112 protein-coding genes and 2 tRNA genes (1 of these 114 only partly in view) are annotated in these 109,740 nt (G+C 71.1%); 37 read left to right on the forward strand and 77 right to left on the reverse strand.

Annotated elements, in window-relative coordinates; translation table 11 throughout:
* Positions 1 to 426: 426 nt before the first annotated feature.
* Complete coding sequence (locus ACIBG7_RS19620; RefSeq protein ID WP_397337135.1) at positions 427 to 1,905, forward strand: glycosyltransferase family 39 protein; 1,479 nt, start codon at positions 427 to 429, stop codon at positions 1,903 to 1,905.
* 1 nt (position 1,906) lies between these two features.
* On the opposite strand, the gene ACIBG7_RS19625 is transcribed toward ACIBG7_RS19620, so the two are convergent.
* Positions 1,907 to 2,392 (reverse strand): pyridoxamine 5'-phosphate oxidase family protein, encoded by a 486-nt coding sequence (locus tag ACIBG7_RS19625; RefSeq protein ID WP_397337136.1) that lies wholly within the window; start codon positions 2,390 to 2,392, stop codon positions 1,907 to 1,909.
* A 41-nt stretch (positions 2,393 to 2,433) separates the two neighbouring features.
* Positions 2,434 to 3,708 carry a tyrosine--tRNA ligase gene (gene tyrS, locus ACIBG7_RS19630; protein WP_357934750.1) on the reverse strand — a complete coding sequence of 425 codons (1,275 nt, stop codon included), beginning with the start codon at positions 3,706 to 3,708 and terminating at the stop codon, positions 2,434 to 2,436.
* A gap of 88 nt (positions 3,709 to 3,796) precedes the next feature.
* Between tyrS and ACIBG7_RS19635 the strand changes: the two genes are divergently transcribed.
* Positions 3,797 to 4,201 (forward strand): PH domain-containing protein, encoded by a 405-nt coding sequence (locus ACIBG7_RS19635; RefSeq protein ID WP_357934752.1) that lies wholly within the window; start codon positions 3,797 to 3,799, stop codon positions 4,199 to 4,201.
* Here the strand turns inward: ACIBG7_RS19635 and ACIBG7_RS19640 are convergent.
* The 8 genes from ACIBG7_RS19640 to argC all read right to left on the reverse strand — a co-directional run bounded on the left by ACIBG7_RS19640 (position 4,198) and on the right by argC (position 11,944).
* On the reverse strand, positions 4,198 to 4,836 hold the full coding sequence (locus ACIBG7_RS19640; protein ID WP_397337488.1) for a DNA-3-methyladenine glycosylase: 639 nt from the start codon (positions 4,834 to 4,836) through the stop codon (positions 4,198 to 4,200). The genes ACIBG7_RS19635 and ACIBG7_RS19640 overlap by 4 nt on opposite strands.
* Complete coding sequence (gene argH / locus ACIBG7_RS19645; RefSeq protein WP_357934755.1) at positions 4,818 to 6,236, reverse strand: argininosuccinate lyase; 1,419 nt, start codon at positions 6,234 to 6,236, stop codon at positions 4,818 to 4,820. Before argH ends, ACIBG7_RS19640 begins: the two co-directional genes overlap by 19 nt.
* A gap of 89 nt (positions 6,237 to 6,325) precedes the next feature.
* Positions 6,326 to 6,829 (reverse strand): arginine repressor, encoded by a 504-nt coding sequence (locus ACIBG7_RS19650; RefSeq protein ID WP_357934758.1) that lies wholly within the window; start codon positions 6,827 to 6,829, stop codon positions 6,326 to 6,328.
* On the reverse strand, positions 6,826 to 7,746 hold the full coding sequence (gene argF / locus ACIBG7_RS19655) for an ornithine carbamoyltransferase (protein ID WP_357934761.1): 921 nt from the start codon (positions 7,744 to 7,746) through the stop codon (positions 6,826 to 6,828). The genes ACIBG7_RS19650 and argF overlap by 4 nt, the downstream gene beginning before the upstream one ends.
* Positions 7,739 to 8,899 (reverse strand): acetylornithine transaminase, encoded by a 1,161-nt coding sequence (locus ACIBG7_RS19660; RefSeq protein ID WP_397337137.1) that lies wholly within the window; start codon positions 8,897 to 8,899, stop codon positions 7,739 to 7,741. Before ACIBG7_RS19660 ends, argF begins: the two co-directional genes overlap by 8 nt.
* Complete coding sequence (gene argB, locus ACIBG7_RS19665) at positions 8,896 to 9,753, reverse strand: acetylglutamate kinase (protein ID WP_357934766.1); 858 nt, start codon at positions 9,751 to 9,753, stop codon at positions 8,896 to 8,898. Before argB ends, ACIBG7_RS19660 begins: the two co-directional genes overlap by 4 nt.
* 8 nt (positions 9,754 to 9,761) lie before the next feature.
* The gene (gene argJ / locus ACIBG7_RS19670) at positions 9,762 to 10,916 is read right to left on the reverse strand and encodes a bifunctional glutamate N-acetyltransferase/amino-acid acetyltransferase ArgJ (RefSeq protein WP_397337138.1); all 1,155 of its coding nucleotides are present in this window, start codon (positions 10,914 to 10,916) and stop codon (positions 9,762 to 9,764) included.
* Positions 10,913 to 11,944, reverse strand: coding sequence for an N-acetyl-gamma-glutamyl-phosphate reductase (gene argC, locus ACIBG7_RS19675; protein ID WP_397337139.1), 1,032 nt, complete (start codon positions 11,942 to 11,944; stop codon positions 10,913 to 10,915). Before argC ends, argJ begins: the two co-directional genes overlap by 4 nt.
* Positions 11,945 to 12,089: 145 nt before the next feature.
* Here argC and ACIBG7_RS19680 point away from each other — a divergent pair, with 145 nt between their 5' ends.
* A complete protein-coding gene (locus tag ACIBG7_RS19680; protein WP_357934776.1) occupies positions 12,090 to 13,733 on the forward strand; it encodes an AMP-binding protein in 1,644 nt (547 codons plus the stop codon).
* Here the strand turns inward: ACIBG7_RS19680 and ACIBG7_RS19685 are convergent, their stop codons facing one another.
* Positions 13,734 to 14,852 (reverse strand): hypothetical protein, encoded by a 1,119-nt coding sequence (locus ACIBG7_RS19685; RefSeq protein ID WP_397337140.1) that lies wholly within the window; start codon positions 14,850 to 14,852, stop codon positions 13,734 to 13,736.
* 100 nt (positions 14,853 to 14,952) lie between these two features.
* Between ACIBG7_RS19685 and ACIBG7_RS19690 the strand changes: the two genes are divergently transcribed.
* Entirely contained in the window at positions 14,953 to 16,263 is a 1,311-nt protein-coding gene (locus ACIBG7_RS19690) for an MFS transporter (RefSeq protein ID WP_397337141.1), read from the forward strand.
* Positions 16,264 to 16,327: 64 nt separating this feature from the next.
* On the opposite strand, the gene ACIBG7_RS19695 is transcribed toward ACIBG7_RS19690, so the two are convergent.
* The 19 genes from ACIBG7_RS19695 to ACIBG7_RS19785 form a co-directional block, all read right to left on the reverse strand.
* The gene (locus ACIBG7_RS19695) at positions 16,328 to 16,936 is read right to left on the reverse strand and encodes an MBL fold metallo-hydrolase (protein WP_397337142.1); all 609 of its coding nucleotides are present in this window, start codon (positions 16,934 to 16,936) and stop codon (positions 16,328 to 16,330) included.
* A 44-nt stretch (positions 16,937 to 16,980) separates the two neighbouring features.
* On the reverse strand, positions 16,981 to 17,226 hold the full coding sequence (locus ACIBG7_RS19700; protein WP_397337143.1) for a hypothetical protein: 246 nt from the start codon (positions 17,224 to 17,226) through the stop codon (positions 16,981 to 16,983).
* 99 nt (positions 17,227 to 17,325) lie between these two features.
* On the reverse strand, positions 17,326 to 19,905 hold the full coding sequence (locus ACIBG7_RS19705; protein WP_397337144.1) for a phenylalanine--tRNA ligase subunit beta: 2,580 nt from the start codon (positions 19,903 to 19,905) through the stop codon (positions 17,326 to 17,328).
* Entirely contained in the window at positions 19,905 to 20,945 is a 1,041-nt protein-coding gene (gene pheS, locus ACIBG7_RS19710) for a phenylalanine--tRNA ligase subunit alpha (RefSeq protein ID WP_357934951.1), read from the reverse strand. Before pheS ends, ACIBG7_RS19705 begins: the two co-directional genes overlap by 1 nt.
* Before the next feature lie 177 nt (positions 20,946 to 21,122).
* Positions 21,123 to 22,160, reverse strand: coding sequence for an ATP-binding protein (locus tag ACIBG7_RS19715; protein WP_357934954.1), 1,038 nt, complete (start codon positions 22,158 to 22,160; stop codon positions 21,123 to 21,125).
* Between the two features lie 119 nt (positions 22,161 to 22,279).
* A complete protein-coding gene (locus ACIBG7_RS19720; RefSeq protein WP_357934793.1) occupies positions 22,280 to 23,086 on the reverse strand; it encodes an RNA methyltransferase in 807 nt (268 codons plus the stop codon).
* Between the two features lie 109 nt (positions 23,087 to 23,195).
* Positions 23,196 to 23,579 carry a 50S ribosomal protein L20 gene (gene rplT / locus ACIBG7_RS19725; protein WP_357934796.1) on the reverse strand — a complete coding sequence of 128 codons (384 nt, stop codon included), beginning with the start codon at positions 23,577 to 23,579 and terminating at the stop codon, positions 23,196 to 23,198.
* 27 nt (positions 23,580 to 23,606) lie between these two features.
* A complete protein-coding gene (gene rpmI / locus ACIBG7_RS19730) occupies positions 23,607 to 23,801 on the reverse strand; it encodes a 50S ribosomal protein L35 (protein ID WP_357934799.1) in 195 nt (64 codons plus the stop codon).
* A gap of 269 nt (positions 23,802 to 24,070) precedes the next feature.
* Positions 24,071 to 24,670, reverse strand: a complete 600-nt coding sequence (infC, locus tag ACIBG7_RS19735; protein ID WP_357934957.1) for a translation initiation factor IF-3 — start codon at positions 24,668 to 24,670, stop codon at positions 24,071 to 24,073.
* 330 nt (positions 24,671 to 25,000) lie between these two features.
* Positions 25,001 to 25,825, reverse strand: a complete 825-nt coding sequence (locus ACIBG7_RS19740) for a shikimate dehydrogenase (RefSeq protein WP_397337145.1) — start codon at positions 25,823 to 25,825, stop codon at positions 25,001 to 25,003.
* A 29-nt stretch (positions 25,826 to 25,854) separates the two neighbouring features.
* Complete coding sequence (mltG, locus tag ACIBG7_RS19745; RefSeq protein ID WP_357934804.1) at positions 25,855 to 26,970, reverse strand: endolytic transglycosylase MltG; 1,116 nt, start codon at positions 26,968 to 26,970, stop codon at positions 25,855 to 25,857.
* Positions 26,971 to 27,147: 177 nt separating this feature from the next.
* Positions 27,148 to 28,506 (reverse strand): endolytic transglycosylase MltG, encoded by a 1,359-nt coding sequence (mltG, locus tag ACIBG7_RS19750; RefSeq protein ID WP_397337146.1) that lies wholly within the window; start codon positions 28,504 to 28,506, stop codon positions 27,148 to 27,150.
* Positions 28,499 to 28,984, reverse strand: coding sequence for a Holliday junction resolvase RuvX (gene ruvX / locus ACIBG7_RS19755; protein WP_357934810.1), 486 nt, complete (start codon positions 28,982 to 28,984; stop codon positions 28,499 to 28,501). The genes mltG (ACIBG7_RS19750) and ruvX overlap by 8 nt, the downstream gene beginning before the upstream one ends.
* Before the next feature lies 1 nt (position 28,985).
* Entirely contained in the window at positions 28,986 to 31,655 is a 2,670-nt protein-coding gene (gene alaS, locus ACIBG7_RS19760) for an alanine--tRNA ligase (protein ID WP_397337147.1), read from the reverse strand.
* Positions 31,656 to 31,674: 19 nt separating this feature from the next.
* Positions 31,675 to 31,908 carry a hypothetical protein gene (locus tag ACIBG7_RS19765; protein WP_357934816.1) on the reverse strand — a complete coding sequence of 78 codons (234 nt, stop codon included), beginning with the start codon at positions 31,906 to 31,908 and terminating at the stop codon, positions 31,675 to 31,677.
* Positions 31,905 to 32,276, reverse strand: a complete 372-nt coding sequence (locus ACIBG7_RS19770; protein ID WP_357934819.1) for a DUF948 domain-containing protein — start codon at positions 32,274 to 32,276, stop codon at positions 31,905 to 31,907. Before ACIBG7_RS19770 ends, ACIBG7_RS19765 begins: the two co-directional genes overlap by 4 nt.
* 10 nt (positions 32,277 to 32,286) lie before the next feature.
* Positions 32,287 to 32,661 (reverse strand): VOC family protein, encoded by a 375-nt coding sequence (locus ACIBG7_RS19775; protein WP_397337148.1) that lies wholly within the window; start codon positions 32,659 to 32,661, stop codon positions 32,287 to 32,289.
* Positions 32,662 to 33,903, reverse strand: a complete 1,242-nt coding sequence (locus tag ACIBG7_RS19780; RefSeq protein ID WP_397337489.1) for a replication-associated recombination protein A — start codon at positions 33,901 to 33,903, stop codon at positions 32,662 to 32,664.
* 69 nt (positions 33,904 to 33,972) lie between these two features.
* Entirely contained in the window at positions 33,973 to 34,419 is a 447-nt protein-coding gene (locus ACIBG7_RS19785) for a DUF2231 domain-containing protein (RefSeq protein WP_397337149.1), read from the reverse strand.
* 154 nt (positions 34,420 to 34,573) lie between these two features.
* On the opposite strand from ACIBG7_RS19785, the gene ACIBG7_RS19790 reads away from it, so the two are divergent.
* Entirely contained in the window at positions 34,574 to 35,497 is a 924-nt protein-coding gene (locus ACIBG7_RS19790; RefSeq protein WP_357934830.1) for a peptidylprolyl isomerase, read from the forward strand.
* Positions 35,498 to 35,572: 75 nt separating this feature from the next.
* Here the strand turns inward: ACIBG7_RS19790 and aspS are convergent, their stop codons facing one another.
* From aspS to ACIBG7_RS19805, 3 genes are read right to left on the reverse strand one after another with little or no spacing between them, the layout of a single operon-like run.
* Positions 35,573 to 37,306, reverse strand: coding sequence for an aspartate--tRNA ligase (gene aspS / locus ACIBG7_RS19795; protein ID WP_357934833.1), 1,734 nt, complete (start codon positions 37,304 to 37,306; stop codon positions 35,573 to 35,575).
* Positions 37,303 to 38,565, reverse strand: coding sequence for a histidine--tRNA ligase (gene hisS, locus ACIBG7_RS19800; protein ID WP_357934836.1), 1,263 nt, complete (start codon positions 38,563 to 38,565; stop codon positions 37,303 to 37,305). The genes aspS and hisS overlap by 4 nt, the downstream gene beginning before the upstream one ends.
* The gene (locus ACIBG7_RS19805) at positions 38,566 to 39,237 is read right to left on the reverse strand and encodes an MBL fold metallo-hydrolase (protein WP_357934839.1); all 672 of its coding nucleotides are present in this window, start codon (positions 39,235 to 39,237) and stop codon (positions 38,566 to 38,568) included.
* A 131-nt stretch (positions 39,238 to 39,368) separates the two neighbouring features.
* Between ACIBG7_RS19805 and ACIBG7_RS19810 the strand changes: the two genes are divergently transcribed.
* From ACIBG7_RS19810 to ACIBG7_RS19825, 4 genes are all read left to right on the forward strand, one after another.
* On the forward strand, positions 39,369 to 40,262 hold the full coding sequence (locus ACIBG7_RS19810) for a peptidylprolyl isomerase (RefSeq protein WP_397337150.1): 894 nt from the start codon (positions 39,369 to 39,371) through the stop codon (positions 40,260 to 40,262).
* A gap of 12 nt (positions 40,263 to 40,274) precedes the next feature.
* Positions 40,275 to 41,525 carry a DUF349 domain-containing protein gene (locus ACIBG7_RS19815; RefSeq protein WP_357934844.1) on the forward strand — a complete coding sequence of 417 codons (1,251 nt, stop codon included), beginning with the start codon at positions 40,275 to 40,277 and terminating at the stop codon, positions 41,523 to 41,525.
* Positions 41,526 to 41,668: 143 nt separating this feature from the next.
* A complete protein-coding gene (locus tag ACIBG7_RS19820) occupies positions 41,669 to 42,427 on the forward strand; it encodes an SAM-dependent methyltransferase (RefSeq protein ID WP_357934847.1) in 759 nt (252 codons plus the stop codon).
* 42 nt (positions 42,428 to 42,469) lie between these two features.
* Positions 42,470 to 44,407, forward strand: a complete 1,938-nt coding sequence (locus tag ACIBG7_RS19825; RefSeq protein WP_397337151.1) for a family 10 glycosylhydrolase — start codon at positions 42,470 to 42,472, stop codon at positions 44,405 to 44,407.
* Between the two features lie 67 nt (positions 44,408 to 44,474).
* Here ACIBG7_RS19825 and ACIBG7_RS19830 read toward each other — a convergent pair whose 3' ends face one another.
* The 6 genes from ACIBG7_RS19830 to priA all read right to left on the reverse strand — a co-directional run bounded on the left by ACIBG7_RS19830 (position 44,475) and on the right by priA (position 51,628).
* A complete protein-coding gene (locus tag ACIBG7_RS19830; RefSeq protein ID WP_357934853.1) occupies positions 44,475 to 46,661 on the reverse strand; it encodes a bifunctional (p)ppGpp synthetase/guanosine-3',5'-bis(diphosphate) 3'-pyrophosphohydrolase in 2,187 nt (728 codons plus the stop codon).
* A 162-nt stretch (positions 46,662 to 46,823) separates the two neighbouring features.
* The gene (locus ACIBG7_RS19835) at positions 46,824 to 47,330 is read right to left on the reverse strand and encodes an adenine phosphoribosyltransferase (protein WP_357934856.1); all 507 of its coding nucleotides are present in this window, start codon (positions 47,328 to 47,330) and stop codon (positions 46,824 to 46,826) included.
* A gap of 118 nt (positions 47,331 to 47,448) precedes the next feature.
* Complete coding sequence (gene secF, locus ACIBG7_RS19840; RefSeq protein ID WP_397337152.1) at positions 47,449 to 48,441, reverse strand: protein translocase subunit SecF; 993 nt, start codon at positions 48,439 to 48,441, stop codon at positions 47,449 to 47,451.
* 1 nt (position 48,442) lies between these two features.
* Complete coding sequence (secD, locus tag ACIBG7_RS19845) at positions 48,443 to 50,104, reverse strand: protein translocase subunit SecD (protein WP_397337153.1); 1,662 nt, start codon at positions 50,102 to 50,104, stop codon at positions 48,443 to 48,445.
* 126 nt (positions 50,105 to 50,230) lie between these two features.
* Positions 50,231 to 50,608 (reverse strand): preprotein translocase subunit YajC, encoded by a 378-nt coding sequence (gene yajC, locus ACIBG7_RS19850; RefSeq protein ID WP_357934865.1) that lies wholly within the window; start codon positions 50,606 to 50,608, stop codon positions 50,231 to 50,233.
* Positions 50,609 to 50,908: 300 nt separating this feature from the next.
* Entirely contained in the window at positions 50,909 to 51,628 is a 720-nt protein-coding gene (gene priA / locus ACIBG7_RS19855) for a bifunctional 1-(5-phosphoribosyl)-5-((5-phosphoribosylamino)methylideneamino)imidazole-4-carboxamide isomerase/phosphoribosylanthranilate isomerase PriA (protein WP_397337154.1), read from the reverse strand.
* A 78-nt stretch (positions 51,629 to 51,706) separates the two neighbouring features.
* Here priA and ACIBG7_RS19860 point away from each other — a divergent pair, with 78 nt between their 5' ends.
* Positions 51,707 to 52,528, forward strand: coding sequence for a maleylpyruvate isomerase family mycothiol-dependent enzyme (locus ACIBG7_RS19860; protein ID WP_397337155.1), 822 nt, complete (start codon positions 51,707 to 51,709; stop codon positions 52,526 to 52,528).
* Between the two features lie 11 nt (positions 52,529 to 52,539).
* On the opposite strand, the gene ruvB is transcribed toward ACIBG7_RS19860, so the two are convergent.
* The 3 genes from ruvB to ruvC are packed head-to-tail and all read right to left on the reverse strand — an operon-like array spanning position 52,540 to position 54,712.
* Positions 52,540 to 53,571: a Holliday junction branch migration DNA helicase RuvB gene (gene ruvB, locus ACIBG7_RS19865; RefSeq protein ID WP_397337156.1), complete on the reverse strand. Its 1,032-nt coding sequence runs from the start codon at positions 53,569 to 53,571 to the stop codon at positions 52,540 to 52,542.
* Positions 53,568 to 54,188, reverse strand: coding sequence for a Holliday junction branch migration protein RuvA (gene ruvA / locus ACIBG7_RS19870; RefSeq protein WP_357934877.1), 621 nt, complete (start codon positions 54,186 to 54,188; stop codon positions 53,568 to 53,570). Before ruvA ends, ruvB begins: the two co-directional genes overlap by 4 nt.
* The gene (ruvC, locus tag ACIBG7_RS19875; protein WP_357934880.1) at positions 54,185 to 54,712 is read right to left on the reverse strand and encodes a crossover junction endodeoxyribonuclease RuvC; all 528 of its coding nucleotides are present in this window, start codon (positions 54,710 to 54,712) and stop codon (positions 54,185 to 54,187) included. Before ruvC ends, ruvA begins: the two co-directional genes overlap by 4 nt.
* Before the next feature lie 159 nt (positions 54,713 to 54,871).
* On the opposite strand from ruvC, the gene ACIBG7_RS19880 reads away from it, so the two are divergent.
* Together ACIBG7_RS19880 and ACIBG7_RS19885 are read left to right on the forward strand one after the other, a co-directional pair.
* Positions 54,872 to 56,482, forward strand: coding sequence for a PucR family transcriptional regulator (locus ACIBG7_RS19880; RefSeq protein ID WP_397337157.1), 1,611 nt, complete (start codon positions 54,872 to 54,874; stop codon positions 56,480 to 56,482).
* Positions 56,483 to 56,572: 90 nt separating this feature from the next.
* Complete coding sequence (locus ACIBG7_RS19885; RefSeq protein WP_397337158.1) at positions 56,573 to 57,868, forward strand: diaminopimelate decarboxylase; 1,296 nt, start codon at positions 56,573 to 56,575, stop codon at positions 57,866 to 57,868.
* Here the strand turns inward: ACIBG7_RS19885 and eis are convergent.
* The gene (gene eis, locus ACIBG7_RS19890; protein ID WP_397337159.1) at positions 57,865 to 59,013 is read right to left on the reverse strand and encodes an enhanced intracellular survival protein Eis; all 1,149 of its coding nucleotides are present in this window, start codon (positions 59,011 to 59,013) and stop codon (positions 57,865 to 57,867) included. The two genes, ACIBG7_RS19885 and eis, sit on opposite strands and share 4 nt — an antisense overlap.
* Before the next feature lie 30 nt (positions 59,014 to 59,043).
* Positions 59,044 to 59,589, reverse strand: a complete 546-nt coding sequence (locus ACIBG7_RS19895; RefSeq protein ID WP_397337160.1) for a hypothetical protein — start codon at positions 59,587 to 59,589, stop codon at positions 59,044 to 59,046.
* Positions 59,590 to 59,646: 57 nt separating this feature from the next.
* Between ACIBG7_RS19895 and ACIBG7_RS19900 the strand changes: the two genes are divergently transcribed.
* Positions 59,647 to 59,919: a hypothetical protein gene (locus tag ACIBG7_RS19900; RefSeq protein WP_397337161.1), complete on the forward strand. Its 273-nt coding sequence runs from the start codon at positions 59,647 to 59,649 to the stop codon at positions 59,917 to 59,919.
* A gap of 188 nt (positions 59,920 to 60,107) precedes the next feature.
* Here ACIBG7_RS19900 and ACIBG7_RS19905 read toward each other — a convergent pair whose 3' ends face one another.
* The 13 genes from ACIBG7_RS19905 to pgsA all read right to left on the reverse strand — a co-directional run bounded on the left by ACIBG7_RS19905 (position 60,108) and on the right by pgsA (position 71,842).
* A complete protein-coding gene (locus ACIBG7_RS19905; protein WP_397337162.1) occupies positions 60,108 to 60,893 on the reverse strand; it encodes a YebC/PmpR family DNA-binding transcriptional regulator in 786 nt (261 codons plus the stop codon).
* A 3-nt stretch (positions 60,894 to 60,896) separates the two neighbouring features.
* A complete protein-coding gene (gene pdxT / locus ACIBG7_RS19910; protein ID WP_357934902.1) occupies positions 60,897 to 61,469 on the reverse strand; it encodes a pyridoxal 5'-phosphate synthase glutaminase subunit PdxT in 573 nt (190 codons plus the stop codon).
* Positions 61,470 to 61,517: 48 nt separating this feature from the next.
* A complete protein-coding gene (locus ACIBG7_RS19915) occupies positions 61,518 to 62,345 on the reverse strand; it encodes an endonuclease/exonuclease/phosphatase family protein (protein WP_397337163.1) in 828 nt (275 codons plus the stop codon).
* Positions 62,346 to 62,365: 20 nt separating this feature from the next.
* Complete coding sequence (locus ACIBG7_RS19920) at positions 62,366 to 62,956, reverse strand: excalibur calcium-binding domain-containing protein (RefSeq protein ID WP_397337164.1); 591 nt, start codon at positions 62,954 to 62,956, stop codon at positions 62,366 to 62,368.
* A gap of 60 nt (positions 62,957 to 63,016) precedes the next feature.
* On the reverse strand, positions 63,017 to 64,213 hold the full coding sequence (locus ACIBG7_RS19925; RefSeq protein ID WP_397337165.1) for an MFS transporter: 1,197 nt from the start codon (positions 64,211 to 64,213) through the stop codon (positions 63,017 to 63,019).
* 64 nt (positions 64,214 to 64,277) lie between these two features.
* Positions 64,278 to 64,697, reverse strand: a complete 420-nt coding sequence (locus ACIBG7_RS19930) for a MarR family winged helix-turn-helix transcriptional regulator (protein ID WP_397337166.1) — start codon at positions 64,695 to 64,697, stop codon at positions 64,278 to 64,280.
* An 83-nt stretch (positions 64,698 to 64,780) separates the two neighbouring features.
* Entirely contained in the window at positions 64,781 to 66,454 is a 1,674-nt protein-coding gene (locus ACIBG7_RS19935; RefSeq protein ID WP_397337167.1) for an alkaline phosphatase D family protein, read from the reverse strand.
* Between the two features lie 135 nt (positions 66,455 to 66,589).
* The gene (pdxS, locus tag ACIBG7_RS19940; RefSeq protein ID WP_397337168.1) at positions 66,590 to 67,516 is read right to left on the reverse strand and encodes a pyridoxal 5'-phosphate synthase lyase subunit PdxS; all 927 of its coding nucleotides are present in this window, start codon (positions 67,514 to 67,516) and stop codon (positions 66,590 to 66,592) included.
* Positions 67,517 to 67,602: 86 nt separating this feature from the next.
* Positions 67,603 to 68,610, reverse strand: coding sequence for a DUF3048 domain-containing protein (locus ACIBG7_RS19945; protein WP_397337169.1), 1,008 nt, complete (start codon positions 68,608 to 68,610; stop codon positions 67,603 to 67,605).
* 62 nt (positions 68,611 to 68,672) lie between these two features.
* A complete protein-coding gene (locus tag ACIBG7_RS19950) occupies positions 68,673 to 69,218 on the reverse strand; it encodes a hypothetical protein (RefSeq protein WP_357934923.1) in 546 nt (181 codons plus the stop codon).
* 37 nt (positions 69,219 to 69,255) lie between these two features.
* Complete coding sequence (locus ACIBG7_RS19955) at positions 69,256 to 70,359, reverse strand: glycosyltransferase family 4 protein (protein ID WP_357934926.1); 1,104 nt, start codon at positions 70,357 to 70,359, stop codon at positions 69,256 to 69,258.
* Entirely contained in the window at positions 70,356 to 71,243 is an 888-nt protein-coding gene (locus ACIBG7_RS19960; protein ID WP_397337170.1) for a phosphatidylinositol mannoside acyltransferase, read from the reverse strand. The genes ACIBG7_RS19955 and ACIBG7_RS19960 overlap by 4 nt, the downstream gene beginning before the upstream one ends.
* Complete coding sequence (gene pgsA / locus ACIBG7_RS19965) at positions 71,240 to 71,842, reverse strand: phosphatidylinositol phosphate synthase (protein ID WP_357934932.1); 603 nt, start codon at positions 71,840 to 71,842, stop codon at positions 71,240 to 71,242. Before pgsA ends, ACIBG7_RS19960 begins: the two co-directional genes overlap by 4 nt.
* 149 nt (positions 71,843 to 71,991) lie before the next feature.
* On the opposite strand from pgsA, the gene ACIBG7_RS19970 reads away from it, so the two are divergent.
* Together ACIBG7_RS19970 and ACIBG7_RS19975 are read left to right on the forward strand one after the other, a co-directional pair.
* Positions 71,992 to 74,124 carry an elongation factor G-like protein EF-G2 gene (locus ACIBG7_RS19970; protein WP_397337171.1) on the forward strand — a complete coding sequence of 711 codons (2,133 nt, stop codon included), beginning with the start codon at positions 71,992 to 71,994 and terminating at the stop codon, positions 74,122 to 74,124.
* Between the two features lie 126 nt (positions 74,125 to 74,250).
* On the forward strand, positions 74,251 to 75,816 hold the full coding sequence (locus tag ACIBG7_RS19975) for a glycoside hydrolase family 10 protein (RefSeq protein WP_397337172.1): 1,566 nt from the start codon (positions 74,251 to 74,253) through the stop codon (positions 75,814 to 75,816).
* On the opposite strand, the gene ACIBG7_RS19980 is transcribed toward ACIBG7_RS19975, so the two are convergent.
* The 3 genes from ACIBG7_RS19980 to ACIBG7_RS19990 all read right to left on the reverse strand — a co-directional run bounded on the left by ACIBG7_RS19980 (position 75,800) and on the right by ACIBG7_RS19990 (position 79,190).
* The gene (locus tag ACIBG7_RS19980; protein WP_397337173.1) at positions 75,800 to 77,071 is read right to left on the reverse strand and encodes a serine hydrolase domain-containing protein; all 1,272 of its coding nucleotides are present in this window, start codon (positions 77,069 to 77,071) and stop codon (positions 75,800 to 75,802) included. The two genes, ACIBG7_RS19975 and ACIBG7_RS19980, sit on opposite strands and share 17 nt — an antisense overlap.
* A gap of 65 nt (positions 77,072 to 77,136) precedes the next feature.
* Entirely contained in the window at positions 77,137 to 78,591 is a 1,455-nt protein-coding gene (locus tag ACIBG7_RS19985) for a bifunctional phosphatase PAP2/diacylglycerol kinase family protein (RefSeq protein WP_397337174.1), read from the reverse strand.
* An 86-nt stretch (positions 78,592 to 78,677) separates the two neighbouring features.
* The gene (locus tag ACIBG7_RS19990; RefSeq protein WP_357936509.1) at positions 78,678 to 79,190 is read right to left on the reverse strand and encodes an HIT domain-containing protein; all 513 of its coding nucleotides are present in this window, start codon (positions 79,188 to 79,190) and stop codon (positions 78,678 to 78,680) included.
* 34 nt (positions 79,191 to 79,224) lie between these two features.
* Here ACIBG7_RS19990 and ACIBG7_RS19995 point away from each other — a divergent pair, with 34 nt between their 5' ends.
* Positions 79,225 to 79,953 (forward strand): PIG-L family deacetylase, encoded by a 729-nt coding sequence (locus ACIBG7_RS19995; RefSeq protein WP_357936511.1) that lies wholly within the window; start codon positions 79,225 to 79,227, stop codon positions 79,951 to 79,953.
* A 76-nt stretch (positions 79,954 to 80,029) separates the two neighbouring features.
* Here the strand turns inward: ACIBG7_RS19995 and thrS are convergent, their stop codons facing one another.
* The 3 genes from thrS to ACIBG7_RS20010 are packed head-to-tail and all read right to left on the reverse strand — an operon-like array spanning position 80,030 to position 83,558.
* The gene (thrS, locus tag ACIBG7_RS20000) at positions 80,030 to 81,994 is read right to left on the reverse strand and encodes a threonine--tRNA ligase (RefSeq protein ID WP_357936514.1); all 1,965 of its coding nucleotides are present in this window, start codon (positions 81,992 to 81,994) and stop codon (positions 80,030 to 80,032) included.
* Between the two features lie 42 nt (positions 81,995 to 82,036).
* Entirely contained in the window at positions 82,037 to 82,642 is a 606-nt protein-coding gene (locus ACIBG7_RS20005; protein WP_357936516.1) for a glycoside hydrolase family 25 protein, read from the reverse strand.
* 52 nt (positions 82,643 to 82,694) lie between these two features.
* Positions 82,695 to 83,558 carry a TIGR03564 family F420-dependent LLM class oxidoreductase gene (locus ACIBG7_RS20010; RefSeq protein WP_397337175.1) on the reverse strand — a complete coding sequence of 288 codons (864 nt, stop codon included), beginning with the start codon at positions 83,556 to 83,558 and terminating at the stop codon, positions 82,695 to 82,697.
* 45 nt (positions 83,559 to 83,603) lie between these two features.
* Between ACIBG7_RS20010 and pgm the strand changes: the two genes are divergently transcribed.
* Positions 83,604 to 85,211, forward strand: a complete 1,608-nt coding sequence (gene pgm, locus ACIBG7_RS20015; protein WP_397337176.1) for a phosphoglucomutase (alpha-D-glucose-1,6-bisphosphate-dependent) — start codon at positions 83,604 to 83,606, stop codon at positions 85,209 to 85,211.
* Here pgm and ACIBG7_RS20020 read toward each other — a convergent pair.
* Genes ACIBG7_RS20020 through ACIBG7_RS20030 form a run of 3 tightly spaced genes read right to left on the reverse strand, consistent with a single transcriptional unit; the run spans position 85,201 to position 87,350 of the window.
* Entirely contained in the window at positions 85,201 to 85,380 is a 180-nt protein-coding gene (locus ACIBG7_RS20020; RefSeq protein ID WP_357936522.1) for a DUF5708 family protein, read from the reverse strand. The two genes, pgm and ACIBG7_RS20020, sit on opposite strands and share 11 nt — an antisense overlap.
* A 21-nt stretch (positions 85,381 to 85,401) precedes the next feature.
* Positions 85,402 to 86,124: a DUF2786 domain-containing protein gene (locus tag ACIBG7_RS20025; protein ID WP_397337177.1), complete on the reverse strand. Its 723-nt coding sequence runs from the start codon at positions 86,122 to 86,124 to the stop codon at positions 85,402 to 85,404.
* Entirely contained in the window at positions 86,121 to 87,350 is a 1,230-nt protein-coding gene (locus ACIBG7_RS20030) for a hypothetical protein (RefSeq protein WP_397337178.1), read from the reverse strand. Before ACIBG7_RS20030 ends, ACIBG7_RS20025 begins: the two co-directional genes overlap by 4 nt.
* 239 nt (positions 87,351 to 87,589) lie before the next feature.
* Between ACIBG7_RS20030 and ACIBG7_RS20035 the strand changes: the two genes are divergently transcribed.
* From ACIBG7_RS20035 to ACIBG7_RS20050, 4 genes are all read left to right on the forward strand, one after another.
* A complete protein-coding gene (locus ACIBG7_RS20035) occupies positions 87,590 to 87,829 on the forward strand; it encodes a hypothetical protein (protein WP_397337179.1) in 240 nt (79 codons plus the stop codon).
* Positions 87,830 to 87,915: 86 nt separating this feature from the next.
* The gene (locus ACIBG7_RS20040; protein WP_397337180.1) at positions 87,916 to 89,112 is read left to right on the forward strand and encodes a cytochrome P450; all 1,197 of its coding nucleotides are present in this window, start codon (positions 87,916 to 87,918) and stop codon (positions 89,110 to 89,112) included.
* Between the two features lie 10 nt (positions 89,113 to 89,122).
* Positions 89,123 to 89,845, forward strand: coding sequence for an HAD-IA family hydrolase (locus ACIBG7_RS20045; protein ID WP_357936531.1), 723 nt, complete (start codon positions 89,123 to 89,125; stop codon positions 89,843 to 89,845).
* A 9-nt stretch (positions 89,846 to 89,854) separates the two neighbouring features.
* Positions 89,855 to 90,127: a DUF4031 domain-containing protein gene (locus ACIBG7_RS20050; RefSeq protein WP_357936533.1), complete on the forward strand. Its 273-nt coding sequence runs from the start codon at positions 89,855 to 89,857 to the stop codon at positions 90,125 to 90,127.
* Here ACIBG7_RS20050 and ACIBG7_RS20055 read toward each other — a convergent pair.
* The 7 genes from ACIBG7_RS20055 to ACIBG7_RS20085 all read right to left on the reverse strand — a co-directional run bounded on the left by ACIBG7_RS20055 (position 90,054) and on the right by ACIBG7_RS20085 (position 95,225).
* Positions 90,054 to 90,692: a metal-dependent phosphohydrolase gene (locus tag ACIBG7_RS20055; RefSeq protein ID WP_397337181.1), complete on the reverse strand. Its 639-nt coding sequence runs from the start codon at positions 90,690 to 90,692 to the stop codon at positions 90,054 to 90,056. The genes ACIBG7_RS20050 and ACIBG7_RS20055 overlap by 74 nt on opposite strands.
* 19 nt (positions 90,693 to 90,711) lie before the next feature.
* Positions 90,712 to 91,110 (reverse strand): hypothetical protein, encoded by a 399-nt coding sequence (locus tag ACIBG7_RS20060; protein ID WP_397337182.1) that lies wholly within the window; start codon positions 91,108 to 91,110, stop codon positions 90,712 to 90,714.
* Between the two features lie 105 nt (positions 91,111 to 91,215).
* Positions 91,216 to 91,292, reverse strand: a tRNA-Met gene (locus tag ACIBG7_RS20065).
* A 37-nt stretch (positions 91,293 to 91,329) separates the two neighbouring features.
* Complete coding sequence (locus ACIBG7_RS20070; RefSeq protein ID WP_397337183.1) at positions 91,330 to 91,593, reverse strand: hypothetical protein; 264 nt, start codon at positions 91,591 to 91,593, stop codon at positions 91,330 to 91,332.
* An 18-nt stretch (positions 91,594 to 91,611) separates the two neighbouring features.
* On the reverse strand, positions 91,612 to 93,063 hold the full coding sequence (locus ACIBG7_RS20075; RefSeq protein ID WP_397337184.1) for a serine/threonine-protein kinase: 1,452 nt from the start codon (positions 93,061 to 93,063) through the stop codon (positions 91,612 to 91,614).
* 78 nt (positions 93,064 to 93,141) lie between these two features.
* Positions 93,142 to 94,662: a peptidylprolyl isomerase gene (locus tag ACIBG7_RS20080; RefSeq protein ID WP_397337185.1), complete on the reverse strand. Its 1,521-nt coding sequence runs from the start codon at positions 94,660 to 94,662 to the stop codon at positions 93,142 to 93,144.
* Positions 94,663 to 94,751: 89 nt separating this feature from the next.
* On the reverse strand, positions 94,752 to 95,225 hold the full coding sequence (locus ACIBG7_RS20085; protein ID WP_397337186.1) for a hypothetical protein: 474 nt from the start codon (positions 95,223 to 95,225) through the stop codon (positions 94,752 to 94,754).
* 146 nt (positions 95,226 to 95,371) lie between these two features.
* On the opposite strand from ACIBG7_RS20085, the gene ACIBG7_RS20090 reads away from it, so the two are divergent.
* The 3 genes from ACIBG7_RS20090 to ACIBG7_RS20100 all read left to right on the forward strand — a co-directional run bounded on the left by ACIBG7_RS20090 (position 95,372) and on the right by ACIBG7_RS20100 (position 97,476).
* On the forward strand, positions 95,372 to 96,154 hold the full coding sequence (locus tag ACIBG7_RS20090; protein WP_397337187.1) for an excalibur calcium-binding domain-containing protein: 783 nt from the start codon (positions 95,372 to 95,374) through the stop codon (positions 96,152 to 96,154).
* 224 nt (positions 96,155 to 96,378) lie between these two features.
* Positions 96,379 to 96,762: a hypothetical protein gene (locus ACIBG7_RS20095; protein ID WP_397337188.1), complete on the forward strand. Its 384-nt coding sequence runs from the start codon at positions 96,379 to 96,381 to the stop codon at positions 96,760 to 96,762.
* A 255-nt stretch (positions 96,763 to 97,017) separates the two neighbouring features.
* On the forward strand, positions 97,018 to 97,476 hold the full coding sequence (locus ACIBG7_RS20100; protein ID WP_397337189.1) for a hypothetical protein: 459 nt from the start codon (positions 97,018 to 97,020) through the stop codon (positions 97,474 to 97,476).
* A 99-nt stretch (positions 97,477 to 97,575) separates the two neighbouring features.
* Here the strand turns inward: ACIBG7_RS20100 and ACIBG7_RS20105 are convergent, their stop codons facing one another.
* The 3 genes from ACIBG7_RS20105 to ACIBG7_RS20115 form a co-directional block, all read right to left on the reverse strand.
* On the reverse strand, positions 97,576 to 98,352 hold the full coding sequence (locus tag ACIBG7_RS20105) for an aspartyl protease family protein (protein ID WP_397337190.1): 777 nt from the start codon (positions 98,350 to 98,352) through the stop codon (positions 97,576 to 97,578).
* 471 nt (positions 98,353 to 98,823) lie between these two features.
* Positions 98,824 to 98,997, reverse strand: coding sequence for a hypothetical protein (locus tag ACIBG7_RS20110; RefSeq protein WP_397337191.1), 174 nt, complete (start codon positions 98,995 to 98,997; stop codon positions 98,824 to 98,826).
* Positions 98,998 to 99,851: 854 nt separating this feature from the next.
* A complete protein-coding gene (locus tag ACIBG7_RS20115; RefSeq protein WP_397337192.1) occupies positions 99,852 to 101,021 on the reverse strand; it encodes a helix-turn-helix domain-containing protein in 1,170 nt (389 codons plus the stop codon).
* Positions 101,022 to 101,187: 166 nt separating this feature from the next.
* Here ACIBG7_RS20115 and ACIBG7_RS20120 point away from each other — a divergent pair, with 166 nt between their 5' ends.
* The 12 genes from ACIBG7_RS20120 (at position 101,188) to xerC (ending at position 108,838) form a co-directional block, all read left to right on the forward strand.
* Positions 101,188 to 101,505, forward strand: a complete 318-nt coding sequence (locus ACIBG7_RS20120; protein WP_397337193.1) for a hypothetical protein — start codon at positions 101,188 to 101,190, stop codon at positions 101,503 to 101,505.
* Between the two features lie 166 nt (positions 101,506 to 101,671).
* The gene (locus ACIBG7_RS20125) at positions 101,672 to 101,890 is read left to right on the forward strand and encodes a hypothetical protein (protein WP_397337194.1); all 219 of its coding nucleotides are present in this window, start codon (positions 101,672 to 101,674) and stop codon (positions 101,888 to 101,890) included.
* 96 nt (positions 101,891 to 101,986) lie between these two features.
* Positions 101,987 to 102,907 carry a hypothetical protein gene (locus tag ACIBG7_RS20130; RefSeq protein WP_397337195.1) on the forward strand — a complete coding sequence of 307 codons (921 nt, stop codon included), beginning with the start codon at positions 101,987 to 101,989 and terminating at the stop codon, positions 102,905 to 102,907.
* A 72-nt stretch (positions 102,908 to 102,979) separates the two neighbouring features.
* On the forward strand, positions 102,980 to 103,840 hold the full coding sequence (locus ACIBG7_RS20135) for an FtsK/SpoIIIE domain-containing protein (RefSeq protein ID WP_397337196.1): 861 nt from the start codon (positions 102,980 to 102,982) through the stop codon (positions 103,838 to 103,840).
* 14 nt (positions 103,841 to 103,854) lie between these two features.
* Complete coding sequence (locus tag ACIBG7_RS20140; protein ID WP_397337197.1) at positions 103,855 to 104,046, forward strand: hypothetical protein; 192 nt, start codon at positions 103,855 to 103,857, stop codon at positions 104,044 to 104,046.
* Positions 104,043 to 104,408, forward strand: a complete 366-nt coding sequence (locus ACIBG7_RS20145) for a hypothetical protein (RefSeq protein ID WP_397337198.1) — start codon at positions 104,043 to 104,045, stop codon at positions 104,406 to 104,408. The genes ACIBG7_RS20140 and ACIBG7_RS20145 overlap by 4 nt, the downstream gene beginning before the upstream one ends.
* A 155-nt stretch (positions 104,409 to 104,563) precedes the next feature.
* Positions 104,564 to 104,821 (forward strand): hypothetical protein, encoded by a 258-nt coding sequence (locus ACIBG7_RS20150; RefSeq protein WP_397337199.1) that lies wholly within the window; start codon positions 104,564 to 104,566, stop codon positions 104,819 to 104,821.
* Positions 104,818 to 105,279 carry a hypothetical protein gene (locus ACIBG7_RS20155; protein ID WP_397337200.1) on the forward strand — a complete coding sequence of 154 codons (462 nt, stop codon included), beginning with the start codon at positions 104,818 to 104,820 and terminating at the stop codon, positions 105,277 to 105,279. Before ACIBG7_RS20150 ends, ACIBG7_RS20155 begins: the two co-directional genes overlap by 4 nt.
* On the forward strand, positions 105,272 to 105,814 hold the full coding sequence (locus ACIBG7_RS20160; protein WP_397337202.1) for a DUF2637 domain-containing protein: 543 nt from the start codon (positions 105,272 to 105,274) through the stop codon (positions 105,812 to 105,814). The genes ACIBG7_RS20155 and ACIBG7_RS20160 overlap by 8 nt, the downstream gene beginning before the upstream one ends.
* Positions 105,815 to 105,882: 68 nt before the next feature.
* Positions 105,883 to 107,403, forward strand: coding sequence for a replication initiator (locus ACIBG7_RS20165; protein ID WP_397337203.1), 1,521 nt, complete (start codon positions 105,883 to 105,885; stop codon positions 107,401 to 107,403).
* Between the two features lie 29 nt (positions 107,404 to 107,432).
* The gene (locus ACIBG7_RS20170) at positions 107,433 to 107,648 is read left to right on the forward strand and encodes a helix-turn-helix domain-containing protein (protein ID WP_397337204.1); all 216 of its coding nucleotides are present in this window, start codon (positions 107,433 to 107,435) and stop codon (positions 107,646 to 107,648) included.
* A complete protein-coding gene (gene xerC / locus ACIBG7_RS20175; protein ID WP_397337205.1) occupies positions 107,648 to 108,838 on the forward strand; it encodes a tyrosine recombinase XerC in 1,191 nt (396 codons plus the stop codon). Before ACIBG7_RS20170 ends, xerC begins: the two co-directional genes overlap by 1 nt.
* A 74-nt stretch (positions 108,839 to 108,912) precedes the next feature.
* Here xerC and ACIBG7_RS20180 read toward each other — a convergent pair.
* Positions 108,913 to 108,987, reverse strand: a tRNA-Val gene (locus ACIBG7_RS20180).
* 415 nt (positions 108,988 to 109,402) lie between these two features.
* Between ACIBG7_RS20180 and ACIBG7_RS20185 the strand changes: the two genes are divergently transcribed.
* Positions 109,403 to 109,740, forward strand: partial view of an SsgA family sporulation/cell division regulator gene (locus ACIBG7_RS20185; RefSeq protein WP_181613788.1) — the 5' portion only. The gene runs 79 nt beyond the window's last position; the window shows 338 of its 417 coding nt (coding positions 1–338); the start codon lies at positions 109,403 to 109,405; its stop codon lies off the right edge, out of view.

Genomic DNA, 109,740 nt, shown 5'->3' on the forward strand with positions numbered 1-109,740 from the left:
GTGTAAATCATGCACTGGCTTTTAACACACTGTTGAGTTCTCAAGAAACGGACGCGTTCACCGTCGTACCGCCCGGTGGCGCTTTTTCGTTTCGTCCGTTGTGTCTCTATTCTAGCGCCTCGCATTTTCGTGTCAAATTCGCTGATTTGACAGAATTCACGCAGGACGACAGAAATATCGACCACCCCGTCTCCGGGGCAACCCTCACAACTTACCGTGACATCTGCCCGCTGTCGAATCAAACGGTTTTCCGCCGATGCGAAGCCAAGCCGATGGAGGCTAGCCGAGAGAGTGGGTTCCGCCCCGGGCCCGTCCACCGCGTAGGTGTCCGGCTCGCTCCGTGGGCGAAGAGAAGACTAAGCCGGGATCGCGCCGCCGTCAAATCACGGCTCGGAACCGGCGCGCCGGCCCCGCTATCCTCGCCAGGTGACCAGCGCCCCCACGATCGCCAGACCGGAATCCGCCCGCCGGCGCCGCCCCGCCGTACCGCTGTGGCCCTTCCCCGCCGTGGCCGCCGGGGTCATCGCGCTGGCCGGCAGCACGACGCCCACGTTGAACGGCGACGAGCTGGCGACGCTGAGCGCGGCCAGGCGGTCGGTCTCCGGACTGTGGACGCTGGCCCAGCACATCGACGGGCACTTCCTGCCGTACTACCTGTTCATGCACCTGTGGCAGCTCGCCGGGGAGTCGGTGCTGTGGTTGCGGCTGCCGTCGATCCTGGCGGTGGCGGTCGCGGCGGGGTTGCTGACCGACCTCGGGCGGCGGGTCGGCGGCCCTCTGGCGGGGCTGGTCGCGGGTGGGTTGTTCGCGGTGCTGCCGTCGGTGTCCTACTACGGGGCCTTCGCCCGGCCGTACGCCTTCGCGGCGGCGGCCGTGGTGTGGTCGTTCTGGGCGTTGCACCGGGCTGTCGCCGGAGAGGGCGGAAGCCAGGAGGAGCACAAGGACGAGCGACACGAAGGGCGATCAGGAGCGCGGCGAACGGGACGGTGGGTGGTGTACGGCTGCTCGGTGCTGCTGGTCGGGTGCACGCACCTGTTCGCGGTGCTCGTGCTGCCCGCCCATCTGCTGCTGGCCCGCCGTGCCACCGTGGTGAGGCTGGTGACGGCGCTGGCCGCCGGGTCGGTGCCGGCGCTGGCGCTCGGGGTGCTGGGGTACGGGGAGCGGCACGCGATCTCGTGGATCCCGCAGCGCGGACCTGACGTACTGCTGAAATATCCGGACATGGTGGCGGGGGCGGCGCTCCCCGGTCTGCTCCTGTTCGCCGCAGCCCTGCTCCCCCTGGTCCTGCTGCGCAAGCGGAGCCCGTGGTGGGCCTACGGCTGGTTGCTCCTGCCGCCCCTGCTGCTGCTGGCCACCTCACACCTGCTCACCCCGGTGTACGTCGACCGCTACCTGTTCGTCGCCGCCCCCGCGTTGGCGCTGCTCGCCGCGCTGGGCGTGACGGCACTCCCCCGGCCCGTCAACGCCGTCACCTCCGGGCTCGTCGCCGTGGCGGCGGTCAGCCTCGCCGTACCCACGCACCTGGAGCTCCGCGAGCCGAACGGCCGGTTCGACAACCTGCCCTGGGCGATCTCCAGGATCGACGCCGAACCGGGTGACGCCCTGGTCTACGGGCACAGCCAGCTCCGCACCGGTTTCGAGTACTACGGCGGCCGGCTGCCGGACGACGTGCTCAAGCTGGGGCCGGACCCGCGGCCGGGCGGGTTCAGCTTCGACGAGCGGCCCGCGGCCCCCGAGGTGTTCGAGAAGCACGAGCGGGTGTGGCTGGTCTGGCGCGGGGATCGGAAGGCGGCGGCGAGGTTGCGCCGGGTGGCCGAGGTCGAGGCGGCCGGGTTCGAGCAAGCCCGGTCCTGGCACTCGGGCGACAGCCCCGGCCTGACCGTCGCCCTCTACACACGCTCCTGAATCACCCGGCGAGCTCGTCCACGCGCGCAGCCGACCAGATGCGGCTGCGCAGGTCGAGCCCCCTGATCACCTGCACCCGGTACGGCTCCAGCCGCAGCACGTGGAGCTTGGGGTCGGCCGGGCTCTTCCAGAAGCTCCCGAGCGGATACCCCGCCCCTCGCGGGCTGCCCTTGCCGTACAGGCTCCAGACGTGCCGCTTGACGTCGATCTCGTCCACCCAGGTCGCCACCGTGTCCACGGCGACCGCGTTCTGCTTGGGCGTCCAGTAGGAGAAGCCGGCGTGCGGGTTGCCCGCGAGGTGGGCGGCCTTGACCGGGGTCTTGTACGTGGCCAGCCAGCCGAGCGGCCGGCCGTCCACGATCTCCCACACGGGGATCAGCACCCGGGCCCGGGGCCGGCCCCTGCCGTCCACGGTGGTCATGGTCGCGTACACGATGTCGCCGATGTACGTCTCGAACTCGTCCCTGATATCCGCGAAGTCGGTCATGACACCAAGGTGCCGTGACCGACTTCGGGTTCTCTTCGGATCTACTGCGGAGCTACCTCGACGCCGCCGATGGACTTCTTGCCCCGGCGCAGCACCAGGTAGCGCCCGGCGAGCAGGTCGGACTCGACCGGCACGTAGGACTCGTCGGCCACCCGCTCGTTGTTCAGGTAGGCGCCGCCCTCCTTGACCGCCCGGCGGGCCTCCGACTTGGAGCCGACCAGCCCGCTGTCGGCCAGGAGGTCGACCAGCGTCGCGCCGAGCGCGGGCACCTTCACGAAGGGCACCTCGGCCAGCGCCGCGCCCAGCGTCGCGGCGTCGAGCTCGGCCAGCGAGCCCTGCCCGAACAGCGCCTTGGAGGCGGCGATCACCCGGTCGAGCTCCTCGCGCCCGTGCAGCAGCGCGGTGAGCTCCTCGGCCAGCGCGCGCTGGGCTTCGCGGGCGAAGGGCCGCTCGGCGACCGCCTTCTCCAGCTCCTCGATCTCCTCGCGGGTCTTGAAGGTGAAGACCTTGAGGTAGTGGATGACGTCACGGTCGTCGGTGTTGAGGAAGTACTGGTAGAAGGCGTACGGCGAGGTCATCTCCGGGTCGAGCCAGAGCGTGCCGGTGCCGGTCTTGCCGAATTTCTGGCCGTCCGCCTTGGTGATCAGCGGCACGGTCATCGCGTGCACGTGCGCGCCCTCGACGCGGCGGATCAGGTCGGTGCCCGCGGTCAGGTTGCCCCACTGGTCGCTGCCGCCGACCTGCAGGACGCAGCCGTGCCGCCGGTAGAGCTCCAGGAAGTCGTTGGACTGCAGGATCTGGTAGCTGAACTCGGTGTAGCTGAGGCCGTCGCCGGCCAGCCGCGCCGAGACCGACTCGCGGGCCAGCATCCGGTTGACCGGGAAGTGCTTGCCGATGTCGCGCAGGAAGTCGATGGCCGACATCTGCGCGGTCCAGTCGAGGTTGCTGACCATGACGGCCGGGTTCGGCAGCGCCTGGTCGAAGTCGAGGAAGCGCGAGACCTGCCCCTGCAGCCGCTTGACCCAGTTCTCGACCACGTCGGTGGCGTTCAGCGAGCGCTCGGAGTTGCGTCCGCTCGGGTCGCCGATGAGGCCGGTGGCGCCGCCGACCAGGCCGATCGGCCGGTGCCCGGCGAGCTGGAAGCGCCGGAGCGTCAGCAGGGGCACGAAGTGACCGACGTGCAGGGAGGCCGCTGTCGGGTCGAACCCGCAATACAGCGTGACCGAGCCCTCCGACAGCGCCTTGCGCAGGGCGTCGAGGTCGGTGGACTGCGCGATCAGGCCTCGCCAGGCGAGGTCATCGAGGATGTCGGTCACGTTTCTGACTTTCCTGAGGTGGATGGACTTGTGCGTACAGCCTGCCTGATCATCTCAGAACCTCGCCACTCGGATAACCTCGTTGTCCATGTGGAGGGTGCGCCGGGAACCGACGATCGCCAAGACGCTGGCCGCGCTGGCCTGCGCGGCGCTGGGCGTCTACTGGTATCTGCAGGGCGACGTCCGCGGGGTGATCCTGGCCGTGCCGGCGACGCTGCTGCTGGGGGCGATGGCGCTGCGCGACTTCGTGGCTCCGGTACGGCTGGCCGCCGACCACGACGGCCTCACCGTGGTCCACGGCTACGCCGGCCGGCTGCGCATCCCGTGGGAGCAGGTGCAGGACATCAAGGTCGACGTCACCCGCCGGTACGGCAGGCGGGGCGAGATGCTGGAGATCGACACCGGCGAGAACCTGCACATCTTCAGCCGCGCCGACCTGGGCACCTCGCCCACCGAGGTGGCCGCCGAACTGCGCCGGTTGCAACGCGCCTAGGTCCGTTTGCGCGGCACGTGCCGCCGGTAGGGCGACACGGTCGGGTCCCCGTCGATCCAGAAGCGCCACGGCGTCTCCGCCCCGGTCGCGACGCCGGTGCGCGGCCCGGCCTGGATCGTGCCGGGGGGCGTCCCGGTGAGCACGTCGCCGATCATGTCGCGGCCGTTCTCCGCGCGAGCGATCCCGAGCGCCACCGCCAGCCGGGCCGGTCCGCGGGCCAGTTCCCGGTCGGCCACCGCGCCGCCCCGCCTGGCGCGGGCGAGCTCCAGCCCGTCCACGATCTCGCCGCCGCGCAGCAGCACGCCGGAGCCGTGCCCCTCGGGCAGGCAGACGAGGTTGGCGCAGAAGTGCATGCCGTAGGTGAAGTAGACGTACAGGTGCCCGGGCGGCCCGAACATGACCGAGTTGCGGGGCGTCATCCCCCGGTAGGTGTGCGCCGCCGGGTCCTCGCCCGGCAGCCCGTAGGCCTCGACCTCGGTCAGCCGCAGCGCGACGCCGCCGTGCACGACCACGCGGCCGAGGAGTTCGGGGGCGACCAGCGAGGCGTGCCGGTCGAAGAAGGCACGCGGCAGAGCCGGGCCCCACGGGGAGACCCGGCTGTCGAAGACCGCCGTGCTCAGGAGCCCGCGGCCCAGGCCGCCTGGCCGTCGACCGTCTCGCGCAGCGCGCCGAGCTGGTCGCGGACCCGGTCGGGCGCGGTGCCGCCGAAGGCCTTGCGGGCGGCGAGCGCCCCGGCCACGTCGAGCACGTCGCGCACGTCGGGCGTCAGGTGCGGGGAGACCTTGACCATGTCCTCGTCGGACAGCTCGTGCAGGTCGACGTCGTTGACCTGGCAGTAGACCACCAGGTGGCCGACCGCCTCGTGCGCCTCGCGGAACGGCACGCCCCGCCGTACCAGCAGCTCGGCCAGGTCGGTGGCCAGCGCGAAGCCGTCGGAGGCGGTCTCGGCCAGCCGGGAGGTGTTGACCCGCATGGTGGCGACCAGGCCGGCCATCGCGGGCAGCACCAGGAGCAGGGTGTCGACGGTGTCGAAGACCGGCTCCTTGTCCTCCTGCAGGTCGCGGTTGTAGGTCAGCGGCAGGCCCTTGAGCACGGTCAGCAGCGACATGAGGTTGCCGATGAGCCGGCCGGACTTGCCGCGGGCCAGCTCGGCCACGTCGGGGTTCTTCTTCTGCGGCATGATCGACGAGCCGGTGGAGTAGGCGTCGTCCATCTCGATCCAGCGGAACTCCTGCGAGGCCCACAGGACGATCTCCTCGCCCAGCCGCGACAGGTGGATGCCGATCATCGCGGCGTCGAAGAGGAACTCGGCGGCGAAGTCGCGGTCGGCGACGGCGTCCATCGAGTTGGGCGCGGCGGCCGAGAAGCCCAGCTCCTCGGCGACGGCGACCGGATCGAGCGGCAGCGAGGAGCCGGCCAGCGCGCCGGAGCCGAGCGGGGAGACGCCCGCGCGCTTGTCCCAGTCGCGCAGCCGGTCGATGTCCCGCGCGAAGGCGTGCACGTGGGCGAGCAACTGGTGGCCGAAGGAGACCGGCTGGGCGTGCTGCAGGTGGGTCATGCCCGGAGCGGCGGTGTCGGCGTGCCGCTCGGCCTGCTCCATCAGCGCCGTCTCCAGCTCGACCAGGCGCGAGACGATGTTGCGCACGTGGTCGCGCAGGTACAGGCGCAGGTCGGTGGCGATCTGGTCGTTGCGCGAGCGGCCCGCGCGCAGCTTGCCGCCGAGCGAGCCGAGCCGCTCCAGCAGGCCGCGCTCCAGCGCGGTGTGCACGTCCTCGTCGGCGACGGTCGGCCGGAACTCGCCCGCCTTGCAGGCGCGCTCCAGGTCGTCGATCGCGCCCAGCATGCGCTCGAGCTCCTCCTGGCTCAGCAGGCCGGCCCGGTGCAGCACCCGCGCGTGCGCGCGGGAGGCCGCCAGGTCGTACGGCACCAGCCGCCAGTCGAAGTGCACGCTCACCGACAGCCGTGCCAGCGCGTCGGCCGGTCCGCTCTCGAACCGTCCGCCCCACAGCCGCATCGGCTTGCCACCTTCACTCATGGTCACGAATCCTAGCTTCGTTCGTTGTTCTCGGCCGACGGCTTGTCAGTGACGCCGGTAGTCGGACGCCGGTAGTCGGACGCCGGATGTCAGTGACGCCGGTCGGCCAGTCTCAGCAGGGTCTCGGCCAGCACCGGGCCGCCCTGCGGGTCACGGCTGATGACGAGGATGGTGTCGTCCCCGGCCACGCAGCCCAGGATCGACTCCCAGCCGGCGTGGTCGATGGCCGAGGCGAGGTACTGGGCGGCGCCCGGCGGGGTGCGCACGATCACCAGGTTGGCCGACGCCTCGGCCGAGACCAGCAGTTCCTCCGAGAGCCGGCGCAGCCGCGCCCCGGCGTCCTCCCCCGTGCCGACGCGGGCCAGCGGGATGCGCCGGCCGCCCTCGCCGGGCAACGCGTAGACCAAGGAGCCGTCCTCGGCGCGCAGCTTGAGCGCGCCGAGCTCGTCCAGATCGCGGCTGAGCGTGGCCTGGGTGACCTCCACGCCCTCCTCGGCCAGCAGCTTGGCCAGCTCGGGCTGCGAGCGGACCACCTGCCGTTCGAGCAGCTCGGTGATCTTGGCCTGCCTGGCGGCCTTGGTCATGGGAATCATCGTCGGGTCACCAGCCAGTGGAGCAGGGCCTTCTGGGCGTGCAGCCGGTTCTCCGCCTGGTCCCACACCACGCTCTGCGGGCCGTCGAGCACCTCGGCGGTGATCTCGTAGCCGCGGTAGGCGGGCAGGCAGTGCAGCACGACGGCATTGTCTCGCGCCCGGCGCATAAGGGTGGCATCGACCTGGTAGGAGGCCATCGCGGCGATCCGCTCCTCCTTGTCGTCCTGCCCCATGGAGACCCAGGTGTCGGTGGCCACCACGTCGGCCCCGGCAATGGCGTCCTCGGGGTCGGAGACGATGTGCAGGGTCGCGCCGGTCTGTTCGGCGACGGCCGCCGCGGCCTCGACGACCGCCGGGTCGGGCTGGTGGGTGGCCGGGGTGCCGATCCACACGTGCATGCCGGCCGCCGCGCCGCCGAGCAGGTAGGAGTGGGCCATGTTGTTGGAGCCGTCACCCAGGTAGGCCAGGACCAGGCCGCGGGTGTCGCCCTTGTGCTCGCGGATCGTCTGCAGGTCGGCGAGGATCTGGCAGGGGTGGAACAGGTCGCTGAGCGCGTTGACCACCGGCACCCGGGAGACCGAGGCCATGGCCTCCAGGTTGGCCTGGTCGTAGGTCCGCCAGACGATCGCGGCCACCTGGCGGTCCAGCACCCGGGCGGTGTCCTCGGCGGGCTCGCCGCGGCCCATCTGGGAGGAGCCGCCGTCGATGACCAGCGGCAGGCCGCCCAGCTCGCCGACGCCGACGGCGAAGGAGACGCGGGTGCGGGTGGAGGGCTTGTCGAACAGCACGGCGACGGTCTGGGGGCCCTCGAAGGGGCGGTAGCCGAAGCGGTCCTTCTTCATCGCCGCGGCCAGCTCGAGGACTTCGAGCTGCTCGGCCGGGGTGAGGTCGTCGTCGCGCAGGAAGTGTCTAGGCATGGTCGAATACCCCGGGGACGGCGTCGAGGAAGGACTGGATCTGCTCGCCGGTGATGGTCAGGGGCGGCGCGAGCCGTACCGCGTCGGGCTGGAGGGCGTTGACCAGGAAGCCGGCGTCCTGGAAGGCGGCCTGCACCTCGGCCGACCTGGGCTCGGTGAGCACGAGGGCCAGCCACAGGCCGCGGCCGCGCACGCCCTTGAGCAGCGGGTGGCGCACGGCCTCCAGGCCGGCGCGGAGCTGCTCGGCGACGACCTGGACGTGGGCGAGGTCCACGTGGGCCAGGACGGCGAGCGCGGCGGCGCAGGAGACCGGGTTGCCGCCGAAGGTCGAGCCGTGGTCGCCCTTGTCGAACAGGGTGGCCGCCTGGCCGAAGCCGACGCAGGCGCCGATCGGCAGCCCGCCGCCCAGGCCCTTGGCCAGCGTCAGGATGTCGGGCACGAAGCCCTCGGCCTGGTGGGCGAACCAGTGGCCGGTCCGGCCGATGGCCGACTGGATCTCGTCGGCGACCAGCAGCGCGCCCTGCGCGGCGGTGATCTCGCGGGCGGCCCGCAGGTAGCCGGGTGGCGGCGGCACGACGCCGGCCTCGCCCTGGGTGGGCTCCAGGAAGACGGCGACGCAGTCCTCGGTCACGGCCTGCTTGAGCGCGTCGGCGTCGCCGTAGGGGACGAAGCGCACCTCGACCGGGAACGGGCCGAACTGCTCGCGGATGGCGGGCTTGCCGGTGAGCGACAGGGCGCCGATGGTCCGGCCGTGGAAGCCGTTCTCGGTGGCGACGAAGAAGCTGCGGCCGGTCTGCTTGCCGTACTTCACGCAGAGCTTGTAGGCGGCCTCGTTGGCCTCGGTGCCGGAGTTGGCGAAGAAGACCCGGGCCGGCCGGCCGAGCAGCTCGACCAGCTTCTCGGCGAGCAGCACCTCGGGCTCGTGCAGGAAGAGGTTGGAGGTGTGGGCGAGGGTGGCGACCTGGGTGGAGACCGCCTCGACCAGCGCCGGGTGGGCGTGGCCGAGCGAGGTGACCGCGATCCCGCCGATCAGGTCGAGGTACGGCCGGCCGTCCACGTCCCAGACGGTGCAGCCCTCGCCGCGGGCCAGCGCGAGCGGCGGCACGCCGTAGTTGGGCATGAAGACCTGCTCGAAGCGGTCGCGCAGGGTCATGACGGCATCACCATGGTTCCGATCCCCTCGTCGGTGAAGATCTCCAGGAGCAGGGCGTGCGGTTCGCGCCCGTCGAGGACGTGCGCCTGGGGGACGCCTCCCCTGACCGCGGTGAGGCAGGCCTCCATCTTGGGGACCATGCCACTGGACAGGCCGGGCAGCAACGCCTCCAGCTCGCCGGCCGACAGCCGCCGGATGACCGTCGGGTCGTCGGGCCAGTCGCGGTAGAGGCCTTCGACGTCGGTGAGGACGATGAGCTTCTGGGCCTGCAGGCCGACGGCCAGCGCGGCGGCCGCGGTGTCCGCATTTACATTGTAGATTTCTCCGTCGGCGCCGACCGCGATGCTGGAGACGACCGGGATGCGGCCGTCGTCGAGCAGCGCCCGGACGGCTCCGGGGTCGACCGCGACGATCTCGCCGACCTGGCCGATGTCCACCTTCTCCCCGTCCACCTCGGCGAACTTGCGCTCGGCGGTGAACAGCCGGGCGTCCTCGCCGGACAGGCCGACGGCGAAGGGGCCGTGCCGGTTGATCAGGCCGACCACCTCGGGGCCGACCTTGCCGGTCAGCACCATGCGGACCACGTCCATGGCCTCGGGCGTGGTGACGCGTAGGCCGGCGGTGAAGTGCGACTCGATGCCCTGCAGGGCGAGCTGACGGTTGATCTGCGGGCCGCCGCCGTGCACCACGACCGGCTTGAGCCCGGCGTAGCGCAGGAAGACCACGTCCTCGGCGAAACGCTCGCGCAGGGACTCCTCGGTCATCGCGTTGCCGCCGTACTTGATGACGATGGTCGCGCCGTGGAAGCGGGCCAGCCAGGGCAGCGCCTCGATCAGGATCTCGGCCTTGCTCATCGAGGCGCTCACGAGCTGTAGGCCGAGTTCTCGTGGACGTAGGCGGCGGTCAGATCGGTGGTGTGGATGGTGGCGCTGTGCGTGCCCGCTGACAGGTCGACGGTGATGGTGACGTCGCGCGGGCGCATGTCCACCTTGGACCGGTCGTCGCCCACCGCGCCGCCGCGGCATACCCAGATGCCGTTGATCGCCACGTTGAGCCGCTCGGCCTCGAAGACGGCGTCGGTGGTGCCGACCGCGGCCAGCACCCGGCCCCAGTTGGGGTCCTCGCCGTGGATGGCGCACTTGAGCAGGTTGGAGCGCGAGACCGCGCGGCCCACGGTGAGCGCGTCGGCCTCGGAGGCCGCCCCGACCACCTCGACCGCGATCGCCTTGGAGGCGCCCTCGGCGTCCACCAGGAGCTGGCGGGCCAGGTCGGCGCAGACCTCGGTGACCTTGCGGGCGAACTCCGCCAGGTCGGGCCGCACGCCGGAGGCGCCCGACGACAGCAGCAGGACGGTGTCGTTGGTGGACATGCAGCCGTCGGCGTCGAGCCGGTCGAAGGTGGCGGCGGTGGCCGCGCGCAGCACGGCGTCGAGCTCGTCGCTGCTCACCTCGGCGTCGGTGGTGATGACGCAGAGCATGGTGGCCAGGGCCGGGGCGAGCATGCCCGCGCCCTTGGCCATGCCGCCGACCATGTAGCCGCCCTCGCCGCGCTTGAAGGAGATCTTCGAGACGGTGTCGGTGGTGCGGATGGCGTCGGCCGCGGCCAGGCCGCCGTCGCGGGTGAGCTGGTCCTGGGCGGTCTCGATGCCGGCCAGGAGCTTGTCCATGGGCAGCCGCTCGCCGATCAGGCCGGTGGAGCAGACGGCGATCTCGCCGGCCGAGTCCGCCAGCAGCTCGGCGACCTTCTCGGCGGTGGCGTGGGTGTCCTGGAAGCCCTCCGGGCCGGTGCAGGCGTTGGCGCCGCCGGAGTTGAGGATGACCGCGCGCAGGCGGCCGCCGCTCAGCACCTGCTGCGACCAGAGCACCGGCGCGGCCTTCACCCGGTTGGCGGTGAAGACGCCGGCGGCGGCGCGGCTCGGGCCGTCGTTGACGACGAGGGCGAGGTCGCGACTGCCGCCGGACTTGATGCCGGCGGACACGCCTGCGGCGCGGAATCCCAAGGGGGCGGTTACGCTCACGGAGCTACTCCAGTGAAGGGGAGGCCGGTGGTCTCGGGCAGGCCGAGGGCCAGGTTGACGCTCTGGATCGCGCCCCCGGCCGTGCCCTTGGTGAGGTTGTCGATGGCGATGACGGCGACGATGCGCCGGGTGCGCTCGTCGAGGGCGACCTGGACGGCGGCGGTGTTGGCGCCGTAGGTCATCTGCGTGGCGGGCCACGTGCCCTCGGGCAGCAGGGTCAGGAAGGGCTCGGCGGCGAAGGCCTTGGCGTAGGCCTCGCGCAGGCCGAGCTTGGTGACGCCGGGCACGGCGGGCGCGGTGCAGGTGGCCAGGATGCCGCGGCTCATCGGGGCGAGGGTCGGGGTGAAGGAGACCTTCACCGGGCCGCCGGCCAGGGCCGACAGGCCCTGTTCCATCTCCGGGGTGTGCCGGTGCACGCCGCCGGCGCCGTAGGCGCTGACCGAGCCCATGACCTCGCTGCCCAGCAGGTTCGTCTTGGCGGCCTTGCCTGCGCCGCTGGTGCCGGAGGCGGCGACGACGACCACGTCGGGCTCGGCCAGACCGGCGGCGAAGGCCGGGAAGAGCGCGAGGTTGACCGCGGTCGGGTAGCAGCCGGGCACCGCGATGCGGCGGGCGGTGCGCAGCGGGTCGCGCAGGTCCGGCAGTTCGGGCAGGCCGTAGGGCCAGGTGCCGGCGTGCTCGCCGCCGTAGAACTCGGCCCAGGCGGCGGGGTCGGCGAGGCGGTGGTCGGCGCCGCAGTCGGCGACGACGGTGTCGGCGTCGAGCTGCGCGGCCACGGCGGCCGAATGGCCATGCGGCAGCGCGAGGAAGACGACGTCGTGCCCGGCCAGCGTCTCGGGGGTCGTCTCCTGGATGATGCGCCCGGCCAGTTGCGGCAGGTGCGGCTGGTGCGCGCCGAGCGGGTCGCCGGCGCTGGTGGCGGCGGTCAGCGCGCCGATCTCGATCCCTGGATGCCCGAGCAGCAGGCGGAGGAGCTCGCCGCCGGCATAGCCGGAGGCCCCCGCCACAGCCACCTTCCTGCGCTGCATGTTTATTCGCCTTTACTCATGTTCTTGCGTTGTGAAGATTATGCACGCGCAGGCATGGACATGCAAGCCGCCTGATCTAGCGCGCCGTACTGACCGGTCGGTAGTGTGAAATCCCGCACAACGTCACCCCTGGAGTTGCGCAACCATGAGCCCTACGAACGCCCAGGTCGAGGCCCAGCTCACCGCCCCTGGTCAGTTGTTCGAGATGGAGGAGATCGGGGACACCGGTGTCCGCACCTGGAAACACGCCCCCCAGCACTTCCGGACGCTCCTGGAGAACAGCCGATGGCAGGGCGCGAACGTCTTCCTGGCCTACGAGGACGAGCACCTCACCTATGAGGAGCACTACCGCCTCGCCGCGACGCTCGCCCGCCGCCTGGTGGAGGACTACGGCGTGGCCAAGGGCGACCGGGTCGCCATCGCGATGCGCAACTACCCCGAATGGGTCATCTCCTTTTCTGCGGTCCTGGCCGCCGGCGGCATCGCGGTGCCGCTCAACGCCTGGTGGACCGAGCAGGAACTGGCCTACGGCGTCAGCGACTCCGGCGCCAAGCTGCTGATCGCCGACGACGAGCGGGCCGAGCGGCTGGCCTCCACCGGCGTCCCGATGATCGTCGCGCGCAGCGAGCAGTGGCGCGAGGTCCTCGGCGAGGTGCGGGCCGACGTCACCCTCCCCGAGGTCGAGCTCACCGCCGACGACCCGGCGACGATCTTCTACACCTCCGGCACGACCGGGCACCCCAAGGGCGCCCTGGGCACCCACCGCAACCTCGGCCAATCCCCCATGACCGTCGCCTTCGGCCTGATGCGCGCGGTCGCGCTGTCCGGCAAGGACCCCGGCGAGGCCAGCGCGGTGCGCCGGGTGACGCTGCTCACCGTGCCGCTCTTCCACGTGACCGGCTGCTTCTCGGCCCTCACCACCACCATGTTCACCGGCGGCGGGCTGGTGCTGATGTACAAGTGGGACCCGGAGCGGGCGCTGCAGCTCATCGAGCGCGAGCGGGTCACCACCATGATCGGCGTGCCGACCAACGCCTGGCAGCTCATGTCCCACCCCGACTTCGGCAAGTACGACCTGTCCTCGCTGACCACCCTCGGGTACGGCGGCGCCCCGGCTCCGCCCAAGCTGCTGGAACGCATCAACGACAATCTGCCGCAGCGCGCCGCCTCCAACGGCTACGGCATGACCGAGACCACCGCGCTGGCCATCGGCAACGGCGGCGCCGACTATCAGGCCAGGCCGGACAGCATCGGCCAGCCCTCCGCCGTGGTGGACGTGCGCATCGTCGGGCCGATGGGCGACGAGCTGCCGGTCGGAGAGGTCGGCGAGCTGTGCGTGCGCGGCCCCAACGTGATCAAGGGCTACTGGAACAAGCCCGAGGCGACCGCGCAGACCTTCGTCAACGGCTGGCTGCACACCGGCGACCTGGCCCGGGTGGACGAGGAGGGCTTCGTCTACATCGTCGACCGGGCCAAGGACATGGTCATCCGGGGCGGCGAGAACGTCTACTGCGCCGAGGTCGAGGCCGCCCTGTTCGAGCACCCGGCGGTGGACGACGCCGCGGTGATCGGCGTGCCGCACGACGAGCTCGGCGAGGAGGTCGGCGCGGTCGTCCGGCCGGTGCGCGGCGCCTCGGTCTCGCCCGAGGAACTGCGGGACTTCCTCACCGAGCGGATCGCCAAGTTCAAGATCCCGGCGCACTACTGGTTCCGCGAGGACGAGCTGCCGCGCAACCCCGGCGGCAAGATCCTCAAGACCCACCTGCGCCGGGAGGTCCTGGGCGCGTGATCAGGCCGCGGCGTCGTACGGCTCGCCGAGGTGCTCGGCGATCACGCGGGTGATCGGCGTGACGGTCGGCAGCCGTTCGGCGGCGAAGTAGCCGGGTTTGTGCGAGCGCAGCAACGCCTCACCGCTGCGCTCCCACCGGAAGCCCTTGCGGTTGAGCAGCCGCGCGAACACCGCCCCGGCCTTCTCCGGGTCGCGCGCGGCCAGCCGCCGGATCGGCACCGGCGAGACCGCGTCGCCGCGCAGGTAGCCGCTGAGCAGCTCGCGGTAGCGCGGCTTGACCAGCAGCCGCGGGTCGGCGAACACTTCCTTGAGCGCGGCGAAGTCGGCGTAGTAGCCCAGCCCGTCCACCTCGTCGAAGATCAGCCCGACGCTCTCGGCGCGGGTGACGTGCTCGGGCAGGGACACCGGCCCCGGCCGTGGCCCGCCGAGCCGATCGGCCTGGTAGGCGAGATACCCCGCCAGCCGCTCGGCCACCTCCGACCCGTGCGCCACGAACTGGTCGGCCCCGAAGTAGGCCACGAAGCACCGCCGCTGCTCGGCCTGGAGCAGCCGCGCCCGCGACAGGATCTCCGGGTTGCGGAAGACCAGCGCCGGATTGGCCAGCGCGGTGTGCGCCGCGGCCGAGGCGAGCTGCGCCCGCATGGCGGCGGTGTGCACCGCGGGCGGGCAACTGATCAGCCAGTCCTGGCCGAGCGGCACGAGCCGGCCGACCACGAACATGCCAGGCTCCAGGTGGTCGAAGGCGCCCTTGCCGAGGTCGGAGAAGGTCCGGTAGGTCAGCTCGTCGACCAGGTTGAGCAGCACCACGGCACGCGCCTCGACCTCGCGCACCTCGAAGATGCCCTCGACGACGTGCTTCCAGCCGAGCAGCAGCTCCCGCTCGCGCTCCGTCAGCTCGGGGTGATCGGCCACGAACCGGTCGAGCACCGTGTCGCCGCCGGGCAGCGGGTGCTGCAGCACGAAGTAGTCGACCGGCAGGGCGGCGTTCGCCTCGTCGGCGGGCGGGCCGGCGGCGTAGAACCGGTCGAGCACCTTGCGCAGCTCGGTGGCGAACCGTCCGGATGTGGCGTAGTGCACCAGCTCGGGCTTCAGCTCAGCGGCCCTCGTCAGCAGACTCATCATCACTCCTCGTGTCGGAAGCGACACTAACGGCATTCGGGGTGGGGGCGCCTGGAAATCGTTTGCTTTGGCCGCCTGCCGTACCTGAGAATCGACACTCGTGCCCGACCGGTTGAAGACTCTGCTGTCCCACCTGCGCATGGACCTCAGTCCGCTGCGCACTTCCAGCGACTTCCGGTTGTTGTTCGGCTCCGGGGCGATCGGCATGTTCGGGTCGTTCCTGTCGATGATCGTGCTGCCGTTGCAGATGTACGAGCTGACCCGCTCCACGCTGAACGTCGGGCTGATGAGCCTGGCCGAGTTCGTGCCCATGGTGGTCTGCGGGCTGTGGGGCGGCGCCATCGCCGACGCGCTCGACCGTCGCAAGATCGTGCTGTACACCGAGGTGGGTCTCTGCCTCGCGGTGGCGGCGCTGCTGGTCAACGCGATGCTGCCGGACCCGCAGGTCTGGGTCCTGTACGTCATGGGCGCGCTGGTGGCCGGGCTCGGCTCGCTGCAGCGGCCCAGCCTGGAGGCGCTCACCCCGCAGGTGGTCCGGCACGACCAGCTCACCGCCGCCGCCGCGATCAGCAGCTTCCGCTGGAACCTCGGCGCGATCGTCTCGCCCGCGCTGGCGGGCCTGATCTTCTCCTGGTACGGCGCGGCCGCCGCCTACGCGATCAACATCGTGACCTACGCGGCCTCGCTGGGGCTGCTCTGGCTCATCCGCGCCCGGCCTCCGGCGGAGCACACGCCTCCCGCGTCCTTGCGCAGCATGGTCGAAGGGGTGCGGTACGCGGTGAGCCGGCGCGACCTGATGGGCACCTACCTGGTCGACATCGCCGCGATGATCTTCGCCTTCTCCACCGCGCTCTACCCGCTCATCGCCGAGCGCTTCGGCGGCTCGCAGTGGGCCGGCCTGCTCTTCTCGGCCAGTGCCGTGGGATCGCTGCTCGCCTCGCTGACCTCCGGGTGGACGGCGCGGGTGCACCGGCACGGGCTGGGCGTCATCCTGGCCGCGGCCGGCTGGGGCGGGGCGGTCGTGCTGGCCTCGCTCATGCCCAGCCTCTGGGGCGTCCTGGCCTTCCTGGCCCTGGCCGGGGCCGCGGACATGATCAGCGGCATCTTCCGCGCCACCATCTGGAACCAGACCATCCCCAACGAGCTGCGCGGGCGGCTGGCCGGGATCGAGCTGCTGTCGTACATGACCGGCCCCATGCTCGGCAACGCCCGGGCCGGGTTCATGGAGCAGCTCGGCGGCTGGCGGTTCTCGCTCGGCGCCGGTGGTGCGCTCTGCCTGGCCGCGGTGGGCGCGCTGGCGGCCTGGCTGCCGTCCTTCCGGACCTACGACGCCCGGACCGACGAGCACGCCCTGCGCGAGAAGGCCCGCCGCGAGGCCGCCGAAGCCGCCGACCACCCCAAACCCGCCTGACCCCCGGCCATGGCCGGCCGCGCCACGATCCAGGCGGTCGCGGCTCGGCCGGCGGGGCTTTGGGTCAGAGGTCTGCGGACTCGCCTCGCGCGAGCCTGGTGTAGGCCGTCTCCTCCTGAAGCCAGGCGTCGGCGTACTCCCTCCCGATCCGGCTGAGGTGGATGTCGTGGATGGGGAACCCCCGCGCCGGGCGAACGTCCCGGACGAACTGGACGGCCTCGCCGACCTTCAGCCACGGCCCGGCAGCCGGGATCAGCAGCGTCTCCACCTCGGCGTCCGGGACGAACAGCGAGTCTCCCGGGTGGTAGAGACCGTTGACCACATACCCGAGGTTCGGGCAGCCGGGCAGTGCGTCGATCACCTCGGCGTGCCTGCCGCCCACCGCCTGGACGGTGAAGCCCGCGATCTGCCTGCGCTCCCCCGCCTCGATGGCCAGCCCGCCCAGGTCACCGGCCAGCGCCGCATGGGTGTGCACGGTCAGCGCCGGGTCGCCCGCCTGAGCGGCCTTCAGCGCCTCGACGTCCACGTGGTCGGGGTGCTCGTGGGTCACCAGCACGGCGGTGGCCCCGGCGAGCGCCGCCGCGGCGTCGGCGAACGTGCCCGGGTCGATCACCAGCGCGCGGTCACCGTCGTCCAGGCGGACGCAGGCGTGCCCGAAATGCGTCAGTCTCATCGGCCCACCCTAGGCCGCGAGGACCCCGGGCACCATCCAGTCGATCACTCCTGCTCGCGCCAGCCGCCCGCCTGCTCGGCCAGCTCGTCCAGCCGGGTCAGGTCCTCGCGGGTCAGCCGGTCGTCCGGGTCCTCCACGACCACGAGCCATTGGGCCGCCTCCGCGTCGTCCTCACCGGCCAGCGTCTCGCGCACCACCTTCGGGATGCCGAGCCATGGGTGCCACTCCGCCACGGTCTCGGCCGCTTCCTCGGCGTCGTCGCGCTCCTCGAACACCAGCAGCTGCCTCATCGCCCCAGTATCCCGCCACCCGCACGCCTCCCGGAAAACGCCGGCGGGCCCACCGGATCCCCGCAGAGAACCGATGGGCCCGCCGGCCCGCGTGCAAGGTCAGGCGCCGCGGAGGCGGGCGCCCACCCGGTCGGCGGCGACCGCGACGGCGGCGTCACGGGCCGCGGTGGTCTCCTCCACCGTCAGCGTCCGGTCGGCCGCGCGGAAGCGCAGCGTGTAGGCCAGGGACTTGTGCCCCTCCCCCACCTGCTCACCGCTGTACACGTCGAACAACCGCACCGACTCCAGCAGCTCGCCCGCACCGTCGCGCAGCGCGGCCTCGACGTCGGCCACCGGGGTGAAGTCGGGCACGATGAGCGCGACGTCCTGGGTGGCCACCGGATAGGACGCCACCCGCGGCGTCTCGACCGGCCCGGTCAGGTGCGCCTCGACCCGGGTGAGCTCGAACTCCATGGCGCTCGTGCGCGGCGGCAGGCCGTACGCCTCGATGACGCGCGGGTGCAGCTCGCCGGCGTGGCCGACGAGGGTGTCCCCCACGTACAGGGCGGCGCAGCGGCCCGGGTGCCACGGCTCGTGCTGGTCGGCGGAGACGTTCAGCTCGACCCCCGCAGCACGGGCGATGGTGCGGGCGGCCTCGACCGCGTCCGCCCACCCGGCCGCACGGCCCTTGCCCCACCAGCCGGACCGCTCGAACTCACCGGCGAGCACGACCGCGACCCGGTACGGCTGCGCGGGCAACGCCTCGGCGACGGAGGCGAGCTCCTCCGCCGAGGGCCGCCGGTCGACGCGGAGCACGGGCGCCTGGGCAGGAGCCCCGGCCCGCGGCCGGTAGACCAGGCCGTTCTCGAACAACGCGACGTCGGCGAAGCCGCGGCCCACGTTGCGGGCGAGCATCTTGAGCAGCCCGGGCAGCAGGGTGGTCCGCATGACCGGCTCGTCCTCCGACAGCGGGTTGGCCAGGCGGGTGGCCAGGCGCCGCGAGTCGTCGGCGGGCAGCAGCAGGTTGTCGAGGTCACGCTCACCCATGAACGGGTAGGCCAGCACCTCCACATACCCGGCGGCGGCCAGCGCCCGGCCGACCCGGCGGCGCAGGCGCTGCCCCTCGGTCAGCCCGGCCCCGGCCGGGGCCTTCGGCAGCACGGAGGGCAGCTTGTCGTAGCCCTCCAGCCGGATGACCTCCTCGGCCAGGTCGTTGGGGTCGGTCAGGTCGGGCCGCCACGACGGCGGGGTGACCGTGATCATGTCGTCGCCGGTCACGGACAGGTCGACCTCGCCGCCGGAGACGACCCCGGTGGCGTCGACGCCGCCGCGCCGCCCGGCGGGCGAGGAGCCCGCCTCGACGAGGCAGCCGACCTGCTCCAGGCGGGCGATGACCGCCTCGCGCGGGTAGGAGATGCCCGCCACCGCGCCGGGATGCCCGGTCGGGATGGCGATGCGCTGCGGCTCGACCTCGGTCTGGGCGTGCGTGACGCCCGGCCGCACCTGGGCGCCGCCCAGCTCGGCCAGGAGCTGGACCGCCCGCCAGGAGGCGATGAGCGGCAGCTCGCGGTCGACCCCGCGCTCGAAGCGCTTGGACGCCTCGGAGACCAGACCGTGCCGGCGCGACTCGCGGGCGATGCCGGAGGCGGAGAAATGCGCCGCCTCGATGACGATCTCGGTCGAGCTGTCGGAGATCTCGGTCTCGAGGCCGCCCATGGTGCCGGCCATCGAGATCGGGCCCGAGTCGTCGGTGATGAGGATGTCGTCGGGGTTGAGCGTGCGCACGACGTGGTCGAGCGTCTCGAGCTTCTCCCCCGCACGGGCCCGGCGCACCACGATCTCGCCGGACAGCTTGGTCCGGTCGAAGGCGTGCAGCGGCTGGCCGAGCTCCAGCATCAGGTAGTTGGTGATGTCGACGGCCAGCGAGACCGGGCGCATGCCGGCGCGGGTCAGCCGCGTGCGCATCCGCAGCGGGCTGCGCGCGCCGGGGTCGAACCCGGAGACCTCGCGCAGCACGAAGCGGTCGCACGCGCTCTCGTCGGCGATGGAGGCCGGATAGGAGCCGCTCGCGTCCGCGTCGGCCGCGGCCATCGCCTCGGCGCCGATCAGGGCCGGGTCGCGGAAGGGCACCTCGAAGGCGGTCGCCGCCTCGCGGGCGACGCCGCGGATGGACAGCGAGTACCCCAGGTCGGGGGTGATCTCCAGCTCCAGGACCTCGTCACGCAGGCCGAGCAGCTCGACGACGTCCTCCCCGATCGGGGTGTCGGCGGGCAGCACCATGATGCCGTCGTGGTCGTCGCCCAGGCCCAGCTCGCGCTCGGAGCAGATCATGCCCTCCGACAGCCGGCCGTAGGTCTTGCGCGCGCCGACCTCGAAGCCGCCGGGCAGCACGCCGCCGGGCAGCACGACCGGCACCTTGTCGCCGACGGCGAAGTTGGTCGCGCCGCAGACGATCTGGCGCGGCTCGGCCCCCTGGTTGCCGGGGCCGACCTCGACGATGCAGTGCCGGATCGGCTTCTTGAAGCCGGTCAGCTCCTCGATGGCCAGGACCTGCCCGACCACGACGTTCTTCACGTCGTGGCCGTGGGAGGTGATGGCCTCCAGCTTGAGTCCGGCGGCGGTGAGCCGGTCGGCGACCTCTTGCGCGGTGACCGCGGGGAGGTCGACATACTCCCGCAGCCAGGAAAGCGGGACCCTCATCAGATCTCCATTCCGAACGGGAGGGTGAAGCGGACGTCGCCCTCGACCATGTCACGCATGTCCTCGGCGTTGTGGCGGAACATCAGCGTCCGCTCCACGCCCATGCCGAAGGCGAAGCCGGAGTAGACCGACGGGTCGACCCCGGCGGCGATGAGCACGCGCGGGTTGACCATGCCGCAGCCGCCCCACTCGATCCAGCCCTCCGACTTGCAGGTGCGGCAGTGCGGATTGCCGGGGATCGCCGAGGCGCCGCGGCAGACGAAGCACTTGAGGTCGAGCTCCGCCGAGGGCTCGGTGAAGGGGAAGTAGTTGGGGCGGAAGCGCGTGGTGATGCCCTCGCCGAACATGACCTCGGCGAAGCGGTCGAGCGTGCCCTTCAGGTGCGCCATGGTCAGGCCCTTGTCGACGGCCAGGCCCTCGACCTGGTGGAAGACCGGGGTGTGGGTGGCGTCGAGCTCGTCGGTGCGGAAGACCTTGCCGGGCGAGATGACGTAGACCGGCAGCTCGCGGGTGAGCAGCGCGCGGATCTGCACCGGTGAGGTCTGGGTGCGCAGCACCTTGCCCGAGTCGGTGGACTCCACGAAGAAGGTGTCGTGGTCGGAGCGCGCCGGGTGGTCGGTGGCGATGTTGAGCGCGTCGAAGTTGAACCACTCGCCCTCCAGCTCGGGGCCCTCGGCGACCTCGTAGCCCATGGCCACGAAGGTGTCGGCGATGCGCTCCTGCAGCGTGGTGAGCGGGTGGCGCGCGCCGACGGGGCGGCGGTCCCACGGCAGCGTCACATCGACGGCCTCCTCGACCAGCACGCGGGCGTCGCGCTCCGCTTCGAGCTCGGTCTGCCGGGCGGCGAGCGCCTCGTTGATCGCCTTGCGCGCGCCGCCGATGCGCTTGCCCGCCTCCGAGCGCGCGGCCGGCGGCAGCGCACCGATCTCACGGTTGGCCAGGGCGATGGGCGAGCGGTCGCCGGCGTGGGCGAGCCGGACCTGCTTGAGTGCGTCGAGACTGTCGGCGGCCTTGATCGCCGCGAGGGCGTCGGCCTCCATGCGGGACACCTCGTCGGCATGCAACGGGGTCACCTCGACGGGGTCGTAGTCAGACAAGACATAGCTCCGTATCCAGGGCTTGAGCGGACCCGAGTCTAGCCGGGTCACGCCGAAGGGATCGCGCCGCTCGGGGCGCCTGTGGAAAACCTTGGAAGCCCACCGGGGCCGGCGACCTCGTCAGGCGAAGTCGGGTGTGCCGGTGGGCACGGTAAATCGGAACTCGGCGCCGCCCTCGGGGGCACGCTGCACGGTGATCGTGCCGCCGTGCGCCTCGACGAGGCCCTTCACGATGAACAGGCCGAGACCGGTGCCGCCGCGCCGGCGGCTGTTGCCGCGCCAGAACTGGCGGAAGACGCGCGGAGCCAGCTCGGGCGCGATGCCCTCGCCCTGGTCTCGCACGCTCACAGCAGCTCCCCAGCCGACGGATTCGATGTCTATGGTCACTTTACCGCGTCCGTGGCGCACGGCGTTTTCGACCAGGTTGGCGAGCACCTGGTCAATTTTGTCCTGGTCGAGCCACATCTCCGGCAGATCGGCCGCGGCCCGCAGGTCGAAGCGGTCGGGCGGCTCCCCGGCGGCGATCCGGCCGGCGATGACGCGCTGGGCGCGGGCGGGCAGGTCGACGACCTGCCGGTGCACCTCCAGGCGGCCCGACTCGATGCGGGAGACGTCGAGCAGTTCGGTGATCAGCCGGGTCACCCGGTCGGCGTCGTGGTTGACCGTCTCCAGCATCACGCGCTTCTGCTGGTCGGTGAAGCGCTCCCACTTGGCCAGCAGCGTGGCGGTGAAGCCCTTGACGCTGGTCAGCGGCGAGCGCAGCTCGTGGGCGACGGTGGTGACCAGGTCGGCGCGGCTGCGTTCGAGGCGGGTGCGGGCCCCGCCGTCCCGCAGGGTGATCGTCACGCGCTGCACCTCGCCGCCGCGTTCGGGCTCGCGCACCAGCCGCGCGGCGACATAGAGCTCCTGGCCGCCGGGCAGGTGCACCGGCCGCTCGGGGACCCGGGTGCGGGTGCGCAGGCCGCTGTGCACGTCGAGCGACTTCCACCACTCGCGGCCGTCGTGGTCGCGGAAGGGGAAGACGTCGTCCATCACCTGGCCGCTAGCGCGCTCGGCGCTGACGCCGGTCAGCCGCTCGGCGGCCCGGTTGACCGCCAGCACCTGCCCGTGCCGCCCGGCGACGATGAGACCGTCGGGCAGGTCGTCGATGGTGATCATGCTTTCGGGAGCCCTCGGGCTCCCGCCGCACGCCGAGTCCGCCGCCTGACCGCCGGTTTCCTCGCCGTGCACGAACCCCGCCTCCTCGACCTACAACGCCGACAATAGCGGGTTTCCCGTCAGGCCGGGGAGCGCTGAGCGCGAGCGGACGCGTACAGGCAGACAGCGGCCGCGGTCGCCAGGTTGAGGCTCTCGGCCTGTCCGTAGATGGGCACCCGGACGGCCTCGTCGCACACGTCGAGCACCTCCTGCGGCAACCCCCACGCCTCGTTGCCGAACACCCAGGCCGTCGGACCGGACAGGTCCACCTCGTCGAGGGTCCGCTTGCCGCTGCCGTCGGCCGCCAGCACGCGCAGCCCCCGCGCCTTCAGATCCTGTACGGCACGCGTCACCGGAGCGCCGATGACGACCGGCAGGTGGAACAGGCTGCCCGCGCTGGCCCGCACGCACTTGCCGTTGTAGGGGTCGACCGAGGCGTCGGTGAACACCACCGCGTCGGCCCCGGCGGCGTCGGCCGTCCGCAGGACCGTGCCGGCGTTACCGGGGTCGCGCACGTGCGCCAGCACGGCCACCAGCCGCGCCTCGGCGGTGAGCGCCTCCTCCAGGGGGACGTGCACGAAGCGGCAGACCGCCAGCAGCCCCTGCGGCGTCACCGTCTGGGCCAGCTCGGCCATCACCTCGCCGCTGGCGCGGTGCACCTCGGCCCCGCCCAGCCGCGCCTCGGCCAGCAGGTCGGCATGGCGCAGCTCGGCCTCACCGGTCGCGAACACCTCCAGCGTGACCCCGTCCAGGCGCAGCGCCTCGCGCACCGCCTGCGGGCCCTCGGCCAGGAACCTGCGGTCCTGCTCGCGGAAGGAGCGCTTGGTCAGCCGGCGCGCGGCCTTGACCCGCGGCGCGCGGACGTTGGTGAGCTCGGACCCCGTCATGCGTCCCCCATCCCATCGGAAGCGAGCGGCCCGCCCCGCCGGGGCGCCGCGTGAAAAAGGCGAAGGGCCCACCGGACAACGTCGGTGAGCCCTAGGCGAAGTCGCTGGATCAGCCGGCGACCGGCGCGTTCACGTTCGCCGGAAGGGCCTTCTTGGCGGCCTCGACGAGCGCGGCGAAAGTCTGGCCGTCGTTGACCGCGAGGTCGGCCAGGATCTTGCGGTCGACCTCGACACCCGCCAGGCGCAGACCCTGGATCAGGCGGTTGTAGGTCATGCCGTTGGCGCGGGCCGCGGCGTTGATGCGCTGGATCCACAGGCGGCGGAAGGCGCCCTTGCGGTCCTTGCGGTCACGGTAGGCATAGGTCATCGAGTGGAGCATCTGCTCCTTGGCCTTGCGGTAAAGGCGCGACCGCTGGCCACGGTAACCGCTCGCCCGCTCGAGGACGACCCTGCGCTTCTTCTTGGCGTTGAGCGCCCGCTTCACGCGTGCCATGTTCTTATCTCCCCGGGGTTCGTCGCGTTACTTAGCGAGCAGCTTCTTGATCTTCTTGGAGTCGGCGTCGGACAGCACGACATCGTTCTTGAGACGGCGCGTCAGGGTGGACGACTTCCACTCGTTGTAGTGCGCACGGTTCGCACGACGCCGCTTGATCTTGCCAGAGCCGGTCAGCTTGAACCGCTTCTTCGCACCACTGTGCGTCTTCATCTTCGGCATATGCCGTCTCTCCCTCAAAATCGTCGTTCACACGGAGCAGGGCAGCCGCGATCGCGACTTCCTCCCCCGTCCTCCTGGGCGGTCTGCCGGGCCCGATGGGGATCAGGCCGGTCCCGCCTGGCGCCGCGCGCCGGGCGGGCCTCGGGGCCCGGCCCGGGCGGCGGCATCCCGGTCTGCGGTGGCTGGGTCACCCGCGGCTGTCGCCAGGCCGTCGACGATCGGAACGTCGGCGGCGGCGGTCCGCCAGTAAGGCTAACCCGAACGGAGCGTTACGACTCCCCGTCGTCCAGGCTCTCGCCCGGCTCCGCGCCTTCCCGCTGCGCCTTGGCGGCGGCCTTCTCGGCCTTCGCCTCGGCCTTCTTCTTGTGCGGACCGATCACCATGATCATGTTTCGGCCGTCCTGCTTGGCGTGGGACTCCACGAAGCCCAGCTCGCTGACGTCGTCCGCCAGCTTCTGGAGCAGGCGGAAGCCCAGCTCCGGACGCGACTGCTCACGCCCGCGGAACATGATCGTCACCTTGACCTTGTCCCCCGCCTTGAGGAACCGCACCACGTGACCCTTCTTGGTCTCGTAGTCGTGCGGGTCGATCTTCGGCCGGAGCTTGATCTCCTTGATGATCGTGTGCGCTTGATTCTTGCGCGCCTCGCGCGCCTTCATCGCGGACTCGTACTTGAACTTGCCGTAGTCCATGAGCTTGCACACGGGCGGTCGTGCCGTGGCCGCGACCTCGACGAGGTCGAGGTCGGCCTCCTGGGCGAGCTTCAACGCGTCGTGGATCGAGACGATGCCGACCTGCTCACCGTTGGGGCCGACGAGGCGAACCTCGGGCACACGGATGCGCTCGTTGATGCGGGGCTCAGTGCTGATGGGGCCTCCTAGGTTTGCGATCCCTACGATGCTCGTCGTGCTCGGGGCCCTGGAGAACCTGCTGGAGGAAAACCAAAAGCCCCGCACGTCGCGCATGCGGGGCCACTGAACCCGCTGGTGCGAGTTCCCCGGAGTGAAGTCCGGCGTGATCCTGGACCCGGCCGCCTCGCGGCGACTCGGGTGGGAGGGAGACCTCCGCTTGCGCGTCTGGCGGAAGTGCCAGACCGATCGACGAGCTACGTTACCACAACCACGCGTGAGCTCGAAATCATCCCGGCGGACCGGATCACCGCGCCGACCACCGGGCCGACCACCGGGTTGACCACCGGATCAACCCGCCGGAGCACTCCGCCGGCTCAGCTCGGCCTCGCCCGCCGCGCGCATCGCCTCGACCGGCACGCCGGTGCGGCCGGTCATCAGCTCGACCTGCCGCACCGCCTGATGCAGCAGCATCGCGAACCCGCCGACCACCGTCCCGCCCGCCTGCCGTACGGCAAGCGCGGCCGCGGTGGGCCACGGCGAGTAGACCACGTCGAACAGCGCCGGCACCCGCGCCAGCCGTACCGCGTGCTCGTCGGCGGCGCGGCCCGGCAGGGTCGAGACGACGAGGTCCACGTCGAGGAGGGCGTCGAGCTTGTCCAGCCGCTCGACCCGCAGGGCGACGCCGAGGCGCTCGGCGACCGTGAGGGTCTCCCCCGCCCGGGCCGGCTCGCGCACCGCCAGCGTGGCCTCGCCCAGGCCGAGGTTGCGCAGGGCGGCCAGCGCGGAGGCGGCGGTGGCTCCGCCGCCCAGCACCAGCGCGCTGCGCGGCGCGGGCACGCCCGCCTCGGCCAGGGCCTGCTCGATGCCGTACACGTCGGTGTTGTCGCCGTGGGCGCCGCCGTCCCGGAAGATCACCGTGTTCGCCCCGCCCACCTCGACGGCGAGCTCGGAGACCGAGTCGAGCAGCGGCAGCACGGCCCGCTTGAGCGGCATCGTCAGCGACAGCCCCGCCCACGGCCCGTCCAGGGCGGCCAGGAAGGCGGGCAGCCGGTCCTCGCCCACCTCGAAGGCGTCGTAACGCCAGCCGTCCAGGCCCATCGCGGCGTAGGCGGCCCGGTGCAGGAAGGGCGAGAGCGAGTGCTCGATCGGGGAACCGAGCACCGCAGCGCGCATGGCTTGACTGTGACCCACGGGCTCAGACCCTACTGGCTGTTGCGGTTGAGCTCCGCCTCCAGCACCCGGAACTCCGCCTCCGTAGTGGCGAACTTGGTGACGTTGCTGTTGGGGTCGGTCGCCACGAAGTACAGCCAGCTACCCTTGGCCGGGTTGAGCGCCGCGTCCAGGGCGTCCTCGCCGGGGTTGGCGATGGGCCCGATCGGCAGGCCCTCCCAGTAGTAGGTGTTGTACTTCGACTTCGACTGCGTGTCGGCGTGGGTGGCGCGCGTGCCGTACTTCTTGAGCCCGTACATGGTGGTGCTGTCCATCTGGAGCTTCATCGGCAGCGCGAGCCGGTTGTAGATGACCCGGGCGATCTTCGGCATGTCCTCGTGCCGGCCGGCCTCGGCCTGGATGATCGAGGCGATGATGACCACCTGGTGCGGGGTGAGGTCCAGCTTCTTGGCGCCGCTCTCCAGGCCGACCTTGTCGGCGGCCTCGCCGAAGCGGTGGACCATCTTGGCGAGCACGTCGGAGGCGCTGTCCTTGGGCTGGAACTCGTAGGTCGCGGGGAAGGCGTAGCCCTCCAGGCCCTTGGCGTAGGCGGGCAGGCCCAGGTCGCCGAGGTTCTTGGCGGCGGCGGTGAACTCGTCCTTCGGCTTGCCGGTCGCCTCGGCCAGCACGGAGATCGTGTCCGTCAGCCGCAGGCCCTCCTTGATCAGCGCCTTCTTGGTCACCCGCTTGCCGGAGTCGAGCATCGCGACCGCGTTGGCCGCGGACATGCCCTTGCGCATCTCGTAGGTGCCCGGCTGCAGCGAGCTGCTCTTGCCGGCCGACTCGATCGCGTTGGTGAAGGCGCGGGCGCTTTTGACCACCCCGAGCCGGACCAGCTCCTCGGCGACCTCGGCCGCGCTCTGGCCCGACTTGATCTCGACGCTGACCTCGCCGCTGCCGGCGCCGGTGTAGTCGTCGGGCACCATCGCCTGGGTGACCCACAGGTAGCCGTAGTAACCGCCCCCGCCGAGGATGCCGGCGAGCACGATGAAGGCCAGCAACGGCGCCAGGAATCGGCCCCGGCCGGCGCGCTTGCGCCGGCGGCGGGCCGCGCGTCTGTTTCCGCGGGGCTCGCTGCCGAGCATGGTGTCGAAGTCGAGATCGTTCATAGGTGCGCTCGCCAATCTCCCGGTAGGGCCGGGCCGGCGTCAAGGGGATGCGCCAAACCGGTGGGGGTTACCGGGCTGAACGTGGGGGACCGCCGGCCAAGTGCGGGTGACCAGCGATTATCACACTGAGTAGCCATGCTAGGCGACGCGCGGAGCGCCGCCGACACGCATGAGTGATCAGTTCATGCCGAGTTTTTCGTTCAGCTCTTCCCGGTATCTCACGAACTCACTCTCTTTGTCGGTGAATTTCGTGATTCTACGCTGCGGATCCGTGGTCACGAACCAGAGCCAGTCGCCCTCGGCCGGGCGCAGGGCAGCTTGCAGGGCCTTCTCCCCAGGGTTGGAAATCGGTCCGGGCGGCAGGCCCGGGCGCAGATAGGTGTTGTACGGCGAGCGGACCCGGGTGTCGCTCTCCAGCACGCGCAGGGTGTGCCGGCGCTGGGCGTAGAGCACCGTGGTGTCCAGTTGCAGCGGGGTCCCGTTGCGGAGGCGGTTGTAGATCACGCGGGCGATCTTGGGGTAGTCGGCGTCCCTGCCGCCCTCGGCCTGGACGATGCTGGCCACGGTGACCAGTTGCAGCGGCTCCAGGCCCAGGCGCTCGGCGCCCTCGGCGACGCCGAGCTGCTCGGCCGCCTGGGCGAACCGGGCGACCATGGCCTTCAGCAGGTCGGCGGCGGTCTGGCCGGGTTCGACCTCGTACGTGGCCGGGAAGAGCAGGCCCTCCAGGCCCTTGCCGTACGGGGTGGAGACCTCGGCAGACCGGAAGTCGGCCAGCGGGAAGCCGGTGGCCTTGGCGGCCAGGGCGAAGACCTCGGTCAGGCGCAGGCCCTCCGGGACGGTCACCTTCTTGACCACCCTCGACACCGGGGCCAGCAGGAGGTCCAGGGCCGCTTCCGCGGCCATGCCGCGGCGGAGCTGGAAGTGGCCGGGGCGCAGGCTGCCCGCTTTGCCACGTTCCATGGTCACGTTGGTGAAGGAGCGGGCGCTGGCCACCACGCCCGCGCCGGCCAGGGTCTCGCCGACCTGGGAGGCGGTGGCGCCCGCCGGGATGTGGACGGTCACCGAGCCGGTGCCGGCGCCCTCGAAGTCCTCGGGGACCAGGCGGGGTTTGACGACCAGGTAGGCGACCGTGCCCAGCAGGGCGGCCGAGACGGCCAGGCCGGTCAGGAGGCGGACGGCCTTCCGTTTCGCCGTGGACCCGTCCGTCCCCGGATCCCCGGAACCGGACCCGCGGGCTGGGGTGGATCCTGGGGAGGGGACGCCGGGCTCACCGGCCGCACCGGCTGCGGTGGATCCTGCGGAGGGATCGCCGGGGTCGGCGGACGCACGGACTGAGGACGGGTCGCCGGGGTCGGCGGACGCGCGGGCTGGGCTGGACCCTGGAGAAGGGATGGCTCCCTCGGCGGACGCGTCACCCTCGGTGGACGCGTGGGCTGGGGTGGACCCTGGGGAAGGGTCCTCGGATCCACCGTCCGTTGCGGGCTCGGGGGTGTCGTCGCGCCAGAAGAAGCCGGAGTCGTCGTCGCGCTCACGCATCGCCGGCCCCGCCGTCCGCCGCAGGGGGCGGATCGACGGGTTTGCCGGGTGGTTTCCCGGTGGCGCGCTCGACGTCGAGCGCGTCCTGGAGCAGGACGACCGCGGCGGCCTGGTCGACCACCCCGCGCTGCTTCTTGGCCTTCACTCCGCTGGCCCGCAGGCCGGCGGCGGCGGCGACGGTCGTGAGACGCTCGTCGAACAGCCGCACCGGGATCGGCGCCAGCCGTACGGCGAGCTGCTCGGCGAAGGCGCGCGCGAGCGCGGCCGCCTGCCCCTCACGGCCCGACAGGGAGGTGGGCAGGCCCACCACGACCTCGACCGCCTCGTGCTCGGCGGCCAGCAGGGAGATGCGGTGCAGGTCGCCCTTGCCGCGCTTGACGGTCTCGACCGGCGTGGCGAGCATCCCCGAGGGGTCGCTGCGCGCCACGCCGATGCGGACTGACCCGACGTCGATGCCGAGCCGCGTGCCGAACCTCATCTCAGCCGAGCTGCCCCGAGACGGACTCGCCCACCTGGCGCAGCGCGTCGGCAATGGACTCGACCCGAGTCCCCCCGCCCTGCGCGACGTCGTCCTTACCGCCACCGCCACCCCCAAGCGCCTTGGCGGCGACGCCGACAAGCTGGCCGGCCTTGAGCCCGCGCGTGCGTCCCGCCTCGTTGACCGCGGCAACCACGACCGGCCTGTCGCTGGGGGCTCCGGCGATCACCACGACCGCCGCGCGGTCGGCCGGGAACCTGCCGCGCACATCAAGCGCGAGCTTACGCAGGTCGTCGGCGCTGGTGCCATCAGGCGCGCGGTGCGTGACCAGAGAGACTCCGTTCACGTCGCGGGCCTGCGCGGCCAGCTCGCCGGCGATGGCGAGCACCTGGGAGGAGCGCAGCTTCTCGAGCTCCTTCTCCGCGGTGCGCAGCCGGGAGACGATGCCGTCGATGCGCTCGGGCAGCTCTTCGCGGCGGGCCTTGAGCTGCTCGGTGAGCTGGGCGACCAGCACCGACTCCTTGGCCAGGAAGCGGAAGGCGTCGATGCCGACCAGCGCCTCGACGCGGCGCACGCCGGCGCCGACGGACTGCTCGCCGAGGATCTTGACCAGGCCGAGCTGGCCGGAGCTGTGCACGTGGGTGCCGCCGCACAGTTCGCGGGAGTAGTCGCCGATCTCGACGACGCGGACCTCCTCGCCGTACTTCTCGCCGAACATGGCCAGCGCGCCCATCGCCCGCGCCTCCCGCTGGGAGGTGTAGAAGGCGTTGACCTGGAGGTCGTTGATGAGGACCGCGTTGACCTCGTCCTCCACGTCGCGCAGGACGGCCGCGGGGACCGCGCCGGCGGCGGTGAAGTCGAAGCGGAAGCGGCCGGGCGAGTTCTCCGAGCCGGCCTGCGCCGCGGTCTCGCCCAGGAAGTTCTTGAAGCCGCGGTGCACCATGTGGGTGGCGCTGTGGCTGCGCGAGATCGCGCGGCGGCGCTCGACGTCGACCTCGGCCTGGACCTCGTCGCCCAGGCGCAGCTCGCCGCTGCGGACCTTGCCGCGGTGCACGACGAGGCCGCCGAGCGGCGACTGCACGTCGGTGACGTCGACGACCGCGCCCGCGGTGCGCAGTACGCCCTGGTCGGCGAGCTGGCCGCCGCCCTCGGCGTAGAACGGGGTGCGCGAGAGCACGACCTCGACGGCGGTGCCGGCGTCGGCCGCGGGCACGCTCATGCCGCCCACGAGGATGCCGATCACGCCGGACTCGGCGGTGGTGGTGTCGTAGCCCAGGAACTCGACCTTGCCCGCCTTCTCCAGCATCTGCCCGAAGACGGAGATGTCGGCGTTGCCGGTCTTCTTCGCCGCCGCGTCCGCCTTGGCGCGCTCGCGCTGCTCCTTCATGAGCCGGCGGAAGCCCTCCTCGTCGACCTGGAGGCCGTGCTCGGAGGCCATCTCGAGGGTGAGGTCGATCGGGAAGCCGTAGGTGTCGTGGAGCTGGAAGGCCTGCTCGCCGCCGAGGCGGGCGCCGCCCTTGCGCTTGGTCTCCTCGACGGCCACGTCGAAGATCGCGGTGCCGGTGCGCAGCGTCGACAGGAAGGAGGCCTCCTCCGCGTCGATGACCGCGTGGATCTGCGGCGCGTCGGCCTTGAGCTCGGGGTAGGTCTCGCCCATCGCGTCGACGGTGGTCGCGGTGAGCTCGTGCATGTAGCGCTCCTCGCCCGAGCCGAGCAGGCGCAGGTTGCGGATGGAGCGGCGCAGGATGCGGCGCAGCACGTAGCCGCGGCCCTCGTTGGAGGGGGCGACGCCGTCGGCGACCAGCATGGTGCTGGTGCGGACGTGGTCGGCGATCACGCGCAGCGACACGTCGGCGCGCGGGTCGCGGCCGTAGCGGGTCTTGGTGAGGTCGGCCGCCCGGTCGAGGATGCGGTAGGTCGTGTCGATCTCGTAGAGGTTGTCGACGCCCTGCAGGATCGTCGCCATGCGCTCCAGGCCCATGCCGGTGTCGATGTTCTTGGCCGGCAGCTCGCCCGCCACGTCGAAGTCGACCTTCGAGCGGACCTCGCTGAGCTGGTACTGCATGAAGACGTTGTTCCAGACCTCCAGGTAACGGTCCTCGTCGGCGACGGGACCGCCCTCCAGGCCGTGCTCGGGCCCGCGGTCGTAGTAGATCTCCGAGCAGGGGCCGCCGGGACCGGGCACGCCCATGTGCCAGTAGTTGTCCTCCAGGCCGCGGCGCTGGATGCGGTCCTCGGAGACGCCGACCTTCTTCCAGATCTCGATCGCCTCGTCGTCGTCGAGGAAGACGGTGACCCAGAGCTTCTCCTCCGGGAAGCCGAAGCCGCCGTCGGACTCCGACCGGGTCAGGAGCTCCCAGGCGAACGGGATCGCCTGCTCCTTGAAGTAGTCGCCGATCGAGAAGTTGCCCAGCATCTGGAAGAACGTCGCGTGCCGCGTGGTCTTGCCGACCTCTTCGATGTCGGGGGTGCGCACGCACTTCTGCACGCTGGCCAGCCGGGCCGCCGGAGGCTTTCGCTGCCCCAGGAAGTACGGCTTGAACGGGACCATGCCCGCGTTCACCAGCAGCAGCGTCGGATCTTCGGCGATCAGGCTGGCCGAGGGCACGATCTTGTGCCCACGCTCCTCGAAGAAGCGCAGGAAGCGGCGCGCGATTTCTGCCGACTCCATGTCTCGGCCATCCTTTTCGTTAGTTTGTGGTGGTGGCAGAGTCGTCGAGCCCGAAGCGGGCCCGCAACTCGTTTTCGCGCTCGGCGGCCTCGTCGAGCGCGTGCTGGGTCAAGTCTCTCACCTGCACGAGCATGCTCGCCGCGCGATCAGCGGTACGGCGGGCCACGTGCTGGGGGTGCAGAGCCTGGAGTTTGCGCAGCACCCAGAGGGTGAGCGCGGCGCCGAGCGCCATGTAGAACAGCCTGCGGATCATCGCCGGGTGATCGCCTTCCGCTTTTGCGCGCCCAGCGCCACCCCGATGCCGTGGAGCAGCGCGGACAGCTTGACCAGGGGGCCGGTGAAGAGGGTCTGCACGATGCCGCTGAGCCTGGCGGCGTGCCCGCTGACCTGCTTGACGTCGTGGGCGATGGCCTCGACGGCGACGAGCTGGCGGTTGGTCTCGCCGACGGTGGCCGAGACCTCCTCCAGCAGCGGCACGACCTTGTTGCTCAGGTCGGCGACCATCCTGGTGGTCTCGGTGAGCAAGCGGGCGAGCTTGACCAGCACGACGGCCAGGAAGCAGACGAGGATCGCCCAGAAGACGGCGACGAGGAGTCCGGCGAGCTCTCCTGCGGTAAGCATGGGGAAGACCCTATCGCGACCGGACCAGTTCCACTTCGAAGCCCGCCGCGTTCTCCAGGTAGGCGGCGTAGTGCCCGGGGCCGCCGGCGTGGGGGTGGCGGTCGGCGAACAGCAGCCGCCAGCCGTGGGCCTGCGCCTCGGCGGTCACCTCGTCCACGTCGGCGCAGTGGAAGGCCAGGTGGTTGAGCCCGGGCCGGAGCCGGTCGTACGGCTCGCGCCGCACGTCGGGCGACTCCTCCAGCACGATGTAGGTCTCGCCGTGCCGCCACGAGCGCCCGCCAGGCCAGTTTTGGAACTCGGTGTAGCCGAGGCGTTCGAGCAGCCACGCCATGCTGGGCAGCGTCTCCTCCAGCGAGCTGACCCACAGCTCGACGTGGTGGAGCATTCACTCCCCCCGCAGGAAGGCGCGGATCTTGGCCCAGCGCTCGGCGATCGGCGCCTCGGCGCCGTGCCGGGTGGGCTCGTAGTAGCGGCGTGAGCGCACCTCGGCGGGCGCGTAGTCCTGGCGGACCAGGCCGTGCTCGAAGTCGTGCGGGTACTTGTAGCCCTCGCCGTGGCCGAGCTTGGCGGCGCCCGGGTAGTGGGCGTCGCGCAGGTGGCCGGGGACCTGGCCGATCAGGCCCTTGCGCACGTCGCCGGAGGCCGCGCCGATGGCCTTGATCACCGCGTTGGACTTGGGCGCGGTGGCGCAGTGGATGACCGCGTGGGCCAGGTTGATGCCTCCCTCGGGCAGGCCGATGAGCTGGACCGCCTGGGCGGCGGCGACCGCGGTCTGCAGGCAGGTCGGGTCGGCCAGGCCGACGTCCTCGGAGGCGAAGATGACGATGCGGCGGGCGATGAAGCGTGGGTCCTCCCCGGCCTCGATCATCCGGGCCAGGTAGTGGAGCGCGGCGTCGGCGTCGGAGCCGCGCATCGACTTGATGAAGGCGCTGATGACGTCGTAGTGCTGGTCGCCCTGGCGGTCGTAGCGGACGGCCGCCTTGTCGACGGCCTTCTCGACCACCTCGACGGTGATCTCGTCGGCCAGCAGCGCCGCCGCCTCCAGGTAGGTGAGCGAGCGGCGCGCGTCGCCGCCGGCCAGCCGTACCAGGTGGTCGAGGGCTTCGGGGGCCAGGATGGCGCGGCCGGCCAGGCCGCGCTCGTCGGTCACGGCCCGCTCCAGCACGGCGCGGACGTCGTCGTCGGACAGCGACTCCAGGGTGAGCAGCAGCGAGCGCGACAGCAGCGGGGAGATGACGGAGAAGTACGGGTTCTCGGTGGTGGCGCCGATGAAGGTGACCCAGCGGTTCTCCACCGCGGGCAGCAGCGCGTCCTGCTGGGCCTTGTTGAAGCGGTGCACCTCGTCGACGAAGAGCACGGTCTGGCGGCCGGTCATGCCGAGCTCGCGCCGGGCGGTGTCGATGGCGGCGCGCACGTCCTTCACGCCGGCCGAGACGGCCGAGATCTCCACGAAGCGGCGCTTGGTGACGCCGGCGACGACGTAGGCCAGCGTGGTCTTGCCGGTGCCGGGCGGTCCCCACAGGAACAGCGACATCGGCGCCTCGCTCTCCACGAGGCGGCGCAGCGGGGTGCCGGGTCCGAGCAGGTGGCGCTGGCCCAGCACCTCGTCGAGGTTGCGGGGCCGCATGCGCACCGCGAGCGGCTGCGGAGTGGCCTCCTCAGCCGCCGAATCGAACAGACTCTCCACAAGCCGAGATTACAGGCCCCACACGGCTCTCGCTCCCGAGTCGCCGGAGCGGAAGACGTAGTAGGCGGCGGCCAGCGCGAGCAGCACGGTGACGACGGAGGCGACGGTCTTGGCCACGCCCTTGGGGACGAAGACCATGGCCAGGGCGGCGACGGCCAGCCCGAGCGTGACCAGCAGCAGCGGGGTGGCGTAGCTCTCGTGCTCGGCAATCTTGGCCTTGAGCGCGTCGTCGACGCCGGAGAAGCGGGCCTCCTTCAGCGCGCCGCCGCTCTGCCGGGCGGCGAAGACCGCGCCGGGGGCGATGACCGACAGCCCGACGACGGCCCAGCCCAGCTGGGGCTGGAAGCGGGGCAGCACGGCGTAGGCCACGCCGACCAGCGCCAGCAGCGGGGTGAAGATCACCGCGGCATGGACGATCAGCGGGTGGGCGGGCAGGCCGAGAACCTCGTCGAACATGACGCACTCCGTTTCTTTTTCAACTACTACGGATCGTACGGTGCTCCGGTTCCCGCCACTTCAGTCACTTTCCGTCACTTACGTCCAGCACATTCCAAGACGGGTAGCATTCGCGGAGTTGTTTCGTCATGTGTTGGCAAACTGGAGGAGAACGGTGAGCGGCGAGGACCGCCTGAGCCGGATGGCGCAGGAGCACAAGGAGCGGCAGGCGCAGCGCGCCGCCGAGGGCAGAGCCGCCAAGAGCAAGCGGAACGCCATCATCGGCGCGGTCGTTGCCCTGGCCGTGGTGGGCGGCGGCGTGACCGCCTTCGCGATGACGCGGCCGGAGGACGCCGGCTCGAACACGGCCGTGGCGCCGCCCGTGACCGTGGCGCCCGACCCCTCCACGTCCGCCTCCGCCTCGGCCGAGCCGCTGGCCGACGGCCAGACGGAAGGGCCCAAGGGCCCGGTGACCTGCGACTACAAGCGGGACACCAGCGGCGTGCCGCAGAAGTTCGTGGGAATGCCGCCGGCCAGGCCGCGCGGGAACTACGACAAGATGCTGATCACCACCAACCGCGGCGACATCGAGATCCAGCTCGACGCGAAGCTCACGCCGTGCTCGGTGAACTCGATGGCCTTCCTGGCGGCCAAGAACTTCTACGACAACACCAAGTGCCACCGCCTGGTCACCCCGGAGCAGGCCGGCGTCTTCATGCTGCAGTGCGGCGACCCGAAGGCCAAGGCCGACGGCAAGAACCCGACCGACGGCCAGGGCACCGCGGGCTACTTCATCCCCGACGAGGCCGTGGACGCCGTGCAGTACACCCGCGGCGTGGTCTTCCTGACCCAGCCCAGCGAGGCGTTCAACCAGAGCAGCAGCCAGTTCGCCATCTCCCTGGCCGACGAGAACGCGCAGATCGGCGGCGGTTACACGCCGATCGGCATGGTCACCAAGGGCCTGGAGTGGATGGACAAGCTGGACAAGGAAGAGCTCCTGGTCAACGACGGCGACGTGATGGGCAACGACCAGGGCTCCACCGCCCCGAAGAACCCCATCATCATCAAGAACGTGCGGCTGGTCGGCAAGAAGGCCTGACGCCGCCGATCCACGAGAGCTGACCGACGAGAACGGCCCCGTAGCGCTCGCTACGGGGCCGTTGCCGTCGGCGGCTCAGGCCTCCTTGGGCTTGGCGTCGACGCCGGCCTCCTTGCGCTGCTCGGCCGTGATCGGCGTCGGCGCGGCGGTGAGCGGGTCGAAGCCGGAGGCGGTCTTCGGGAAGGCGATCACGTCACGGATCGACTCGGTGCCGGCCAGCAGGCCGACGATGCGGTCGAAGCCGAAGGCCATGCCGCCGTGCGGCGGCGGGCCGTACTTGAACGCCTCCAGCAGGAAGCCGAACTTGCTCTCGGCCTCACCCTTGGAGACGCCCAGCACGTCGAAGACGCGCTGCTGCATCTCGGCGCGGTGGATACGGATCGAGCCGCCGCCGATCTCGTTGCCGTTGCAGACCATGTCGTAGGCGTAGGCCAGGGCCTCGCCCGGGTGGTCCTGGAAGCTGTCGGCCCACTCCGGCTTGGGGCCGGTGAAGGGGTGGTGGACCGCGGTCCAGCCGCCCTCGCCGTCCTCCTCGAACATCGGCGCGTCGACGACCCACAAGAAGCTCCACCGCGACTCGTCGATCAGGCCGCAGCGGCGGCCGATCTCCAGGCGCGCCGCGCCCAGCAGGTCGCGCGAGCCGGACCTGGCGCCGGCGGCGAAGAAGATCGCGTCGCCGGGGGCGGCGCCGGTCTTGGCCGCCAGGCCCGCGGTCTCGGCCTCGGAGAGGTTCTTGGCCACCGGGCCCCCCAGCGTGCCGTCCTCCTGGACCAGCACGTAGGCCAGGCCCTTGGCGCCGCGGGACTTGGCCCACTCCTGCCAGCCGTCGAGCTCCTTGCGGGTCTGCGAGGCGCCGCCCGGCATGACGACCGCGCCGACGTAGTCGGCCTGGAAGACGCGGAAGGTGGTGTCGGCGAAGAACTCCGTCATCTCGACCAGCTCGACGCCGAAGCGCAGGTCGGGCTTGTCGGAGCCGTAGCGGGCCATCGCCTCGGCGTAGGTCATCCGCGGCAGCGGCAGCGGGATCTCGTAGCCGATGGTGTCCTTCCACAGCCGCGCCACCAGCCGCTCGCCGACCTCGATGACGTCCTCCTGGTCGACGAAGGACATCTCCAGGTCGATCTGGGTGAACTCGGGCTGGCGGTCGGCGCGCAGGTCCTCGTCGCGGTAGCACTTGGCGAGCTGGTAGTAGCGCTCCAGCCCGGCCACCTGCAGGAGCTGCTTGAACAACTGTGGCGACTGCGGCAGCGCGTACCAGTTGCCCGGCTGCAGGCGCACCGGCACCAGGAAGTCGCGCGCGCCCTCGGGGGTCGAGCGGGTCAGCGTCGGGGTCTCGACGTAGACGAAGCCGAGCTCGTCCAGGACCGCGTTGGTGAGGTAGGTCGCCTTCGAGCGGATCTTGAGCGCCTGGGCCTGCTTCTCGCGGCGGAGGTCGAGGTAGCGGTACTTCAGCCGCGTCTCCTCCGACACGTTGACGTTGCCCTCGATCGGGAAGGGCAGCGGCGCCGACTCGCTCAGCACCTCGACCTCGGTGGCGACGACCTCGATCGCGCCGGTGGGCAGGTCGGGGTTCTCGTTGCCCTCGGGGCGGACGCGGACCTCGCCGACCACCTTGACGCAGTACTCCGCGCGCAGGTCGTGCGCGTGGTCCTCCTCGCGGAAGACCACCTGCGCCGAGCCGGAGGCGTCACGCAGGTCGATGAAGACCACACCGCCGTGGTCGCGGCGCCGCGCCACCCATCCGGCGAGCGTGACCTGCTGGCCGGCGTTCTCCTTCCGGAGGCTGCCTGCCGTGTGCGTGCGAATCACTGCACCTTCCCCTTCAAAATGTCGATGACCGAGTCCAGCGGGACCTCGGTCTGCTCAGCGGTGGTCAGGTCCTTCACCTGTACGGCTCCCGCCGCCAGGTCGCGCTCGCCGAGGATCAGCGCGTACCGCGCGCCGCTCCGGCCGGCGTTCTTCATCGCGCCCTTGACGCCACGGCCGCCGAAGGCCATGTCGGCGGCGACGCCCGCCTGGCGGAGCCCGTCGACGAGAAGGAACATCCGGCGGCGCGCTTCGTCGCCCAGCGGGACACCGTACACCGCGACGCTCGCCCGCTCCTCGTCGGCGAGCAGTCCCTCGGCCTCCATCGCCAGGATGGTGCGGTCGACGCCGAGCGCCCAGCCGACGCTGGGCAGCGGCGGGCCGCCGATCTGCTCCGACAGTCCGTCGTACCGCCCGCCGCCGCCGACCGAGGCCTGCGCGCCGAGCCCGCCGTGCACGAACTCGAAGGCGGTGCGGGTGTAGTAGTCGAGGCCGCGCACCAGCTTGGGGTCGTCGGTGTACGGCACGCCCGCCGCGTCCAGCAGCGCGCGGACCTCCTCGTGGTAGGCCTTGCACGCCTCGCACAGGTGGTCCACGGCCAGGGGCGCGTCGACGAGCTGGGCCTGCACCTCGGGCCGGTTGTCGTCGAGCACCCGCAGCGGGTTGATCGCGACGCGGGCGCGGGTGGCCTCGTCGAGGTCGAGCTTCTCCAGGAAGGCCACGAGCGTCGCGCGGTAGGCCGGGCGGCACTCGCGATCACCCAGGGAGTTGAGCAGGATCTCCACCCGCTCCAGGCCGAGGCTGCGGTAGCCGCGCCAGGCCAGGGCGATGAGCTCGGCGTCGAGCGCCGGGTCCTCCGCGCCGAGCGCCTCGGCGCCGACCTGCCAGAAGTGGCGGTAGCGGCCGCGCTGGGCGCGCTCGTAGCGGAACTGGCTGCCGGAGTACCACAGCTTGACCGGCAGCGACCCGGCCTGGTGCAGGTTGTGCTGCAGGACGGCGCGCACCACGCCCGCGGTGCCCTCGGGGCGCAGGGTGATGGAACGGCCGCCCTTGTCCTCGAAGGTGTACATCTCCTTCGTGACCACGTCGGTGGACTCGCCGACGCCGCGCTTGAACAGGTCGGTGTCCTCGAAGGTGGGCGTCTCGACGTAGCCGTAGCCGGCCTGCCGTACCGGCAGGGACAGGGCCTCGCGCACGGCGAGCGCCACCTCCGAGCGCGGCGGCAGCCAGTCGAAGGTGCCCTTCGGTGCTTGGAAAGACATTCAGATTCCCCTAGTGGGGCCGGCGTGCGGCGCGGCCTCCCGCAGATACGGGTTGGTGGCGCGCTCGGTGCCGACCGTGGTCTGTGGTCCGTGGCCGGGCAGGACGACCGTCTCGTCCGGCAGCGGCAGCACCTTGGCGGCCAGGCTGCGCAGGATGGTCGGGTAGTCGCCGCCCGGAAGGTCGGTGCGGCCGATGGAGCCGGCGAACAGCAGGTCGCCCGAGAACATGATCTGCTCGCCGGGCATGCGGAAGCTCACCGACCCCCTGGTATGGCCGGGGGTGTGGTCGACGAGCAGTTCGAGCCCCGCCAGCTCGAGCACCGCCCCGTCGGCCAGTGTTCGCACGTCGTCCGGCTCGCTCAGCTTGAGGTCGCCGAAGATCGGCATGCCGATGCCCTTGGCCGGATCGCTCAGCATCTCGCGGTCGTCCGGGTGGATCCACGCGGGGATGTCACGCGCGCCGCAGACCGGCCCGACCGACCACACGTGGTCGAGGTGCCCGTGGGTCAGCACCACGGCGACCGGCTTGAGCCGGTGCTCGCGCAGCAGCTCTTCCACGCCGTCCACCGCGTCCTGGCCGGGATCGACGATGACGCACTCCTCGCCCGCGCCCGGTGCGACGACGTAGCAATTAGTCTGAAAGGCCCCTGCGGGGAAGCCGGCGATGAGCATCTGACGTCCAAAAAGCCAATGGGAATGTAACCGAAGGGTACCGGTGCGGCTCGCCGGGCTGCGAACCATTGCCCGTTGGCCGATACGATTCGCCCACCTCGATTTATCGGATCCGTCTAGGAGGCAACGCGGTGGCCACCGGCAAGGACCGCCAGAAGCAACTGGCGCGCGAACACCACGAGCGTCAGCTCAAGCGGCGCATCGAGCGGGAGCAGAAGGCCAAGAAGCTCGCGGTGGTCGGCTCGACCGTCGGTGTGATCGTGGTCGTGGGCGGCATCGTGGCGGCGACGGCCCTGCTCGGCGGCGACTCCGAGTCCACCGCGGCGGCGGCCAGCCCGACGCCGAGCGCCGGGGCGCCGACCCCGGAGGGCTCGCCCACCCCGGAGAACACGGTCACCCCCGCGGCGGGTCCGAAGGCGTTCGACGCCAAGACCGGCACCTGCGACTACGTGGCCGACGAGATGGGCTCGGTCAAGAACGTGGGCCTGCCGCCCAAGAAGATCAAGCCCAAGAAGCTGCCCGCGACGCTGACCTTCAAGACCAGCCAGGGCGACATCGAGATCAAGCTCAACACCGACAAGGCGCCGTGCACCGTCAACGCCCTGGCCTTCCTGGCCGAGAAGGGCTACTACGACGGCAGCAAGTGCCACCGGCTGGGCAACGCGCAGTTCCCGATGCTGCAGTGCGGCGACCCGACGGCCAAGGCGGACGGCAAGGGCGAGGCCGACGGCCAGGGCGGCCCCGGCTTCCGCATGGCCGAGGAGAACCTCCAGGGCGCGACCTACAAGCGCGGCGTGATGGCGATGGCCAAGACGATGGCCCCGGGCACCACCGGCAGCCAGTTCTTCCTGGTCTACGGTGACATCGGGCTGTCCCCCGACTACACACCAGTCGGTACGATCACCAAGGGCCTGGACATTCTCGACAAGGTGAACAAGGCAGGCGTCATCACTCCCGGCCCCGCCGGGGACGGCACCGGCGCACCCAAGGAGAGCGTCGAAATCAAAAGCGTGACAACATCCTGAAGTAGGGATTCGATGAAAGTGCGGGAGGACACGGTGAGCACCGACCCGTGGGGCCGGGTGGACGAGGACGGCACCGTCTACGTGCGTACGGCTGAAGGGGAGCGGGCTGTCGGCTCGTGGCAGGCCGGGGAAGCCGAGGAGGCACTGGCCTACTTCCACCGCAAGTACGAGGAACTGGCCGGTCAGGTCCAGCTCCTCGAGCAGCGGGTGAAGGGCACCGACCTGTCCCCCGCCCAGGCCGAGGCGAGCATCGGCAAGCTGCGCGAGGCGGTCGCCGACGCGCACGCGGTCGGCGATCTCGACGCGCTGGCCGGGCGGCTCGACGCGCTGACCTCCGTCGTGGCCCAGCGCCGCGAGGAGGGCAAGGCGGCCAGGGAGCAGGCCCGCAACGAGGCCAAGGGCATCAAGGAGCGCATCGTCGCCGAGGCCGAGCGCATCGCCGAGGAGACGACGCACTGGAAGACCGGCGGCGAGCGGCTGCGCCAGCTCGTGGAGGAGTGGAAGGTCGCCGAGCGCACCGACCGCGTCACCGAGGCCGCGTTGTGGAAGCGCCTGTCGGCGGCCCGTACGGCTTTCGCCAAGCGGCGCAAGGCCTACTTCGCCGGGCTCGACCAGCAGCGTGAGGGGGTGCGCTCGCTCAAGGAGCGCATCGTGGAGGAGGCCGAGCAGCTGGCCTCCTCGACCGACTGGGGCCAGACGGCCTCGGCCTACCGCGAGCTCATGCAGCAGTGGAAGACGGCCGGGCGGGCCTCGCGTGAGGCCGAGGACGAGCTGTGGGGCCGCTTCAAGGCCGCCCAGGACCAGTTCTTCCAGGCGCGTTCGGCGGTCTTCGCCGAGCGCGACGCCTCGCTGGCGGCCAACGCGGAGGCCAAGGAGGAGCTGCTGACCGAGGCGGAGAAGATCCTCCCGGTCACCGACGCCCGCTCGGCCCGCGCGTCGCTGCGCGGCCTGCTGGAGCGCTGGGAGGCGCTCGGCCCGGTGCCGCGCGAGCAGCGCGACCGGCTCGAGGGCGGCCTGCGCCGCATCGACGAGGCGGTCCGCAAGGCCGAGGAGGCGGAGTGGAAGCGCTCCAACCCCGAGGCGCGGGCGCGGGCGCAGAGCACGGTCGACCAGTTGCGCTCCTCGCTGGCGCAGCTCGAGAGCCGCCTGGCCAAGGCTCAGGCCGCCGGCCGGGCCAAGGACGTCAAGGAGGCGGAGGAGGCCATCGAGGCTCGCCGTTCCTGGCTGGAGGAGGCCGAGCGCACGCTCGCCGAGTTCAGCTGACCGATGCCCAGGAGACTGCCCGGAGCCGCCGCGTGCGGCGCCGGGCAGTTCGCTTTTCCGGCTTTTGCCGGGACGGTGAAGTGATCGCTGATTCGTGGCGAAATGATCTCTGTGGCGGCGGCTGATCGTCTATCGTCGCCTTTGTGACGAGTGACCCTGCGAAGATCCCGAACGTCGCGCGGATGTACGACTACTACCTCGGCGGCAAGGACAACTTCACCGTCGATCGCGAGGCCGCCGACCGGGTGCTGGAGCTGGTGCCGGAGATCCGGGCAGGCGCGATGGCCTCCCGGGCGTTCCTGCGCCGGGCCGTGCAGGCGCTGAGCGAGCTGGGCGTGGACCAGTTCGTGGACATCGGCTCGGGGCTGCCGACCGTGGGCCACGTGCACGAGAGCGCGCCGGAGGCGTCGGTGCTCTACGTCGACAACGACCCGGTGGTGCTGGCCCACTCCCGCGCGCTGCTGCCGACCGGGGAGCGCGTCTTCGTGCGCGAGGGCGACCTGCGCGAGCCGGAGAAGATCATGGCGACCGCCGCGGAGCTGCTCGACTTCTCGCGGCCGGTGGCGGTGCTGCTGGTCTCGGTGCTGCACTTCGTCACCGACGAGGAGGACCCGGCGGGCATCGTGGCGGCGATCCGCGAGGCGCTGCCGTCCGGCGGCTACCTGGTGCTGACGCACGTCGCGCCGGACGCCCGCCCCGAGCGCGCGCCGCAGGTCAGCGCGGTCTACCAGCGAGCCTCCGCGCCCTTCACGGCGCGCCGGCGGCCGGAGTTCGAGCGCTTCTTGGCCGGGCTGGAGCTGCTGGAGCCGGGCATCGTCAACAACCAGGAGTGGCGGCCGGTGACGCCGCCGGTCGAGGAGGTCGGCGACTACCATCTGGTCGCGGTGGGCCGGAAGCCCTGAAGACTATTGCCAGCCCTGGCTCCTTCGTGAAACTTTCCGTCCATGAGCCTGCGCCGCTTAGCCGCCTCCTGCCTCATGGCCCTGCTCCTGCCCCTCCTCTCCCTGCCCCAGGCCGCAGCCGCAGCCGCCTGCACCCCTGACCCGGCCACGCCCAAACGCCAGTTCCGTGCGATGTGGGTGGCCAGCGTCGCCAACATCGACTGGCCCAGCCGGAGCGGCCTCAGCGCCGCCGCCCAGCAGGCGGAGTACCGCTCCTGGCTCGACCTCGCCCAGCGCCGCAACTTCAACGCCGTCGTCGTGCAGATCCGCCCCACCGCCGACGCCTTCTGGCCCTCCGGCTTCGAGCCCTGGTCGCAGTGGCTGACCGGCACCCAGGGCGGCAACCCCGGCTACGACCCGCTGGCCTTCATGGTGGCCGAGGCCCACGCCCGGGGCCTGGAGTTCCATGCCTGGTTCAACCCCTACCGCGTCGCCAACCACGACGACGCCAGCAAGCTGGTCGCCACCCATCCAGCCCGGCAGAACCCCTCCTGGCGCTTCGCCTACGGCGGCAAGCTCTACTACAACCCCGGCATCCCGGCGGTCAGGGCCTTCATCCAGGACGCCATCATGGACGCCGTCTCCCGCTACGACGTCGACGGCGTGCACCTGGACGACTACTTCTACCCCTATCCGGTCAGCGGCCAGGCCATCCCCGACTCGGCCGCCTTCAGCCAGTACGGCGGCGGCTTCACCAATGTCGGCGACTGGCGGCGCGACAACGTCAACCGGCTCATCCAGGAGCTCGGCCAGCGCGTCCGCACCGCCAAGCCGCACGCCACCTTCGGGGTCAGCCCGTTCGGCATCTGGCGCAACGCCGGCAGCGACCCGCTCGGCTCGCAGACCTCGGGCCTGCAGTCCTACGACGCGATCTACGCCGACACCCGCAAGTGGGTCAAGCAGGGCTGGATCGACTACGTCACCCCGCAGCTCTACTGGCACGTGGGCTTCGCCGCCGCCGACTACTCGGTGCTGACCGCGTGGTGGTCGGAGGTGGTCAGAGGTACGGCGGTGCAGCTCTACATCGGCCAGGCCGCCTACCGGGCGGGCGCCTCCGGGCAGGAGGCCGCCTGGCAGCGGCCCGAGGAGCTCAGCTCGCACCTGACGATCAACCGCGGCCACCCGGAGGTCCTCGGCGACGTCTACTTCAGCGCCAAGGACGTGCGCGACGACCGGATCGGCAGCATCACCCGGCTGGTCGCCGACCACTACACCAAGCCCGCCCTGCTGCCGGCGCACGGCTCGGCCGCCGCCCCGGCCGCGCCCTCGATCACCGCGGCCGTGCGCGGCACCGGCGGGGTGGCGCTGAGCTGGCAGGGCTCCGGCGGCTCCTACGCGGTCTACCGCGTGGGCGGCTCAGGGCCGGCCGACGCGTGCGCCTTCGCCGACGCCCGCAACCTGCTCAAGGTCACCTCGGCCACCTCGTTCACCGACACCACCGCCTCGGCCTCGGCGACCTACACCTACTACGTGAGCGCGCTGAACCGCACCCACCAGGAGAGCGCGCCCAGCGCCGGCAAGGTGGTGACCGGCAGCGGCGGGCCGTTCAGCGCGGTGATCGACGGGCCGGCGGCCGGGTCGGCGTGGGGCACCTCGGCCTTCTCCGCGCAGCGGCACGGCGCCGACTACCGGTTCGCCTCGCCGCAGGCGGTCAGCGATCCGGCCTGGTTCCGCGCGACGATCCCGAGCGCGGGCGACTACCGGGTGGAGGTCTGGTACCCGGCCGATCCGGGCTACAACAGCGCCACGCCGTACATCGTGGCCACGAGCACGGGCAACCGGACGCTCACCGTGGACCAGCGCACCGGCGGCGGGCAGTGGCGGCTGCTGGGCACCTTCCCGCTGGCCGCCGGGACGGCCAACGTCGTCGGCGTCAGCCGGTGGACCTCGGCCACGGGCTACGTGATCGCCGACGCGGTGCGGATCACCGCGGCCGGCTGACCCGGCTACCCGGCCCTCCCGCCGCTGAGCACGCCGGCGAGGGGCGCACCCGGCGGGGGTGCGTCCCTCAGCCGCTCGCGCCGCTGACGCGGTAGACGTCGAAGACGCCCTGGATGCTGCGGACCGCCTTGAGCACGTGGCCCAGGTGCTTGGGATCGCCCATCTCGAAGGTGAAGCGGCTGATCGCCACCCGGTCACGCGAGGTGGTCACCGACGCCGACAGGATGTTGACGTGCTGGTCGGACAGCGTGCGGGTGACGTCCGACAGCAGCCGCGGCCGGTCGAGCGCCTCGACCTGGATGGCCACCAGGAAGACCGAGTCCTCGCTCGGCGACCAGCTCACCTCGACCAGGCGGTCGGGCTGGGTCTTGAGCTGCTGCACGTTGGTGCAGTCGGCCCGGTGCACCGAGACGCCGTGGCCGCGGGTGACGAAGCCGACGATGTCGTCGCCCGGCACCGGCGTGCAGCACTTCGACAGGCGCACCCACACGTCGCCGTCGCCGGCCACCACCACACCCGCGCCGCCGCCCCTGGGACGGCCCTTGAGCCGCGTGGGCAGCGAGGTCTCGGCGATGTCCTCCTCGGCGCCCTCGACGCCGCCTATGGACGCCACAAGCTTCTGCACGACCGCCTGGGCGCTGACGTGGCCCTCGCCGACGGCCGCGTAGAGCGCCGAGACGTCCGGGTAGCGCAGGTCGCGGGCGAGCGCCAGCAGCGACTCCCCCGACATCAGGCGCTGCAGCGGCAGGCCCTGCTTGCGCATCGCCCGGCCGATCGCCTCCTTGCCGCCCTCGATCGCGGTCTCGCGGCGCTCCTTGGAGAACCACTGCCGGATCTTGTTGCGGGCGCGGCCGGACTTGACGAACTTGAGCCAGTCCCGCGAGGGGCCGGCGTCGGGCGACTTGGAGGTGAAGATCTCGACGGTGTCGCCGTTGCCCAGGCGCGACTCCAGCGGCACCAGGCGGCCGTTGACCCGCGCGCCGATGCAGCGGTGGCCGACCTCGGTGTGCACGGCGTAGGCGAAGTCGACCGGCGTCGCGCCCTCCGGCAGGGCGATGACCGTGCCCTTCGGGGTGAAGACGTAGACCTCGCTGACCGACAGGTCGAAGCGGAGCGACTCCAGGAACTCCCCCGGGTCGGCGGTCTCCTTCTGCCAGTCGAGGAGCTGGCGCAGCCAGGCCATGTCGCCGCCCGGCTTGACCTTGCCGCCGGCCGGGGCGCCGACCTCCTCCTTGTACTTCCAGTGCGCGGCCACGCCGTACTCGGCCCGGTGGTGCATGCCGTGCGTGCGGATCTGCAGCTCGACCGGCTTGCCCTCGGGACCGATCACCGTGGTGTGCAGCGACTGGTACATGTTGAACTTCGGCATCGCGATGTAGTCCTTGAACCGGCCGGGCACCGGGTTCCATCGCGCGTGGATCGTTCCGAGCGCCGCATAGCAGTCGCGCACGCTCTCCACCAGGACCCGGATGCCGACCAGGTCGTAGATGTCGTCGAAGGCGACGTCGCGGGCGATCATCTTCTGGTAGACCGAGTAGTAGTGCTTCGGCCGGCCCTTGACCTCGGCCTTGATCTTGGCCTCGCGCAGGTCGGCGGAGACCTTCTCGATGACCTCCTGCAGGAACAGGTCGCGGCGCGGGGCCCGCTCCGACACCATGCGCGCGATCTCGTCGTAGCGCTTGGGGTAGAGCATCGCGAAGGCGAGGTCCTCGAGCTCCCACTTGATGGTGTTCATGCCCAGGCGGTGGGCCAGCGGGGCGAAGATCTCCAGCGTCTCGCGCGACTTCTGGTGGCGCTTGTGCTCGGGCAGGTAACGCATCGTGCGCATGTTGTGCAGGCGGTCGGCGAGCTTGATGACCAGCACGCGGATGTCGCGCGACATGGCCACGACCATCTTGCGCACCGTCTCGGCCTGCGCGGCGTCGCCGAACTTGACCTTGTCGAGCTTGGTCACCCCGTCGACCAGCAGCGCGATCTTGTCGCCGAAGTCGGAGCGCAGCTCGTCGAGGCCGTAGGCGGTGTCCTCGACCGTGTCGTGCAGCAGCGCGGCGCAGAGCGTCTCGTCGTCGGTGCCGAGCTCGGCCAGGATCGTCGCCACCGCCAGCGGGTGGGTGATGTACGGGTCGCCGCTCTTCCGCTTCTGGTCGCGGTGATGGTAGGCGGCGACCTCGTAGGCGCGCTGGATCAGCCGCAGGTCCGCCTTCGGATGCGTGGCGCGGACCGTGCGAAACAGCGGCTCGAGCACCTGGCTCACGGTCCCACCCCCAAACCTTCTGCGCCGCCCCCCACCGGCGGGCGTGGCCGTGCTCCCGTTCGCCGCCGGGGCGGTTTCGGGCGTCGTATCGCTGTCTACGGCCACGTCACGGGGCACACAGACTCCTCACGTCCGAGTCCAGATCCCCCAGTGTATCCAGCGTCAGACAATCACCAGGGACCGGAGGTCGACTCCGGTCAGCCGCTCGCGTCCCTTGAGGAACGACAGCTCCATCAGCACCGTCACCCCGACGACCTCGGCGCCCGCCCGGCGGACGAGATCGACGGCCGCCGCCGCCGTGCCGCCGGTGGCCAGCACGTCGTCGACGATCAGGACCCGGTCACCGGGGGCGAAGGCGTCACGGTGGACCTCGATGGTGGCCGAACCGTACTCCAGATCGTAGGACTCCTCGAGGGTTTCGGCGGGGAGTTTGCCCTTCTTCCTGACCGGCACGAATCCCGCTCCGGCGTGGGTGGCCACCGGCGCGGCCAGGATGAAGCCGCGGGCCTCGATGCCGACGATCTTGTCCGCCTGGTGCCAGGAGGCCAGGTCGTCGACCAGCTCGCGGAAGGCGGGGCCGTCGGCCAGCAGCGGGGTGATGTCCTTGAAGAGCACACCGGGCTTGGGGTAGTCGGGCACGTCCCTGATCAGGCTCTGCCACTGGGTCATCGGGGTCTCCCTCGTCTCGTACGGCTGTCGCGTCATCGGGTACGGCTCGCCGGCCGTACCCATGACGACGCCTCCGCCCCTGAGACGGGACGGAGGCGTGCGGCGGCGCGGCTGTGCGTCAGCCCTTGGCCGCGGCGGTCTTGGTGGTGCCCTTCGGCTTGCCGCCGCCGGAGGTGGCGGCCAGGCGGCGGGCGATGGCCTGGTACTTCGGCTCGCGCTCCTTGAGGGTGACCAGCAGCGGCGTGGCCACGCACAGCGAGGAGTAGGTGCCGACGATCATGCCGACGAACAGCGCCAGCGACAGGTCCTTCAGCGTGCCCGCACCCAGCAGGGTGGTGCCGATGAACAGGATCGCCGCGACCGGCAGGATGGCCACCAGCGAGGTGTTCAGCGACCGGATCAGCGTGTGGTTGAGCGCGTCGTTGGCGGCCTGGGTGTAGGTCTTCTTGGAGGTCGTGCCGAGCTTGGCGGTGACCTCCTTGATCATGTCGAAGACCACGACCGCGTCGTAGAGCGAGTAACCGAGAATCGTCAGGAAGCCCAGCAGGGTCGCCGGGGTCACCTCGAAGCCCGACCACGCGTAGATGCCCGCGGTGATCACCAGGTCGTGCACGAGCGCGACGATGGCGGCCAGCGCCATCTTCGGCTCGAACGCCATGCTCAGATACAGGATGATCGCCAGCATGAAGACGCCGAGGCCGATCCACGCCTTGGTGGCGACCTCACCGCCCCACGAGGCGCCGATGTTGTCGTTGCTGATGTCCTTGGCGGCGACCTTGTAGTCGGTGATGATCGCCTGGGTGACCTGGTCCACCTGCTGCTCGTTGAGCGTCTCGGTGGTCACCCGCCAGCCGTCGCCGGCGGTCTGGACGATCGGCTGGTGCACGCCCTCGTCCTTGAAGGTCTCGCGGACCTGCTCGATGCTGGCGCCGGGCGCCTTGAAGGAGAAGACCGCGCCGCCCTTGAACTCCACGCCCAGGTTGAGGCCGTTGATGACCATGCCCAGGATGGAGAAGGCCAGCAGGAACGCCGACAGGCCGTACCAGAGCTTGCGCTTGCCGACGAAGTCGACGTCGATCTCGCCGCGGTAGAGGCGACTCCCGAGTCCCATCTCAGGCCTCCTGCGGAGTGGTCGTGGCGGGGGTGTGGTGGTGGTCGGCCATGCGCTCGGCGTCCAGACCGGACAGCTTGTGCCCGCGGGAGAAGAACTTCAACCGCGCCAGCAGGGCGATGAGCGGCTTGGTGAACATGAACACCACGACGATGTCGATCAGCGTGGTCAGGCCCATCGCGAAGGCGAAGCCCGCGACGCCGCCGACGGCCAGGAAGTACAGGACCACGGCGCAGATGAACATGACCGCGTCGGCGATCAGGATCGTGCGGCGCGCCCGGACCCAGGCCACCTCGACGGCCGCGCGCAACGTGCGCCGGCCCTCCTTCATCTCGTCCCTGATGCGTTCGAAGTAGACGATGAAGGAGTCGGCGGTGATGCCGATCGAGACGATGAGGCCGATGATGTGCGGCAGCGACAGGCGGAAGTTCGCGCCCGCGCCCAGCACCACGACAGCCTGGTAGGTGATGACCGTGGCGACCACGAGGCTCAGCACCGCGACGATGCCCAGGCCCCGGTAGTAGAACAGGCAGTAGAGCACGACCAGGGCCAGACCGATGAGGCCGGCGATGATGCCGCCCTCGAGCTGGTCGGCGCCGAGCGTCGAGGACACGGTGACCGCCGAGCTCAGGTTGAACTTCAGCGGGAGCGAGCCGTACTTCAACTGGTCGGCGAGCGTGGTCGCGGTCTCCTGGGTGAAGCCGCCGGTGATCTCCGCCTGACCGCCCGGGATCGGGTTGATGATCTGCGGGGCGGTGATGACCATGCCGTCGAGAACGACGGCGACCTGGTTGCGCGGGGCCTGCGAGTTGTAGGCCTTGGTGGTCAGCTTGCTCCACTCGGCCGGGCCGTTGCCCTTGAAGGAGAGCTGCACGATCCACTCGGTACGGCCCTGCGGGATGCCCGCGGAGGCGGTGTCGATGTCGGTGCCGACGACCTTGGCGACGTCGAGGATGTACTTGGCGCTGCCGTCGTCGGAGCAGGCGGCGAACTGCTTGTTCGGGTCGTCCTGGATGCCCTGGCCGCGCTTGTTCGGGTCGAGGCAGTCGAGCGCCTGGAAGGCCTTCAGCGTCTCGGGCGACACGCCCTCGGTGCTGCCGTACAGCTCGCCCTGGGGCTGCTGCGGCTGCTGCGAGGGGACCGGCGTGCCGGACGGGGCCGGGGTGGAGGTCGCGTTCGCGGACGGCGTGGGCGTGGGCGTGGGCGTGGGGGCGGTCAGCGCCTGCGAGAGCGCCTTGCCGGTGGGGGAAGGCTTGGGCGAGACGGTCGCGCTCGGCCGGCCGCTCGGCGCCGGGGACCCGGTGGGCGTCGCGGACGGGGATCCGCTCGGCTTGGGCGCCTCGGTCTGCAACTCGGCCGGCAACTGCGTGGCCTCCATGGCCAGCACCTGGCGGAAGCGCAGCTCAGCGGTCTTACCGACCCTCTCGACGGTCTCCTTCTGCCCCGCGCCTGGCACGGAGATGACGATGTTGTCGCCGGTCTTGGCGACCTCGGCATCGGACAGGCCGCTGCCGTTCACCCGGTTGCGGAGGATGTTGACCGCCTGGTCGAGAGCCTCCTGCGAGGGTGCCTTGCCATCGAGCGTGACGGGCGAGAGCGTCACCGTCGTTCCGCCGGCCAGGTCAAGGGCGAGCTTGGGCGTCCACGCCTTTTGCAGCGCCATCGCCCCAGCCATGGCGAGAATGAGCGCCAGGAGAAGCAGGAGCGTACGTCCTGGCTTGCTCTGGCGACTGGTCGGTCGGGCCACTGGTCGTCTGTTCTTTCAGGTAGGGGTTTGAGCAGAGCCTAGTCAGGACTTGGGGGTGGTGGAGTCCTGGCCGCCGTCGACGGTTCCCTTGGCGGGAACGTCGGCGTCGTCCGTGACCTGGTCGTCGGTGTGGTCGGTGACCACCGGCTCGTCACCCGGGGTGACCACGCGCCCGATCGCCGCCTTCACCCAGCGGGTCTCGACACCCGGCGCGACCTCGATGATCACATCCTCGTGGTCGATCGCCACGATCGTGCCGAACAGGCCGGTCGTGGTCATCACGCGAGTGCCCGGGGTGAGCGAGTTCTGCATCTTGACGGCTTCCTGCTGCCGCTTCTTCTGCGGGCGGATGAGCAGGAACCAGAACGCCACCACCATCAGGACCAACATCAGGATGGTGGACAAGCCACTGCCTTGCATGGGGCACCTTCCATCTTTCGTACAAGATGTTTACACCGGCCTTGGGCCGGAAATTCCGCTTGTCGCGCTGCTAGCACACCGCTCAGCCCGCCAGCCTACACAGCCAGCCAAGCCACGGAGTGTAGGCGGTTGTCGTGAAACGCGGCAACGAACCAGCGTTCCGGCGCGCGGGGAAGTTCCCAATTCGCAACGTTGGTACCGATCTGTGACGCGGGCTCCGATGCGGCTCGGCCCCAGCCGGGGCTCCGGGTCCGCCGGCTCCGGGGCTCTGTGACCTCCGTTGACCTGGCTTTGCCGTGATCAGCCCGATCCCTCGACGGCGGCCAGGGCCTCCTCCAGGGTGAACGCCCGGGCGTAGAGGGCCTTGCCGACGATGGCGCCCTCGATCGGCAGGGCGGCCAGGGCGCGCAGGTCGTCCAGGGAGGCCACGCCGCCGGAGGCGATCACCGGCCTGGCGGTGCGGGCGCAGACCTCGCGGAGCAGGGCGAGGTTGGGGCCGCGCAGGGTGCCGTCCTTGGTGACGTCGGTGACGACGTAGCGGGAGCAGCCGGCCGCCTCCAGGAAGGCCAGAGCCTCCCACAGGTCACCGCCCTCACGGGAGGCGCCTCGGGGAGCGAGGGTGGTGCCGCGGACGTCGAGGCCGGCGGCCACGCGGTCGCCGTGCTCGGCGACGACCTCGCGGCACCACGCGCGGTCCTCCAGGGCCGCGGTGGAGAGGGTGACGCGGGCGCAGCCGGTGGCCAGGGCGGCCTTCAGCGAGGCGTCGTCGTGGACGCCGCCGGACAGGTCGACCGGCACGTCCAGGCGGGCGGTCACCTCGGCGAGGAGGTCGTGGTCGGAACCGCGGCCGAAGGCGGCGTCCAGGTCGGCCAGGTGGACCCACCGGGCTCCAGCGGCCTGCCAGGCGAGGGCGGCGTCCAAGGGGCTGCCGTGGACGGTCTCGGTGCCCGCCTCGCCCCGCACCAGGCGCACGGCCCGACCGGCGGCCACGTCCACGGCGGGCAGGAGCAGCAGCGTCATGGAACAGCACCCTATCGACCGGGGCCGGCTCCCGGCCGAGGCCGTTTCAAAGGGGGCGAAAGCGGCCATCCTCTCCCGATGAGCCGCGAATCCCTTCAGCCCTTCGACCGCGTCGATCTCTTCCGGCAGGAGGTCGAGGCCTTCACGGCCGCGGCCCGGCGGGCGCTGCCGGACGCGCCGCAGGTGCCGAGCTGCCCGGACTGGTCGGTCGCCGACCTGGTGCTGCACCTGGCCGGTGTGCACCGGACCGTCGCCAGGCTGATCGAGCAGCGGATGGACGCCCTGCCCGACCCGTCGACCATGGCCGGCCAGCTTCCCCGGGACATGGCCGGGTGGCCGGATCCGGCGAAGGCGCCCAGCTACGGGCCGATGCCGGAGTCGTTGCTCGAGTGGTTCGGCGAGGGGGCGCGGCGGTTGGCGGAGGTGTTCCGCACGACCGACCCGGCGACCGAGGTGTGGACGTACGGGGCCGACCGGACGGTGGCCTTCTGGGTGCGGGTGCAGACGATCGAGGTGGCGCTGCATCGGTGGGACGCCGAGCTGGCGGTCGGGACGCCCGGGGCGATCGACCCGGCGCTGGCGGCGGACGCGGTGGCGCAGACGTTCGAGGTGATGGTGCCCTTCCGGCGGGCCATGACCCAGGCCCCGCCCGGCGCGGGCGAGACCTACCGCTTCCGCCGCACCGACGGGCCGGAGAGCTGGACGGTCCGGTTCGACGGCCCCGACCTCCACGTGCACGGGACGAGCCCGGACGCCGGTGAGGGTGTCGATGTGGAGCTTGCCGGTACGGCGGAGCAGCTCATGCTGTACCTGTGGCACCGCACCCCGGCCGACACCCTCGCGGTGACGGGTGACCGTACCGTCCTGGAGCGGTACTTCACCCTCGCGCCCCCCGTCTGACGGCGGGCGGGTCAGTCGGCGAAGGCGGCCCCGAACGCGTCGGCGGGCGGCTCCATGCCCAGGTGCAGCCACGCGGCCGCGGTGGCGACCCGCCCGCGCGGGGTGCGCGCGACGAGTCCCTGCCGGACCAGGAAGGGCTCGGCGACCACCTCGACCGTCTCGGGCTCCTCCCCCACGGCGACCGCGAGGGTGGACAGCCCCACCGGCCCGCCGCCGAACTTGCGCAACAACGCCGACAGCACCGCCCGGTCGAGCCGGTCGAGACCTTCGGCGTCGACCTCGTACAGGTTGAGCGCGGCCGCGGCCAGATCCCGGGTGATCACCCCGTCCGCCCGGACCTCGGCGAAGTCACGCACCCGGCGCAGCAGCCGGTTGGCGATCCGGGGCGTGCCGCGCGAGCGGCGGGCGATCTCATGGCCGCCGTCGTCCGGCAGCTCGACGCCCATCAGCCGCGACGAGCGCCTGAGCACCTGCTCCAGCTCCGGCACCTCGTAGAACTCCATGTGCGCGGTGAAGCCGAACCGGTCACGCAGCGGCGCGGGCAGCAGCCCGGCCCGCGTGGTCGCGCCGACGAGGGTGAAGGGCGCGATGTCGAGCGGGATGGCGGTCGCGCCGGGGCCCTTGCCGACGACGATGTCCACCCGGAAGTCCTCCATCGCCAGGTAGAGCATCTCCTCGGCGGGCCGGGCCATCCGGTGGATCTCGTCGATGAACAGGACCTCGCCCTCGCCGAGCGTGGACAGGATCGCGGCCAGGTCGCCGGCGCGCTCCAGGGCGGGGCCGCTGGTGATGCGCAGCGGCGTGCCGAGCTCGGCGGCGATGATCATGGCCAGCGTGGTCTTGCCCAGACCGGGCGAGCCGCTCATCAGGACGTGGTCGGGCGCCTTGCCGCGGCGCAGCGCGCCCTCCAGCACCAGGGAGAGCTGCTCGCGCACCCGCTGCTGGCCGATGAACTCCGCCAGCCGCTTGGGCCGCAGCGCCGCCTCGATCTGCAGTTCGTTGTCGTCGGCGGCGGAGGAGACGAGGTCGCGTTCGAAGCTCATCGCACGCTCAACGCCCTCAGCGCGGCCTTGAGCATCGCGCCGACCTGCGGCTCGCGGCCCTCGGCCAGCTCGATCTCGGCCATCGGCTCGACGACGGCCAAGGCCTCGTCGGCGTCCTTGCCCGAGTAGCCCAGCCCGACCAGGCCGGAGTGCACCTGCTCGCGCCAGGTCACGCGGCGCGGCGCGCCGGCGATGGCGGCGTTGACCGCCTCCTCGGGCGTGCCGAGCCGGTTCTTCAGCTCGACGATGATCCGCTGGGCGCCCTTCTGCCCGATGCCCGGGACCTGCGTCAGCGCCTTGACGTCGGCCGCCGACACCGCCACGCGCAGGGCGTTGGGGGTGTGCACGGCCAGCATGGCCAGGGCCAGCTTGGGCCCCACGCCGCTGGCGGTCTGGAGCATCTCGAACACGACCCGCTCGTCCTCGTCGGCGAAGCCGAACAGGGTCAGCGACTCCTCGCGCACCACCAGCGAGGTGGCGAGCCTGGCCTGCTCCCCCACCCGCAGCGTGGCCAGCGTGCCCGGCGTGCAGTGGACCAGGACGCCCACCCCGCCGACCTCGATCACGGCTCCGTCCGGACCGGCCGCGGTCACCGTGCCCCGCACCGATGCGATCACACCACTCGCCCCCTCGTCGCCCGCGCGACCGCCTCGGCCAGCCGCTGCTGGTTGCCGCCGCGCCACACGTGGCAGATCGCCAGCGCCAGCGCGTCGGCGGCGTCCGCCGGTTTCGGCATCTCCTTGAGCCGCAGCACGCGGGTGACCATGGTGCCGACCTGTGCCTTGTCGGCCGAGCCGTGCCCGCTGATCGCGGCTTTGACCTCGGAGGGGGTGTAAAGCGAGACCGGCAGCCCGCGCCGCGCGGCGCACAGCACAGCGATGCCGGAGGCCTGGGCGGTCGCGATGACCGACTGCGTGTTGTGCTGGCTGAAGACGCGCTCGACCGCCACCATGTCGGGGGCGATCTGGTCGAGCCAGCGTTCGAGGCCCTGTTCCAGGGCGACGAGCCGGTCGGGCAGCGGGTCGTCCGCCGGAGTGCGGATCACCCCCACGTCGACCAGCGACAGCGGACCGCCCACGCGTCCCTCGACCGCTCCGACGCCGCATCGCGTCAGCCCAGGATCCACACCCAGCACCCGCACCCGCGCACACCCCTCCATCCGCCGAACACTTGTTCGGCGGGAGCCAGCCTAACGGCCGGAGACGTTCCGCGCACGCACACCGGCCCGTTCAGACCGGGCTTCCGGGAAGGGGAGCACGGGCTGCCGGGGCGTGCGGCGGCGCCCTATACGCTCACCGGCATGAACGGCATCACCCTGCGTGAGCTGCTGGCTTTCGACGAGGCCGACGTCCTGCGCCTGGTGCTCGCGCCGGCCGGTGAGGACGTGCGGTTCGACGGCGTGGTCATCGGCGACGAGGGTCCGGCCCGTTCCTGCACCGGGCGGGTCGTGCTGGCGATCGGGCTGCCGGTCCAGGAGGCGGCGCGGCGCGACGCGGCGGCGGTGGTGGTGCGGGCGGACGGGTTCGACGAGGAGACGCTGCACACCGCCGACCAGTACGGCCTGGCCTTGCTCGCCAGGGCCGAGTGGGCGGACTGGGACGACGTGGCGACGCTGCTGCGCTCGGCGCTGGCCTACGCGGGAGCCGGCCGGGGCGACCGGATGGCGGACGCGACCGAGAGCGGCGGGCTGGCCGCGCTGGCGTCGGTGGTGGCGGAGTTCACCGGCGGCTCGATCACCATCGAGGACACCCGGTTCCGGGTCCTGGCGCACTCGGCGACCGGGCCCGAGGCCGACGAGATGCGCCGTTCCACCATCCTGGGCGGGCGGGTGCCCGACTGGCGGGTCGAGGAGCTGCGGCGCAGCGGGCTGCTGCGCGCGTTGTGGTCGTCGGACGAGGTCATCCACCGGCCGGCCGACGGGGACACGCCCGAGCGACTGATCATCGCGATCCGCAGCGGGCGGGAGATGCTCGGCTCGATCTGGGCCGCGGCCGACGGGCGGGCGCTCAGTCCGAACGCGGCGAGCGCGCTCAGCCGGGCGGCCGAGGTGGCCGTGCCGTACCTGCTGCAGCACCGGCTGCGGGAGAGCGGCGCGCGGCGGCGGGAGGAGCACGCGCTGCGCGGGCTGCTGAGCGGGGAGGGCGATCTGAGCACGCACGCGTGGTCGCTCGGGCTGGCTCCCGAGCTGCGGTGCGCGGTGGTGGTGGCCGAGCTCGACGGCTCGCCGGGCGCGGCCGGTGAGCGGGTGCTGGGGACTCTGGCGCTGCAGGCGGCCTCCTACCGGGGGGCGGCGCGGGTGCTGCGGGAGGCGGGGCGGGTGACCGTGCTGCTGCCGGTGGGCGACGGGGAGGAGTACGGGGCGGCGGGCCTGGCGCGGGAGCTGGACGGGCTGGCCGCGGCGACGCCCGGGGCGGGGCCGGTGTGGGTGGGCGCGGGCGGCGTGGTGCCCTCGCCCCTGCGGGCCGCCGCCTCGCGGGAGGAGGCCGCGCTGGTCGTCCGGGTCCTGCGCGAACGCGGCGGCCTGCCGGAGAAGGGCGGCCCCGCGTCAGGAGCGGCCCCGGTGCGGCGGTGGGCGCAAGCCGCGGAAGTGGCGCCGGCGATCGACGTGCTGCGCATCCTGGACGCGGCCCGGCCCGCCTGGGAGCGGGGCAACGGGCCGGTGCACGAGCTGATCCGCGCCGACCTGGCCGCGGGCGGCGAGCTGGTCCGGTCGATCGCCGTCTACCTGGAGGAGGCCGGCGACGTCGCGGCGGCGGCCAGGCGGCTGGTCCTGCACCCCAACACCCTGCGCTACCGCCTGCGCCGCGCCCGCGAACGGTTCGCGGTGGACCTGGACGATCCGGACATCCGCCTGCTCATGACCCTGGCCGTCCGCTTGGTGGACGCCTCTTGGCCGACCGGCCAAAGCTGATCTCCCGCTTTGGCTCGGCGGCTAAAGATTTCCGGATACGGCAGGCCTCAGGCTCGTCCTTACGGTCCCCCGAAATCCAGGAGTCTTGACGTGTTGAACAGCAGGGTCGCCGAGGTCGTCCGCCACGCCGTGGACACCGGCGCGCTGGGCGCGGAGCAGCCCGTGGCCGGTTTCGTCGACGTCGAGGGGGTGCGCTCGTCGGTCGCCGCGCTGCACGCCGCCTTCGGTCCCGGCGTGCTGCACACCTTCGCCGCCAAGGCCGCCTCGCTGGTGCCGGTGCTGCGCCTGCTGGCCACCGAGGGCATGGGTTGCGAGGTGGCCAGCCCGGGCGAGCTGCGCATCGCGCTCGACGCCGGCTTCGACCCCGCCAAGATCGTGTTCGACTCCCCCGCCAAGACCCGGCAGGAACTGGCCCAGGCGCTGGAGCTGGGCATCGCGGTCAACGCCGACAACCTGACCGAGCTGCGCCGCATCGACGGCCTGCGCCGCGACGACTGCGCCTCGGTCGTGGGCCTGCGGGTCAACCCGCAGGTCGGCACCGGGTCGATCGGCGCGATGAGCACTGCCACCGCCACCTCCAAGTTCGGCGTCGCGCTGCGCGACCCGGGCGCCCGCGAGGCGGTCGTCGAGGCCTTCGTGCGCCGGCCCTGGCTGACCCGGCTGCACGCGCACGTCGGCTCGCAGGGCTGCCCGCTGGAGCTGATCGCCGCGGGCATCGCCGAGACCTACCTGCTGGCCGAGGAGATCAACGCCACGCTCGGCCGGCGGCAGATCACCAGCCTGGACATCGGCGGCGGGCTGCCGGTGAACTTCGCCGACGAGCGGGAGACGCCCACCTTCGCCGACTACGTGCGGGTGCTCGGCGAGGCGGTGCCCGGCCTGTTCGACGGGCGCTACGAGCTGGTCACCGAGTTCGGCCGCTCGCTGCTGGCCAAGAACGGCTTCATCGGCGCCCTGGTGGAGTACACCAAGGACGCCGGCGGGCGGCGCATCGCGATCACCCACGCCGGCGCCCAGGTCGCCACCCGGACCGTGCTGATGCCCGGCGCGTGGCCGCTGCGCGTGGACGCCTTCGACGCCAAGGGCCGGCCCAAGCAGGGGCCCCTGCTGGCGCAGGACGTCGCCGGGCCCTGCTGCTTCGCCGGCGACGTCGTCGCGCACGCCCGGGAGCTGCCGGAGCTGGAGGAGGGCGACTTCGTCGTGCTGCACGACACCGGCGCCTACTACTTCTCCACGCCGTGGGCCTACAACAGCCTGCCGTACCCGGCCGTGCACGGCTTCACCACCGACGGCGGCCAGGTCCGCCTGGCCACCGTACGGCAGGCGCAGACCCTGGACGAGATCGCCGCGATGAGCGGCCTGGCGCACGCCGGGGCGCTGGTCTAGAAGTAGTCGAGCATGTACGGCGAGGCCGCGAACGCGCTCTCCAGGGCCTCGTCGTACCGGTCGTCCCCGCGCAGCATGCCGGTGCGGCGCAACAGCCCGGCCGGCAGCCCGCCGTACAGCGCGGCCAGCCCGTTGGCGCTCAGCCGCGGCCCCTCCCCCTGGGCCGGCTCGGCCCTGCCGGCCCCGCCGGAGACGGTGAGCCGCCAGGTCCCTCCGGCGCCCGGCTCCTCGGCGTCCTCCACCCGCACGACCGCGTCGAGCTCGACGGCGGCGGAGAACCCGCGCCGCTCCATGGCCAGCGGCAGGTCGTGCACCCGCAACATCCACCGGACCTGCTTGACCTGCTCCTTGGTGCGCTCGCGCAGCAGCCACAGGATCGGGTCGTCGGGCGCGACGCAGGCGGTGACCGACTTGGCCACCGTGGAGGCCGACCCGACCAGCGACCACAGCGCCCGGGTCGTCTCCTCGGAGACGGCCACCAGGGTGTCCAGCTCGATGGCGCCGTCGTCCCAGCGGTAGACGGCGAAGCCGTCGTCGGCGAGGTAGAGGAAGTCGTCCTCCTCGCCCAGCCACTGCCGCCAGGTGCGCTCCTCCCAGGAGATCGGCCCGCTGGCGCGGGTGGCGGCGTGGATGCGGCCGAGGGTGGCGATCACCTCGGGGGCGTCGCCGGGGCCCATGCGGCGCAGTTTGACCGTGCCGGCGGGGGCGAGCGAGCGCAGCGCCTCGGTGGGCAGCGTGACGATGTGCTGGGCGCCGACGTGCTCGTAGCCGACCGAGCGGTAGATGGCGGTGGTCGCCGGATACAGGGCCGACAGCGCGTAGCCGTGCTCGACGGCGCGGCGCATGACCGCGCGGGTGATCGTCCGGCCGACGCCGCGGCCGCGGTCCTCGGGGCCGACCACGACGCCGGCGACCCCGGCCAGGGGCTGCGGGCGGCCGTGCCACCACTGGGTCAGCCGGCGGTAGCGGGCCGCGGCCACGAGCCGGTCGCCGTCGAAGACGCCCAGGTAGCGCTGCTGTTCGACGGAGGGCGTGACGAGCTGGTACCAGGTCTCCGTGTCGCTCGCGGAGATCGGGCCGAAGGAACGCTTCCGGACCTCGAGCACCGCGCCCAGGTCGTCGGGGGTCAGATCGCGAATATCCACGATGTCAACCTAGGACACCTCGCAACCGGTTTACCGGCCCGTCTCGGCGACCATCCGGTCGAGGTAGGTGACCTGCGCGACGGCCAGCGCGGCCAGGGCGACGGCCGCCACCGCGAGCGGCAGGGCCAGCCCGTACGGCAGGACCCCGGAGCCGCCCAGCCGGGGCGCGGCGGTCACCAGCACCTCGGGCCCGGTCATGGTGCGCGGGCTCATCGCCACGCCCAGCGGCCACAGCAGGTCCTGGGCGTTCAGCAGGGTCACCCCGCCGGCCAGCAGCCCGGCCATCGGCAGGGACGGCAGCACGACCGTGGACAGGAAGGGCCCCTCCCGGCGGGCCAGCCCCCGGCACAGCACGGTGAGGATCACCAGCGCCGGGACGCTGACGGCCACCGGCGGCACGAGCGCGACGAAGGTGTCGAGCAGGTCCAGCGAGCGCACGTTCAGCCACGAGGCCAGGACGGTCGGCGCGGTCCCGGTGAACAGCCACGGCGCGAACGGCAGCAGCAGCCACTCGCTGCGCCGGCCGAGCGGGCGCAGGCCACCGATGCCGAGCGCGCCGACGTAGGCGACGCCCACGGAGACCACCGCGCCCGCCAGCGCGGGCAGCCAGGTGTTGAGCTGGATCCGGGCGCTGTGGTCCGGGCGCTGTGGTCCGGCCCCTGCCCCGGCGAGAACAACCCCAGCACCCACTCGAACCCGGCGACCGCGATGGCCACCGGCGAGCACGTGACGATCCAGACCGACAGCACCACGCGGCCGATCCGGCGCACGGGGGCTCCGCCGTACGCCAGGGAGAGCGCCAGCAGCGGCGCGACCACGGCCACGACCAGGAGGGGGCCGGCGGTGAGCAGGGCGGTGAACCCCAGCGCCCGCCAGAACGGCTCCCCACCCAGCAACGTCGCGTAGTTCGCCCAGCCCACCACGGTGGTGCCGCCGCCGCGCAGCGGATTGCCGCGCTGGAGACTCAGCACGACCGTCTGCACGCTGGGCACCACCAGGGTGGCCAGCCCGAGGAGCGCGGGCAGGAAGAACAGCCAGCCGAGGGGACGACGCATGGGCCAGAACCCTAGCCCAGGCGCCCGGATGCCCCGAGGTCAGGCGTCGATCTTCTCCATGACCTCGTCGCTCACGTCGAAGTTGGCGTAGACGTTCTGGACGTCGTCGCTGTCCTCGAGCGCGTCGATGAGACGGAAGATCTTGCGCGCGCCGTCCTCGTCGAGCGGCACGTTCATGGAGGCCATGAAGCTCGACTCGGCCGAGTCGTAGTCGATGCCGGCCTCCTGCAGCGCCTTGCGCACCGGGACCAGGTCACCGGCCTCGGAGACGACCTCGAACTGCTCGCCCAGGTCGTTGACCTCCTCGGCGCCCGCGTCGAGGACGGCGTCGAGGATCTGGTCCTCGGTGTACTCGACCGTGGTGCCCTTCTTGGTGTCCGTCACGACCGACTTGGGCACCAGCACGACGCCCTTGCGGTTGAACATGTACGCCACCGAGCCCGGGTCGGCCAGCGAGCCGCCGTTGCGGGTCAGCGCCACGCGCACCTCGGAGGCGGCGCGGTTGCGGTTGTCGGTGAGGCACTCGATCAGCACCGCCACGCCGTTGGGGCCGTAGCCCTCGTACATGATGGTCTGCCAGTCGGCGCCGCCGGTCTCGAGGCCGCCGCCGCGCTTGCGGGCGCGCTCGATGTTGTCGATCGGCACCGAGCTCTTCTTCGCCTTGTAGATGGCGTCGAAGAGGGTGGGGTTGGCATCCGGGTCAGGGCCACCGGTCCGCGCCGCCACTTCGATGTTCTTGATCAGCTTGGCGAACAGCTTGCCACGCTTGGCGTCGAGCGCAGCCTTCTTGTGCTTCGTCGTCGCCCATTTGGAGTGGCCGGACATGACTTACAGCTCCCTCACCAGGTTTACGAAGTATTCATGCACGCGCGCGTCACCGGTCAGCTCCGGGTGGAACGATGTCGCGAGCAGCGGTCCTTGGCGGACCGCGACGATCCTATCGCCCGTCGAGGCCAGCACCTCGACATCCGGCCCGACCCGCTCCACCCAGGGGGCCCGGATGAAGACCGCGCGCACCGCCTGACCGGCGAAGTCGAGGTCCTCCTCGAAGGAGTCGACCTGGCGGCCGAAAGCGTTACGCCGCACGGTCATGTCGATGCCGCCGAGCGTCTCCTGGCCGGCGATCCCGTCCTCGATCCGGTCGGCCAGCATGATCATGCCGGCGCAGGAGCCGTAGGCGGGCATGCCCGACTTGATGCGCAGCCGCAGCGGCTCCAGCATCTCGAAGGTGGTGGCCAGCTTCCACATGGTGGTCGACTCGCCGCCGGGGATGACCAGCGCGTCCACCGCCTCCAGCTCCGCCGGCCGGCGCACGGCCACCGCCGTGGCGCCCGCCTCCTCCAGCGCGCGGGCGTGCTCGCGCACGTCGCCCTGCAGCGCAAGTACACCGATCGTGGGCACGCGAAGATCCTTCCGTCGAGGGGTTCCCCAGATTCAACACCAGAGGGGTCAGCGCTCTTCCGCCAGGGTGGCCTCGCCGTACAGCGGCCGGTGGTCGGACGGGGCATCGGCCGCGCCGACGCGGCACTCGCGCATGCCGGGGGCGAACAGGTAGTCGATCTTCTTGCCGGTGAAGGTCCAGCGCTGCCGCGGGTCGCACTCACGCCAGCGGGCGGCGACCGCCGTGATCGCCGCGCGGTGCGGCGTCAGGTTGAGGTCGCCCCCGAACACCACCCGCCGCCCGCCCTCGCGCGCCGCCCGCTCCAGCTCGCGCACCTGTTTCACCCGGTACGGCGAGCCGTCCTGGTGGTCGTCGTTGGACATCCCGGACGACAGGTGCGTGCCGCACGCCCGCAGCCTCCAGGCCGGCACGTCCGCGCACACCGCCGCCCGGCGCACGAACCACGGCGGCGAGCTCAGCTCGTGCTCGCTGAAGGCCGCCTGCCCGGCCTGGACGGCCACCACGACGCTCTGCGTGCCGCGCTCGCGGCCCTGGTAGTCGGGGTGGCACGCGTACGGCCGCCCCTTGGCGTCCCGCAGCCCCCACGACCGCACGCTCCATCGTGCGCCGCTGAGCTCTTCGAGGCTCTTCTCCAGCGCCGCGTCCGCGCCCGTGCAGAACTCCTGCAGGAACACCACCCGCGAGCGCCCGGCCAGCGCGTACTTCGCCGCCGTCCACCCGAGCTGATGCACCCCGGCCCGGTACAGCGGGCACGCCCCGTTCGTCCCCCCGCACACGTTCCACGTCATCACCCGCACCGCGGCCACCCCTTGGCCCGCCGGAAGGGGCGCCGCCGCCAGCACCATCCCGGCCACGACCCCCCACTCCAGCACCATGCCGGCATGCTACCCGCGGCCTACCTCTCGCAGACGATCCCGTCGTCGTCGCGGTCGTCGTACCACTCGTACTCCGGATCCACGCCCTTGACGTAGGGGCCGTAGCCGTTGTCGTTGGCCTCGCCGCAGGTGCCGAACTTTGGATCGTTCCCGTCCGGTGTCGGGGTCGGGGTGGGCGTCGGAGTCGGGGCCGGGTCGGCGGCAGGGGCGGTGCCAGGGTGGCAGTAGGCCTTGACCGGTCGCAGGCCCTTCACCGATGCGACCAATTTCCCGTCGACGTGCAGGTCGAGCCGGAAGCGCACGCCCTTGACCCCGGCCGGCACCGCCATCGCGGCGCACGTGCCGGGCTTGAGGGTGAAGGCCCGCCGGAAGGGCACGCCCCCGCGCACCTTGACGTGGCTCTTGCGATCGGCCACGGCCGCCCGGCTTCCCTTGGCGTAGGTGATGGTGAGTTTGCCCGCCTTCACCGGCCCGGGCAGTTGGACGAGGCGCAGGATCACCCGCGCATTGGCCGCCTCCCCCGCTCCTGCGGCGACGGCCGGGCCGGCCACGAAGGCGAGCGGGACTAAGGCGGCGGCGCACAGGGCGCCCAGGGAACGGCGGAGTTTCACCGGTACCTCCGTTGACTAGGGAGACAGGAGATACCTATGTCGCTCCGCGCCCCGCCTTCGTTACGCCGCCGCCTCCTGGAGCGTGTGGCCGGCGTCCACGCGGGACAACGGGCGGAGGTGGTGGCGGCGGGCGTAGAGGATGGCCATGCCGGCGGCGCAGCAGGCGGCGCCCAGCAGGTACGGCACGGCGGTGCCGAGGTGTTCGCCGAGCTTGGTGGCCACGAAGGGGGCCAGGGCGCCGCCCATCCAGCGGACGAAGTTGTAGCCCGCCGAGGCGATGGGCCGGGGCGCGTCGGAGACCTCCATGGCGGCCTCGGTGAAGACGGTGTTGCAGATCCCGATCGGCACGCCGGTGAGGATGGTGAACACGACGATCCCGGCGTGACCGGACAGGGCGATGCCGACCTGGAGGACGGCGAGCAGGGCGAGGGCCAGGTGCAGGACGGTCACCGAGCCGAGGCGGCGCTGCAGGCGCGGGGCGAGCAGCACCGAGCAGACGGCGACCATGACGCCCCAGCCGAAGAAGACCGCGCCGATGCCGTAGGCGCTCATCCCGAGGATGAAGGGGGTGAAGGCCAGCACGGTGAAGAAGGCGAAGTTGTAGAAGAGCGCGGTGAAGGCCGTGGTGGACAGGCCGCCGTGGGCCAGGGCGCGCAGCGGGTCGGACAGCCGGGTCTTGACCGCGGGCCTGGGCACGGCCCGCAGCAGGGTGGCGATGAGGACGAAGCCGGCGGCCATGAGGGTGGCGGTGCCGAAGAAGGGCGCCCGCCAGTTCCAGTCGCCGAGCAGGGCGCCGACCAGCGGGCCGAGGGAGATGCCCAGGCCGAGCGCGGCCTCGTAGAGGATGATCGCCGTCTCGGCCCCGCCGCTGGCGGCGCCGACGATGACGGCCAGGGCGGTGGCGACGAACAGGGCGTTGCCCAGTCCCCAGCCGGCGCGGAAGCCGACCAGTTCGGCCACGCTGCCGGAGGTGCCGGCCAGGGCGGCGAAGACGACGACCAGGCCGAGGCCGAGCAGCAGGGTCCGCTTGCCGCCGATGCGGCTGGAGACCCAGCCGGTCACCAGCATGGCCACCGCGGTCACCAGGAAGTAGCTGGTGAACAGCAGCGAGACCTCGCTGGCACTGGCGTGCAGGCCTTGGGCGATGGAGGGGAGGATGGGGTCGACCAGCCCGATGCCCATGAAGGCCACGACCGCGGCGAACGCGGTGGCCCACACGGACACCGGCTGGCGGAGCAGGCCGCCGCCGGTGCGCATGGTTCTCCTTACAGGTGGTGCGGGGTCGCGGCCGGAGGAGAGTCGGCGGCCTCGGCCCCGGTCTTCATGACCGGCCGAGCTTGTCCAGCACGGGCAGCGCCCGGGCGAGGATCTCCTGCTCGGCCGGGGTGAGCGTCTCCAGCCGGGCGGCGAGGAAGGCCCGGCGGGCCTGCCGGACGACGTCCAGGCGGGCCCGGCCCTCCTCGGTGAGCTCGACGGTGCGCACGCGGGCGTCGCCGGGGTCGCTGCCCCGGGCGACGAGCCCGGCGTCCTCCATGCGGTTGATCTGGACCGTCATGGTGGGCAGGTGCACCGCGTGCTCCTCGGCCAGCTCGCTCATCCGGCGGGCCCGGTGTTCGAGCGAGCCCAGCACGGCGTACTGCTGGCTGGTGACCGGCTGGCCGGCGACCGCGCGCCGCAGCAGGAGGACCAGGTGACGCAGGGAGGCCGACAGTTGCTCGGCGAGGGTCTGGGAGGCGCTCATACTTAGACAGTCTAAGTTAGCCTGTCTAAGTATTCAACCGGAGAAAGGCCCCGCCTGTTCCCGGCGGGGCCGTCCGGCGACGGTCAGGGGCGCTCGGTCTCCAGGCGGACCGTCTCCTCCACGGTCATCTCGTCGAGCGCGCGAGCCGCCGGGTCCAGCGGCCGCAGGTAGGTCTGCTGCACGCCGGGCACCCGGTCCTCGACGACGAAGGTGGCGCGGGTGTAGACGTCCGAGCCCGGCGCGGTCACCGTGGGCACGACCTTGAAGTCGGCCGTCATCAGCTCCCGCTCGATCCGGGTCAGCACGTAGCCACGCTGGTTGTTGTAGAACTTCAGATGCGGGTTGATCTTCAGGAACGGGTGCGTGGCCGGGTCGCTGTCGCGGCCGTCGCCGCCGGTGCTGATCGAGGAGGCCACCAGCTCCGCGCCCACGCTCGGCCCGGTCGGGTCGTCGTAGTCGAGCTTGAGGTCGCTGGCCCAGTGCGCGTGCACGTCGCCGGTGAGCACCACCGGGTTGCGCACGCCGGCGTCGAGCCAGCCCTGCGTGATGCGCCGGCGCGAGGCGACGTAGCCGTCCCAGGCGTCCATCGAGGTCACCTTCGCCGGACCGGCGTTGTTGTCACGCTGGGCGAAGAAGACCTGCTGGCCCAGGATGTCCCACTGGGCGCGCGAGTGGCGGAAGCCGTTCAGCAGCCACGCCTCCTGGGCGGAGCCGGTGATCGAGCGCGCCGGGTCCACCGCCGCCGGGCAGTCGCGGTAGCCGTCGCCGCAGCCCTGGTCGTCGCGGTACTGCCGGGTGTCGAGCATGTGGAAGGTGGCCGTCCTGCCCCAGCGCACCCGCCGGTAGAGCTGCATGTCGACGCCCCGGGGGATGGAGGTACGGCGCAGCGGCATGTTCTCGTAGTAGGCGCGGAAGGCCGCCTCCCGGCGCGACAGGAAGTTCGGCTGCGGGATCTCCGGCTTCTCCGGCACCTCGTCGGCCCAGTTGTTGTCCAGCTCGTGGTCGTCCCAGACGACCAGCCAGGAGGCGGCGGCGTGGGCGGCCTGCAGGTCGGGGTCGGCCTTGTACTGGGCGTGCCGCTGGCGGTAGTTGGCCAGCGTCTCGGTCTCGGGGCCCTCGTGGTGGCGGATGTTGCCGCCGGGGATGGTGTAGGTGTTCTTGGTGTACTCGTACTGGTAGTCGCCCAGGTGCAGGATCAGGTCGGGGCGCTCCTGGGCCAGGTGCCGGTAGGAGGTGAAGTAGCCGTGCTCGAACTGGGCGCAGGAGACGAAGGCCATCGACAGGGCTCCGCCGTACGACAGCGGGTGCGGCGCGGTGCGCGCGCGGCCGAGGGGCGAGACGTACGGGCCGACCCGGAAGCGGTACCAGTACTCGCGGTCGGACCCGAGCGAGTCGAGCTCGACGTGGACGCTGTGCCCCCACTCGGGCGCGGCGACCGCGATGCCGGACCGCACCACGCGGCGGGCGCGCTCGTCGGCGTAGACCTGCCACAACACCGGGAAGGGCCGCTGCGGCATGCCGCCGAAGCCGTCCTCGGCCAGCGGCTGCTGGGCCAGCCGGGTCCAGATGACGAAGCCGGAGTGGTCGGGGTCGCCACTGGCCACACCGAGGGTGAACGGGTCGCTGCGCAGGCCGCGCCCGGCCGGCGAGGCGGCGGTCTCGTCGGGCTCGGCCGAGGCGGGACCGGCCAGGACGGGCACGGTCGCCGCGGCGGCCAGGCCGGTGACGAGGAAGGAACGGCGGTCGAGTCCGGGCATCGGGGCTCCAGGAGAGATCGTGACGACGTCGAAAGCCTGACTCCGTCCCGTTAACTCTCCATGATCACGTCCGGAAATATCCGGCAACACGAAGGGGCGGCACGCCGGCGCGCCGCCCCTTCCGGTGTTCAGGTGCTACCAGCCGCGCTCGGCCAGGCGGTGCGGCACGGGGATGTCGTCCACGTTGATGCCGACCATGGCCTCGCCCAGGCCGCGCGAGACCTTCGCGATGACGTCGGGGTCGTCGTAGAAGGTGGTCGCCTTGACGATCGCCGCCGCGCGCTGCGCCGGGTTGCCCGACTTGAAGATGCCCGAGCCGACGAAGACGCCCTCGGCGCCGAGCTGCATCATCATCGCCGCGTCCGCCGGGGTGGCGATGCCGCCCGCGGTGAACAGCACGACCGGCAGCTTGCCGGTCTTGGCGACCTCGACGACCAGCTCGTACGGCGCCTGCAGCTCCTTGGCCGCGACGTACAGCTCGTCCTCGGGCAGCGAGGTCAGGCGCTTGATCTCCTGGCGGATGGTCCGCATGTGGGTGACGGCGTTGGAGACGTCGCCGGTGCCGGCCTCACCCTTGGAGCGGATCATCGCCGCGCCCTCGGTGATGCGGCGCAGCGCCTCGCCCAGGTTGGTCGCGCCGCACACGAAGGGCACGGTGAAGCGCCACTTGTCGATGTGGTTGGCGTAGTCGGCCGGGGTGAGCACCTCGGACTCGTCGATGTAGTCGACGCCGAGCGACTGCAGGAGCTGGGCCTCGACGAAGTGACCGATCCGGGCCTTGGCCATGACCGGGATGGAGACGGCGGCGATGATGCCGTCGATCATGTCGGGGTCGCTCATGCGCGAGACGCCGCCCTGGGCGCGGATGTCGGCGGGGACCCGCTCCAGCGCCATGACGGCGACGGCGCCCGCGTCCTCGGCGATCTTCGCCTGCTCCGGGGTGACGACGTCCATGATGACGCCGCCCTTGAGCATCTCGGCCATGCCCCGCTTGACCCGAGCGGTTCCAGTGGCTACTTCGGACACGTTTATGCACCTCACGAATGATCCGGGCTTACGCATCCAGTGTACGGAGCACCCAGTGGTCCTCGGTAAGGGCCACTTCGGAGCTGCGGCCCCAGACCACTTCCGGCGGGTGCGAGTGCCGGCTAGGGCACGACCGGCTTCTTTGCGGCCAGCGCCACCCACACCTGGCCGGGCGCGAAGTTCATCGGCTCGCCCTCGGGGGTGGTGTAGACCGTGCCCTCCTCCTCCGAGGCGCGCGACCACTTGGCCTTGTAGGCCTTGCCGTCGCGCAGCACGAACGCGTCGCCCTTGCCGACCGTCTGCACCAGCGGCGTGTAGCTCTGGTTCTTGTCGTGGAACTCCGAGCGCACCGTCTTGACGTACTGCACGACCACGGTCGGCGCCGACAGCTGCCCGCCCTCGGCGGCCATGTTCTTCTTGCCGTCCTGCCAGATCAGCCACTGCTGCTTGGCCTCGGACCAGACGAAGTCGAAGCGCGCGGCCGGCCAGCGCACGGTCATCCGCTTCTTGTCCACCCCGCCGCTCTCGGGGGCGTCGCCGAAGGTGAAGCCGACGTCCTTGGCCTTGGTCGCCTTGGGCGCGGCCTTGATCAGCTGGCGCGTGTTCGCGAACAGGTTGTAGGGCGCGTAGCGGCCCGGCTGGCGGAAGTAGGCGCCCGGCGCGCGGCTGTCGGAGACGTCGAACAGTGAGGCCTCGGCGATGTGCGGCAACATCTTGGTCTGCGCGCCGGAGTAGGCGAAGGCGGGCTTGCCGAACATCGGCGCGATGTGCAGGTCGGAGATGCGCGCGCTGCGGACCGGGCCGACCTTGGCCGGGATCTTCGAGGAGAAGATCACCATGAGCCGGGTCAGACCCGCCTCGACCTGCTCGATGTAGACGATGTCGGCGCTCTTCAGCCCCATCTGCGGCTTGCCCGCCGCGGTGTTCTCGATCTTGACCGCGAGCACCGGCCGCATCGTATCCGCGGGCAGCCCGGTGAACGGGTGCCCCGGCTCGGCGACCGTCGGCGAGGCCGACGGGGCGGCCGTGGCCGCCTGCGGCTGGCCCGCCGGCGGCTTCTCACTGGAGGAACAGGCCGCGACCGGGGCCAGTACGGCAAGCGTCACAACGAACAAACCGGCACGCCGCACCTGGTCAACTCCTCCGCTAGGCCAAGAAATCGGGAGAAGCTTACCGGCGATCCCAAAATGGGTCATTCAGATGCGGACATCGACTCCGGAGCCGCATCGTCGATCTCGAAGAAGTGCGGGAAGTCGGTGTTGCCCGCCAGCCGCAGCGTGCGGGCCAGCCAGCGCCGCTGCGCGACCTGGGTGACCGCGACCGCGTTGTTGTAGAAACGGCGCGAGTAGACCACCTTGGCGGTGGCCGCGTCGAGCTCCTCCAGCAGGTCGGGGCCGCCGGGGGCCTCGGCCAGGGCCTCGCGGAAGCGTTCCTGGTCGACCGCGGCGCGCAACGCCCTCGACAGGTCGCTCTCGGCGTGCTCGCGCTCGTCTGGCCCCGCCGTACGTGCCTCGTGGGCGGCGGCGGCCAGCACCAGCGAGGTGGCCGGGTCGAGCAGCCGCGAGCCGGCCAGCTCCAGCACCACCGCGCGCCGGCGCATCAGGGCGGCGTCGAGCGCCTCCTGGGCCAGCTCCAGGCGGATGTGCAGCCGGTCGAGCCGGCCCGCCCGCCAGGAGATGTACACGGCCGTCAGCACCACGACCAGGCCCGCCAGCAGCAGGACGATCGTCTGGTTCACCGGTCCTCCGGCTCTCGCGTCGGCCTAGCCCGGTCGTTCACAGGTCCTCCACCACGCGGCCGCCGCCCTCGGCGGCGACCGTCTCGTACACGCGCACCACGTCGCGGGCGACCGTCGACCAGTCGAACTTGCGCACCGCGACCAGCGCCTCGGCGGCCAGCTTGGCCCGCCGCTCGGGGTCGGCCAGCAGCGCGTTGGCCTCCTCGGCCAGCGACGCCGGGTCGCCGTTGCGGAACAGCGCGCCCGCCTGGCCCTCGCCGAGCACCCGGCGGAAGGCCGGGATGTCGCTGGCCAGCACGGTCGCCCCCGAGGCCATCGCCTCGGCCAGCACGATGCCGAAGCTCTCGCCGCCGGTGTTGGGCGCGCAGAAGACGTCGACCGAGTGGTAGGCGCGGATCTTGTCCTGCTCGCTGACCATGCCGAGCATGGTGACCCGGTCGCGGATGCTGCGCGGGATCTTGACGTCGCCGGCCCCGGCCACCAGCAACTTGGCGTCCGGGATGGCCTCCATCGCCTCCAGCAGGATCGGGAAGCCCTTGCGCGGCTCCTCCAGGCGGCCCAGGAACCCGATGGTGGTGCCGTCGGGACCCCAGCCGGACAGCGGCTCGGCCTCGGCGAAGCGGCTGACGGTCACCCCGTTGGGGATCAGCACGGCGTCGCCGCCGAACTGCTCGACCAGGCTCTTGCGGGCGGCGTCGGAGACGGCGATGCGCCCGTGCAGCTTCTCCAGCGCGCTGCGCAGCAGCGGTTCGGCGACCGCGATGGCCCGCGAGCGGTTGAAGGAGGCGTGGAAGGTCGCCACGATCGGCCCCTTGGCCGCCCAGCAGGCCAGCACGCCCAGCGACGGGATGAGCGGCTCGTGGATGTGCAGGACGTCGAAGTCGCCGTCGTTGATCCAGCGGCGCACCCGGGCCGCCGACAGGAAGCCGAACGACATGCGCGCCACCGACCCGTTGTAGGGCACCGGAACCGCGCGGCCCGCGCCCGTCACGTACGGCGGCAGCTCCTCGTCGTCGCTGGCCGGGGCGATGACGGAGATCTCGTGGCCCTGGGCGATGAGCGCCTGGGCCAGGTCGTCGATGTGCTGCTTGACCCCGCCCGGCATGTCCCACGAGTAGGGGCAGACGATTCCGACCCTCACTGGTCGATCCAGAGCCGCTGCAGCATGTGCCAGTCCTCGGGGTGCTCGGCGATGCCCTTCTCGAAGACCTCCACCAGGCGCTGCGCCGCCACCGCGACGCGCTCCTGGCGGGTGCCCTCGGCCGGGACGGCCACCTCGGGCTCGATGCGCAGGCCCCAGTCGTCGCCCTCGAACCACAGGATCGCCGGCAGCAGCGCGCAGCCGGTCTGGACGGCCAGCAGCGCCGGACCGGCCGGCACCTTGGTGGTGGCGCCGAAGAAGCTCACCTCGATGCCGCTCTTGGTCAGGTCGCGCTCGGCCGGCAGGCAGACGACGCCGCCCCGCCGTACGCGGGAGGCGAGGGTGCCGATGGTGTGGCCGGCGCCGCCGGTCAGCGGCAGCACCTCCATGCCCAGCCCCTCGCGGAAGGCGGTGTAGCGGCGGTACAGCGACTCGGGCTTGAGCCGCTCGGCCACGGTGGTGAAGCGGCGGCCGTTGCCGACGAGCCACGCGCCGGCCTGGTCCCAGTTGCCCATGTGCGGCAGGGCGAGCACGACGCCGCGGCCGGACTCGAGGGTCTGCCAGATGTGCTCGTCGCCGGTGACGTGGGTGCGCCGCACGACCTCCGCGCTGGGCATCTTGGGCAGCCGGAAGACCTCGTGGAAGTAGCGGAAGTAGGAGCGCATGCCGCGCCGGGTGAGCTCGCGCAGCTCGGCGCCCTCCAGGCCGGTGACCCGGGCCAGGTTGGCCTCCAGGCGGCGGACCGAGGCGCCCCTCCCCCGCCAGACGCGGTCGGCGGCGAGTTCGAAGCCGCGCGCGGTCAGCCGCTGCGGCAGCAGCGGGACCAGCTTCCAGCCGGCGGCGAACCCGGCGGCCACCGCGCGGTCGGTCAGGGAGATGTTCATCGGGGGGCTCCAGCCTGGCGGTGGACGTGGACGACGCGCTGCACGACGGTGACCGCGCTGGCCACGGCCAGCACCGTCATCCCGATGGCCAACAGGGGCGGCCAGAACTGCGCGAAGCCGGCCGAGCACAGCCCGACGACCAGCCGCTCGGGCCGCTCGACCAGGCCGACGTCGCAGCTCAGGCCCAGGCCCTCGGCACGGGCCTTGACGTAGGAGACGAGCAGGCCGGCGACCAGGCAGAACAGGACGACCCAGGCGAGGACGAACTGGCCGGTCAGCACGAGGTGGATCAGCAGCCCGCAGAAGATGGCGGCGTCGGCCACGCGGTCGAAGGTCGAGTCGAGGAAGGCGCCCCAGGTGCTGCCACCGCCGCCGCCCAGCCGGGCCACCACGCCGTCGAGCAGGTCGAGCAGGGCGAACAGCCCGATGACGAAGGCGCCCCACCACAGGTGGCCCAGCGGGAACAGGACCAGGGCGGCGACCACGGTGCCGGTCGTGCCGACCGCGGTGACGGCGTTGGGGCCGATGCCCCGGCTCACCAGTGCCCTGCCGAGGGGGGTGAGGATCCGGGTCATGGCCGGGCGCAGGAGTTTCAGCATCGCAGCTCGATCGTAGGCCATTTTCGTTGGCCTCCACCTCTTGTGATATTCGCCACACGGGTATTTGGTGAACACACCGCGTCCTTGCGGTGACACATCCGCCCGGACGCGGCGTTTCGGCACACCGAACCGAACACGCGGGAGGCGATGTGGCAGACAAGAACCCAGCGGGAGCCGCCGGCAGGGCACCGACGGCCGACAAGGCGGAGGCGATTCGCAACGTCGCGCTGGTCGGCCATTCCGGTGCGGGCAAGACCACCCTCGTCGAGCATCTGCTGGCCGCCACCGGCACCATCCAGCGCACCGGCCGGGTCGAGGACGGCACCACCGTCAGCGACTTCGACGAGGTCGAGGTCCGCCAGCAGCGTTCGGTGAACCTGGCGCTGGCCCCGATCCTCTTCAACGGCATCAAGATCAACCTGCTGGACACCCCGGGCTACGCCGACTTCGTGGGCGACCTGCGCGCCGGGCTGCGCGCGGCCGACGCGGCGCTGTTCGTGGTCTCCGCCTCCGACGGCATCGACGGCCTGACCAGGCAGCTCTGGGAGGAGTGCGCCCAGGTCGGCATGCCGCGCGCGGTCGTGATCACCAAGATCGACCACCAGCGGGCCGACTTCGACGAGGTGCTGGCCACCTGCCAGGACGTCTTCGGCGACGGCGTCGCCCCGCTCTACCTGCCGGTCGTCACCAACGGGCACGTCAACGGCCTGATCGGGCTGCTGTCGCAGAAGTTCTACAACTACGCCACCGGCACCCGCGCCGAGCGCGACCCCGGGCCGGAGTACCAGGCGCAGATCGAGGAGCACCGCGGCGTCCTGATCGAGGGCATCATCCAGGAGAGCGAGGACGAGTCCCTCATGGACCGCTACCTCTCCGGCAAGGAGCTCGACACCAAGGAGCTCATCGACGACCTGGAGAAGGCGGTCGCGCGCGGCAACTTCTACCCCGTGCTCTGCAGCGGCCTCGGCGTCGGCGCGCAGGAGATCCTCGAGATCGTCACGCAGGGCTTCCCCTCGCCGCTGGAGCACCCGCTGGCCGAGATCACCACCGTGGACGGCAAGCCGGTCCAGGGCATCACCTGCGACCCCGACGGTCCCCTGGTCGCCGAGGTGGTCAAGACCACCAGCGACCCCTACGTCGGCCGGATCAGCCTGGTCCGCGTCTTCTCCGGCACGTTGCGCCCCGACATGACGGTGCACGTCTCCGGCCACGGCCTGAGCGAGCGCGGCCACGAGGACCACGACGTCGACGAGCGCATCGGCACCCTGTCCAGCCCGCTGGGCAAGACGCAGCGCACCGTGCCCAAGGCGATCGCCGGCGACATCGTCGCGGTGGCCAAGCTCTCGCGCGCCGAGACCGGCGACACGCTGTCCGAGGTGGACCGGCCGCTGCTGATGACCGCCTGGTCGATGCCGGACCCGCTGCTGCCGGTGGCCATCCGCGCCAAGTCCAAGGCCGACGAGGACAAGCTGGCCCAGGCGCTCGGCCGCCTGGTCGCCGAGGACCCCACGCTGCGGCTGACCAACAACGCCGAGACGCGCCAGCTCGTGCTGTGGTGCATGGGCGAGGCCCACACCGACGTGCTGCTCGACAAGCTCGCCAAGCGGCACGGCGTCGAGGTGGAGAAGATCGAGCTGCGGGTGCCGCTGCGGGAGACCTTCGGCGGCGGCTGCCGGGCGATGGGCCGCAACGTCAAGCAGACCGGCGGCCACGGCCAGTACGCCATCTGCCACCTGGAGGTCGAGCCCCTGCCCTCGGGCGGGGGTTTCGAGTTCGTGGACAAGGTCGTCGGGGGCGTGGTGCCGCGCCAGTTCATCCCCTCGGTCGAGAAGGGCGTGCGCCAGCAGATGGAGCGCGGCGTCGCGCACGGCTACCCGCTGGTCGACGTCCGCGTCACGCTGTATGACGGCAAGGCGCACTCGGTGGACTCCTCCGACATGGCCTTCCAGATCGCCGGGCAGCTCGCGCTCAAGGAGTGCGCGGCGAAGGTCCCGGTGCTGCTGCTGGAGCCGGTGGACGAGATCTCCGTGCTGGTCGCCGACGAGTACGTCGGCCCGGTCATGTCGGACCTGTCGGGCCGGCGCGGGCGCGTGCTCGGCACCGAGCCGGTCGGCACCGGCCGCACGCTGGTCAAGGCCGAGGCGCCACAGCTCGAGATCACGCGGTACGCCATCGACCTGCGGTCGATGTCCCACGGCACCGGCACCTTCCAGCGCACGTTCCTGCGCTACGAGCCGCTGCCCAGCCACCTGGCCGGCAAGGTGACCGCCACCGGTGACTAGGGCGTACGGCGGGGCGCACCACCCGGTCCGCCCCGCCCCATCCCTCACTCAGGTCACACGAATATCACAAATCCATTTCTCTTTTCCGGCCAAAGCATCATGGAGGCGATGCCAGACTGTGGAACCATGCGAACCGCACGCCCTCTGCTCGCCGCCGCCGCCCTCGCCGTCGTCGCGACGGGCGCCGCCTACGCGTACGGTCCCCGTGCGGACGCGCGTCCCGAGGCGGCCGAACCGCTGTCCAAGGCCGCGCTCAAGCCGGTCGGCACCTGCGTCCCCGACCCGAAGCACCCCAAGCGCCAGCTCCGCGGGGTCTGGATCGCCACCGTCAAGAACATCGACTGGCCCTCCCGTACCGGGCTGAGCCAGGCCCGCCAGCAGGCCGAGTACGTCAAGCTGCTCGACGCCGCGGCGGCCCGCCGGTTCAACGCCGTCTTCGTCCAGGTGCGCCCGGCCTCCGACGCGCTCTACCGCTCCTCGCTGGAGCCGTGGTCGCAGTACCTCACCGGCACCCCCGGCAAGGACCCGGGCTGGGACCCGCTGCCCTTCCTCATCGAGGAGGCGCACAAGCGCGGCCTGGAGTTCCACGCCTGGTTCAACCCCTACCGCGCCGCCTACGACGCCAAGACCTCCAAGCTGCCCGCCAGCCACCCGGCGCGGGTCAACCCGGGCTGGACGGTCAAGTACGGTGACCGGCTCTACTACAACCCCGGCCTGCCCGAGGTCCGCCGGCACGTCACCAAGGTCATCACCGACGTGGTGCAGCGCTACGACGTGGACGGCGTGCACTTCGACGACTACTTCTACCCCTACCCGGGCGAGGGCGGTCGCTTCGACGACTCCGCCGCCTTCGCCAAGTACGGCAAGGGCAAGAAGCTGGCCGACTGGCGCCGCGGCAACGTCAACACCCTGGTGGCCGAGGTCAACGAGGCCGTGCACAAGACCAAGGCGCACGTGAAGTTCGGCATCAGCCCGTTCGGGATCTGGCGCAACAAGGCCCAGGACCCCAGCGGCTCGGCCACCTCCGGCATGTCGGCCTACGACTCGATCTACGCCGACGCCCGGCACTGGATCAAGGCCGGCTCGGTGGACTACGTGATGCCGCAGCTCTACTGGCCGCGCGGCTTCAAGGCCGCCGACTACCGGGTGCTGGTGCCCTGGTGGGCCAACGAGGTCAAGGGCACCGACGTCGACCTCTACATCGGCCAGGCGCTCTACCGCGTCGGCACGCGCGACGACAAGGCCTGGACCAAGGTCGGCGAGCTGCCCGCGCACCTGGCGCTCAACAAGGGGCACAAGCAGGTCGACGGCGACGTGTACTTCAGCGCCAAGCAGATGCTGAGCAACCCGCTCGGCGTCATGGACCGGCTGACGGCCACGCACTACAAGCGGCCCGCGCTGCTGCCGCTGATCAAGCCGCGCGGCGGCACCGCGCCGGCCAAGCCGGCCGGGCTGCAGGCCGCCGGGGCGGTGCTGCGCTGGACCGCCTCGGCCGGCGCCCGCGGCTACGCGGTCTACCGGGCCGCCGGGGCCGACGCCGCCTGCGCCGACGCCGACGGCCGCCGCCTGGTGGCCGTGGTCAGCTCACCCACCTACACCACGGCCGAGCCGGGCACCTACGTGGTGACCGCGCTCGACCGCCTGCACAACGAGAGCAAGCCCGCCAAGGTGAAGGTCAGCGAACAGCGCTGACCCAGCGCAGGTAGAGCGGGAACAGGTCGCCCGTCGGCCAGCTCGTCACCGAGTTGGCCGCGCGGTACAACAACCCGTCGATGTCGTTGTAGCTGAGGCCCGAGGCGTCGTCGCGCTGGTTGAACAGCGCGGCGTAGGTGATGCCGTCGTAGCGGCGCACCAGCAGCGTCGAGGTGCCCTGCAGGCTGCCGGTGTGCCAGGTGTTGCGGCCGCCGGTGACGTTGCGCACCTGCCAGCCGCAGCCGTACCACCAGTCGCCGGGGTTGAGCCCGGTCTCCGGCTGGGCGAAGGCCCGGGTGATCGAGGCCGGGGACAGCACGGTGGAGCCGGTGTCGAAGATCCCGGCGAAGCGGACGAGGTCGACGGCGTTGGAGACCCAGCCGCCGTGCGAGTCCATGTTCTCCAGGTTGTAGACCCCGTACGGCCCGGGCACCGTCGCCCCGGAGCCGTCGAGCACGGTCTTGCCGCTGTACTGCGAGAAGTAGGGCACCTCCCCGGTCAGCGCCTCGGCCTTGAGCGTGCGGCCCAGCTTGGTGCGCCGGATGCCGCGCGGCCCGAGGATGGTCTGCTGGACGTAGCTCTGGTACGGCTGGCCGCTGACCTTCTCGATGATCCGGCCGAGCAGCAGGTAGTCGTAGTTGCCGTAGGCGTAGGTGCTGCCGGGGTCGTGGTCGAGCATGAGCCCGGTGGTGTACTTGATCACGTCGGCCTGCTTGATCGGCAGGGACACGCCGAGTGCCTTGGAGATGGCGTAGTTGTTGAACATCGGGTCGGTGCTGATCTTGGAGTCCCAGCCGCCCAGGTGCTGGAGCAGCCGCAACACGGTGACCTCGGCCATCCGCGGGTCGGCCGGGGTCAGCCCGAGCAGGTCCACCACCTTGGCGCTCAGCGACAGCTTGCCGTCCTGCACCAGCCGCAGCACGGCCGCGGCGGTGATCGGCTTGCTCAGGCTCGCGATGCGGAACAACGAGTTCGGCTGGGTGACCGGCGTCGCGCCGGTGCTCCACGAGTAGCCACGGGCCAGCACGAGCTTGCCGTGGCGGGCCACCGCCAGCGAGCCGCAGGTGATCGAGCGGGCCTGCATGAAGCTCTTCATGGTGGCGTCGAAGCCGGCCAGCGAGGTGGGGGCCGTGCCGGTGGCCCGCCAGGTCGGCGCGGCGGCGCTCGCCGGCCTCGCGCTCAGCGCCCCGGCCAGACCGAGCCCGGCGACGGCGGCGGCGCGCCCGAGGTCACGACGCGACAGATGTGCGGACATGCGCTCTCCTTAGGCTCAACAATGAAAGCCCAAAGGCTAGCCCAATCCCTCGAAACGGACAGGCCCTATCCGGCGGGCCGGTAGACCGTGAGGGCGTCGACCAGCTTGAACAGCTCCACCGTCGAGCCCACCGGCGCCACCTCGCCGTCGATGGCCAGGTCCGGCACCCCGTGCAGCTTCTCCAGCCGCAGGCGGCGCACCCGGCCGGTCAGGTAGACCGGCGAGTCGGCCAGGCTGCCGGTGAGCGCGGCGGCGACCAGCCTGGTGCGCGCGAAGGGCAGGTCGGCGTCGACCACTCGGATGTCCAGCACCCCGTCGTCGAGCTGGCGCCGGTAGGCGGGCACCAGCCCCTCCGGCGAGTAGCTGCCGTTCCCGGCGAAGACCAGCCACACCAGGCTCCGCTCCCCGTCGATCAGCAGCTCCAGCGGCCGGGCGCGCGGCAGCACCCGCAGCAGCGCGAGCGCCGCGGCGACGGTCTTGCCGGTGCGCCGCTCCAGCTTCTCCCGGATGCGGACGAGCTCGGGGTACAGGCCGATGCTGAAGGTGTTGACGAAGTGCCGCGACGGGCTGCCGGAGATCTCGGCGGCCGACACGTCGACCGGGACGGCCTCGCCGCGCTCGACCGCTCCGGCCACCGCCTCGAAGGTGTCGGCGCCGAGGTCGCGGGCGAAGTGGTTGAGCGTGCCGCCGGGGAAGACCGCCAGCGGCAGCCCGTGCCGCAGCGCCACCCCGGCGGCGGCGTTGACGCTGCCGTCGCCGCCGCACACGCCGAGCGCCTGGCCGCGCGAGGCGGCCTGGTCCAGGAGGCCGAGCAGGTCGGCGCCGTCCTGCCGTACCAGCACCTCGGCCTCGGGCAGCAACGCGCGGATCAGCTCCTCGGGCGGGCGGCGCCGGCGGCCCACGCCGGCGCCGCTGTTGACCACGACGGCCAGCCCCGCGCCCCGCGGCAGCGCGGGGGCCGAGGCGGCGCCGTGCAGGCGGTCGTGCACGCGCGGGCCGGGCGGCAGCGCCGCGCGGGTGACGCCGGCCGCGCCGAGCCCGACCAGGCAGCCGCCCAGCACGTCGGTCGGGTAGTGCACGCCGACGTAGATCCGGGAGAAGGCGACGGCCGCCGCGAGCGGCGCGACCAGGGCGCCGAGCGCGGGCGATTCGACGGCCACCCCGGCGGCGAAGGCGGCGGCCGAGGCCGAGTGGCCGGAGGGGAAGGAGGAGGTGTGCGGCTGCCGGGTCAGCCGCCGGACCAGCGGCACCGAGTCGATCGGCGGCCGGGTCCGCTCGGCGAGCCATTTTCCGGCGGTGTTGGAGGCCAGCGAGGCCAGCGCGAGCGAGGCGACGCCCCGGCGGGCCGCCCGGCGGGCGCTCGGCCCGCCGATCGCGGCCATGAGCCCGGCGACGCCGAACCACAGCAGCCCGTGGTTGGCCGCCTGCGACAGCCTGGGCAGGACCTGCTCGGCGCCCGGCCAGCGCGCCTTGGCCACCCGCGCGAAAAGCCGCCGGTCAAGCCGGCTGAATCCACCCATGCGGCAGGGCATCCCCCGCGCGGCGGCCCGGGCAAACGCCCGTCACCGCCAAGACTCCCCCATCGCGGGCCGCCGGCCGCCGGGGCTCACTCCCAGGCCTGGGCCAGCAGCTCGCGGGTGTCGGGCAGCAGTTGCGGCAGCACCTTGGTCTGCCCGATGACCGGCATGAAGTTGGTGTCGCCGCCCCAGCGCGGCACCACGTGCTGGTGCAGGTGCGCGGCGATGCCCGCGCCCGCGACGGTGCCGAGGTTCATGCCCACGTTGAAGCCCTGCGGGTCGCTCGCCTTGCGCAGCGCGCGGATCGCCCGCTGGGTGAACTCGCCCAGCTCGGTCACCTCCTCGGCGGTGAGCTGGTCGTAGCCTGGGATGTGCCGGTAGGGCACGACCATCAGGTGGCCGGAGTTGTAGGGGTAGAGGTTGAGCACCGCGAACACGGCGGAGCCGCGGGCGACCACCAGCCCGTCCTCGTCACTGAGCTTCGGGATCTCGCAGAACGGGCAGCCGTCCCCGGATCCAGGGCCGGTAGGTTTGTTCTCGCCCTTGATGTAGGCCATCCGGTGCGGGGTCCACAACCGCTCGAAGTTGTCGGGCTCATGCATGTCAAGCAGCATAGAGAACGCGGAGGCGAGCCGAATGACCACACCCCAGCTCGAGCCCATGCCGGAGGACTGGTCGCGGGCGCTGGCCATCGTGGCCCACCCCGACGACCTGGAGTACGGCTGCGCCTCGGCCATCGCCGGCTGGACCGCCGAGGGCCGGGAGGTGGCCTACGTGCTGGTCACCCGCGGCGAGGCGGGCATCGACACGCTCGACCCGGCCAAGGCCGCGCCGCTGCGCGAACGCGAGCAGCTGGCCAGCGCCGCCGTCGTCGGCGTGAGCGTGGTGGAGTTTCTCGACCACGCCGACGGGGTGATCGAGTACGGCCCGGCGCTGCGCCGGGAGCTGGCGGCCGCGATCCGCCGCCACCGGCCCGAGCTGGTGATCACCCTCAACCACCGCGACACCTTCGGCGGCGTGGCCTGGAACAGCCCCGACCACCGGGCCGTGGGCCGCGCCACGCTGGACGCGGCGGGCGACGCGGGCAACCGGTGGATCTTCCCCGACGCCGGGCCTGAGCCGTGGAACGGGGTGCGCTGGGTGGCGGTCGCCGCCTCGCCGCAGCCCACGCACGCGGCGGCGATCAGCGACGAGGGGCTGGAGCTGGGCATCCGGTCGTTGCTGGAGCACCGCGCCTACATCGAGGCGCTGACCGACCAGGAGCCCGAGGCCTACGTCCGGGAGCTGCTGACCGGGTTCACCGGGATGACCGCCGAGTCGTTCGGCGGGCAGCGGGCGGTCAGCTTCGAACTCTTCCCGCGCTGACCAGGCTTTCCCGCGCTGGCCAGGCACGGAACAGGCGGCGGCCCCGAACCCCGGGGCCGCCGCCTGCCGTACGGGATCAGACCTGGACGCGGCGCTCGACGGCGCTGACGATCTCGGCCACCGCGTCCTCGACCGGCACGCCGTTCTTCTGCTCGCCGCTGCGGTAGCGGAAGGAGACGCCCCCGGCGGCGATGTCCTCGTCACCGGCGAGGATCATGTACGGGACCTTCGCCTTCTGCGCGTTGCGGATCTTCTTCTGCATGCGGTCGTCGGAGGCGTCGACCTCGACCCGGATGCCGTGCTCGCGCAGCTTCTTGGCCACGTCCTGGAGGTAGGCGACGTGCGCCTCGGCGATCGGGATGCCCACCACCTGCACGGGAGCCAGCCAGGCCGGGAAGGCGCCGGCGTAGTGCTCGACCAGCACGCCCATGAAGCGCTCGATCGAGCCGAACAGCGCCCGGTGGATCATGACCGGCGTCTGCCGCGAGCCGTCGGCCGCCTGGTACTCCAGGCCGAAACGCTTGGGCTGGTTGAAGTCGAGCTGGATGGTCGACAACTGCCAGGTGCGCCCGATGGCGTCCTTGGCCTGCACGGAGATCTTCGGCCCGTAGAAGGCCGCGCCGCCCGGGTCGGCCACCAGCTTGAGCCCCGACTCCTCGGCCGCCTGGCGCAGCGCCTCGGTGGCCTCGTCCCACTCGGCCTGCTCGCCGATGAACTTGTCGGAGTCGTCGCGGGTGGACAGCTCCAGGTAGAACTCCTCCAGCCCGAAGTCGCGCAGCACGCTGAGCACGAAGGCGAGCAGGGACTTGATCTCCTCGCCCATCTGCTCCTTGGTGGTGTAGATGTGCGAGTCGTCCTGCGTCATGCCGCGCACCCGGGTCAGGCCGTGGACCACGCCCGACTTCTCGTAGCGGTAGACCGAGCCGAACTCGCACAGCCGCAGCGGCAGCTCGCGGTAGGACCGCCCGCGCGCCCGGAAGATCAGGTTGTGCATCGGGCAGTTCATCGGCTTGACGCGGTACTCGGTGCCGTCGAGCTCGAAGGGCGGGAACATGTCCTCGCCGTACCACGGCAGGTGGCCGGAGGTCTCGAACAGCGTCGACTTGGTGAGGTGCGGCGTGTTGACGAACTCGTAGCCCGCCTCCGCCTGCCGCCGGCGCATGTAGTCCTCCATCTCCTTGCGGATGATCCCGCCCTTGGGATGGAAGACCGGCAGCCCGCTGCCCAGCTCCGGCGGGAAGCTGAACAGGTCGAGCTCGGCGCCGAGCTTGCGGTGGTCGCGCTTCTCGGCCTCCTCCAGCAGGTGGAGGTACTCGTCCTGCTTCTCGCGCGACTCCCACGCGGTGCCGTAGATCCGCTGGAGCTGCGGGTTCTTCTCGCTGCCGCGCCAGTAGGCGCCGCCGGAGCGCATGAGCTTGAAGGCCGGGATGACCCGGGTGGTCGGCAGGTGCGGGCCGCGGCACAGGTCGAACCAGCACAGCGACCCGTCCTTCGGGTCCTTGTTGTCGTAGATGGTGAGCTGCCCGCCGCCCACCTCGACGTTCTCCTCGTCGGAGCCGCCGCCCTTGAGCCCGATGAGCTCCAGCTTGTACGGCTCGGCCGCCAGCTCCAGCCGGGCCTCCTCGTCGCTCACCTCGCGGCGGCTGAAGGTCTGCCCCTGCTTGACGATCTCGCGCATGCGCTTCTCGATGCGCTTGAGGTCGTCGGGCTGGAAGGCGTGGTGCACGTCGAAGTCGTAGTAGAAGCCGTTCTCCACGGGCGGGCCGATGCCCAGCCTGGCGTCGGGGAACAGCTCCTGCACCGCCTGGGCCATGACGTGCGCCGTGGAGTGGCGCAGGATCGCCCGGCCGTCGGCGGAGCCGATCTCGACCGGCTCGACCACGTCGCCGTCGGCGACGGCCCAGGCCAGGTCGCGCAGCTCGCCGTTGACGCGGGCGGCGATGACGGTGCGGCCGTCGGCCTCGAGCGCGTCACCGGCCGTCGTCCCGGCCGCGACCACACGCTCGGCTCCGGCGAGGGTGATGCGTAGCTCGGCTGACACGATGGCTCCCTTGGGACGGCGCTTGTCGGATGGAAACCGATGCTATCGCGGGTCGTAGCCCAGCCTGGTCAGCTCCTCACGGCTGCCGTGGAAGACGTTGCGGTCCACCGGGCTGTTGGAGTACTGGTGGATCGCCCAGTCCCGCCACGGCGAGGGCACGACCGGGTTGCCGCGCGGGCGGTTGGGCGAGGCGATCCACAGCGGATAGCCGCCCAGGCCCGCGCAGTTGCCCTCCCTGGCGAAGTAGTCGTAGGTGTAGACGAAGGGCCGCACGCCCGCGTGCCGCTCGATCTGGTTGCACCAGCGCCGCGCGTAGCGCGCCACCTGCTCGGGCGGCAGCCCGTCGTTGGTCTCCAGGTCGAGCGCGATCAGGTCGCCGCGGCGCAGCCCGCCGGCGGCGCGGATGCGGCGCAGGAAGTGCCGGACGTGCTCGGCGGGCTCGCCCCTGGGCCGGGCGAAGTGGTAGGCGCCGCAGACCAGCCAGCTCTCCCGCATCCCGGTCCAGTTGCGCTCGAACCACTTGTCGGCGAAGTCACCGCCCTCGGTGGCCTTGGCGAAGGCGAAGGAGACCCCGGACTTGGCGTGCTCGGCCCAGTCGACCCGGCCCTGCCAGTTGGACACGTCTATGCCATGAAGCACCTTGCTCACCCTGCCGGAGTCTATTGAGGCGCCCTCCCGGCGGCCCTGCGCCGCGCCGCCGTCAGGTCAGCATCGTGCGGAGCAACCGCCGGGTGCGCTCGAACTCGCCGAACTCGGCGGCCACGAAGTCGGTCACGCCGATCGCGGCCATGGCCTCGATCTGGGCGCGCACGCTGTCCTCGTCGCCGACGATCGCCACGTCGCCGGGGCCGGCGGCGCCCTCCTTGTCGAGCATGGCCCGGTAGGAGGGGAGCTGGCCGTAGACGGCGAAGACCCGCTCGGCCTTGGCGCGGGCGGCGGCCACGTCGTCGGTCACGCAGACCGGCAGGGCGCAGACGATGCGCTTGCCCTCGCCGAGCGCGGGCACGACGTGCTCGGCGACGGTGCGGGGGCCGGTCATCCAGAGCACGGTGCCGTCGGCCTTCTCGGCGGCGAGCTTGAGCATGCGCGGGGCCAGAGCGGCGATCAGGACCGGGAAGCCGCCGCCGGGCGTGGACAGGCCGAGGTGCGCCTGGAGGGTCTCGCCGGTGTAGTCGACCTTCTCCCCGCGCACCAGCGGCAGCAGCACGTCGAGGTACTCGCGCATGTGCCGGGCGGGCTTGTCGAAGCTGTAGCCGTACATCTGCTCGATGACGACCTGGTGCGACAGGCCGATGCCGAGCGCGAGCCGCCCGCCCAGCGCGGCGTTGGCGGTCATCGCCTGCTGCGCCATGACCGCGGGATGGCGCGGGTAGGTCGGCACGACCGCGGTGCCGAGCTCGATGCCGGGCACCTGCGAGCCGGCGACGGCCAGGGCGGTGAGCGCCTCCAGCCCGAAGATGTTCGACAGCCACGCCGAGGGAAAACCGTCGGCCGCGGCGGCCGAGATAGAGTCGCGTAGCTGGTCGATGCTCTGAGGCTCACTCAGGAACAGTCCGATGCGCATGGATACCGAACTCCATTCTGTTTGCTCGTTTGTAAGGTTAGCTGCATGACCCACGAGCGTGCAGGACAGCCAGCCCGGCCGGGCGACCTGGTGGATGTGGCCAAACTCGTGACCGCGTACTACGCGGTGCGCCCCGATCCGGGCGAGGCGGCCCAGCGGGTCGCCTTCGGCACCTCGGGACACCGGGGCTCGGCGCTGGACGGCGCCTTCAACGAGGACCACATCCTGGCCACCACGCAGGCCATCTGCGAGTACCGCGAGGCCCAGGGGGTGCGCGGGCCGCTGTTCCTCGGGGCCGACACGCACGCCCTGTCCGAGCCGGCCACCGTCTCGGCACTGGAGGTCCTGGCCGCCAACGGGGTCGAGACCCTGGTCGACTCGCGCGGCGGGTACACCCCGACGCCGGCCGTCTCGCACGCGATCCTCACCCACCCGGGCTCCGACGGCATCGTCGTGACGCCCTCGCACAACCCGCCGCGCGACGGCGGCTTCAAGTACAACCCGCCCAACGGCGGGCCGGCCGACACCTCGGCCACCTCGTGGATCCAGGACCGCGCCAACGAGCTCATCGCGGGCGGGCTCAAGGAGGTGCGGCGCGTGCCGTACCGCGCGGACCTGGGCCGGCCCTACGACTTCCTCGGCGCCTACGTCGGCGACCTGCCCTCGGTGGTCGACCTCGACGCGATCCGCGAGTACGGCGTGCGCATCGGGGCCGACCCGCTGGGCGGGGCGAGCGTGGCCTACTGGGGCGAGATCGCCGAACGGCACCGGCTCGACCTGACCGTGGTCAACCCGACGACCGATCCCACCTGGCGTTTCATGACGCTCGACTGGGACGGCAAGATCCGGATGGACTGCTCCTCGCCATACGCCATGGCCTCGCTGATCGAGCGGCGCGGCGACTACGCCATCGCCACCGGCAACGACGCCGACGCCGACCGGCACGGCATCGTCACGCCCGACGGGCTGATGAACCCCAACCACTACCTCGCCGTGGCCATCGCCTACCTGTACGGTCACCGTCCCGGCTGGCCCGAGGGCGCCGCGGTGGGCAAGACGCTGGTCAGCAGCAGCATGATCGACCGGGTGGCGGCCGAGCTCGGGCGGCGGCTGTACGAGGTGCCGGTCGGATTCAAGTGGTTCGTGCCCGGCCTGCTGGACGGCTCGCTCGGCTTCGGCGGCGAGGAGAGCGCCGGGGCCTCGTTCCTGCGCCGCGACGGCTCGGTCTGGACGACCGACAAGGACGGGATCATCCTGGCGCTGCTGGCCTCGGAGATCCTCGCGGTCACTGGCAAGAGCCCGTCCGAGCACTACCGCGAGCTCACCGCCCGGCACGGCGAGCCGGCCTACGCCCGGGTGGACGCCCCGGCGACGCGCGAGCAGAAGGCGGTGCTGGCCAAGCTCTCCCCCTCCGACGTCAGCGCCGCCGAGCTGGCCGGCGAGCCGATCACCGAGGTGCTGACCGAGGCGCCCGGCAACAGGGCGGCCGTCGGCGGGCTCAAGGTCAGCACCGAAAGCGCCTGGTTCGCGGCCCGCCCGTCGGGCACCGAGGACGTCTACAAGATCTACGCCGAGTCCTTCCAGGGTCCCGGGCATCTGGCCCGGGTCCAGGAGGAGGCGCGCGCGGTGGTGTCCGCGGCGCTCAGCGGATGAGCTTGTAGGCGCCGAACGCCGCCTCCAGGCCGCCGAGCGCCATGACGACCAGGCCGGCCTTGTGCGGGTTGACGAGCCAGATCTCCTCGTCCAGCCCCCAGAGCCACAGGGCCAGCCCGACCGCGAAAGTGATCAATCCGATGATGAGCGTCTTAGGTGATTTGTCCACGAAAACAAGGCTAGAAGCGGCCTAGCCCCGTCCGCTCCCGCTGGCCGACGAGATCGTCCTACATCCTTCGGATGACGCCAGCCGCTCGCGCTCCAGATCGGCGCGGCGGCCGGCCTCGACGCCGTCGCGGTAGCCGGTGCCGCTGGTGCGCGGCACCGTGCGGCGGATGCGCGGGTAGACCTCGGCGACCGCCGCCTCGACCTCGGCCCGCCGGTCGGCCAGCACGAGCTCGGTGCCGGGCGAGGCCTCGTCGCGCAAGGCCGCCTCCTCGGCCGCCTGCAGCAGCCGGTACACCTCGTCGGCGAAGCCGAGCAGCCACGAGCGCCGGTAGGCCCGCGGGTTGGACGCCGGCGGGTCCACCGCGGCCAGACCGGTGGCCATCTGCAGCAGCAGCGAGGTGGCCAGCAGGTCGGCCCGTTCCAGGTCGGAGCCGAAGCCGAAGATGTGCACCCGCTGGCCGCCCTCCCCGCGCCCGATCAGCAGCGGGCGGCAGCGCACGGCCTGCGCGACCAGGCAGACCAGCCGCGCCTTCTCGCGCGCCCACGGGTCGGCCAGCGTGACCAGCCGGTCGCCGGGCGCCGATCGCGACGCCCGGCCGGTGAGGGTGGCCTGCTCGATGCCGTACTTGGCCATCAGCGCGGAGGCGGCCGCCATGAAGGTGGCCCGCTCGTGCGGGTTGTCGGTGCCCTCCGCCTTGGCCAGGAGCTTCCTGACCCGGTCGAGTGTCCTGGAGTCGCTGCTCAAGAAGCCGATTGTACGGCTACCGCGGGGAAGGTGCCGGTGTCGACGATGCCGTGCTCCTGGTAGAGCTGCTCGATCAGCGCGTGCGCCTGCGGCTCCAGCTTCCACAGGGCCCGCCACTCGCGCGCGGTGGCCAGCGAGATGCCCACCTCGGCGGCGATGTCGACGGTCCGCGGCACCTTGCCCTTCTCGATCTGCTCGTCCCAGTACGTGCGGCCCATGCGCATCAGCCGGGCGCGCTCGGCGGTGTCGAGGATCTGCGGGGTGGCGTCGAGGATCTCGACGTCCTCGTCCTCGTCCTCGACCAGTTCGGCCAGCGCGGGCGGGAGCTGCGGCCGGGCCGGGACCGGCTGCTGGTCGGCGTACTGCGGCCCCCACGGCACCCGCGGGTCGGCGTCGATGAGCGCCTCGGTGTTGTAGAGCGCGGCGATCTGCGCCAGCAGCGCCTCCTGCCGGGCCGGGTCGACCGCCAGGCCGGTGTGCTCGACCGCCTGGTCCATGGCCTTGTCCAGCCTGGCCAGCGCGGCCCGCACCTTGCGGTCGGGGGCGCCCTGCTCGCGCAGGTTCTTGGCGCGCTTGGCGGCCAGCGCCACCCGGGTCAGGCGGCGGTGCACGTCCACCTCGGTCGCGGTGCGGTCGCTCACCTCGGCCAGGCCGATGCGCACCAGCATCCGCTCGGGGGTGAGCCGCCAGTTGATCCGGCCGGTGCCGCGGATGCGGTGCCGTTCGATGGCCATGCCGCGTTCCCACAGCCACGCGGCGACCAGTGGGGCGGCCAGGCGGAAGATCGCCTCGGCGACGCTGCGCGCGTCCATGCTGGACAGCACCGAGGTCAGGCAGGTCAGCGCCCAGACCGCGACGCCGTCGATGCCGGCCGAGTAGTTCTCCCGCATGTTGCGCCGCGCGCGCACGGCGCTGGTGACGATGGCGACCTCGATGAAGGCGAACAGCAGGAGCCGCAGCGGCCCGTCCAGGCCGAGCACGTCTCCGGAGAAGCGCCACATGCCCTGGGCCGAGACCCCGGTGGCGATGCAGGCGGCCACGATCGTCAGCACGTCCTCGATCGGGCGGGGCAACACGTACCGCTGCCACATGCCCGCCAGGCCGCGCCCGCCCACCCGGATCAGCAGGACGGCGAGAACCAGCCCGACGAGCGCAAAGAGACCGATTAGTCCGGCGATAGCCGGTTTTTCGGTGACGAATGCAGCGATGTCATCAATTGGGGGCATCAGTGACTGTCCGTCAGGTTCGATATCCGACTGTATACGCACCGGATCATCGCAGAATGTCGTCCCGTTGTATGCCAAACAGCCACCCCAGCCCCGTGAAACACCCAGGTCGCACGGCTTTTGCCAGCCTTTACCGCTCCTTGGGGCCTAGCTGACTTTTCGTCACATTTCTTGCACGGTGACCGCCCTCGCGTGCCGCCGTTCACGAGTGCACAATCGAAGCAACGGTTGGAGGCCTCGTGAGCAGACGATCACGAAGACGCCGCGTCTTCCCCGGCGGCGAGCCGGGCCCGCTGCCCGGGTTCGGTCCCGGGGAGCCGCACTGGAGCGGTCCCGAGGACGACGACGACCCGCGGTTCGAGGATCCCGGCGGCGGGGTGCGCGAGCCCCGCAGGCCCAAGCCGGCTCCCCCGTCGATCGAGGCCCGGGCTCCGCTGCCCGAGACGCCGCTGGAGACGCGGGTCCTGGTCCTCGACTGAGACGGATCTCAGCGCCGATTCGCCGGAATGGGACGTTCTGCGGCAGGATTTGTCTTGGCTAAGGTGTCCCGCCAGGTAGGAATCGCATGTCAGTAGAGGATGAGTTCCCGCTCGTGCAGTTCATGCGCGAGAACTTCGACCCGGTCGGCGAGCTCGCTCGCATCCGGGCCGAACAGCCCATGTTCCCCATGGCGATCCCCGGGGACCAGACGGTCTGGCTGGTCACCCGGTACGAGGACGTCAGAGAGGTGCTCGGCGACCACGAGCGCTTCAGCAACGACTTCGGCAACATCATCGGGCTGGGGTCCAACCAGGACGACCCGGGCGGTCTGGGCTTCCGCGACCCGCCCGAGCACACCCGGCTGCGCAAGTACCTCACGCCCGAGTTCACCATGCGCCGCCTGCGCCGGCTGGAGCCGCGCATCGAGGCGATGGTCGAGGAGTACCTCGACCGGATGGAGAAGGACGGCTCGCCGATCGACCTGGTGCAGTCCTTCTGCCTGCCGATCCCGTCGCTCGTGGTCTGCGAGCTGCTCGGCGTGCCGTACGAGGAACGCAAGGACTTCCTGCGCCTGTCGACCAACCGGTTCGACTTCTCGGCCGGGCCAGAGGCCTCCATCCAGGCGGTCAACGACGCGATGGCCTACCTGACCGACCTGGTGGCGCGCGAGCGGCAGAACCCGGGCGACGGGCTGCTGGGCACGCTGCTGCGCGAGCACGGTGACGAGCTCGACGACCGGACCCTCGCCAGCATGGCCGACGGCCTGCTGACCGGCGGGCACGACACCAGCACGAGCATGCTCGCGCTGGGCACGCTGTGGCTGCTGGAGAACCCGGCCGAGGCGGCCAAGGTGCGCGAGCGGGAGGGCTACATCACCGAGGTGGTGGAGGAGCTGCTGCGCTACATGACCGTGGTGCAGGTGGCCTTCCCGCGCTTCGCCCGCGAGGACATGGAGTTCCTCGGGCAGAAGGTCACCAAGGGGCAGATGCTGCTCTGCTCGCTCTCGGCGGCCAACCGCGACCCCGCGCTCGGCGAGGGGATGGACAAGGCGCGCCCCGAGCGGCCGGCCTCCTCCTCCCACCTGGCCTTCGGCCACGGCATCCACCGCTGCATCGGCGCTCCGCTGGCGCAGATGGAGATGCGCGTCGCCTTCCCGGCGCTGCTGCGCCGCTTCCCGGACCTGCGCCTGGACGTGCCCTTCGACGAGGTGCCCTTCCGCAAGCTGGCCATCGTGTACGGACTCGACGCCCTGCCCGTGGCCTGGGGACCCCGGCAGGCGTAACTTCGGTGGTGTGACGATAGATCTCACCGCGATCGGCGCCGTCGTCTTCGACAGCGACGGCGTCGTCACGGACACCGCCCGCGTGCACGCCGCCGCGTGGAAGCACGTCCTGGACGGCTTCCTGCGGGGGCGTTCGGAGCCGTTCGACATCCGCGCCGACTACCTGCGCCATGTCGACGGCCGTCCCCGGCTGGAGGGGCTGCGCACCTTCCTGGCCGCCCGCGGGCTGGAGGTGCCCGACGGCTCGCCCGACGACGAGGCGGGCACGCCGAGCGTGCACGGGCTGGCCGCCGCCAAGGACGACTTCTTCCTCGCCCAGATCGGCAAGTACGGCGTGGCCGCCTTCCCGTCTGCGGTGCGCCTGCTGCACGAGCTGCGCCAGCGCGGCAGCCGTACCGCTGCGGTCACGGCGTCGCGGCACGGGCGGCGGCTGGTGGCCGCGGCCGGGCTGGCCCACCTGTTCGATCTGGTCGTCGACGGGCACGACGCGGCGCTGATGAACCTGCCCGGCAAGCCCGACCCGGCGATCCTGCTGGAGGCGGCCCGCCGGATGGACCTCGTCCCGGCCCGGGTGGCGCTGGTGGAACGGGCCATGCCCGGCGTCGAGGCGGCGCGCAAGGGCGGGTTCGGGCTGGTCGTCGCCGTCGGCAGCATCGAGTGCGACGCCGACGTGGTCGTGCGCGACCTCGGCGAGCTGACCGTGACCGGACGGGTGCGTGACCTGCGGCCGTAGGGTTGGGGGGTGAGTGTCCTGATCGATCCCCCCATCTGGCCCGGCCCGCGTGGCCTGATGTGGTCGCACCTGGTGAGCGACCTGTCCCTGGAGGAGCTGCACGCCTTCGCCCGCGAGCTCGGCGTGCCGCCGCGGGCCTTCGATCGCGACCACTACGACGTGCCCTCCACCGTGCACGCGCGGGCGGTCTCGCTCGGCGCGGAGCCGGTCAGCTCGCAGGAGCTGCTGCGCCGTCTGGTGGCCTCGGGCCTGCGCCGGCGCAAGCCTCGCCGAGCCGGGTGAGCTCGGCGGTCATGTTCGCCCGCGCGGCCCGTTCCCACCGCTCGTGGCCGGTCTCGGTGCGATACAGCCGCGGTACGGCCAGCAGCCGGCGCAGCACGGCGGCCCGGCCCTGGCGGAAGGCCTCGTCGGGCACGTGCGCGTACTCCTGGCGGATGGCGCTGGCGTAGGCGTCGTAGGCGGGGCTCGCCAGGATCGCCAGGTCCGCGTCGCACAGCGCCTCGCCGTTGCGATCGCCCGGCCGGACCTGGTCGTGGGCGGCGGTGAGCCGGACCAGCCGCGCGACCTCCGCCACGCTCTCCGGGCCGAGCCCACAGCGCGGCAGCAGGGCCTGGGCCAGTTGCGCGCTGCGTTCCTCGTCCCAGCCGGGCCGGCCCTCGTAGACCGCGTCGTGGAACCAGGCGGCCAGCCGTACCTCGCGGGTGGCGCCCAGCTCGTCGAGGGCCTCCAGGACGGCCCGCAGGTGGGCGCGGTCGTGGTAGCGGCGGTGCGGCTCGGCCCACCGGGCCAGCAGCTCGGCCTCCACGGCGCGCGCGGCCGGGGTGTCGGCGGTCAGCTCGCTCCACATGCCCGCGAGCCTAGCCCGGTCACGCTGACAGCAGCACGCCGAAGAACAGCGCCGCCAGCGCGGTCAGGCCGCTCACCGCGCCCATCGCCGCGACCGCGCCCTTGGTTTTGGCCCTGGTGTGCAGGAACGCGGCCACTCCGGAGACGATCACGATGCCCAGCTTCACGTTCAGGGTCAGCTTGTAGGACGGGTCGTCGTTGTCGTCGGCCAGCATGTTCCACACGCCGGTCGCCAGCAGCACGGCGAACGCCGGCCAGGCCACCCGGTTGAAGGCGTTCGCCGCCACCTTGGTCACCCCGTCCGCGGTCCGCCGCAGCGCGGGGACCAGGAACGCGAGGGTGAACTGCCCGCCCACCCAGATGGTGGCGGCCAGGACGTGCAGGAAGACACGAACCGTGTCGAGGGATACGGAAAGCACGAAACCAACGTAGTGGTCGGTCCCCTCGGCCTCGCGAGGAGGCCCTCGGGATCATCCCGGCATGCGAAAAACGCCTCCCAGGATGATCCCGGAAGGCGTTTCACGTGGTAGCGGGGACAGGATTTGAACCTGCGACCTCTGGGTTATGAGCCCAGCGAGCTACCGAACTGCTCCACCCCGCGTCGTTGTGTCTAAAGACTATCAGGCTTTCCGGGGTCCTCACGCCGTTCCGCGCTGAGTCCGCTCATCCGGGCCGCGGAGGTGGGACAGATCGACGATCTCCTCCAGCTCGTGGAGCTGGTAGTAGCCGGGGAAGCCCACGGCCAGCCCGCGCCGGGTGACGCGGTACCAGATCTCGCCGGGGTTGGCCCGGGGCTCGCGCATGCGGGCGAACAGCAGGTGCGGGGAGCCCGGCTCGAGCTGGATGGGTTCGACGTGCAGGCCGTCTGGGCCTTCGAGGTACGGCGCCACGAAGCACGACATACCCGGCATCGATGATCGCTACTGCCGGTGGAGCGAGAAGGTCGTGCATCCGTCGGATTCGACGGTGCCGTCCAGGCGGTCCGGGCGCTCGGGGGCGAGCCTGGCCAGGAGGCCGACCATCAGGTAGTCGCCGGGGCGGTCGATCCAGCGGTCGCCGCGCAGGCGCAGCACGCCGTCCTCGACGGTGCCGCGCATGGCGAAGGAGCCGGTCGGCACGCCCGGGTTGCTGGGGTCGGCGCCGAAGGCAAAGGTGGCCTTCAGGGCGTCGGGGGTGCCGGTGATGGTGAGGGTGAGGGCGGTGACGCCCTGCGTGCAGGTGTACTCGCCGGTCCAGGTGCCGGCCAGGGTGGCGGGCTCGGGCGGGGCCGAGGTCTGCTGGGTGGGTCCGGCCTGGAGGGGCTGGACCTCGGGGGTGCGGGTGCCGGAGGTGAGCATGATCGCGGCGACCACGCCCAGGATCAGGAGGAGACCCGCGCCCGCGCCGACCATCGCCCACAGCCCGCCTCGGCCTCTCGGGTGCTGGTCGGCGGGGGTCCAGGCTCCGTGGGGGGCCGGCGGGTTTCCCGCGAACGCCGTCATCATGGGCGGGCCGGCCGTCAAGGTCGGGCCTGCGGGGGCTCCGGCCGGCGGGGTGAGGCCGGGCGGGGGCGGGGTGGACGGGCCGGTGGGGCCGAGGACGGCCATGAGGGCCTGGTGGGCCGTGGGACGGGCCTCGGGGCGCTTGTCCAGGCAGTGCTCCAGCAGCCCGCGCAGGTGGGGCGGCAGGCCGCTGAGGTCGGGCGTCGTGTGCAGCACCCGGTTGAGCACCGCGGGCACGCTGTCGCTGCCGAACGCGGGCCGCCCGGTGGCCGCGTAGACCAGGGTCAGCGCCCACGAGAACAGGTCCGAGGCGGGTCCCACCGGCAGCCCGGCGGCCTGCTCCGGCGACATGTACGCGGGCGTCCCGAGCACCCCGCTGATCGTGGTCGCGGTCGAGTCGAGCGCCTTGGCGATGCCGAAGTCGATCACCCTCGGCCCGTCCGGGCCGAGCAGCACGTTGGCGGGCTTGAAGTCGCGGTGCACGATCCCCGCCCGATGGATCGCGGCCAGCGCCGCCGCGGTGCCGATCGCCAACCGGTGCAGTCCGCCCGCGTCCCGTGGTCCCTCGCGGCTGATCAGCGCCTCCAGGGACTCGCCCGGGACGTACTGGCTGATCACGTACGGCTGGCCGCCCGCGAGCCCGACGGCCAGGACGCGGGCGGTGGAGAACTCCTCCACCTGGCGGGCCGTCTCGACCTCGCGCAGGAAGTTGCGCTGCGCGGTCGCGTCGCTCGCCAGGTGGGCGTACAGCAGCTTCACCGCCACGCGCTCGCCGGTCGGCGAGACGCCCAGGTAGACCGCGCCCTGGCCGCCCCTGCCCAGGACCCCGGCCAGCTCGTAGCCGCCCAGGCGGGCCGGATCCGACCCGCCCAAGGGTTGCAGCCCGTTCATGTCGACCCCCGTGTCGGTCGATGATGCTCGTGGTGACCATATCGACAAATCTCGGCCCAACGGCTGGCTTGCCGGGGCTTATCGGGCGCGGTGGCCCAGCCGTACCTCGGTGATCCGCACGCCCAGCTTCGGGGCGCCCGTGCCGTCCGCGCCCTCCGCCCGCACGCCCCCGCGGGCCACGCGGTCGAGCAGCGTCAGGCCGCGGGTGACCGTACCGACCGGGGTGTACTCCGGAGGCAGGTCCACGTCACCGTAGAGGAAGAAGAACTGGGCGCTGGTGGTGTTCGGGTCGGCGCGCTTGGCCATGGCGAGCACGCCGCGGCGGTACTCGGCGCCGTCGAGGTTCTCCTCGCGCCAGGCGAAGCCCGGGGTGCCGATGCCGTCCTCGGTGGAGACGCCGTCGGCCTTGGCGAACGGGTCGCCGCACTGCAGGATCGGGAACTCCCGGCCGCCCAGCCGGTGGCAGCGGGAGCCGACGTAGTACCGCTTCCTGGCCAGGTGGGCGAGGGCGTTGACCGCACAGGGGGCCTTGGCGGTGTTCAGCCTCACCTCGATCGCGCCGCGGTTGGTGGCGAAGGTGAGGGTGGCCGGGAGCTTCCTCGGGTCGAAGGTGGCCGGGGGGAGGCCGGTCTCCTTGACCTTGCCGGTGGTGTCCCTGGTGTAGGCGCAGTCGTCGGGCGTGGACCGGGCCGGGGTGGGGGTGGCGCGCTGGCGCTCCGGCTGGGCGACGGGCTGGGGCTTGGCTTCGCTCTGGCGGGTGATCAGCAGGGTGGTCACCGCGATCAGGGCGATCGTGGTCAGGGCGGCGGCTATGGCCATGGCTATGCCGATGCCGCGGCCTCGCGGGGTGACGGGCGGGACCGAGGCCGAGAACAACACCCCCTGGTCACCACCGGCTCCCACCATGGAAGCCTGAACCCTGGGATCACCACCGGCTCCTACCCGCTGACCCTGCGGCCCCGGGTCGCCGCCGACCCCTGCCCCGGGAGCATCCACCGCTGAGCCGCTCACTCCTCCCCGTGGAACCTGCGCCGCCGGGGAGGTCCCGGGTCCTGCGGGCGCGTTCCCCGCTGCTCGCCCGGATGCCGCGGCTTCGCCGTACGGGAGGGGGCGAGGGTACGGCGGGGCGGCTTCGCCGTACGACATGAGCGGCGCGGAGGTGAGGGCGGCGGCGAGAGTGGCGGCGGTGGGGCGGTCGCCGGGGTCGGGGGCCAGGCACGGAACCAAGAGCGGCCGGAGCTCGTCCGGAACACCCGCCAGCTCGGGCCCCGCGGCGATCGCGGGACGCCCGGTGGCGGCGTACACGACGGTGGCCGCCCAGGCGTAGACGTCGCCCGGCGGCGCGGCCGGAGACCCGTGGAGGCGCTCGGGCGACAGGTAGCCGGGCACCGAGCGCGTGGCTCCGGGCGCGCCGGGCTCCAGCAGGATCGGCCCGTCGGCCGTCAGCAGGACGTTGCCGGGGTTGACCGCCCCGTGCGCCACTCCCCCGGAGTGGAGTCCGGCCAGGGCCGAGGCGATCGCCCCGGCCACCCGCCACAGCTCCCCGTCGCCCAGCGGACCGGCCTCGACCCGGTCGCGCAACGAAACCGGGCTCACCATCGAGCCTCGCTCGTCCTGTGGGCGTGCTGCAGTAACAGATTCACGAAAAGCAAGGTAGAGCCGCGCGGCGGCCGGGCGGAAGGGGCAGGCTAGGCGGGGCCGCCGGTGCGGTGGTAGTCGAGGGCGAAGTCGTGCGTCCAGGTCTCGCCGTCCTTGGAGAACTCCCAGGCGCCGGTGATCGTCTGCCCGTCGGCGGCGAGGGTGCCGATGTAGCGCTGGTGGAACTCCGGCGCGGCCCGCCACACGCGCCAGGTGGTGTCGTCGAGGGTCATGCGGTAGACGCGGAAGACGTCGCGGGCGTCGGAGTAGAGGTAGGCGAACTCGCCGCTGGCGTCGTCCACGCCGATCAGGCAGAGGGCGGGCAGGGGCGAGTTCTCGCGCCACTCCGCCGGGGCGTCCGGCGGCAGGTCGCCCTCCTGACGCAGGGCCAGGTAGGCGCCGCCTTCCGTCCACTCGACGCGGGCGCGGGCGGAGCTGAGGGTCTGGCCGTCGACGGTCCGGACGCGCAGGTCCCAGGTCCCTACCAGGCACTCCAGCTTGGCGAGGTGTGGGCTTCTTGCCATGGCGTGTTCCTCTCTGCGGTGGTGGCTCACCTGTTGAGACTCGCCGGGCGGGCGAAAGTCATCTCTGCCCGGGTTTGTCCGCTCAGAAAGCTGTCGGCAAGCGGGTGGTTCGACACTGCGTGTTCTGACCCTCTCTTGGAGTGATCATGCGTACTGCTTCGATGCTTGCCCCGCTCGCCGCCCCCGTCCTGCTGTCCGGGTGCGCCGCCGGCGACACCAGCCCGTCGGCCGCCGCCGATGAGCTCAGCCCGTCGACCGCCGCCGATGAGCTCAGCCCGTCGACCACCACCGGTGAGCTCAGCCCGTCGACCACCACCGGTGAGCTCAGCCCGCCGGCCACCGCCGGTGAGATCGGCCCGTCGGCCACCGCCACCAGCACCTCCTCCCCCACCGCGACGCCCAGCCCGACACTCAGCCCGACACCGGCCGCCCTGGCCACTCCCCCGGTGCCGTTGTGCGAGCACCGCCGGGTCATGGCCCTCCTCACCGCCCTCGGCAAGGCCACCCAGCGCAAGGTCTTCGACCCCGGCCCAGCCGTGACCGCCTGGGCCAGCACCCTCCGAGCCGCCCAGAAACTCCCGGCCGAACCCGCCACCGGCGCCGCGGCCCGCCGAACCCTCCGGGCGATCGCCGCCTACCAGGCCATCCCCTCTGGAACCGTCGCCGCCCGCAACCGGGCCCGCGCCATCGCCCAGGCGGCCCTCACCCTCGCCGACGCCTGCCGGACGAGCTACGGCATCGTCGTGCCGCCCCTCGCCAAGGCCCCCAAGCCCAGGCCGGTCGCCCCCGTCCAGTCCAACGACCGGCGCTACAGCACCTGCGCGGAGGCCAACGCCCACGGCCTGGGCCCCTACCGGCGCGGCCTCGACCCGGAGTACGCCTGGTACCAGGACCGCGACGGCGACGGCCGCGTCTGCGAACCCGGCTGACCCCTCCCGAAGATGAACACCCCGACCCCTCCGGAACATCACCCCCACCCCAGGTCGACCCCGGCAAACCCCCTCCGAACCGCCCGCGCACCCGGTTGATTTCTCCCTACATCCACGTGACCAGCTAACAAACAGTGGATTAGAGACCTTTTGTCGCAATCACTCACTCCATCAAGATCCATGACAGGCGGAAGCAAGATCCGCCCCAGATGCGAGGAGTAATGATGAACAAGGTGTTCAAGACTGCTCTTGTCGGCGCTGCGGTGGCCGTGACCAGCTTCGGACTGGCGCAGCCGGCCCTGGCCAACTCGTTCTCCAAGAACGTCGGTGACGGCACCATCTCCTACACCGACAGCAGCGACAGCTTCTGCGTCCAGGCTTACAACAGCGAGGGCGCCCGTTGGGTCGAGGTGACGCTGACCCCCGTCAACGGCGGCGGCCCCACCCGGACCGTCCGTGACAACAACAACTACTACGGCCACTCCGGCAGCACCTGCACCAGCCTTGCCACCGCCTACGAGGACACGTACTACCGCGCCTCGGTTCGTACCTACTGGGGCGAGAACGGCAGCACGGTCTCCCGCGGCAACACCTACTTCTACAGCTGACCCCCGCAGCTTCCAGCTCCCCGTACGGCAGACGGGGAGCTGACCGCCACAGCTCCCCGCTCCCCGCTTGCCGTACGGCAGGCGGGGAGTTCTGTTCGTGACCCGGCGTCCACCGAAGTCGGGCAGAACCCCAGGCCCCTGGGCTACGATCCCGCCCATGACTGACGGCTTACCGACTGCTGAGGGCGAGACGCCGCGAGACGGGCGGCTCGCCAGACGGGCGGCCATCGCCGGCACCCTCTCCCGGTCGGCCCGATGACCACCCTGTCCTCGATCCTGCGCTGGGTGCTGGCGGCCGTCGGCTGTGTGGCGTTCGCCCTCGGTTTCGCCACCCTCGCGCTGCTCTCCCCCTGGGGCTGGAACCACCGCGGAGTCTGCGAGACCAACTTCGAGAGCGTCGAGGCCGCCCTGGCACCCTTCGACCTCCTGCGCGCCGCCCCGCCCGGAGCCATCCCGCTCGGCTCCCCCGGCCGCTCCTGCGACGACCACCACGCCGCCGTCAGCCGCACCTACCTTCCGCCCAACGGTTCACGGGCGGGTGTCGAGGCCTTCTACCAGTGCCTCGCCGCCCGCCACGGCTGGCAGCCGCACCCCCACGACCCCGAGTGCATGGTCAAGGAGGTCGACGGCACCGAGGTCGAGTTCGACGTCTGGTTCGACCCCGAGTCGACGGAGAACACCTACACGGTGACCGCCTCCACCTGGCCCTGCTGACCTCAGCCCTGGGAGTTGCCGCCGCGCCGGGCAGATCATCTTCCGGTTCTTGCTCCAACCAGCAGTTCTAGAGAACGGCCCATAATGCTCTCCGGCCGCTCACCCTGCGGGGACTGCGCTCCACCGGTTAAGCGGAAAGTCCATCGTCCAGTTGTACTGGCGCAGCGCCGGGTAGCCGAGCAGCACGTCCATCCGCATGGGGTCCTGGGGCAGTGGCGCGGCCGCGACGGTGTGAGCCGCGAGGGTGATCCCGCCGACCGTGGCCGCGGCCATGCGGTACATCGGCGTCTCCTGGGACGCGCCGGTCGAGTCGGTGCCGACGGTCGTGCCTGCCGGCGTGAACAGCGATCCGTTCCGGGCGAGGAAGTCGGTGCTCACCACAGTCACGGCGGCGCCCGTGTCCCAGCACGCCTGCCCGGTCACGCCCGGGAATGCGAGATCGAGGTAGGGATGCCCGCGCGGGCTGCGACGCAACGGCCAATGCGTCGGCAAGGACCCTCCGGGAGCGAACCCGACCTCGGAGCGAGCAAAGTCGACCACCAAGGTCGTGTCACCCAGAAAGTCCATGCCCACGAGGTTGCACCGGTTCGCGCCGGCGGAGCGTGCAACGGTGAGGTCGCTCTTCTCGATCGGACCGATCGAGAACCTTCGCAGCACCACCAGATCGTCCGCACAGGCGCCGAAAACGCCGCTGGCGTGTTTGCTGCCGACCGTCTCAAGAGTCGAGGTGAATGCGTCGGCCACCACTTCCGTCTGCGCCGCGCCGGTGTCCAGGAGCAGCCGGTAGGGGCGGCCGTCGATGGCCCCGTCCACGAAGAGGCTCACGAACTCGGGATCGTCCGGGTCGGGCTCCAGAAGTAACGGCACCGAGATCATGAACTCACCGTAGTTCACGAGTCATGCCGCAGAAGCTCCCGAAGCGTCAGCCAGCAGGGCGCACCCTTTGCCACGCACCAGACCAGAAAGGCCACCTCCCGCGAAGGGAAGTGGCCTCTGACATGGTGGGCGATACTGGGATCGAACCAGTGACCTCTTCGGTGTGAAGCAGATCCGCCGATCATGCGATCAGGCGTTTTGCCTGCTCAAACCCATGCCTATGTGCGCTGCCGTGCATGACCGAACCCTGCAGAGCAGCCCGGATGTCACTCAGTTTGTCACTCGCTCCCGCGATGGGACTCGAACCAGGTTCTCGGGGTGTCGATCAGTTCGCGCGGGTTCAAGTCCAAGGTAAGGCGGTCAGCGACGTTCAGCCCCGTCCGAGCTCGTCCACCACCGGTGGCTCCCTCCCTGGCCCCCTTTCGGGGGGACAGCCAATCGCGGGAGGACGCGCTAGTCGCTAGGGCATGATCACGATGAAGCTGCGTCTCGCTTCACAACGTACATGGCGACCAGCGCTGTGACGTGGCTCATGATCTGAGTAATTTCTGCCCCCTTAAGTCCGATCACCGCCAGAGCGAATGCAAGAACAGAGAGCACGGCAGCGACCAGGATCACATGGCCATGCGGAGCTACGCTTCCCATCAGCGGGCCTCCTTGAGGTTAGAGGGAATGACAAAACGCTCACATCCGAGACTTCTCGCTTGCAGGCATTGACTCTCAGACAAAGCGCCACATCTCCAAACCCTAGCGTCGATAGACATCGCATGCCGAAAGTTAATACAGAGACCTAATCACAAATAGGGTCACCCCTTTTGCTCCACCTTCGCGACCATGAATGGCAATGAGCTGCATCAATCGTCAATTTCCCCCTCAAGTCCCAGTTTACCTCGTACCACATAATTGCAATTATGTGGTACGAGATTGAATATAACAAAATAATAACAACTTCCTGCACGTCGGATTGCGCTGCTATTGACAGGTTTATCCAACACATTCCGACTTGGCTGCCCGTCTGCCGTCGTCCCACCCCAGGGGATAGCGGGTCAGTCGCGGGGCTACCCGGCCGCGCGCACCGGTGCCACGACCGTGATGGAGCGAAGGTGGCCCCGCGGCTGGTCTGCTAGGGCTTGCCCTGGGACGATGGCAGGCGGGCAGGCTTCCACCTCAGCCACCCCACCACCCGCACGCCGCGATCTTGGCTGACCGGAGCCGGAGCGCCCCCGCCGGAGGCACGCGGTAAGCCCGGCCCTGTGACCGGCTCAGCTTGCGCTTAGCGACCTCGACCCAGTGAGCAGAACACCGCGCTCCCACAGCGGCCCTGTCCTCGTCCGCGCCAGCCGACCGGCGTTCATGCGGGCCGGTGCGGGAGCTCAAGTGGACGCAGCCGGCCCGCGCCGAGTCGGCGGCGCGTGCGGCCCGGTCAGGGCCGCTTTAAGTTTGAGAAGAAAGTTCTCACAGCGGCGTCGGCCAGCGCCGATGCCTTGGTGTAAATGCTTTCAGCGGAGTGAGCGCAGCAGCTCGCGGAATTCCGTTGTCTCAGCCTCGTCTGGGAAGCGCTGTTCAAGGACGGCGTCCAGTTCTCCCGCCACCATGAGAAGCGACGGAAGTGATTTCCGGCCGTCCACCATGGCTTCTCGTCCTAGGATTATGGCTTCTTCGAGATTACCGCTACGTGCTGCTGCTACTCCAAGCGTGAGTTTGGCTTCTGCCATGCGCATCGGCGCTCGGACACTTCCGTCGGGGGCGACTGCGTTCGCGATGACCTCGTTCGCATGCATGACAGCGAGTGAATCCTCACCCGCCAGGCGGTAGGCATCCATGGCGTAGAAGTCCCACTTTGCCGGATCCACGATGAAGTGGTTGTCCGTGCGCTCAGGGACGGGGAAGCCGTCAAGCACTGCGCGACCGCGTTCAAGAGTCTCGCGAAGCTTGCGAGAGTCCCCCACACGTGCCAGAGCCTTTGCCTCTTGTGCGATGAGCTGGACCACCACGGAGTGGTCACGACTCACGTCCTGGGCGGCGCAGGATGGTGCGATGACGTCGCGGTAGCGGCCCTGCGTCAGGGCGAACCAGGCGGACATCTCGTGGGACCAGCCGATGATCTCTGTGTTGCCCGCTTCCTCACCGAGCTTGTGTGCAGCCGCGCGGGTCACTTCTGCTGCCGTCCTCAGCCCCATGTCGTACTCAAGGCATCCCACGAGTAGCGCCAGCCATCCCGTCGCGGTGAGCAACTCGCTGTGTGCCTGGAGGCCGACGGGGCGACGCAGCATGTTGGCGACTCGGCGTAGCCAATCGTGTGCCTCGTCCCTCAGGTCTGCGGCATCCCTGTAGGCGTATTCACAGCCAAGCTCGAAGACCGTGGAGTGGAGTGCTTCCAGCGTGACGTGATCCGTGTCGGATTTCTGAATTCGGCTGATCAGTTCAGCGGTTTGCCACGGGCGATGGTCTTTGCTGGCTGCGATGTCCGAGTGTGCGGCAGCGATGAGTTCTCCTCGCGCGTTGAGCGCGATATCGCATGCGCGTGCAACTTCTTCGGACGGAGCTTTCTTGCCGGTCTCAAGGCGAGAAAGGTAACCCTTGTCGTAGTTCACCATTGCGGCGAAGCGCGACAAAGACAGCTCACGCTCAAGTCGGAGTTGCCTGAGCTTTACGCCGAAGATCGCCATAGCGCCACCCTACGTGCAGCTTTGCTGTTGCCTCAATTGTCCTCAGGGGGTAGGCAACAGTGGGCATCGGACAACCTCTTCAAGTGTATGTTCGATTTCCGTTCCATGGAGCTCGCAAGGGAGTTCGCACCGCAGGGGTGCGGCCCTCGATTCGGAGGTGAGCTCTGTGAAGCTCTTCATCGACGTCACCGGCAAGTCGTTCATGGTGACGAAGGAAGCGGTCGAGAAGGCCGACCAGAACGGGCGTCAGAAGTCCGAGCGGGAGACCGGCCGACCGATGTGGGTCACGCAGGTCATGGCGCTGGACGAGACGGGCGGCGAGATGATCAACGTCACCACGGCTGGAGAAAAGCCTCTGGTGACCGTTGGTTCCCAGGTCGCCCTGTCCAAGCTGGAGGCTCTGCCTTGGGCGACCAACGGTCGCAACGGCGTGGCCTTCCGCGCGGTCGACATCAGGCCCGCCGGTCCTTCGGCCAGCAAGTAGACCCGTCTTCCTGACCCTTCACCGGCTAGCGAAGGGTTCGGAACGCAGGAACGAAGCACAACGCGAGATCACGTAGCGGACTACAAGTCCCCCTATCCCGTCTCGGGACCAAGCGTCATTCAGCCTGGTCCCGGTCTCGGGACCAGCGGTCGATCGGAGAATCAGCATGATCGTCGAAACCGACACCGCCACCACGCGCTACATGTACATCCTGACCGTCTCCAACGGTCGCCTCGGCAACGCCACCGCGAGCGGCACCGTCGATGTCCTGCCGGGAAGCAGCCGCGCTTCCGTGTTCGACGACATCGTCCAGCTCTTCAAGAGCGAACTGGGCTACACGAGCTTCGCGATCGTGTACTTCAGCCTCGAACGCGACGCCCTGTAGGCGTCCCCGCTCCCCTGGAAGTAACAAGCGGGACCGCCTCGCTACGAACGCGCGGTCCCGCCTCAACCCCCAACCCTCTCGATGAGGAGGAGAGTCATGTCCCAGGGTAGCTTCGGCACGCCCAGACACAAGGGCGGGCGTCACACCTCGGTCACGCTGATTCAGCACAACGTGGCCTACAGCTACCAGCGCACCGCGAAGATCACGTTCTACGTGGTGCTGGCCGTCGTCAGCGTCTTCGCCGCGGTGCTGTCCACCTACTACTTCCCGCCGCTCGCGGCTGTCCCGATCGGGCTGGCGGCCGGAACCGTCGTCGGCGGTCTGATGGCCGCCTTCATCGTCGTCTGGCCCGTCCTTCGCGCCATCTGGTGGTGGCTGCCGGAGATCTCCCTCATGCTGCTGCTCGTCGGCGGCTGGGTGTACCTGGAGGAGCGCACCAACCCCATCATCACGGGGCTGACCTACGCCAGCGTCCTCATCGGCTGCGGCGTCCTGCCCGCCGTACGACGCACTGCGATAGCACTGCTGTGGTGCCTGATCGTCCGGCACCGGCTGCGGACCTGCTTCGCCTCGTTCCTGACCACCGACCGGCATGGCCGCCTGCCGTTCATCGGCCTGGCCAAGCCCGTCCCGGTCGGGGAACGCGTGTGGGTCTGGCTGCGTCCGGGCCTGTCGCCGGCACATGTCGAACGGCAGCTCGACCAGCTCGCCGTAGCCTGCTGGGCCGCCTCGGTCACCGTGACCAAGGCCCGCCCCTCGAACGCCGCGATCATCTGCCTGGAAGTCAAGCGGCGTGACCTTCTCGGCGGGCTTGTCGGCTCGCCTCTGGCTGACGACCTTCCTGCCGTCGTCGTCCCGGCTGTCACACAGCCGATCGCTCATGCCCCGGCTCAGCTCGATCTGGCTGACGTGCCGGACAACGACGCCAACGACTCGACCGAGCGTCAGGCCAGGAAGAACCCTCGCCCGGCCCCGGCCAGCCCGGTGCCGAACGATCCTGACCTCGACTGGGTTTGACGCGTCACCCGCTGCCGGGGACACGCTCCCCGGCAGCACCTCTCACCTGTCTGTGTAAGAGGTGATGCACCTATGTTCACGGCTCCTACCGATCTGCCGATGCCGGTCCCGGGAGCGCCGTCGATGTCCATGTTCGACCCGGTGTTCATCGGGATCACCGAATCCGGCCACCCGGCCTACCTCGATCTCGTCTACCACAACCTGCTCGACGCCGGTGAGCCCGGCGGCGGCAAGTCCGTCCTGATGCAGAACCTCGTCGGGCACGCCTTCCTGTGCCACGACTTCACCCCCGTCCTGCTCGACCCCAAGTGGGTGGAGCTGGGGATGTGGATGCAGGCCGCCGAAGCAGCGGGCGGCATCTTCGTCGGCCCGGACATCGACAAGGGCCTGCGCGTTCTCCGCCGCCTGCAGAAGGTGATGGATCGCCGCTACGCCTGGCTGGTCGCGCACGGCCGCCGCAAGTTCGTCCCCGGCGACGCGATCAACGTGATCGGCGTGTTCATCGACGAACTCGCCTACTACACCGCCACCACCGGCACCCCTGAGCAGCAGAAAGAGTTCATCGCTCTGGTGCGCGACCTGGTCGCCAGAGGCCGTGCCTGCGCCATGCCGGTCATCGCCGCCACGCAGCGTCCCAGCGTGGACATCATCCCCACGTCCTTGCGTGACCTGTTCGGTTACCGGGCCGCGTTCCGGTGCACCACGCCGAACAGCTCCGACATCATCCTCGGCCACGGCTGGGCCTCTGCCGGGTTCAACGCCCAGGCCATCAGCCCCCAAACGCCCGGCGTCTTCTACCTCATCGCCGAAGGCGGCACCCCGCACCTGGTCAAAGCCGCCTACCTGACCGACGAGCAGATCCACCGGCTCGCCCACTACGTCACCTGGATCCGCCGCCACGGCGACCAGGTTTCCGCGCCACTCGCCGCCTGAACGGAGAACCCGTCATGCCTCACGACCCTGACCCGGTCACGGCTCCGAACGAGGTGCCCTGGCCCGATCAACCGCCCGTCGAGCTGCTCGCGCTGTGCTGCCCCGGCTGCGGCAACAACGAGCTCGTCGAGACCGTCATCACCACCGACCTGGGCCACGAGAGCGCCCTGGAATGCACCTGCTGCGGGGAGGTGTGCCCGCTGTGATCATCAAGGTCTACCACGTCAACGGCACCCCCGACCTGACGCGCTGGATCGTCACCTGCGACAACGACTGCCCCAGCAGCACGCCTCTGCTGGAGGCGTCCTCGGCCGGATGGTTGCTCGCCCACCGCGACACCGACCTGTGCTACTGCCCGGCCTGCATCGAGATGATCGCCATGTGCCTCATCTCCTGGGCGCTCACCTGCCCCGGCTGTGGCTCACCGCATCTCCTGCTCGGCACCGACAGCCTCGGCACCGCCGAAGTCATCCTGTGCGGCGGAGTGTGCCGCTCCGCCTATCTCGCCCCTGACGGCTGGCACTGCGCCTGCTGCGGCGACCTCATCACCGAGCCCGACGGGCTCTAAGCGCGAGGGCCGGACCTCTCGGCAAAAGATCTCCGGCCCCCGCTTCAACCCCACTCCCCTGCGATCAGGCAAAGGAGCAGAACTGCCATGCACTCTATCCCCGCCGCTGCGGCGCGGAAAGCGCGTCTCGACCTGCCTAGCCGCCGGGACGCCTCATGAGCCGCCCGGTCGAGAATCCCGACTACGCCGCGTTCCTCAAGCGGATCATCCGCGCCTACAGCAAGCGCATCGCGGGCGGCGACATCGAGGCGCTTGCCGACCTCGCGGGCGTCGTCGCCGAACTCGACCACGCCATCGGCCAGGCCGTCACTCAGTTACGCACCCAGCACGGCTACTCCTGGGCCGACATCGCCCGGCCCCTCGGCATCACCCGACAAGCCGCGCACCAGCGCTGGGGCGGTGGCGACTCATGACCGTCTCCGGCACCGTCTACCTGCTGCATTTCGACCGGCCTTACCGGCACGCCCGCCACTACATCGGCTGGACCGCCGGCGACCTGGAGCGCCGTCTCCAGCAGCACCGCAGCGGCAAAGGCGCTCGCCTCCTGGAGGTCATCACCGCCGCAGGCATCAGCTTCGCCGTCGCCCGCATCTGGGACGGCGGACGCAACCTCGAACGCTCTCTCAAGCGGCGTGGCGGTGCGTCCCGCTGCTGTCCCCTGTGCGGGGTAACGCCACGCGTCACCGGCTGGCCCAGCACAGATCCAGCCCTAACACCCGACCCGATCATGTACGTCGCCGCCGTCTGCGGCTGCAACCGGATCGCCAGATACTCCGCTTTCCTGCTCACCAGCGCCCACATCACGTGCGCCCAGTGTCGTCAACGGCTCGTGCCCCTTATCTCCGAGGACCGGGGAGGGCGACATGACTAGCCGTGCCGAACGCACCGAATCCGCGGTGCAGCTCATGATTCTGCTCTTGGTCGGCCTGATGGCCGGAGCAGCCTCCTTCACCCACGTCCACGACTGGACCATGGCCAACAGCCCGCAAGGCACCGGTGAGTGGTTCGGCTGGGCCAACGCCGTCATCTCCGAACTCACCCCCACCGCCTCGGCCCTGGAGGTCCGACGCCGCAAGCGGCACGGTCACAGCACCGCCTACCCGATGACCGTGCTCATCGCCTCGGCTGTCCTGTCCATCGCGGCGCAGATCGCCGTCGCTCAACCTCACCCGACCGGCTGGCTGATCGCCGCCATCCCCGCCCTGGCCTTCCTGGCCCTGACCAAGCTGGTGCTCTCGCGCACTCCCACCGCCGAACCGGCGGCGGAAGCCGTACCGGAAATCCGCCCAGAACCTGCGGAAATCTCTCCGGCCGATGACGGCCAGGACGAACGCACCCATCAAGCGCCGGCCCCGGCGATGCCGGTTTTGAACCTGTCCATCCCGGCCTTGGAAGGACAGCGCTAGCCATGCACACCCAGCCCGCCACTTCGGCGCTGGCTCTCATCCCCGGAACCGCTTTTCCGGCTCCGGGCATGGGGGCGAACACCGAATCCAGCCAGCAGCTCCGCACCGCGCTCGACCGGGCCACACGCCCGGACTACCCCGCCTGGCTGCGGCACGTCGAGTCCGCCGCCGCCTGCACCCATCCGGTACGGCTACGCGGCATCCTCGCCACCCTCGACACCGCAACCGGCGAGATCCTCACCCACCGGCACACCTCGACGCTGCCGGACGGCGTCTTTTACAAGAGCTGCGGCAACCGCCGCCACACCGTCTGCCCGGCCTGCGCCACCGTCTACCAGCACGACGCCTACCACCTCGTCCGCGCGGGCCTGGTCGGCGGCAAGACCGTCCCCGACACCGTCCGCACCCACCCCGCCGTGTTCGCCACGCTCACCGCGCCGTCCTTCGGCCCGGTCCACACTCGCGACGTACGGCACTGCCGATGCCGCGACAAGAGCCAGTGCGCCTGCCGTCCCTCACCGTGCCACGCCCGGCGCGACGCTCCGGCCTGCCCGCACGGTACCACGCTCGCCTGCTGGAAGCGCCATACCCCAGGCGACGCCCGGCTCGGCCAGCCGCTCTGCCCGGACTGCTACGACCACGCCCACCATGTCGTCTGGAACCAGCACGCCGGAGAGTTGTGGCGCCGCACCAAGCAGCACGCCGAACGCCACCTCAACCAGCTCGCCCGCCGTCGCGGCCTGCCCCGAGTCCGGCTCTCCCACGGCAAGGCCGCCGAATACCAGGCACGCGGCGCGGTCCACTTCCACCTCCTGCTCCGCCTCGACGGCCACGATCCCGACGCCGTCACCCCACCCCCGGCGGGAATCACCACCGCCGACGTCATCGACGCTGTCGCCCAGGCCGCCACGACCATCGCCTTCACCACAGGTCCGCATCCCGGCCAGCCCGGCGGCTGGCAGATCGCATGGGGCAGCCAACACGACATCCGGCCCATCACGTTGTCGGCCTCCGGCGACGCCCTTGACGACCAAGCCGTTGCCGCCTACCTGGCCAAGTACTCCACCAAGGGCACCGAAGCCACCGGCCACACCTCCCGCCGGCTCACCTCGGAAAGCATCGGCCTGTACGCCGATCCGCACGGCACCCACCCCGAACGCCTCATCGCCGCCGCCTGGAGGCTGGGAGAAGCGTCGGGATGGAGCGGACTGCGCAGGTGGGCTCATATGCTCGGCTTCGGCGGGCACTTCCTCACCAAGGCCCGCCGCTACTCGGTCACCTTCGGCTCCATCCGCGAAGAACGAGCCGCCCACAAACGCGCACAAGCCCTGAACACGACCGGGCGAGGGGTAGAGGAACACCCCGGAACAGCGCCGTTTCACCGTCAAGCAAGCCTTGACACCAAAACCGAGGAAACGACCCTCGTCATAGGTTTCCTCACCTACGCCGGAACCGGCTGGCACACGACCGGTGACCAACTCCTCGCCAACACGGCAGCGGCCCAAGCCCGCGAACGCACCAGAGCAGGACGCGAAGACCTCGCCCATCAGGAATGGGAGCAGAGCTCGTCTCCACCGCTCGCTGCCTGACCAATCCTCAGAACGCGAACGGAGCACGCATGCCCACCGAACGAAAGGTCGTCCACTACCCCGGCCAAGCGCTCTACGACGTCAACGAAACCGGCGTCGTCCTGCGCCTGTCCCGCCGCTACCTCTACCAGGAGATCCGCGCCGGACGCCTGCGCACGGTCAAGGCGGGCCGCGCCCGCCGCGTCCCCGCCGACGCCATCGCCGAGTACGTCCGGCTCCTGGAGCACGAAGCAGGGGCCGCCTGATGCCCAAGCAACGTGCCCATGGTGACGGCGGCCTGTACTGGAGCGAATCCCGCCAACGCTGGATCGCCGAAGTCACGGTCGGCTACACCCCGACCGGACGGCGCATCACCCGCAAGGCCGCTGGCCGTACCAAGACGGAAGCCAAGTCCAAGCTCAAGGAGATGATCCGGGACTGCGACGACGGGCTCGCCGTCGCATCGGGCCACGAGACGGTCGCCTCGGCCGTGCGTGACTGGCTGGCGTTCGGACTCGCTGGCCGTTCCGTCTCCACGATCAACACCAAACGCGTACTCGCCGAGAAGCACATCATTCCGCACCTGGGAGCCCGGAAGCTGCGCAAGCTCACCGCCGACGAGGTCGATCGCTGGCTGGCTCTCATGGCGCAGACCGTCAGCACCCGCACCCTTCAGGAACTCCGCTCGATCCTGAAACGATCCCTCATCCGGGCTCAGGCCCGCGACAAGGTCAAACGGAACGTCGTCCTGCTCTGTGAGCTGCCCCAGGGCCAACCGGGGCGACCTTCCAAAGCTCTCACCCTCGATCAGGCCGCAGCGGTCCTGGAAGCCAACGAGAAGGCCAAACCGTGGCTGCGGGCCTACAACATCATCTCCCTGTTGGCGGGACTCAGGACCGAGGAGGTACGAGAACTGCCGTGGGACTACGTCCTGGCGTTCGATGAGCAGACCTCGTCCTGGGCCAGTGTGAAGGTGATCGGCTGGGACCATCAGCAGTTCGGGATCGCGGTCTGGAGATCCGACCGAGTCGGCGGCGACACGAAGACGGAGAAGTCGCGCAGAACCCTCCAACTGCCCCTGCGATGCGCCCTCGCCCTCCGAGACGTCTGGAACCACCAGGCCGTCGTCCGAGAACGGGCCGGAGACGCGTGGCAAGACCATGGGCTGGTCTTCACCACAAGAACGGGCGGGAAGCTCAGTGCCGCCAACGTCCGGCGAGAGTTCCGGCGCGTGATCGCCCGAGCCGGCCTCGTGGCCAAGGACTGGACACCCCGCGAGATGCGCCACAGCTTCGTCTCGCTGCTGTCGGCCGAGGGCGTGCCCATCGAACAGATCGCCCGGCTGGTCGGCCACGCGGGAGGCTCAGCGGTGACGGAAAAGATCTACCGGCAACAGATCAGGCCGGTCATCCAGGAGGGCGCGACGGCGATGGATCGCATCTTCCCGCCCGCCTAGCCCTGCATGTCACGCACTTTGTCACTCAGGACACCAAAAAGGCCACCTCCCGCGAAGGGAGGTGGCCTCTGACATGGTGGGCGATACTGGGATCGAACCAGTGACCTCTTCGGTGTGAACGAAGCGCTCTCCCGCTGAGCTAATCGCCCGGGATCTGCCGGTCCCGCGTGGGTCCGACGTGGAAAACCATACCGCACTCCGGCCGCACCCGCGAAACGGACGCGGTTTCGTGGTCAATGTGGCGCTTGGCCTCCAGCATGGCAGCGAGTCGCATAGCATCGTGCTGTCCCGGTAGGCACCTAACGTGATCTTTCGCCCGGAAGATGCGGAAGGGTCCGTCGGGGCCAGCTCTGCAAGACGCAAAACCCTTGCAAACATGGCCCGCTTGCGGATGTTTCGCCAGGTAGATGGCTAAATGTCCTGCTGTGATGTGCGTTACAGAAGGCCCTGGAAGCGGAATCTTTCCTACAGGTTTCTTCGTTCCGCGTCATAGCTCAGGGCGAAGTCCGTCAGAGCAGTGAAAGCCCCGTTGGGGGACCGTACGACGAAAAGGTTTGGCTGACGATGAACAGCACCACCGTCTCCGCCGAGCTTGGCCTTCGGCTTGTGGTCCCCGACCGGACGACCGTCCCCCTGCTCGCCGGGCTGAGCTACACAGCCGACGACCCGTACGCCATTCGCATGGCCTTCCACGTGGGGAACGACGAACCGGTCGAGTGGATCTTCGCCAGGGAACTGCTCACGGTGGGGATCGTGCGCCGCGTCGGGGACGGCGACGTGCAGGTGTGGCCCGCACGCGCCGACGGCGAGCGCACCCTGCACATCAGTTTGACCTCCCCGTTCGGCCAGGCGCTCTTCGAGGTGCCGCTGGCGCCGCTGACGGAGTTCCTGCACCGCACCTA

The sequence above is a fragment of the Nonomuraea sp. NPDC050328 genome (assembly GCF_044459405.1).
In the GTDB taxonomy this organism is placed as follows: domain Bacteria; phylum Actinomycetota; class Actinomycetes; order Streptosporangiales; family Streptosporangiaceae; genus Nonomuraea.

What these genes read in the sequence shown, in the direction of transcription:
- ACIBG7_RS19925 (WP_397337165.1), bottom strand. Translation starts at nt 64,213, where the DNA reads ATGCGCACCGGCGGCGGCCTGCTCCGCCAGCCGGTGTCCGTGTGGGCC.
- ACIBG7_RS19785 (WP_397337149.1), bottom strand. Translation starts at nt 34,419, where the DNA reads ATGTTCGACGAGGTTCTCGGCCTGCCCGCCCACCCGCTGATCGTCCAT.
- ACIBG7_RS19995 (WP_357936511.1), top strand. Translation starts at nt 79,225, where the DNA reads ATGACCACACCCCAGCTCGAGCCCATGCCGGAGGACTGGTCGCGGGCG.
- ACIBG7_RS20070 (WP_397337183.1), bottom strand. Translation starts at nt 91,593, where the DNA reads ATGTCGTGCTTCGTGGCGCCGTACCTCGAAGGCCCAGACGGCCTGCAC.
- ACIBG7_RS19960 (WP_397337170.1), bottom strand. Translation starts at nt 71,243, where the DNA reads ATGAACATCTCCCTGACCGACCGCGCGGTGGCCGCCGGGTTCGCCGCC.
- ACIBG7_RS19740 (WP_397337145.1), bottom strand. Translation starts at nt 25,825, where the DNA reads ATGCGCGCTGCGGTGCTCGGTTCCCCGATCGAGCACTCGCTCTCGCCC.
- ACIBG7_RS19700 (WP_397337143.1), bottom strand. Translation starts at nt 17,226, where the DNA reads ATGAGGCAGCTGCTGGTGTTCGAGGAGCGCGACGACGCCGAGGAAGCG.
- ACIBG7_RS19990 (WP_357936509.1), bottom strand. Translation starts at nt 79,190, where the DNA reads ATGCATGAGCCCGACAACTTCGAGCGGTTGTGGACCCCGCACCGGATG.
- priA (WP_397337154.1), bottom strand. Translation starts at nt 51,628, where the DNA reads ATGACGCTGCTGCTCCTGCCCGCCGTGGACGTGGCCGCCGGTCGGGCC.
- ACIBG7_RS19915 (WP_397337163.1), bottom strand. Translation starts at nt 62,345, where the DNA reads ATGGTGCTGGAGTGGGGGGTCGTGGCCGGGATGGTGCTGGCGGCGGCG.
- ACIBG7_RS19685 (WP_397337140.1), bottom strand. Translation starts at nt 14,852, where the DNA reads ATGAGTCTGCTGACGAGGGCCGCTGAGCTGAAGCCCGAGCTGGTGCAC.
- ACIBG7_RS19765 (WP_357934816.1), bottom strand. Translation starts at nt 31,908, where the DNA reads ATGATCCGCAGGCTGTTCTACATGGCGCTCGGCGCCGCGCTCACCCTC.
- argB (WP_357934766.1), bottom strand. Translation starts at nt 9,753, where the DNA reads ATGAGCAAGGCCGAGATCCTGATCGAGGCGCTGCCCTGGCTGGCCCGC.
- ACIBG7_RS19650 (WP_357934758.1), bottom strand. Translation starts at nt 6,829, where the DNA reads ATGATTCCCATGACCAAGGCCGCCAGGCAGGCCAAGATCACCGAGCTG.
- ACIBG7_RS19815 (WP_357934844.1), top strand. Translation starts at nt 40,275, where the DNA reads ATGAAAGTGCGGGAGGACACGGTGAGCACCGACCCGTGGGGCCGGGTG.
- ACIBG7_RS20080 (WP_397337185.1), bottom strand. Translation starts at nt 94,662, where the DNA reads ATGGTGAGCCCGGTTTCGTTGCGCGACCGGGTCGAGGCCGGTCCGCTG.
- ACIBG7_RS20130 (WP_397337195.1), top strand. Translation starts at nt 101,987, where the DNA reads ATGTCCCAGGGTAGCTTCGGCACGCCCAGACACAAGGGCGGGCGTCAC.
- ACIBG7_RS19705 (WP_397337144.1), bottom strand. Translation starts at nt 19,905, where the DNA reads ATGAGGGTCCCGCTTTCCTGGCTGCGGGAGTATGTCGACCTCCCCGCG.
- ACIBG7_RS20170 (WP_397337204.1), top strand. Translation starts at nt 107,433, where the DNA reads ATGCCCACCGAACGAAAGGTCGTCCACTACCCCGGCCAAGCGCTCTAC.
- pgsA (WP_357934932.1), bottom strand. Translation starts at nt 71,842, where the DNA reads ATGCTGAAACTCCTGCGCCCGGCCATGACCCGGATCCTCACCCCCCTC.
- mltG (WP_397337146.1), bottom strand. Translation starts at nt 28,506, where the DNA reads ATGCGTGAGCGCGACGACGACTCCGGCTTCTTCTGGCGCGACGACACC.
- argC (WP_397337139.1), bottom strand. Translation starts at nt 11,944, where the DNA reads ATGCAGCGCAGGAAGGTGGCTGTGGCGGGGGCCTCCGGCTATGCCGGC.
- ACIBG7_RS20110 (WP_397337191.1), bottom strand. Translation starts at nt 98,997, where the DNA reads ATGGGAAGCGTAGCTCCGCATGGCCATGTGATCCTGGTCGCTGCCGTG.
- mltG (WP_357934804.1), bottom strand. Translation starts at nt 26,970, where the DNA reads ATGAACGATCTCGACTTCGACACCATGCTCGGCAGCGAGCCCCGCGGA.
- ACIBG7_RS20105 (WP_397337190.1), bottom strand. Translation starts at nt 98,352, where the DNA reads ATGATCTCGGTGCCGTTACTTCTGGAGCCCGACCCGGACGATCCCGAG.
- ACIBG7_RS19835 (WP_357934856.1), bottom strand. Translation starts at nt 47,330, where the DNA reads ATGACCCAGTGGCAGAGCCTGATCAGGGACGTGCCCGACTACCCCAAG.
- xerC (WP_397337205.1), top strand. Translation starts at nt 107,648, where the DNA reads ATGCCCAAGCAACGTGCCCATGGTGACGGCGGCCTGTACTGGAGCGAA.
- yajC (WP_357934865.1), bottom strand. Translation starts at nt 50,608, where the DNA reads ATGCAAGGCAGTGGCTTGTCCACCATCCTGATGTTGGTCCTGATGGTG.
- ACIBG7_RS19660 (WP_397337137.1), bottom strand. Translation starts at nt 8,899, where the DNA reads ATGACCCTGCGCGACCGCTTCGAGCAGGTCTTCATGCCCAACTACGGC.
- ACIBG7_RS20040 (WP_397337180.1), top strand. Translation starts at nt 87,916, where the DNA reads ATGTCAGTAGAGGATGAGTTCCCGCTCGTGCAGTTCATGCGCGAGAAC.
- pgm (WP_397337176.1), top strand. Translation starts at nt 83,604, where the DNA reads ATGACCCACGAGCGTGCAGGACAGCCAGCCCGGCCGGGCGACCTGGTG.
- ACIBG7_RS20100 (WP_397337189.1), top strand. Translation starts at nt 97,018, where the DNA reads ATGACCACCCTGTCCTCGATCCTGCGCTGGGTGCTGGCGGCCGTCGGC.
- ruvB (WP_397337156.1), bottom strand. Translation starts at nt 53,571, where the DNA reads ATGAGCTTCGAACGCGACCTCGTCTCCTCCGCCGCCGACGACAACGAA.
- ACIBG7_RS19720 (WP_357934793.1), bottom strand. Translation starts at nt 23,086, where the DNA reads ATGACGGGGTCCGAGCTCACCAACGTCCGCGCGCCGCGGGTCAAGGCC.
- ACIBG7_RS19635 (WP_357934752.1), top strand. Translation starts at nt 3,797, where the DNA reads ATGTGGAGGGTGCGCCGGGAACCGACGATCGCCAAGACGCTGGCCGCG.
- secF (WP_397337152.1), bottom strand. Translation starts at nt 48,441, where the DNA reads ATGGGACTCGGGAGTCGCCTCTACCGCGGCGAGATCGACGTCGACTTC.
- argF (WP_357934761.1), bottom strand. Translation starts at nt 7,746, where the DNA reads ATGCCTAGACACTTCCTGCGCGACGACGACCTCACCCCGGCCGAGCAG.
- ACIBG7_RS19680 (WP_357934776.1), top strand. Translation starts at nt 12,090, where the DNA reads ATGAGCCCTACGAACGCCCAGGTCGAGGCCCAGCTCACCGCCCCTGGT.
- ACIBG7_RS19715 (WP_357934954.1), bottom strand. Translation starts at nt 22,160, where the DNA reads ATGATCACCATCGACGACCTGCCCGACGGTCTCATCGTCGCCGGGCGG.
- ACIBG7_RS20115 (WP_397337192.1), bottom strand. Translation starts at nt 101,021, where the DNA reads ATGGCGATCTTCGGCGTAAAGCTCAGGCAACTCCGACTTGAGCGTGAG.
- ACIBG7_RS19625 (WP_397337136.1), bottom strand. Translation starts at nt 2,392, where the DNA reads ATGACCGACTTCGCGGATATCAGGGACGAGTTCGAGACGTACATCGGC.
- rpmI (WP_357934799.1), bottom strand. Translation starts at nt 23,801, where the DNA reads ATGCCGAAGATGAAGACGCACAGTGGTGCGAAGAAGCGGTTCAAGCTG.
- ACIBG7_RS19695 (WP_397337142.1), bottom strand. Translation starts at nt 16,936, where the DNA reads ATGAGACTGACGCATTTCGGGCACGCCTGCGTCCGCCTGGACGACGGT.
- ACIBG7_RS19860 (WP_397337155.1), top strand. Translation starts at nt 51,707, where the DNA reads ATGAGCCGCGAATCCCTTCAGCCCTTCGACCGCGTCGATCTCTTCCGG.
- ACIBG7_RS19780 (WP_397337489.1), bottom strand. Translation starts at nt 33,903, where the DNA reads ATGCGGCCCCGCAACCTCGACGAGGTGCTGGGCCAGCGCCACCTGCTC.
- ACIBG7_RS20140 (WP_397337197.1), top strand. Translation starts at nt 103,855, where the DNA reads ATGCCTCACGACCCTGACCCGGTCACGGCTCCGAACGAGGTGCCCTGG.
- ACIBG7_RS19905 (WP_397337162.1), bottom strand. Translation starts at nt 60,893, where the DNA reads ATGTCCGGCCACTCCAAATGGGCGACGACGAAGCACAAGAAGGCTGCG.
- hisS (WP_357934836.1), bottom strand. Translation starts at nt 38,565, where the DNA reads ATGTCTTTCCAAGCACCGAAGGGCACCTTCGACTGGCTGCCGCCGCGC.
- ACIBG7_RS20030 (WP_397337178.1), bottom strand. Translation starts at nt 87,350, where the DNA reads ATGCCCCCAATTGATGACATCGCTGCATTCGTCACCGAAAAACCGGCT.
- ACIBG7_RS20090 (WP_397337187.1), top strand. Translation starts at nt 95,372, where the DNA reads ATGCGTACTGCTTCGATGCTTGCCCCGCTCGCCGCCCCCGTCCTGCTG.
- ACIBG7_RS19985 (WP_397337174.1), bottom strand. Translation starts at nt 78,591, where the DNA reads ATGGGTGGATTCAGCCGGCTTGACCGGCGGCTTTTCGCGCGGGTGGCC.
- ACIBG7_RS20160 (WP_397337202.1), top strand. Translation starts at nt 105,272, where the DNA reads ATGACTAGCCGTGCCGAACGCACCGAATCCGCGGTGCAGCTCATGATT.
- ACIBG7_RS19975 (WP_397337172.1), top strand. Translation starts at nt 74,251, where the DNA reads ATGCGAACCGCACGCCCTCTGCTCGCCGCCGCCGCCCTCGCCGTCGTC.
- ACIBG7_RS19825 (WP_397337151.1), top strand. Translation starts at nt 42,470, where the DNA reads ATGAGCCTGCGCCGCTTAGCCGCCTCCTGCCTCATGGCCCTGCTCCTG.
- secD (WP_397337153.1), bottom strand. Translation starts at nt 50,104, where the DNA reads ATGGCGCTGCAAAAGGCGTGGACGCCCAAGCTCGCCCTTGACCTGGCC.
- ACIBG7_RS20010 (WP_397337175.1), bottom strand. Translation starts at nt 83,558, where the DNA reads ATGCGCATCGGACTGTTCCTGAGTGAGCCTCAGAGCATCGACCAGCTA.
- ACIBG7_RS19980 (WP_397337173.1), bottom strand. Translation starts at nt 77,071, where the DNA reads ATGTCCGCACATCTGTCGCGTCGTGACCTCGGGCGCGCCGCCGCCGTC.
- ACIBG7_RS20085 (WP_397337186.1), bottom strand. Translation starts at nt 95,225, where the DNA reads ATGGCAAGAAGCCCACACCTCGCCAAGCTGGAGTGCCTGGTAGGGACC.
- pheS (WP_357934951.1), bottom strand. Translation starts at nt 20,945, where the DNA reads ATGGAGGCCGACGCCCTCGCGGCGATCAAGGCCGCCGACAGTCTCGAC.
- ACIBG7_RS19805 (WP_357934839.1), bottom strand. Translation starts at nt 39,237, where the DNA reads ATGCTCATCGCCGGCTTCCCCGCAGGGGCCTTTCAGACTAATTGCTAC.
- ruvX (WP_357934810.1), bottom strand. Translation starts at nt 28,984, where the DNA reads ATGAGGTTCGGCACGCGGCTCGGCATCGACGTCGGGTCAGTCCGCATC.
- ACIBG7_RS20075 (WP_397337184.1), bottom strand. Translation starts at nt 93,063, where the DNA reads ATGAACGGGCTGCAACCCTTGGGCGGGTCGGATCCGGCCCGCCTGGGC.
- ACIBG7_RS19930 (WP_397337166.1), bottom strand. Translation starts at nt 64,697, where the DNA reads ATGAGCGCCTCCCAGACCCTCGCCGAGCAACTGTCGGCCTCCCTGCGT.
- ACIBG7_RS20165 (WP_397337203.1), top strand. Translation starts at nt 105,883, where the DNA reads ATGGGGGCGAACACCGAATCCAGCCAGCAGCTCCGCACCGCGCTCGAC.
- pdxS (WP_397337168.1), bottom strand. Translation starts at nt 67,516, where the DNA reads ATGCGTAAGCCCGGATCATTCGTGAGGTGCATAAACGTGTCCGAAGTA.
- ACIBG7_RS19770 (WP_357934819.1), bottom strand. Translation starts at nt 32,276, where the DNA reads ATGCTTACCGCAGGAGAGCTCGCCGGACTCCTCGTCGCCGTCTTCTGG.
- ACIBG7_RS19775 (WP_397337148.1), bottom strand. Translation starts at nt 32,661, where the DNA reads ATGCTCCACCACGTCGAGCTGTGGGTCAGCTCGCTGGAGGAGACGCTG.
- alaS (WP_397337147.1), bottom strand. Translation starts at nt 31,655, where the DNA reads ATGGAGTCGGCAGAAATCGCGCGCCGCTTCCTGCGCTTCTTCGAGGAG.
- ACIBG7_RS20095 (WP_397337188.1), top strand. Translation starts at nt 96,379, where the DNA reads ATGAACAAGGTGTTCAAGACTGCTCTTGTCGGCGCTGCGGTGGCCGTG.
- rplT (WP_357934796.1), bottom strand. Translation starts at nt 23,579, where the DNA reads ATGGCACGCGTGAAGCGGGCGCTCAACGCCAAGAAGAAGCGCAGGGTC.
- ACIBG7_RS20135 (WP_397337196.1), top strand. Translation starts at nt 102,980, where the DNA reads ATGTTCACGGCTCCTACCGATCTGCCGATGCCGGTCCCGGGAGCGCCG.
- ACIBG7_RS20150 (WP_397337199.1), top strand. Translation starts at nt 104,564, where the DNA reads ATGAGCCGCCCGGTCGAGAATCCCGACTACGCCGCGTTCCTCAAGCGG.
- ACIBG7_RS20055 (WP_397337181.1), bottom strand. Translation starts at nt 90,692, where the DNA reads ATGTGGAGCGAGCTGACCGCCGACACCCCGGCCGCGCGCGCCGTGGAG.
- ACIBG7_RS20125 (WP_397337194.1), top strand. Translation starts at nt 101,672, where the DNA reads ATGATCGTCGAAACCGACACCGCCACCACGCGCTACATGTACATCCTG.
- argH (WP_357934755.1), bottom strand. Translation starts at nt 6,236, where the DNA reads ATGAGTGAAGGTGGCAAGCCGATGCGGCTGTGGGGCGGACGGTTCGAG.
- ACIBG7_RS19880 (WP_397337157.1), top strand. Translation starts at nt 54,872, where the DNA reads ATGAACGGCATCACCCTGCGTGAGCTGCTGGCTTTCGACGAGGCCGAC.
- ACIBG7_RS20155 (WP_397337200.1), top strand. Translation starts at nt 104,818, where the DNA reads ATGACCGTCTCCGGCACCGTCTACCTGCTGCATTTCGACCGGCCTTAC.
- ACIBG7_RS19935 (WP_397337167.1), bottom strand. Translation starts at nt 66,454, where the DNA reads ATGCCCGGACTCGACCGCCGTTCCTTCCTCGTCACCGGCCTGGCCGCC.